The organism is Nonomuraea sp. NPDC049309 (assembly GCF_043196965.1).
In the GTDB taxonomy this organism is placed as follows: Bacteria; Actinomycetota; Actinomycetes; order Streptosporangiales; family Streptosporangiaceae; genus Nonomuraea; species Nonomuraea fastidiosa.
In genome coordinates this window covers 565,401-678,791 of the sequence record NZ_JBICSH010000005.1, presented here as the reverse complement: position 1 = coordinate 678,791, position 113,391 = coordinate 565,401, and the positions used below count along the sequence as shown (strand labels likewise).

General features: G+C 71.9%; 97 protein-coding genes (2 of these 97 running past the window's edge). 63 read left to right on the top strand and 34 right to left on the bottom strand.

Translation table 11 applies throughout. The features are described from left to right. The 4 genes in view from zwf to tkt are tightly spaced (at most 6 nt apart) and all read right to left on the bottom strand, a layout consistent with a single transcriptional unit that may run on beyond the window. Positions 1–895, bottom strand: the 5' portion of a protein-coding gene (gene zwf / locus ACGFIM_RS31445; protein WP_393207610.1) for a glucose-6-phosphate dehydrogenase. Its footprint begins 743 nt before the window's first position; 895 of the gene's 1,638 nt are visible here — the first part of the coding sequence; it begins with the start codon at positions 893–895; the stop codon falls past the left edge of the window. 1 nt (position 896) lies between these two features. Beyond that, positions 897–2,510, bottom strand: a complete 1,614-nt coding sequence (locus ACGFIM_RS31440; protein WP_393207799.1) for a glucose-6-phosphate isomerase — start codon at positions 2,508–2,510, stop codon at positions 897–899. Next, a complete protein-coding gene (tal, locus tag ACGFIM_RS31435; protein ID WP_393207607.1) occupies positions 2,510–3,601 on the bottom strand; it encodes a transaldolase in 1,092 nt (363 codons plus the stop codon). Before tal ends, ACGFIM_RS31440 begins: the two co-directional genes overlap by 1 nt. Before the next feature lie 6 nt (positions 3,602–3,607). Continuing rightward, entirely contained in the window at positions 3,608–5,638 is a 2,031-nt protein-coding gene (tkt, locus tag ACGFIM_RS31430) for a transketolase (RefSeq protein WP_393207796.1), read from the bottom strand. Between the two features lie 435 nt (positions 5,639–6,073). Between tkt and ACGFIM_RS31425 the strand changes: the two genes are divergently transcribed. The 4 genes from ACGFIM_RS31425 to ACGFIM_RS31410 are packed head-to-tail and all read left to right on the top strand — an operon-like array spanning position 6,074 to position 9,646. Next, on the top strand, positions 6,074–7,018 hold the full coding sequence (locus tag ACGFIM_RS31425) for a heme o synthase (RefSeq protein ID WP_393207604.1): 945 nt from the start codon (positions 6,074–6,076) through the stop codon (positions 7,016–7,018). 54 nt (positions 7,019–7,072) lie between these two features. After that, positions 7,073–7,456, top strand: a complete 384-nt coding sequence (locus ACGFIM_RS31420; RefSeq protein ID WP_393207601.1) for an ArsR/SmtB family transcription factor — start codon at positions 7,073–7,075, stop codon at positions 7,454–7,456. Then, entirely contained in the window at positions 7,453–8,469 is a 1,017-nt protein-coding gene (locus ACGFIM_RS31415; protein WP_393207598.1) for a cation diffusion facilitator family transporter, read from the top strand. The genes ACGFIM_RS31420 and ACGFIM_RS31415 overlap by 4 nt, the downstream gene beginning before the upstream one ends. Next, positions 8,456–9,646, top strand: coding sequence for a PrsW family intramembrane metalloprotease (locus tag ACGFIM_RS31410; protein WP_393207595.1), 1,191 nt, complete (start codon positions 8,456–8,458; stop codon positions 9,644–9,646). The genes ACGFIM_RS31415 and ACGFIM_RS31410 overlap by 14 nt, the downstream gene beginning before the upstream one ends. Here the strand turns inward: ACGFIM_RS31410 and ACGFIM_RS31405 are convergent. Further along, the gene (locus ACGFIM_RS31405; RefSeq protein WP_393207592.1) at positions 9,622–10,359 is read right to left on the bottom strand and encodes a vancomycin high temperature exclusion protein; all 738 of its coding nucleotides are present in this window, start codon (positions 10,357–10,359) and stop codon (positions 9,622–9,624) included. The two genes, ACGFIM_RS31410 and ACGFIM_RS31405, sit on opposite strands and share 25 nt — an antisense overlap. Before the next feature lie 144 nt (positions 10,360–10,503). Continuing rightward, positions 10,504–11,490, bottom strand: a complete 987-nt coding sequence (locus ACGFIM_RS31400) for a heme A synthase (RefSeq protein WP_393207589.1) — start codon at positions 11,488–11,490, stop codon at positions 10,504–10,506. Positions 11,491–11,838: 348 nt separating this feature from the next. Here ACGFIM_RS31400 and ACGFIM_RS31395 point away from each other — a divergent pair, with 348 nt between their 5' ends. From ACGFIM_RS31395 to ACGFIM_RS31360, 8 genes are read left to right on the top strand one after another with little or no spacing between them, the layout of a single operon-like run. Then, complete coding sequence (locus ACGFIM_RS31395) at positions 11,839–13,005, top strand: NAD(P)/FAD-dependent oxidoreductase (protein WP_393207586.1); 1,167 nt, start codon at positions 11,839–11,841, stop codon at positions 13,003–13,005. Beyond that, complete coding sequence (locus ACGFIM_RS31390) at positions 13,002–13,244, top strand: (2Fe-2S)-binding protein (protein ID WP_364911482.1); 243 nt, start codon at positions 13,002–13,004, stop codon at positions 13,242–13,244. Before ACGFIM_RS31395 ends, ACGFIM_RS31390 begins: the two co-directional genes overlap by 4 nt. Then, entirely contained in the window at positions 13,241–14,650 is a 1,410-nt protein-coding gene (locus ACGFIM_RS31385; RefSeq protein ID WP_393207582.1) for an FAD-dependent oxidoreductase, read from the top strand. The genes ACGFIM_RS31390 and ACGFIM_RS31385 overlap by 4 nt, the downstream gene beginning before the upstream one ends. Further along, the gene (locus ACGFIM_RS31380; RefSeq protein ID WP_393207579.1) at positions 14,650–15,543 is read left to right on the top strand and encodes a dihydrodipicolinate synthase family protein; all 894 of its coding nucleotides are present in this window, start codon (positions 14,650–14,652) and stop codon (positions 15,541–15,543) included. Before ACGFIM_RS31385 ends, ACGFIM_RS31380 begins: the two co-directional genes overlap by 1 nt. Then, positions 15,540–16,541, top strand: coding sequence for a proline racemase family protein (locus ACGFIM_RS31375; protein ID WP_393207576.1), 1,002 nt, complete (start codon positions 15,540–15,542; stop codon positions 16,539–16,541). The genes ACGFIM_RS31380 and ACGFIM_RS31375 overlap by 4 nt, the downstream gene beginning before the upstream one ends. A gap of 10 nt (positions 16,542–16,551) precedes the next feature. Next, entirely contained in the window at positions 16,552–17,517 is a 966-nt protein-coding gene (locus ACGFIM_RS31370; protein WP_393207573.1) for a proline racemase family protein, read from the top strand. Then, positions 17,514–18,674, top strand: a complete 1,161-nt coding sequence (locus tag ACGFIM_RS31365) for an ornithine cyclodeaminase family protein (RefSeq protein WP_393207570.1) — start codon at positions 17,514–17,516, stop codon at positions 18,672–18,674. Before ACGFIM_RS31370 ends, ACGFIM_RS31365 begins: the two co-directional genes overlap by 4 nt. A gap of 13 nt (positions 18,675–18,687) precedes the next feature. Further along, complete coding sequence (locus ACGFIM_RS31360; protein ID WP_393207567.1) at positions 18,688–19,356, top strand: GntR family transcriptional regulator; 669 nt, start codon at positions 18,688–18,690, stop codon at positions 19,354–19,356. A 489-nt stretch (positions 19,357–19,845) separates the two neighbouring features. Here ACGFIM_RS31360 and ACGFIM_RS31355 read toward each other — a convergent pair whose 3' ends face one another. Beyond that, positions 19,846–20,766 carry a DMT family transporter gene (locus ACGFIM_RS31355; RefSeq protein ID WP_393207564.1) on the bottom strand — a complete coding sequence of 307 codons (921 nt, stop codon included), beginning with the start codon at positions 20,764–20,766 and terminating at the stop codon, positions 19,846–19,848. A gap of 124 nt (positions 20,767–20,890) precedes the next feature. Between ACGFIM_RS31355 and ACGFIM_RS31350 the strand changes: the two genes are divergently transcribed. Further along, positions 20,891–22,090, top strand: coding sequence for an MFS transporter (locus ACGFIM_RS31350; RefSeq protein WP_393207562.1), 1,200 nt, complete (start codon positions 20,891–20,893; stop codon positions 22,088–22,090). A gap of 102 nt (positions 22,091–22,192) precedes the next feature. Here ACGFIM_RS31350 and ACGFIM_RS31345 read toward each other — a convergent pair whose 3' ends face one another. The 3 genes from ACGFIM_RS31345 to ACGFIM_RS31335 all read right to left on the bottom strand — a co-directional run bounded on the left by ACGFIM_RS31345 (position 22,193) and on the right by ACGFIM_RS31335 (position 24,250). Further along, the gene (locus ACGFIM_RS31345; protein ID WP_393207560.1) at positions 22,193–22,981 is read right to left on the bottom strand and encodes an ABC transporter permease; all 789 of its coding nucleotides are present in this window, start codon (positions 22,979–22,981) and stop codon (positions 22,193–22,195) included. Then, positions 22,978–23,886 carry an ABC transporter ATP-binding protein gene (locus ACGFIM_RS31340; protein ID WP_393207793.1) on the bottom strand — a complete coding sequence of 303 codons (909 nt, stop codon included), beginning with the start codon at positions 23,884–23,886 and terminating at the stop codon, positions 22,978–22,980. Before ACGFIM_RS31340 ends, ACGFIM_RS31345 begins: the two co-directional genes overlap by 4 nt. Positions 23,887–23,977: 91 nt before the next feature. Beyond that, positions 23,978–24,250 (bottom strand): hypothetical protein, encoded by a 273-nt coding sequence (locus ACGFIM_RS31335; RefSeq protein ID WP_393207557.1) that lies wholly within the window; start codon positions 24,248–24,250, stop codon positions 23,978–23,980. A gap of 105 nt (positions 24,251–24,355) precedes the next feature. Here ACGFIM_RS31335 and ACGFIM_RS31330 point away from each other — a divergent pair, with 105 nt between their 5' ends. From ACGFIM_RS31330 to ACGFIM_RS31250, 17 genes are all read left to right on the top strand, one after another. Beyond that, the gene (locus ACGFIM_RS31330; RefSeq protein ID WP_393207554.1) at positions 24,356–25,612 is read left to right on the top strand and encodes a multidrug effflux MFS transporter; all 1,257 of its coding nucleotides are present in this window, start codon (positions 24,356–24,358) and stop codon (positions 25,610–25,612) included. A 92-nt stretch (positions 25,613–25,704) separates the two neighbouring features. After that, positions 25,705–26,403 carry a helix-turn-helix domain-containing protein gene (locus ACGFIM_RS31325; protein ID WP_364065727.1) on the top strand — a complete coding sequence of 233 codons (699 nt, stop codon included), beginning with the start codon at positions 25,705–25,707 and terminating at the stop codon, positions 26,401–26,403. Further along, positions 26,400–27,812, top strand: a complete 1,413-nt coding sequence (sufB, locus tag ACGFIM_RS31320) for a Fe-S cluster assembly protein SufB (RefSeq protein ID WP_393207550.1) — start codon at positions 26,400–26,402, stop codon at positions 27,810–27,812. Before ACGFIM_RS31325 ends, sufB begins: the two co-directional genes overlap by 4 nt. Further along, positions 27,812–28,936 (top strand): Fe-S cluster assembly protein SufD, encoded by a 1,125-nt coding sequence (sufD, locus tag ACGFIM_RS31315; protein ID WP_393207547.1) that lies wholly within the window; start codon positions 27,812–27,814, stop codon positions 28,934–28,936. Before sufB ends, sufD begins: the two co-directional genes overlap by 1 nt. Next, on the top strand, positions 28,933–29,253 hold the full coding sequence (locus tag ACGFIM_RS31310; protein ID WP_364065719.1) for a non-heme iron oxygenase ferredoxin subunit: 321 nt from the start codon (positions 28,933–28,935) through the stop codon (positions 29,251–29,253). The genes sufD and ACGFIM_RS31310 overlap by 4 nt, the downstream gene beginning before the upstream one ends. A 4-nt stretch (positions 29,254–29,257) precedes the next feature. Next, positions 29,258–30,004: a Fe-S cluster assembly ATPase SufC gene (gene sufC, locus ACGFIM_RS31305; protein WP_393207543.1), complete on the top strand. Its 747-nt coding sequence runs from the start codon at positions 29,258–29,260 to the stop codon at positions 30,002–30,004. After that, positions 30,001–31,257 (top strand): cysteine desulfurase, encoded by a 1,257-nt coding sequence (locus ACGFIM_RS31300; protein ID WP_393207540.1) that lies wholly within the window; start codon positions 30,001–30,003, stop codon positions 31,255–31,257. Before sufC ends, ACGFIM_RS31300 begins: the two co-directional genes overlap by 4 nt. A gap of 2 nt (positions 31,258–31,259) precedes the next feature. After that, positions 31,260–31,700, top strand: coding sequence for a Fe-S cluster assembly sulfur transfer protein SufU (sufU, locus tag ACGFIM_RS31295; protein ID WP_393207537.1), 441 nt, complete (start codon positions 31,260–31,262; stop codon positions 31,698–31,700). Further along, positions 31,697–32,059: a metal-sulfur cluster assembly factor gene (locus tag ACGFIM_RS31290; protein ID WP_378790106.1), complete on the top strand. Its 363-nt coding sequence runs from the start codon at positions 31,697–31,699 to the stop codon at positions 32,057–32,059. Before sufU ends, ACGFIM_RS31290 begins: the two co-directional genes overlap by 4 nt. A gap of 307 nt (positions 32,060–32,366) precedes the next feature. Next, entirely contained in the window at positions 32,367–34,148 is a 1,782-nt protein-coding gene (locus tag ACGFIM_RS31285; protein ID WP_393207533.1) for a DEAD/DEAH box helicase, read from the top strand. A 414-nt stretch (positions 34,149–34,562) separates the two neighbouring features. Beyond that, on the top strand, positions 34,563–34,826 hold the full coding sequence (locus ACGFIM_RS31280) for a phosphoribosyl-ATP diphosphatase (RefSeq protein ID WP_345386086.1): 264 nt from the start codon (positions 34,563–34,565) through the stop codon (positions 34,824–34,826). 61 nt (positions 34,827–34,887) lie between these two features. Then, positions 34,888–35,733: an ATP phosphoribosyltransferase gene (gene hisG / locus ACGFIM_RS31275; protein ID WP_393207529.1), complete on the top strand. Its 846-nt coding sequence runs from the start codon at positions 34,888–34,890 to the stop codon at positions 35,731–35,733. 186 nt (positions 35,734–35,919) lie between these two features. Continuing rightward, entirely contained in the window at positions 35,920–36,804 is an 885-nt protein-coding gene (locus ACGFIM_RS31270) for an ABC transporter ATP-binding protein (RefSeq protein WP_393207526.1), read from the top strand. Continuing rightward, positions 36,804–37,538 (top strand): ABC transporter permease, encoded by a 735-nt coding sequence (locus ACGFIM_RS31265; RefSeq protein ID WP_393207523.1) that lies wholly within the window; start codon positions 36,804–36,806, stop codon positions 37,536–37,538. The genes ACGFIM_RS31270 and ACGFIM_RS31265 overlap by 1 nt, the downstream gene beginning before the upstream one ends. Further along, positions 37,535–38,668, top strand: coding sequence for a sensor histidine kinase (locus tag ACGFIM_RS31260; RefSeq protein ID WP_393207520.1), 1,134 nt, complete (start codon positions 37,535–37,537; stop codon positions 38,666–38,668). The genes ACGFIM_RS31265 and ACGFIM_RS31260 overlap by 4 nt, the downstream gene beginning before the upstream one ends. Positions 38,669–38,720: 52 nt before the next feature. Then, positions 38,721–39,326: a response regulator transcription factor gene (locus ACGFIM_RS31255; protein ID WP_393207517.1), complete on the top strand. Its 606-nt coding sequence runs from the start codon at positions 38,721–38,723 to the stop codon at positions 39,324–39,326. 343 nt (positions 39,327–39,669) lie between these two features. Continuing rightward, positions 39,670–40,326: an acVLRF1 family peptidyl-tRNA hydrolase gene (locus ACGFIM_RS31250; protein WP_393207514.1), complete on the top strand. Its 657-nt coding sequence runs from the start codon at positions 39,670–39,672 to the stop codon at positions 40,324–40,326. A gap of 53 nt (positions 40,327–40,379) precedes the next feature. Here ACGFIM_RS31250 and ACGFIM_RS31245 read toward each other — a convergent pair whose 3' ends face one another. Further along, complete coding sequence (locus tag ACGFIM_RS31245) at positions 40,380–41,198, bottom strand: NAD(P)H-binding protein (RefSeq protein WP_393207511.1); 819 nt, start codon at positions 41,196–41,198, stop codon at positions 40,380–40,382. An 88-nt stretch (positions 41,199–41,286) separates the two neighbouring features. Between ACGFIM_RS31245 and ACGFIM_RS31240 the strand changes: the two genes are divergently transcribed. The 11 genes from ACGFIM_RS31240 to ACGFIM_RS31190 all read left to right on the top strand — a co-directional run bounded on the left by ACGFIM_RS31240 (position 41,287) and on the right by ACGFIM_RS31190 (position 56,208). Then, positions 41,287–41,877 (top strand): TetR/AcrR family transcriptional regulator, encoded by a 591-nt coding sequence (locus ACGFIM_RS31240; protein WP_393207508.1) that lies wholly within the window; start codon positions 41,287–41,289, stop codon positions 41,875–41,877. Positions 41,878–42,040: 163 nt separating this feature from the next. Then, positions 42,041–43,060: a LacI family DNA-binding transcriptional regulator gene (locus ACGFIM_RS31235; RefSeq protein WP_393207505.1), complete on the top strand. Its 1,020-nt coding sequence runs from the start codon at positions 42,041–42,043 to the stop codon at positions 43,058–43,060. 1,078 nt (positions 43,061–44,138) lie between these two features. Beyond that, entirely contained in the window at positions 44,139–44,768 is a 630-nt protein-coding gene (locus ACGFIM_RS31230) for a YesL family protein (protein ID WP_393207502.1), read from the top strand. Next, positions 44,765–46,324 carry an extracellular solute-binding protein gene (locus ACGFIM_RS31225; protein WP_393207499.1) on the top strand — a complete coding sequence of 520 codons (1,560 nt, stop codon included), beginning with the start codon at positions 44,765–44,767 and terminating at the stop codon, positions 46,322–46,324. Before ACGFIM_RS31230 ends, ACGFIM_RS31225 begins: the two co-directional genes overlap by 4 nt. Positions 46,325–46,377: 53 nt before the next feature. After that, the gene (locus ACGFIM_RS31220) at positions 46,378–47,340 is read left to right on the top strand and encodes an ABC transporter permease (RefSeq protein ID WP_393207497.1); all 963 of its coding nucleotides are present in this window, start codon (positions 46,378–46,380) and stop codon (positions 47,338–47,340) included. A 9-nt stretch (positions 47,341–47,349) separates the two neighbouring features. Beyond that, positions 47,350–48,225: a carbohydrate ABC transporter permease gene (locus ACGFIM_RS31215; protein ID WP_393207494.1), complete on the top strand. Its 876-nt coding sequence runs from the start codon at positions 47,350–47,352 to the stop codon at positions 48,223–48,225. 28 nt (positions 48,226–48,253) lie between these two features. Next, complete coding sequence (locus tag ACGFIM_RS31210) at positions 48,254–50,830, top strand: Tat pathway signal sequence domain protein (RefSeq protein ID WP_393207491.1); 2,577 nt, start codon at positions 48,254–48,256, stop codon at positions 50,828–50,830. Between the two features lie 109 nt (positions 50,831–50,939). Next, positions 50,940–52,541 (top strand): ABC-F family ATP-binding cassette domain-containing protein, encoded by a 1,602-nt coding sequence (locus ACGFIM_RS31205; protein WP_393207488.1) that lies wholly within the window; start codon positions 50,940–50,942, stop codon positions 52,539–52,541. Positions 52,542–52,654: 113 nt separating this feature from the next. Then, positions 52,655–52,870, top strand: a complete 216-nt coding sequence (locus tag ACGFIM_RS31200) for a helix-turn-helix domain-containing protein (protein ID WP_020547488.1) — start codon at positions 52,655–52,657, stop codon at positions 52,868–52,870. Between the two features lie 136 nt (positions 52,871–53,006). Then, positions 53,007–53,822 (top strand): enoyl-CoA hydratase/isomerase family protein, encoded by an 816-nt coding sequence (locus ACGFIM_RS31195; RefSeq protein WP_393207485.1) that lies wholly within the window; start codon positions 53,007–53,009, stop codon positions 53,820–53,822. A 493-nt stretch (positions 53,823–54,315) separates the two neighbouring features. Further along, positions 54,316–56,208: an ABC transporter ATP-binding protein gene (locus tag ACGFIM_RS31190; RefSeq protein ID WP_393207482.1), complete on the top strand. Its 1,893-nt coding sequence runs from the start codon at positions 54,316–54,318 to the stop codon at positions 56,206–56,208. 87 nt (positions 56,209–56,295) lie between these two features. On the opposite strand, the gene ACGFIM_RS31185 is transcribed toward ACGFIM_RS31190, so the two are convergent. Then, complete coding sequence (locus ACGFIM_RS31185) at positions 56,296–57,180, bottom strand: sulfotransferase family protein (RefSeq protein WP_393207479.1); 885 nt, start codon at positions 57,178–57,180, stop codon at positions 56,296–56,298. A gap of 30 nt (positions 57,181–57,210) precedes the next feature. On the opposite strand from ACGFIM_RS31185, the gene ACGFIM_RS31180 reads away from it, so the two are divergent. From ACGFIM_RS31180 to ACGFIM_RS31170, 3 genes are read left to right on the top strand one after another with little or no spacing between them, the layout of a single operon-like run. Beyond that, complete coding sequence (locus ACGFIM_RS31180) at positions 57,211–57,948, top strand: NAD-dependent deacetylase (protein WP_393207476.1); 738 nt, start codon at positions 57,211–57,213, stop codon at positions 57,946–57,948. Then, a complete protein-coding gene (locus ACGFIM_RS31175; protein WP_393207473.1) occupies positions 57,935–58,837 on the top strand; it encodes an LD-carboxypeptidase in 903 nt (300 codons plus the stop codon). Before ACGFIM_RS31180 ends, ACGFIM_RS31175 begins: the two co-directional genes overlap by 14 nt. Before the next feature lie 32 nt (positions 58,838–58,869). Further along, positions 58,870–59,751, top strand: coding sequence for a hypothetical protein (locus tag ACGFIM_RS31170; RefSeq protein WP_393207470.1), 882 nt, complete (start codon positions 58,870–58,872; stop codon positions 59,749–59,751). A 114-nt stretch (positions 59,752–59,865) separates the two neighbouring features. On the opposite strand, the gene ACGFIM_RS31165 is transcribed toward ACGFIM_RS31170, so the two are convergent. Then, a complete protein-coding gene (locus ACGFIM_RS31165; protein WP_393207467.1) occupies positions 59,866–62,169 on the bottom strand; it encodes an excinuclease ABC subunit UvrA in 2,304 nt (767 codons plus the stop codon). A gap of 114 nt (positions 62,170–62,283) precedes the next feature. Between ACGFIM_RS31165 and ACGFIM_RS31160 the strand changes: the two genes are divergently transcribed. Further along, on the top strand, positions 62,284–62,646 hold the full coding sequence (locus ACGFIM_RS31160; protein ID WP_393207464.1) for a YybH family protein: 363 nt from the start codon (positions 62,284–62,286) through the stop codon (positions 62,644–62,646). 183 nt (positions 62,647–62,829) lie between these two features. Here ACGFIM_RS31160 and ACGFIM_RS31155 read toward each other — a convergent pair whose 3' ends face one another. Then, entirely contained in the window at positions 62,830–63,981 is a 1,152-nt protein-coding gene (locus tag ACGFIM_RS31155; RefSeq protein ID WP_393207461.1) for a PP2C family protein-serine/threonine phosphatase, read from the bottom strand. A 1,350-nt stretch (positions 63,982–65,331) separates the two neighbouring features. On the opposite strand from ACGFIM_RS31155, the gene ACGFIM_RS31150 reads away from it, so the two are divergent. The 3 genes from ACGFIM_RS31150 (at position 65,332) to ACGFIM_RS31140 (ending at position 69,582) form a co-directional block, all read left to right on the top strand. Further along, a complete protein-coding gene (locus ACGFIM_RS31150; protein WP_393207453.1) occupies positions 65,332–68,253 on the top strand; it encodes a lantibiotic dehydratase in 2,922 nt (973 codons plus the stop codon). Between the two features lie 112 nt (positions 68,254–68,365). Next, on the top strand, positions 68,366–69,199 hold the full coding sequence (locus tag ACGFIM_RS31145; RefSeq protein WP_393207450.1) for an NAD-dependent protein deacetylase: 834 nt from the start codon (positions 68,366–68,368) through the stop codon (positions 69,197–69,199). A 5-nt stretch (positions 69,200–69,204) separates the two neighbouring features. Continuing rightward, entirely contained in the window at positions 69,205–69,582 is a 378-nt protein-coding gene (locus ACGFIM_RS31140; RefSeq protein WP_393207447.1) for a YchJ family protein, read from the top strand. A 30-nt stretch (positions 69,583–69,612) separates the two neighbouring features. On the opposite strand, the gene ACGFIM_RS31135 is transcribed toward ACGFIM_RS31140, so the two are convergent. Genes ACGFIM_RS31135 through ACGFIM_RS31120 form a run of 4 tightly spaced genes read right to left on the bottom strand, consistent with a single transcriptional unit; the run spans position 69,613 to position 73,692 of the window. After that, positions 69,613–70,608, bottom strand: coding sequence for a LacI family DNA-binding transcriptional regulator (locus ACGFIM_RS31135; RefSeq protein WP_393207444.1), 996 nt, complete (start codon positions 70,606–70,608; stop codon positions 69,613–69,615). After that, positions 70,605–71,480: a carbohydrate ABC transporter permease gene (locus ACGFIM_RS31130; protein ID WP_393207441.1), complete on the bottom strand. Its 876-nt coding sequence runs from the start codon at positions 71,478–71,480 to the stop codon at positions 70,605–70,607. Before ACGFIM_RS31130 ends, ACGFIM_RS31135 begins: the two co-directional genes overlap by 4 nt. Beyond that, a complete protein-coding gene (locus ACGFIM_RS31125) occupies positions 71,477–72,379 on the bottom strand; it encodes a carbohydrate ABC transporter permease (protein ID WP_393207438.1) in 903 nt (300 codons plus the stop codon). Before ACGFIM_RS31125 ends, ACGFIM_RS31130 begins: the two co-directional genes overlap by 4 nt. Continuing rightward, positions 72,376–73,692 carry an ABC transporter substrate-binding protein gene (locus ACGFIM_RS31120; RefSeq protein WP_393207435.1) on the bottom strand — a complete coding sequence of 439 codons (1,317 nt, stop codon included), beginning with the start codon at positions 73,690–73,692 and terminating at the stop codon, positions 72,376–72,378. Before ACGFIM_RS31120 ends, ACGFIM_RS31125 begins: the two co-directional genes overlap by 4 nt. 180 nt (positions 73,693–73,872) lie before the next feature. Here ACGFIM_RS31120 and ACGFIM_RS31115 point away from each other — a divergent pair, with 180 nt between their 5' ends. The 4 genes from ACGFIM_RS31115 to ACGFIM_RS31100 all read left to right on the top strand — a co-directional run bounded on the left by ACGFIM_RS31115 (position 73,873) and on the right by ACGFIM_RS31100 (position 78,627). Next, positions 73,873–75,870 (top strand): beta-galactosidase, encoded by a 1,998-nt coding sequence (locus ACGFIM_RS31115; RefSeq protein ID WP_393207432.1) that lies wholly within the window; start codon positions 73,873–73,875, stop codon positions 75,868–75,870. After that, positions 75,867–76,970 carry an arabinogalactan endo-beta-1,4-galactanase gene (locus ACGFIM_RS31110; RefSeq protein WP_393207429.1) on the top strand — a complete coding sequence of 368 codons (1,104 nt, stop codon included), beginning with the start codon at positions 75,867–75,869 and terminating at the stop codon, positions 76,968–76,970. The genes ACGFIM_RS31115 and ACGFIM_RS31110 overlap by 4 nt, the downstream gene beginning before the upstream one ends. Positions 76,971–77,055: 85 nt before the next feature. Next, positions 77,056–77,691: a nitroreductase family protein gene (locus tag ACGFIM_RS31105; protein WP_393207426.1), complete on the top strand. Its 636-nt coding sequence runs from the start codon at positions 77,056–77,058 to the stop codon at positions 77,689–77,691. A 102-nt stretch (positions 77,692–77,793) separates the two neighbouring features. Beyond that, positions 77,794–78,627: an SAM-dependent methyltransferase gene (locus ACGFIM_RS31100; RefSeq protein WP_393207423.1), complete on the top strand. Its 834-nt coding sequence runs from the start codon at positions 77,794–77,796 to the stop codon at positions 78,625–78,627. A gap of 27 nt (positions 78,628–78,654) precedes the next feature. Here the strand turns inward: ACGFIM_RS31100 and ACGFIM_RS31095 are convergent, their stop codons facing one another. From ACGFIM_RS31095 to ACGFIM_RS31075, 5 genes are all read right to left on the bottom strand, one after another. Further along, the gene (locus ACGFIM_RS31095) at positions 78,655–80,049 is read right to left on the bottom strand and encodes a GH1 family beta-glucosidase (RefSeq protein ID WP_393207420.1); all 1,395 of its coding nucleotides are present in this window, start codon (positions 80,047–80,049) and stop codon (positions 78,655–78,657) included. A 146-nt stretch (positions 80,050–80,195) separates the two neighbouring features. Then, entirely contained in the window at positions 80,196–82,202 is a 2,007-nt protein-coding gene (locus tag ACGFIM_RS31090) for a beta-galactosidase (protein WP_393207417.1), read from the bottom strand. After that, on the bottom strand, positions 82,199–83,224 hold the full coding sequence (locus ACGFIM_RS31085; protein ID WP_393207414.1) for a LacI family DNA-binding transcriptional regulator: 1,026 nt from the start codon (positions 83,222–83,224) through the stop codon (positions 82,199–82,201). The genes ACGFIM_RS31090 and ACGFIM_RS31085 overlap by 4 nt, the downstream gene beginning before the upstream one ends. Before the next feature lie 143 nt (positions 83,225–83,367). Next, the gene (locus tag ACGFIM_RS31080; RefSeq protein WP_393207411.1) at positions 83,368–84,327 is read right to left on the bottom strand and encodes an arabinan endo-1,5-alpha-L-arabinosidase; all 960 of its coding nucleotides are present in this window, start codon (positions 84,325–84,327) and stop codon (positions 83,368–83,370) included. Between the two features lie 358 nt (positions 84,328–84,685). Further along, positions 84,686–86,506, bottom strand: coding sequence for an aldehyde ferredoxin oxidoreductase C-terminal domain-containing protein (locus tag ACGFIM_RS31075; protein WP_393207408.1), 1,821 nt, complete (start codon positions 86,504–86,506; stop codon positions 84,686–84,688). Between the two features lie 451 nt (positions 86,507–86,957). Between ACGFIM_RS31075 and ACGFIM_RS31070 the strand changes: the two genes are divergently transcribed. Then, positions 86,958–87,092 (top strand): hypothetical protein, encoded by a 135-nt coding sequence (locus ACGFIM_RS31070; RefSeq protein ID WP_393207405.1) that lies wholly within the window; start codon positions 86,958–86,960, stop codon positions 87,090–87,092. Between the two features lie 119 nt (positions 87,093–87,211). Here the strand turns inward: ACGFIM_RS31070 and ACGFIM_RS31065 are convergent, their stop codons facing one another. Then, on the bottom strand, positions 87,212–89,860 hold the full coding sequence (locus ACGFIM_RS31065) for a protein kinase (RefSeq protein ID WP_393207402.1): 2,649 nt from the start codon (positions 89,858–89,860) through the stop codon (positions 87,212–87,214). Between the two features lie 510 nt (positions 89,861–90,370). Further along, positions 90,371–91,507 (bottom strand): AMP-binding protein, encoded by a 1,137-nt coding sequence (locus ACGFIM_RS31060; protein ID WP_393207399.1) that lies wholly within the window; start codon positions 91,505–91,507, stop codon positions 90,371–90,373. Positions 91,508–92,286: 779 nt separating this feature from the next. Here ACGFIM_RS31060 and ACGFIM_RS31055 point away from each other — a divergent pair. Beyond that, positions 92,287–93,276, top strand: a complete 990-nt coding sequence (locus ACGFIM_RS31055; protein ID WP_393207396.1) for a lytic murein transglycosylase — start codon at positions 92,287–92,289, stop codon at positions 93,274–93,276. Between the two features lie 37 nt (positions 93,277–93,313). Here the strand turns inward: ACGFIM_RS31055 and ACGFIM_RS31050 are convergent, their stop codons facing one another. After that, positions 93,314–95,068, bottom strand: a complete 1,755-nt coding sequence (locus ACGFIM_RS31050; protein ID WP_393207393.1) for a glycoside hydrolase family 15 protein — start codon at positions 95,066–95,068, stop codon at positions 93,314–93,316. 81 nt (positions 95,069–95,149) lie between these two features. Continuing rightward, complete coding sequence (locus ACGFIM_RS31045) at positions 95,150–95,752, bottom strand: YitT family protein (RefSeq protein WP_393207390.1); 603 nt, start codon at positions 95,750–95,752, stop codon at positions 95,150–95,152. A 63-nt stretch (positions 95,753–95,815) separates the two neighbouring features. Between ACGFIM_RS31045 and ACGFIM_RS31040 the strand changes: the two genes are divergently transcribed. Beyond that, positions 95,816–97,249 carry a PLP-dependent aminotransferase family protein gene (locus ACGFIM_RS31040; protein ID WP_393207387.1) on the top strand — a complete coding sequence of 478 codons (1,434 nt, stop codon included), beginning with the start codon at positions 95,816–95,818 and terminating at the stop codon, positions 97,247–97,249. A 3-nt stretch (positions 97,250–97,252) separates the two neighbouring features. On the opposite strand, the gene ACGFIM_RS31035 is transcribed toward ACGFIM_RS31040, so the two are convergent. Together ACGFIM_RS31035 and ACGFIM_RS31030 are read right to left on the bottom strand one after the other, a co-directional pair. Beyond that, positions 97,253–97,861: a trimeric intracellular cation channel family protein gene (locus ACGFIM_RS31035; protein ID WP_393207384.1), complete on the bottom strand. Its 609-nt coding sequence runs from the start codon at positions 97,859–97,861 to the stop codon at positions 97,253–97,255. An 11-nt stretch (positions 97,862–97,872) separates the two neighbouring features. Beyond that, positions 97,873–99,357, bottom strand: coding sequence for a peptide MFS transporter (locus tag ACGFIM_RS31030; protein WP_393207381.1), 1,485 nt, complete (start codon positions 99,355–99,357; stop codon positions 97,873–97,875). A gap of 145 nt (positions 99,358–99,502) precedes the next feature. Here ACGFIM_RS31030 and ACGFIM_RS31025 point away from each other — a divergent pair, with 145 nt between their 5' ends. The 5 genes from ACGFIM_RS31025 to ACGFIM_RS31005 all read left to right on the top strand — a co-directional run bounded on the left by ACGFIM_RS31025 (position 99,503) and on the right by ACGFIM_RS31005 (position 106,205). After that, a complete protein-coding gene (locus tag ACGFIM_RS31025) occupies positions 99,503–101,338 on the top strand; it encodes an AMP-dependent synthetase/ligase (protein WP_393207378.1) in 1,836 nt (611 codons plus the stop codon). Between the two features lie 70 nt (positions 101,339–101,408). Further along, on the top strand, positions 101,409–102,695 hold the full coding sequence (locus ACGFIM_RS31020) for a hypothetical protein (protein WP_393207375.1): 1,287 nt from the start codon (positions 101,409–101,411) through the stop codon (positions 102,693–102,695). 145 nt (positions 102,696–102,840) lie between these two features. Further along, positions 102,841–103,347 (top strand): hypothetical protein, encoded by a 507-nt coding sequence (locus ACGFIM_RS31015; protein ID WP_393207372.1) that lies wholly within the window; start codon positions 102,841–102,843, stop codon positions 103,345–103,347. A 727-nt stretch (positions 103,348–104,074) separates the two neighbouring features. Next, the gene (moaA, locus tag ACGFIM_RS31010) at positions 104,075–105,064 is read left to right on the top strand and encodes a GTP 3',8-cyclase MoaA (protein WP_393207369.1); all 990 of its coding nucleotides are present in this window, start codon (positions 104,075–104,077) and stop codon (positions 105,062–105,064) included. A 337-nt stretch (positions 105,065–105,401) separates the two neighbouring features. Beyond that, positions 105,402–106,205 carry an NTP transferase domain-containing protein gene (locus ACGFIM_RS31005; protein WP_393207366.1) on the top strand — a complete coding sequence of 268 codons (804 nt, stop codon included), beginning with the start codon at positions 105,402–105,404 and terminating at the stop codon, positions 106,203–106,205. A 305-nt stretch (positions 106,206–106,510) separates the two neighbouring features. Here the strand turns inward: ACGFIM_RS31005 and ACGFIM_RS31000 are convergent, their stop codons facing one another. After that, a complete protein-coding gene (locus ACGFIM_RS31000) occupies positions 106,511–106,825 on the bottom strand; it encodes a DUF3099 domain-containing protein (RefSeq protein ID WP_393207363.1) in 315 nt (104 codons plus the stop codon). A 98-nt stretch (positions 106,826–106,923) separates the two neighbouring features. Here ACGFIM_RS31000 and ACGFIM_RS30995 point away from each other — a divergent pair, with 98 nt between their 5' ends. Continuing rightward, the gene (locus tag ACGFIM_RS30995) at positions 106,924–107,136 is read left to right on the top strand and encodes a dodecin (protein ID WP_364065515.1); all 213 of its coding nucleotides are present in this window, start codon (positions 106,924–106,926) and stop codon (positions 107,134–107,136) included. A 514-nt stretch (positions 107,137–107,650) separates the two neighbouring features. Here the strand turns inward: ACGFIM_RS30995 and ACGFIM_RS30990 are convergent. Both ACGFIM_RS30990 and ACGFIM_RS30985 read right to left on the bottom strand, forming a co-directional pair. Continuing rightward, the gene (locus ACGFIM_RS30990; RefSeq protein ID WP_393207359.1) at positions 107,651–109,021 is read right to left on the bottom strand and encodes a metallopeptidase TldD-related protein; all 1,371 of its coding nucleotides are present in this window, start codon (positions 109,019–109,021) and stop codon (positions 107,651–107,653) included. Further along, positions 109,018–110,511 (bottom strand): TldD/PmbA family protein, encoded by a 1,494-nt coding sequence (locus tag ACGFIM_RS30985; RefSeq protein ID WP_393207356.1) that lies wholly within the window; start codon positions 110,509–110,511, stop codon positions 109,018–109,020. The genes ACGFIM_RS30990 and ACGFIM_RS30985 overlap by 4 nt, the downstream gene beginning before the upstream one ends. A 77-nt stretch (positions 110,512–110,588) precedes the next feature. Here ACGFIM_RS30985 and ACGFIM_RS30980 point away from each other — a divergent pair, with 77 nt between their 5' ends. Then, on the top strand, positions 110,589–111,284 hold the full coding sequence (locus tag ACGFIM_RS30980) for a beta-ketoacyl-ACP reductase (protein WP_393207353.1): 696 nt from the start codon (positions 110,589–110,591) through the stop codon (positions 111,282–111,284). Position 111,285: 1 nt separating this feature from the next. Beyond that, positions 111,286–112,050, top strand: a complete 765-nt coding sequence (fabI, locus tag ACGFIM_RS30975) for an enoyl-ACP reductase FabI (RefSeq protein WP_393207350.1) — start codon at positions 111,286–111,288, stop codon at positions 112,048–112,050. A 144-nt stretch (positions 112,051–112,194) separates the two neighbouring features. Here the strand turns inward: fabI and ACGFIM_RS30970 are convergent, their stop codons facing one another. Continuing rightward, on the bottom strand, positions 112,195–113,043 hold the full coding sequence (locus tag ACGFIM_RS30970; protein ID WP_393207348.1) for a hypothetical protein: 849 nt from the start codon (positions 113,041–113,043) through the stop codon (positions 112,195–112,197). A gap of 148 nt (positions 113,044–113,191) precedes the next feature. Beyond that, positions 113,192–113,391, bottom strand: the end of a protein-coding gene (locus ACGFIM_RS30965) for an aldo/keto reductase (protein ID WP_393207345.1). The gene runs 748 nt beyond the window's last position; only the last 200 of its 948 coding nucleotides appear in the window; its start codon lies beyond the right edge, outside the window — the gene reads right to left on this strand; the stop codon is at positions 113,192–113,194.

Here is a 113,391-nt window from a genome sequence, read left to right as displayed (position 1 = left end):
GGTTCTGGATCACGTCGCGGGCGGCGCCGATGCCGTCGTAGTAGCCGGCCCGGCCGCCGATGCCGATGTCCTCGGCCATCGTGATCTGCACGTGGTCGACGAAGCTGCGGTTCCAGATCGGCTCGTAGAGGTTGTTGGCGAACCTCAGCGCCATGATGTTCTGGACCGTCTCCTTGCCGAGGTAGTGGTCGATCCGGAAGATCGAGCTCTCGGGGAAGGCCGAGGTGGTGATCTCGTTCAGCTCGTGGGCCGACTTCAGGTCGTGGCCGAACGGCTTCTCGATCACCACGCGCCGCCAGGAGCCCTCGGGCGCGTCGGACAGGCCGGTGCGCTTGAGCTGCTCCACCACCACGGGGAAGAACTTCGGCGGCACCGACAGGTAGAAAGCGTAGTTTCCGCCGGTGCCCCGGGTCTCGTCGATCTCGGCCAACGCCATGGCGAGCGCGTCGAAGGCGCCGTCGTCGGAGAACTCGCCGGGCACGAAGTGGATGCCCTCGCGAAGCTGCTTCCAGACCTCCTCACGGAACGGCGTCCTGGCGTGCGCCTTGACGGCCTCGTACGTCAACTGGGCGAAATCCTGGTCCTTCCAATCGCGCCGGGCGAAGCCGACCAGCGAGAAGCCGGGCGGCAGCAGCCCCCGGTTGCCCAGGTCGTAAATCGCCGGCAGCAACTTGCGTTTGGCCAGGTCGCCGGTCACGCCGAACAACACCATCACGCACGGCCCCGCCACCCTGGGCAGCCGCTTGTCGCGCGGGTCGCGCAGCGGATTGGCCGCGGCCACCGCCTCGGTGGTGGACGTGCCGGCGACGGCGGAGGCCACGGTGGCGGCCTCCTCCGCGGGCGCGGCGGGCGCCGCGGGTTCTTCAGGTGCCGCGGGGTCAGCGCGGTCAGTCATCTCAAGCCTCCTGTGCGGCTGCGAGCAAACGCGCGACTCCCGCCGCGCGGTCGGTCAGATGCAGGCGTACGGCAGGGCGGCCCCGGGTCTCCAGCGCCCCCAGGTCGCCCAGCGCCTGCGCGAGCTGAAGCCGGCCCAGCGTGTAGGGCCGGCCGGGAACGGCGACGTCCTCCTCCACTGCCCCCGTGATCTGCAGAAACACCCCGTTCTGCGGCCCGCCCTTGTGGTACTGCCCGGTCGAGTGCAGAAAGCGCGGCCCCCAGCCGAACGTCACCGGCCGGTCGGTGCGCTGCGCGAGCAGCGTGCGCAGGGTCAGCGGGTCGGCCATCATCCAGGCGTCGGTCATCTGGTCGAAGTCGGCGCCTTCCGGCACCGGCGCGTCGAAGGCGGCCAGCCGGTCGAGGTACGCCATGACCGCGAGGTAGCCGTCGCGGGGGATGGTGTGCAGCAGCTCGGCGAACAGCCCGGGAAGGTCCCTGGCCGTCGCCGCGCCGTACGCCTCGACCGGGCCGTCCACGAACGACGGCGCGCCGGTCGGCAGGTCGGGCAGGGACAGCAGGGCGTCGGTGTTGGCGGCGGACTCGGCCACGTTGGGCTCGTCGAACGGGTTGACCCGCAGCACCGCGCAGGCGAGCGCGGTCGCGTACTCCCAGATGAGGAACTGCGCGCCCAGCGGTCCGTCGACCCGCACGTCGCCGTCGTCGGAGTCGATGGCGACGACCAGCTCGTCGGAGGCGCCGTTGGGGTCGGCGCCCACCACCGGCAGGATGCCCTTGCCCTGCTTGCCGGTGGACTCGGCGATCAGCTCCTCGATCCAGTCGGGCAGCCCGTTGATGGCCGTCATCCGGTCTTCGAGCACCAGCTTGTCGCGGCCGGCCAGCGCCGAGGCGGCGAGCGCGGCGCCCAGGTCGAGCCCGGGGTTGCCGTCCTCGCGCGACAGCAGCGGCAGCACCTCGTCCGCGTCGTCGAGCAGCCGCTCCACGTCGGCGCCGGCCAGCGCGGCGGGCACCAGCCCGAACGCCGACAGCGCCGAGTAACGGCCGCCCACGCTGGGCGAGGCGGGCACGAGCTGGTAGCCGGCCTTCACGGCGTGCCGCTCCAGCGGGGATCCAGGAGCGGTGACGACCACGATGTGGCCGGCCGGGTCGAGGCCGGCGTCGGCGAAGCGCTGCTCGTAGATGCGCAGCAGGCAGTCGGTCTCGACCGTCGAGCCGCTGCGCCCCGCCACCACCAGGACCGTGGAGGAGAGCCCCTCGGCCAGGGCCCTGCGCACCTGGCCGGGGTCGGTGGTGTCAAGCACGGTGAGCGGCACGTCGGCGGTGTCGCAGATGACCTGCGCCGCAAGCGACGAGCCGCCCATGCCGGCCAGCACCACGGTGGTCAGGCCCGCGGCGCGGGCCCGGTCCGCGAGCCTGCCCAGCACGGGCAGCAGCTCGCGGGAGTGGCGGGGCAGCGACAGCCAGCCGAGCCGGGCCGCCGCCTCCGCCTCGGCGTCCTCACCCCACAGCGTGGGGTCGCCGCCGGCGAGCCGCGCGGGCACGCCCTCGGCGACGAGGCGCCCCGCGACGGAGGAGGCGGCGGCGGCCACCCCCTCCTCGCGGTAGGAGACGTACATCACGGAACCAGGTTCTTGCTGACGCTTTCCAGCAGCTCGTTCCAGGACGCCTCGAACTTCTCCACGCCCTCGTCCTCCAGCACCTTCACGACGTCGTCGTAGTCGATGCCGGCGTCCTTGAGCGCGGCCATGGTGTTCCACGCCTGCTCGTAGAACGGGCGCACGGTGTCGCCCGTGATGGTGGCGTGGTCGGCCACGGCGTCCAGCGTCTTCTCCGGCATCGTGTTGACGGTGCCGGGGGCGACGAGCTGGTCGACGTAGAGGGTGTCGGGGTACTCGGGGTTCTTGACGCCCGTGGAGGCCCACAGCGGACGCTGCGGGCGCGCGCCGGCCTCGCGCAGGCGCTGCCAGCGCTCGGAGTTCATGACCTCCTCGAACGCCGCGTACGCCAGGCGCGCGTTGGCCACGCCCGCCTTGCCCTTCAGCTCCGGCTTGCCCAGCTTGTCGAGCCGCTTGTCGATCTCGGTGTCGACCCGGCTGACGAAGAACGAGGCCACCGACTCGATCGTGGCGAGGTTGATGCCCTTGGCCTGCGCGGCCTCCAGGCCGGCGAGCCAGGCGTCCATGACCGCGCGGTAGCGCTCGAGGGAGAAGATCAGCGTGACGTTGACGCTGATGCCCTCCGACAGCGCCTGCGTGATCGCGGGCAGGCCCTCCAGCGTGGCCGGGATCTTGATGAACAGGTTGGGCCGGTCCACCAGCCACCACAGCGCCCTGGCCTCGGCGATCGTCCGCTCGCCGTCGCGCGCGAGGCGCGGGTCGACCTCGATCGACACGCGGCCGTCGACGCCGCCGCTGGAGTCGTAGACCGGGCGCAGCACGTCGGCCGCCCACCGGATGTCGTAGGTGGTGATGGCGCGCACGGCCTCGCCGACGTCGACACCGCGGACCGCCAGGTCGTGCAGCTGGGAGTCGTAGGCGTCGCCCTTGCTGAGCGCGTTCGCGAAGATCGTCGGGTTGGACGTCACGCCGACGACGTTCTTCTCGCGGATCAGCTGCTCGAGGTTGCCGCTGCGCAGCCGCTCACGGCTGATGTCATCGAGCCAGATGGCCACGCCCTGGCCGGACAGTTTGTTGAGGATCTCGCTCATTCTTCTTCAGTTTCCCGTCGTCTCGCCCTTGTCCTGACCGAGCTTCGCCAGGCTCGCCCTGGCCGCCGCCGCGACGCGCTCCGGCGTCAGCCCGAACTGCTCGTACAGCGTCTTGTACGGGGCCGACGCGCCGAAGTGTTCGAGGCTGACCACTTCGCCGTGCTCGCCGACGTACTCGTGCCAGCCGAGCGCGACACCCGCCTCGACCGCCACCCGAGCCTTGATCGACGAAGGCAGCACCGTCTGCTTATATGCGGCATCCTGCCCGTTGAACCATTCGACACACGGCATGGAGACCACCCGCGTCGGGATGCCCTGCGACTCCAGGAGTTCGCGGCCCTCGATCGCGATCTGCACCTCGCTGCCGGTGGCGATGAGGATGACCCGCGGCTGGCCGTCGGAGGCCTCGCGCAGCACGTAGCCGCCGCGGGCCACGCCGTCGGCGCTGGTGCCCTCGTAGACCGGGAGGTTCTGGCGGGTCAGCGCCAGCGCGGCCGGCCGGTCGGTGTGCTCGAGCACGGCCTTCCACGCGTAGGCCGTCTCGTTGGCGTCGGCCGGGCGCACCACGTCGAGGCCCGGGATCGCGCGCAGCGACCACAGGTGCTCGATCGGCTGGTGGGTCGGGCCGTCCTCGCCGAGGCCGATGGAGTCGTGCGTCCAGACGTAGATGACCGGCAGCTTCATCAGCGCGGCGAGGCGCACCGACGGGCGCATGTAGTCGGAGAACACCAGGAACGTGCCGCCGTACGGGCGGGTGCCGCCGTGCAGCGCGATGCCGTTGAGGATCGCGCCCATGGCGTGCTCGCGGATGCCGAAGTGCAGCGTGCGGCCGTAGCGGTTACCGGGGAACTCCTTGGTCTGGTATTCCTCCGGGATGAAGGACGGCTCGCCCTTCATCGTGGTGTTGTTGGACTCCGCCAGGTCGGCGGAGCCGCCCCACAGCTCGGGCAGCACCGGCGCGAGCGCGCTCAGCACCTCGCCGGAGGCCTTACGGGTGGCCATGGAGGCGCCCGCCTCGAACGACGGCAGCGCCGTGGCCCAGCCGGCCGGCAGCTCGCGGTGGGAGATGCGGTCGAGCTCGGCGGCGCGCTCGGGGTTGGCCAGGCGCCACTCGTTGTAGCTCTTCTCCCATTCGGCGTGGTCGGCGCGGGCCCGCTGGACGACGCCGCGGGCGTGCTCCAGCACCTCGTCCGGCACGTCGAAGGTCTTGCTCGGGTCCATGCCCATCACCTGCTTGGTGGCGGCGACCTCCGCCTCGCCCAGGGCCGAGCCATGGATCTTGCCGGTGTTCTGCTTGTTGGGCGCGGGCCAGCCGATGATGGTGCGCAGCCGGATGAACGACGGCCGGTCGGTCTCGGCCTTGGCCTTCAGCAGCGCCTCGTACAGGGCCTGGACGTCCTCGACGTACTCGCCGCCGGCGGTCCAGTCGACGCTCTCGGTGTGCCAGCCGTAGGCCTGGTAGCGGGCGACGACGTCCTCGGACTTGGCGATCTGGGTGTCGTCCTCGATGGAGATGTGGTTGTCGTCGTAGATGACGATGAGGTTGCCCAGCTTCTGGTGGCCGGCGATGGCGCTGGCCTCGTGGCTGATGCCCTCCTCGATGTCGCCGTCGCTGACCAGGCACCAGATGTGGTGGTCGAACGGCGAGGCGCCGGGCGCGGCGTCGGGGTCGAACAGGCCGCGCTCGCGGCGGGCGGCCATCGCCATGCCCACCGCGTTGCCCAGGCCCTGGCCCAGCGGGCCCGTCGTGGTCTCGACGCCCGCCGTGTGGCCGTGCTCGGGGTGGCCGGGGGTGAGGCTGTCCCACTGCCGCAGCCGCTTGAGGTCGTCGAGCGTCAGCCCGTACCCCGACAGGAAGAGCTGGATGTACAGGGTCAGGCTGGTGTGGCCGCACGACAGCACGAAGCGGTCACGACCGATCCAGCCGGGATCGGTGGGGTCGTGACGCATCACGCGCTGGAACAACAGGTAGGCGGCGGGGGCCAGGCTCATGGCGGTGCCGGGGTGACCCGAGCCCGCCTTCTCCACTGCGTCCATCGCCAGTGCCCGGACGACATCGACCGCCTTCTTGTCGAGGTCGGTCCACTCAAGGGCTGGCACGAGTTCGGTGCTCAAGTGCTCGATCTCCGGAATCTAGTTGTCATTGGTTGTGGCTTGTCCCGCCCGCGGCCGGTCACCTCGCGGCCTCCGGCGTCCGGCCGGGAGACCGGTCGCGCGGTCGCGCGCGCGGTGGTGTGTAGAGGCGGCCGCGAGATCGCGTGGCCCGCGCCTACACGGGACACTAACCGAGCGGGGACGGCGATCGATTCCCATCCCACCCTCGCGTGTCCATGTACGGCTCAAGCCCCCCATTGGCCGGACCGGCTCACCCTGCGACTACAGTTTGTTTGTTCGCAGGGGCGTTCCGGCGCCCGCCCAAGGATCCGCTCTAATCAGAGGTTACGCGTTGACTTCCGACAGGCTGGAAGCGCCTTGACGGTGCTGACCAACAGGCAGGCGACGGCCCCCTCACCGGAGGTGGAGGCGCCGCGCACGTTCGGCGTGGTCGTCAAGGCCTACATCGCACTCACCAAGCCGCGGATCATCGAGCTGCTGCTGATCACGACGCTGCCGGTGATGTTCCTCGCAGCGGGCGGCCTTCCGCCGCTGTGGACGTCGATCTCGGTCATGGTGTTCGGCACCCTATCGGCGGGCAGCGCCAACGCGCTCAACTGCTATGTGGATCGCGACATCGACCAGAAGATGCGCCGCACTCGCAAGCGCCCGCTGGCCAGGCACCAGGTGTCGCCGCGCAACGCGCTGATCTTCGGCATCGTGCTCGGCGTGGTGTCCACGGCCGGGCTCTGGCTGACCACCAACTGGCTGGCCGCGCTGCTGTCGCTCGGCGCGATCCTGTTCTACGTGCTGGTCTACTCGATGATCCTCAAGAGGCGCACGGCCCAGAACATCGTGTGGGGCGGCATCGCGGGCTGCATGCCGGTGATGATCGGCTGGGCGGGCATCACCGAGCGGCTCGACTGGGCGCCGCTGGTGCTGTTCGGCGTGGTGTTCTTCTGGACGCCGCCGCACACCTGGACGCTGGCCATGCGCTACAAGGAGGACTACGCGGCGGCCAACGTGCCGATGCTGCCGGTGGTGGCCACCGAGCGGCGGGTGGTGCTGGAGTCCATCGCCTACACCTGGGCGACCGTGCTGTGCTCGCTGGCGCTGTGGCCGGTGGCGGGCACCACGCTGTTCTACCCGGTCGTGGCGGCGGTGCTGGGCGTGATGTGCCTGTGGGAGGTGCACCGCCTGCTGTCCAGGCTCAACGCCGGCAAGACGGGCGTGCATCTGCGGCCCATGCGCTTCTTCCACTGGTCGAACGCCTACCTGGCGCTGCTCTTCCTCGCCGTGGCGATCGACCCGCTCTTGGCCTGATTTTTCCCAGCCCGGCCGTTGCGCCGGGCTTTTTCGCGTTCCTACCATGCACATATGAACACCTCTTCAGATGTTGTCACGGGCCTGGACGGATGCGCGGTGCCGGAGGCCGACGCCGCGAGGGTCGCGGCCACCCGCGACCGGCTCGTGACGCCTGAGGAGGCGACCCGGCTCGCCGAGCTGTTCCGGCTGCTCGGCGACCCGACCAGGGCCCGGCTGCTGTACGCGCTGCTGGAGGCGGGCGAGCTGTGCGTGTGCGACCTGGCGGACGCCGTCGAGGTGTCCGACACCGCCGTCTCCCACGCGCTGCGCCTGCTGCGCACGGCCGGGATCGTGGCCAGCCGCAGGGCCGGCAGGACGGTCTACTACCGGCTGGCCGACGCCCACGTCCGCATGCTGCTCGACCTGAGCCGGGAGCATCTGAAGGAGACCGGATGAGCGGTGCGCAGCGAGGCCATGCCCATGGCAGCGCCAATGATCGTGCCCATGATCGCGTCCATGGGCACGGGCACGGTCATGGGCATGCGCTGAGTCCCGACGCCGACAGGCGGTTCCTGTGGGGCGCGCTCGCCCTCATCTGCTGCTTCATGGTCGCCGAAGTGGTCGCGGGCGTGGCCGCGAACTCGATCGCGCTGATCTCCGACGCCGCCCACATGCTGACCGACGCGAGCGCGATCGCGCTGGCGCTGCTCGCCGCGCGCATCGCCGCCCGCCCGGCCAAGGGCGCCTACACCTTCGGCTACAAGCGGGCCGAGATACTCTCCGCGCAGATCAACGGGGTGACGCTGCTGCTGCTCGTGGCGTACTTCGTCTACGAGGCCGTGCAGCGGATCCTGCAGCCGCCCGACGTGCACGGCCCGCTCGTGGTGGTCACCGCCGTGGCCGGGATCGCGGTCAACGCGGGCGCCGCCTGGCTGCTGTCGAAGGCGAACCGGCGCAGCCTCAACGTCGAGGGCGCCTTCCAGCACGTGCTCAACGACATGTACGCCTTCATCGCCACCGCGCTCTCCGGCCTCGTGGTCTGGCTGACCGGCTTCCGCCAGGCCGACGCCATCGCCGCGCTCGTGGTCGCCGCGCTCATGTTCAAGGCCGGCTGGGGGCTGCTGCGCGACTCCGGCCGGGTGCTGCTCCAGGCCGCGCCCAGCGATCTCGACCCGGACGAGATCGGCCGGCTGCTGGCCTCGGACGCCGACGTCGAGGAGGTCCACGACCTGCATGTCTGGACGGTGACGAGTGGGTATCCCACGCTCTCGGCCCACGTGCTTGTCAGCCGCGGCTCGGACTGCCACAAAGTGCGCACCCGCCTCGCCGACCTGCTGCATGAGAAGTTCGCGATCGGTCACACGACGCTGCAGGTCGATCATGGGGTGCCGGGGCTCGACCGGCACTGCGCCGACCCACACGGACCCCGGCACTACGATCCGTTAAAGTCACCGTATGGCGACCCGTGATCCACGCTGGGTGTTGAAGGACCGCCCGTCGTTCGCGTTGATCATCGGGCTGGTCATCACCGGCATCTGCGCCCTGGTCTCGTTCTCCTTCGACGTGATCAACGGCGCTCCCGTGCAGTTCTTCATCGCGCTCGTGCTGGCCCTGGCGCCGGTGCCGCTGCTGCTCGCCGCGGTGCTGGCGCTCGACCGCATGGAGCCGGAGCCGCGCAGCAACCTCATCTTCGCCTTCGCGTGGGGCGCGGGCATCGCCGTCCTCGTCGCCGGCGTGATCAACTCGCTCAACCTCCACTACATCATCGACACCGCCAAGCTGTCGGAGGCCAGCGCCCGCAACATCGCGGCCACGTTCGGCGCGCCCGTGGTGGAGGAGACGATGAAGGGCCTGGTGCTGCTGGGGCTGCTGCGCTTCCGCAGGGCCGAGCTCGACGGGCCCACCGACGGCATCATCTACGCCAGCATGGTCGGCCTCGGCTTCGCCATGAGCGAGAACGTCAGCTACTACCTCGGCGCGCTGTCCACCTCGGGCGTCAAAGGGCTGGCCGTGACCGTGGTGCTGCGCGGGGTGCTCTCACCGCTGGCCCACCCGCTGTTCAGCTCCATGATCGGGGTCGCGGTCGCGTACGCGGCGCAGCGCAGCGGGCCCGAGCGCACCACGTACGTGCTGGCGGGCTGGACCGGCGCGATGATCCTGCACGGCCTGTGGAACGGCCTGGCCTCCTACGGCGGCTTCCCCGGGCTCGTGGTGGCCTATCTGGCGCTGCTCGTCGTGCTCGTGGTGCTCATCGGCGTGGTGTTCAGGGACCGGCGGCGCATCGTGGCGCTCATCCAGCGCTACCTGCCGCCGTACGAGCCGACCAAGCTCGTCACGCCGGCCGACATCTACATGCTCTCGACGTTCTCCCGCCGCCGTCAGGCGCGCCAGTGGGCCCGCGCCCACGGCGGCAAGGCGGGTGTGCGCGCGATGCGCGACTACCAGCTCGCCGCCACCGAGCTGGGCCTGCTGCACGAGCGGGCCGCCCGCCACATGGTCGACGAGCACACCTTCCACGAGGAGCAGCGGGCGCTGCTCGAATGCATGAGCACGGCCAGGGCCGACTTCCCGGTGCCGTCGATGCACGCGCGCTCGGTGGCGCGGGGATCGCCGCCGCCCGGCTACGCGCCCGGCGCCCCCACCTGAGCGCCGCCGGGCCGATGCGGCGGCCGCGCCAGGATCTCGGTGAGCGACGCCTCGCGCGGACCCGGGAAGACGGGGTCGGAGTGCAGGATCACGGCGTCGGCGAACGCCTTGCCCGCGGCGAACACCTCGCGGGCGGCGCTCGCGTACGTGGTGAGGGCGTAACGCCTGACCGAGTCGTCACCCACCCCGAACGCCTCCAGCCCCGCCGCCCTGCACAGCGTCACCGCCCGGGGGATGTGGAACTCCTGGGTCACCACGGTGACCTTCTCGGCGCCGAACACCCGGCGCGCCCGCACGCACGAGTCCCACGTGTCGAACCCCGCGTAGTCGAGCACCATCACCGCGTCCGGCACGCCCCTGGCGCGCAGGTAGTCGCGCATCGCCGTCGGCTCGTCGTAGTCCGCGCGGCTGTTGTCGCCCGACAGCAGCAGCGCCCGCACCTTGCCCGCCCGGTACAGCTCGGCGGCGATGTCGAGCCTGCGGGCCAGCATCGGGCTCGGGTGGACGCCGTCGTACAGGCCCGCGCCCAGTACGAGCGCGGCCTGCGCCCGCGGCACCCGCGCCTGCCAGCCCGGCTCGTCCGCCGTCGCGCGATGCCCGGAACTGCTCAGCCAGGCCCACGTCATGGGCGCCAGGGCGAGCACGCTGGCCAGGACCAGCCCCTGGTACGCGCGGCGCAGTGTCTTCCGAGAGAGGCGGACTTTTCCTAGCAAATCGCACCCTTCCAAGACCGGGGGAGTGGCGGACATCACCCCTCAAACCATGGCATATCCGATCAGGGGGCGGCGGCGGTTTCGGTGGGGGAGTGGGGTCTTGGGCGGCGTGCGGTGGCCGTTGTGTGTGAGGGTGGGTCGCGGTCAGAGGGCGGCGGCGGTTTCGGTGGGGGAGCGGGGTGCGGGGGCGGGCTCGCGGTCGCGGGCGCGCAGCGAGGTGACGACCCGCAGCGCGGCGATCCACACCAGCGTCGAGCCGAGCACGTGCAACAGCACCAGCAGGGCCGGCACGGCGAGGAACCACTGCGTGTAGCCGATCACGCCCTGCAGCAGCTCGGCCCCGAAGAGCGCGAGCGCGGCGCGGCGGGCGGGCCGGGGCCCGTTGGTCACGTGGAGTGCGAACAGCAGCGCGAACGTCAGCCCGACCACGACGTAGGCGATGTCGGCGTGCAGCCGTGCGATGGCCTCGATGTCGAAGTCGAAGCGCGAGGCCAGCTCGTCGCCCGAGTGCGGGCCGGTGCCGCTGACCCCGACGCCCACCACCAGCAGCGTGAACACGGCGGCGAGCAGCACGTGGCCGAGCCTTCTGACATCGCGGTGGGTGATGCGCCGCATGGGGGCGTCGCCCTCGCCGGAGCGCGCGTACAGCAGCCAGCAGGCCGCGATGAGGCCGCTGGAGATCAGGTAGTGCATGCCCACCGTGAACGGGTTGAGCATGGAGTTGACCACCAGCCCGCCCCACAGCGCCTGGGCGACGATGCCGACCGGCTGCAGCCAGGCCAGCCGCACCAGCGAGGAGCGCCGGGGCGACAGCCGCAGCGCCGCGAGCACGCAGGCCACGCCCACCGCCAGCACGAGGAACGTCAGCAGCCGGTTGCCGAACTCCACCGCCATGTTCAGCGGGTCGACGTCGGCGTGGACGGCCGGGACGAAGCTGTCGGGAGTGCACCGCGGCCAGGTCGGGCAGCCCAGCCCCGACTTGGTCACGCGCACGCCGGCCCCGGTGACCGTGATGCCGGCGTTGACCACCACGGACGCCAGCGCCCATGACCGCATGGACCGCTCGGTCGGTGCGAGGAAGGAGCGCAGCAGCCGGACGAAGGGGTTGGTGCTGTCGGCGGGTAGCTTCACGCCATCGATGGTAGGGGCCGTGATGGGCGGTCCCGCCATCGGCCACCAGGCGAGCCGCCGGGTGGCCCGCCACCCCGGCCTCCGCCGTCGTGCCGGGCGGTTCGCCGTCCCGGGCTTCGCCGCCGTGGGCGGTCTGCCGTTCCGGGCTTCGCCGTCGCGTCGGGCGGCCCACGGCCGGGCTTGGCCGTTGCGCCGGGCGGCACGTCGTCCCGGGCGGTCTGCCGTTCCGGGCTTCGCCGCCGTGCCGGGCGGCCCGCGGGCCGGGCTTGGCCGTTGTAGCGGGCGGTTCGCCGTCCCGGTCTTCCACCACAAAAAGGTATGTGACATATTACTGAGAGGGAGGTGGTGATGTCCGACGTCATCGTCGTCGGCGCCGGAGTCGTGGGCGCGGCCTGCGCCTACTACGCCGCGCGCGCGGGCCTCGACGTGACCGTGATCGACCGCGGCTCCGTGGCCGCGGGCACGACCGGCTCGGGCGAGGGCAACGTGCTGGTCTCCGACAAGGAGCCGGGCCCCGAGCTGGAGCTGGCCGTGCTGTCCAACGGGCTCTGGCGCGAGCTGGCCGGCCGGTTCGACGGGCCGTCCAAGGGGCAGGGCGGGTTCGAGTTCGAGCCGAAGGGCGGCCTCGTCGTCGCCGAGAACGACAAGGTCATGGCCGCGCTCACCGAGCTGGCCGCGCAGCAGGGCGTGGAGCACACCATCGTCCAGGCGTCCGGGCTGCGCGACTACGAGCCGCACCTGACACCCGAGCTGGCCGGCGGGGTCTTCTATCCGCAGGACGCCCAGGTCCAGCCCATGCTCGCGGCCGCACGCCTGCTCAGGCACGCCGCGGAGAGCTTCGGCAAGGGCACCGTACGGCTGCACCTCGGCGCCGAGGTCACCGGCTTCCTCCGCTCCGGCGACCGCATCACCGGCGTCCGAACCACCAGAGGCGACGTGCTCGGCGACGCCGTCGTCAACGCGGCGGGCACCTGGGGCGGCGAGATCGCCGCGCTGGCCGGCGTCGAGCTGCCCATCCTGCCCAGGCGCGGCTTCATCCTCGTCACCGAGCCGCTGCGCGAGCCGCTCATCAGGCACAAGGTCTACACCGCCGCCTACGTCACCAACGTCGCCAGCGACAACGCGGGCCTGGAGACCTCGGCCGTCATCGAGGGCACCCCCGCCGGGACCGTGCTCATCGGCGCCAGCAGGGAGCGCGTCGGCTTCGACCGCACCACCTCCGTGCCCGTGCTCGCCAAGCTGGCGCGGCAGGCCGTCGAGCTGTTCCCCGCGCTGCGCGGGATCCGGGCCATCAGGTCCTACTGCGGGTTCCGGCCGTACTGCCCCGACCACCTGCCCGTCATCGGCGCGGACCCGCGCGCCCCAGGGCTCTACCACGCCTGCGGGCACGAGGGCGCCGGCATCGGGCTCGCACCCGCCACCGGGCACCTGCTCGCCCAGCTTCTCACCGGCGACAAGCCCGCGCTCGACCTCCACCCCTTCCGCCCCGACCGTTTCGCGAAGGAGGCCGCATGACGTTCCACATCACCGTGGACGGCCGGCAGGTGCCGGTCGTGCCCGGCCAGACCATCGGCGCGGCGCTGCACGCGGCCGGCGTGCGGTCGTGGCGCAGCACCAGGTTCGGCGGGCGGCCGCGCGGGCTGTTCTGCGGGATCGGGGTCTGCTTCGACTGCCTCATCTCGGTCAACGGGCGCCCGCCCGAGCGGGCGTGCCTGCTGGAGGCGGCGCCGGGAGATGAGGTGACGACGGCGTGACGTACGACCTCCTCGTGGCCGGCGGCGGGCCCGCCGGCGTGGCGGGCGCGCTGACGGCGGCCCTGGCCGGGCTGCGGGTGGCCCTGGTGGACTCCGGTCAGCGGCTCGGCGGCCAGTACTTCCGCCACACCGCCGCGGACGAGACAGGGCCGGGCGCGAAGCCGGATCTCGCGAGGTTCCTGCGCCAGGCGCGGGCCCTGGAGGCGCGCGCCGACGTGCTGCTGCGCCACCAGGCGTGGAACGTCTCCCGTGAGCCGGACGGCGACCTCGTCCTGCGCTGCGTCACGCGCAACGGGGACGGCGAGCGCGTCGCCGAGCTGCGCGGCCGCAGGCTGCTGATCGCGACGGGCGCGCACGACAGGCCGCTGCCGTTCCCCGGCTGGGACCTGCCCGGCGTGCTCACCGCCGGAGGCGCGCAGGCGCTGCTCAAGGGCTCGGGAGTGGTGGCGGGGCGGCGCGTCGTGGTCTCCGGCACCGGGCCGTTCCTGCTGCCGGTCGCCGCCGGGCTGGCCGCCGCCGGGGCGCGGGTGCTCGGCGTGCACGAGGCGAACGGCGGGCTCGGCCTGGCCAGGCATCCCCTGCACGCCCTGTCCAAGGCGGGCGAGGCCGCCGGGTACGCCGCCGCGCTGGCCCGCCACCGGGTGCCGTACCGGACCCGCCAGGCCGTCGTCGCCGCGCACGGCGAGCGCGAGGTCGAGGCCGTCACCGTGGCCAGGCTCGACGCCTCCTGGAACGTTCTGGCGACCCGCGTCGTCGAGTGCGACACCGTCGCGATCGGCTACGGGTTCGTCCCGCAGATCGAGCTGGGCACCCAGCTCGGCTGCGCCACCAGGCACGACGCCGACGGCAGCCCGGTGCTCGCCGTGGACGCCGCCCTGCGCACCAGCGTGCCCGGCGTCTGGGCGGCCGGCGAGCCCACCGGCGTGGCCGGATGGCGGCCCGCCGAGACCGAGGGCCGCGTCGCCGGGTACGCCATCGCCGCCGACGCGGGCCGCCCTGCCACGGCGGGGCCCGACGGCGTGCCCGCGGTGCTCGCCAGGCGGCGCGAGCGCGGGCGTGCCTTCGGGGCTGCGCTGCAGCGGGCGTACCCCGTCATGCCGGGCTGGCGCACGTGGCTGCGCGACGACACGCTCGTGTGCCGCTGCGAGGAGGTGCCGCTGGCGCGTGTACGCGAAGCGCAGGCACTGGGCGCCACCGGCGCCCGCGCCGTCAAGCTCCTGGCCCGCCCCGGCATGGGCTGGTGCCAGGGTCGCATCTGCGGCTACGCCGTCTCCTGCCTGGCCGGGGAGCCGCCGCAGCCGCCGCGCCGCCCGATCGCCCAGCCGGTGACGCTGGGCGCGCTGGCCGAGCTCACCACCGACCAAGACGAGAGCACCGCTCGCCGACCCTCTGGAGGACTGCCCTGATGGACAACCGCAGCAAGCCCTGGCACGGCGTCATGGTCGCCACCGCGCTGCCCCTGCGCGAGGACCTGTCGGTCGACTACGACCGCTACGCCGAGCACTGCCGCTGGCTGATCGAGAACGGCTGCGACGGCGTCGTGCCGAACGGCTCGCTCGGCGAGTACCAGACGCTCACCCCCGGCGAGCGGATCAAGGTGATCGAGACCGCGGTCGAGGCCGTGGGCGGCGCCAACGTCATGGCGGGGGCGGGCGCGTACGGCGCGGCCGAGTCCCGCCGCTGGGCCGAGCAGGCGGCCGCGGCGGGCTGCGGATCGGTGCTGCTGCTGCCGCCCAACACCTACCGGGCCGACGAGCGGGCCGTCCTGCAGCACTACCGCGAGGTCGCCCGGGCGGGCGTGCCGATCGTGGCCTACAACAACCCCTACGACACCAAGGTCGACCTCACCCCCGCGCTGCTGGCCAGGCTGCACGAGGAGGGGCTGATCGTGGCGGTCAAGGAGTTCACCGGGGACGTGCGGCGCGCGTACGAGATCGCCGAGCTTGCCCCCGGCCTCGACCTGCTGATCGGCTCCGACGACGTGCTGCTCGAACTCGCGATCGCCGGGGCGAAGGGGTGGATCGCCGGGTACCCGAACGCGCTGCCGCAGTCCAGCGCCGCTCTCTACCGCGCGGCGGTGGCCCGTGACCTCGACACGGCGTTGCCTCTTTACCGGAGCCTGCACCCGCTGCTTCGCTGGGACTCCAAGACGGAGTTCGTCCAGGCCATCAAGCTGTCGATGGACCTGGCGGGCCGTCACGGCGGTCCGTGCCGGCCGCCCAGGCAGCCGCTCACCGGCGAGCAGGCCGCCGTGGTGCGCGCGGCGACGGAGAAGGCACTGGCAGAAGGGCTGCGATGAGGACAAAGCGCGTTTTCCACGCCGTCGACTCCCATACCGAGGGCATGCCGACCCGGGTCATCACCGGCGGCATCGGTGTCATCCCGGGTGCGACCATGGCCGAGCGGCGGGTCTACTTCCGCGACAACCTCGACCACATCAGGACCCTGCTGATGACCGAGCCGCGCGGTCACTCGGCCATGAGCGGCGCCGTCCTCCAGCCGCCCACCAGGCCCGACGCGGACTTCGGCGTGCTGTTCATCGAGGTGTCGGGGCTGCTGCCGATGTGCGGCCACGGCACCATCGGGGTGGCGACCGTGCTGGTCGAGACCGGCATGGTCGAGGTGACCGAGCCCGTCACGACCGTGCGCCTGGAGGTGCCCGCAGGGCTTGTCGAGGTGGACGTCGCCGTCGAGGACGGCATGGCCATGTCGGTGACGCTGCGCAACGTGCCCTCCTACTGCGACCGGCTGGACGCCAAGGTGAGCGTGCCCGGCTTCGGAGAGATCCCCTACGACCTGGCCTACGGCGGCAACTTCTACGCCATCGTCAACCTCGACGACTACGGCCTGCCGTTCGACCGCGCCGCCAAGAACGAGATCATCGCCGCCGGCCTGAAGACCATGGAGGCGATCAACGCCGCGGACGAGCCGGTGCACCGCGAGGACGACCGCATCCGCGGCTGCCACCACGTCTACTTCGCCGCGCCCGGCTCCGACGCCGCGCACTCCCGCCACGCCATGGCCATCTACCCGGGCTGGTTCGACCGCTCGCCCTGCGGCACCGGCACCAGCGCCCGCATGGCGCAGCTCTATGCGCGCGGCGAGCTGGAGATCGGCAAGGACTTCGTCAACGAGTCGTTCATCGGCACCCGCTTCATCGGCCGCGTGCTGGAGGAGACCGAGGTGGGCGGGCGGCCCGCCGTCCTGCCGTCGATCACCGGGCGCGCCTGGATCACCGGAACCGCCCAGTACTTCCTCGACCCCCGCGACCCGTTCCCCGCCGGTTTCGAGCTGTGAGGCGGCCGCGATGATCACCACGATCGACTACCACACGGCGGGCGAGCCGTTCCGCATCGTCACCGGCGGCGTGCCGGAGATCGCCGGGTCCAGCGTGCTCGACCGGCGCACCACCGCGATGGCCGAGTTCGACGACCTGCGGCGGCTGCTGTGCCTGGAGCCGCGCGGCCACGCCGACATGTACGGCTGCTTCCCGGTGCCGCCCGACGACGACGGCGCGCACCTGGGCGCGCTGTTCTGGCACAAGGACGGCTTCTCCACCGCGTGCGGGCACGGCACGATCGCGCTGGGCGCGTACGCGGTGCACGAGGGCCTGGTGGAAGCGCCGCCCGACGGGGTGACCGACGTGGTGGTGGACGTGCCGTCGGGCCGGGTCACCGCCCGCGTGCGCACCGCCGCGGGCCGCGTGGACGCGGTGACGTTCGTCAACGTGCCCTCGTTCGTGCTGGACCGCGACGTGAAGGCGGGCGAGGCCCGCGTGGACCTCGCCTACGGCGGCGCCGTCTACGCCGCGCTGCCCGCCGCCGACCTCGGCCTGACCGTCGAGCCGCGGCACCTGGACGCGCTCATCGGGCACGCCCGCAGGATCAAGGCCGCGCTGGCCCGGCACCCCGCCACCAGGCACCCGTCCGACGAGCGGCTCTCCGGCGTGTACGGTGTGATCTTCCACGAGGAGCTGCCGGACGTGGACGGCGTCAGGCACCAGCGCAACGTCACCGTCTTCGCCGACGGCGAGGTGGACCGCTCGCCCTGCGGCTCCGGCACGGCGGCCAGGATGGCCCTGCTGCACGACGCCGACGGCACCGCGACGCTGGTGCACGAGAGCGTCGTCGGCAGCGTCTTCACCGCCCGCGTCGCCGGCGAGACGGCCGGCGGCGTGGTGGTGGAGATCGACGGCACCGCCTACCGGACGGGACGGCACACCTTCGAGCTCGACCCGGACGACCCGTTCCCGACCGGGTTCACGCTCCGATGAGCGCCCCGGCGGGCGGCCCGGCGAGCCCGGTGAGCGCCGGCGGCCTGCCCTACCTCGACGCGGCCACCGTCGAGCGGCTGGTGCCGATGGGGCGGGCCGTGGACGTGCTGGAGGAGGCGCTGCGGGCGGAGCTCGACCCCGAGGACACCCCGCAGCGGCCGATCGTGGACGTCGCTGCGGGCCAGCTCCTGCTCATGCCCGCGGCGACCCGCACGTACGCGGGCGTCAAGGTCGTCTCCATCGCCCCGGCCAATCCGGAGCGCGGGCTGCCCCGGATCCAGGGGACGTACCTGCTGTTCGACGGCGACACCCTGGCGCCGCTCGCCGCCTTGGACGGGATCGCGCTGACCTCGCTGCGCACGCCCGCCGTCTCCGCCCTGGCCGTGCGGCACCTGGCGGAGCGGGACGCGCGGCGGCTGGTGGTGTTCGGCAGCGGGCCGCAGGCGTACGGGCACGTGCTGGCGCTGCGCGAGGTGCGGCCGGTCGAGGAGGTCACGGTGATCGGCCGCGACGCCGGACGCGCGCAGGCGCTCGCCGGGCGCTGCCGCGAGCTCGGACTCGAGGCCCGTGCCCTGACCGGCCGCGGCCCCGCCGTCACGGCCGGCCATGCGGGGGTCCCCGCCGCGGACCGGCCGGTGCCCTCGGCGGACGACGGTGAGATCACGGTGGACGGCGCCGTGGACGGCGCCGTGGATGGGGCCGTGGACGGGGCCGTGGACGGGGCCGTGGACTGTGCCGTGAACGGGGCCGCGGATGGGGCCGTGGACTGTGCCGTGGCCGAGGCGGTCGCGGCGGCCGACCTCATCGCGTGCTGCACCACCGCCAGGACCCCGCTGTTCCCCGGTAAGCTCGCCCGCGACGGCGTGACCGTCGTCGCCGTCGGCTCCCACGAGCCGGACGCCCGCGAGCTCGACGGCGACCTCGTCGCGCGCGCCACCGTGGTCGTCGAGGCGAGGGCGGCGGCCCTGGAAGAAGCGGGAGATCTGCTCGTCCCGATCGGCCGGGGTACCATCACCTCTCGTCATCTCGCCGGTAACCTCGCCGACCTGGTCGCCGGAAGGGTCGTCGCGGGCCCGGGGCCGCGCGTGTTCAAGAGCACCGGCATGGCGTGGGAGGACCTCGTGGTCGCGGCTGCCGCTTACGAGGCGTGGACATAGAAGGGATGGGCGGATGGCTGCCGAGGACCGGCTGGATCTGCCGATGGTGGGAGAGCGCCAGAGCCTGCGCGAGCAGGTCGCGCACGCGTTGCGGGCCGCGCTGATCACGGGTGAGATGCGGCCGGGGGTGGTCTACTCCGCCCCGGTGCTGGCCGCCCAGTTCGGCGTCTCGGCGACGCCGGTCCGCGAGGCGATGCTCGACCTGGCCAAGGAGGGCCTGGTCGAGGCGGTGCGCAACAAGGGCTTCCGGGTGACCGAGCTGTCCGACCGCGACCTCGACGAGCTGACCGAGATCCGCCAGCTCATCGAGGTGCCGACGGTCGCGCGGCTGGCCGACAGCTCCAGGGCCGAGGAGTTCGAGGCGCTGCGGCCGATCGCCGAGGAGATCGTCTCGGCCAGCGAGCGCGGCGACCTGCTCGCGTACGTGGACGCCGATCTGCGCTTCCACGTGGAGCTGCTGTCGCTGAGCGGCAACTCCCACCTGGTGTCGGTGGTCCGCGACCTGCGCAACAGGGCCAGGCTGTACGGCCTGTCGCAGCTGTCGGAGCGCGGCACGCTGACCGACTCGGCCAGGGAGCACCTGCAGCTGCTCGACGCGCTCAAGAGCGGCGACAGCGAGGCGGTGAAGCAGCTGATGGCCGAGCACATCGGCCACGTGCGCGGCATCTGGGCCGAACACTGACCGGGGCGCCGAGCAGCACTGAGCGGAGCCCTGAGCAGCACTGAGCGGAGCCCTGAGCAGCACTGAGCGGAGCCCTGAGCAGTACTGAGCGGGGCACCGGCCGGGGCACTGAGCGGTTCACCGACCGGGGCGGATCCGGACGAGTGGGCGATCACCCCCGAACGCTGCACCGGCCGCAAGTTCTGACATTCGGGGATCGAGCACTCCCCGATCGAGGTAATCTCGATGCGGGCCACCCGAGCGGTGCACGCCGGTGGTCCCATCATCCTCACCGCGACGGATCGGCCCGTGCCCGCATCCCGCGGTGGCGCATGCCTGGTCAAGCGGACTCCCGCACTCCGCTGACCTTCGCGGGCTCGGCGCACCCCGCCCACCGAGCCGAGCCCCCCGCCGCGCGCCCGAGAGACCCCATCCCACGGGCGCGCGGCGGCCCCATCATCACAGGCCCATGCTCAGAGGCCCGTCATCTGGGGGCCTTCATCCGGTTTCTCAGCCGCTCGTCCTGCCCGTCCTGGTGGAGCCGAGGCTGGCGGCGACGATGCACACGATCGCGGCCCACTGCTGCACGTGCAGGATCTCGTTCAGCAGCAGCACGCCGATCAGCGCCGCGGCGGCGGGCTCCAGGCTCATCAGGATGCCGAAGACGTGCTTGGGCATCCGCCGCAGCGCCTGCAGCTCGAGCGAGTAGGGGATCACCGACGACAGCAGGCCCACGCCGAGCCCGATCAGCAGCAGCTCGGGCTGCAGCAGGTCGGCTCCGCCGGTGGTGACACCGACCGGCGCGATCACCACGGTCGAGACGATCATGGCGAACGCGAGCCCGGTCGTGCCGGGGAAGCGCCGCCCGGCCGCCGACGACAGCAGGATGTAGGCCGCCCAGAACACGCCCGCCATGAGCGCGAACCCGATGCCGGCCCAGCTCACGGTCCCGGACTCGCCCCAGGGCGCGAGCAGCGCCACGCCGGCCCCGGCGAGCGCGACCCACAGCAGGTCGATGCGCCGCCGTGAGGCCGCCACCGCGACGCCGAGCGGCCCGAGGAACTCGATCGCCACCGCGATGCCCATCGGCAGCCGGGCGAGAGCCTCGTAGAAGACGAGGTTCATCATCGCGAGCGTGACGCCGAAGCCGGCGCCCACGGCCCAGTCGCGCGCGCTCAGCCCCCGCAGCCTCGGCCGGACGAACGCCCCCAGGATGAGCGCACCGGCCGCGATGCGCAGGAACACCACCGCGCTCGGCGGCAGCGCCGCGAACAGCTCCTTGGCGAACGCCGCGCCCAGCTGCACCGAGAAGATGCCGAGCAGCACCAGCCCCGAGGGCGGGATGGCGTCGGCGGCGGTGCGCAGCAGGTTGCCGGGGCCGGGCAGGCGGCGTCCGCGGTCGAGCGGGTCGTCGAGGGCGAAGTCGGTCACGGAACTCCTCGGATTCCTTACGCGGGACAACCGTCAGAGCTTACCCAGGTCAGGCGACATGCCCCGGTATGAGGTGGTACTACTGGCGGTTGGCTGCTATTTCCGGACAGAACACCAAGGATCGATGAAAGCCCCCACCACGCCGGTGAACCTCGCCCGGCCGCCCCTGGCGCTGTCCGTCTCCTCGTTCGTCAGCAGCTTCGACAGGTTCGCGGTGAGCCCCATGCTCGTGCTCATCGCCGCTGACCTGGACGTCCCGCTGTCGGCGTCGGTCGCCGCCGCCAGCGGCTACTACCTGGCGTACGGGCTGACGCAGCCGCTGTGGGGGCTGCTGTCGGACCGGTTCGGGCGGGTGCGGGTGATGAGGTGGGCGCTGTCCGGCGCCGCCGCCGCGGGTGCGGTCTCCGCGCTGATGCCGGTGCTGTGGGCGCTGGTGCTGGCCAGGGTCGTCACCGGCGCCTGCTTCGGCGCGGTCATCCCGACGGGCCTGACGTACGTGGGCGACACCGTCGCGCCGCACGTGCGCCAGCGCGCGCTCACCGACCTCATGGCCGCCGCCGCGCTCGGCACCGCGCTGGCCACCGGCCTCGGCGGGGCGGTCGCGGGCCTGGTGGACTGGCGGGTGGCCTTCACCGTGCCCGCCGCGTGCGCGCTGGCCTGCGCGCTGTCGCTGCGCGCGCTGCCCGAGCCGGCCCCGCACGCCGGAGCCGGCAGGGGCGTGGCGGGGCACCTGCGAGCGGTGCTCGGCCGGCCGTGGGCGCTGCTGGTGTTCGGGCTCGCCTTCGCCGAGGGCGCCATCATGCTGGGCGCGATGCCGTTCCTCGCCACCGCGCTCCAGCACACCGGGCTCGCCGCCGCCGTCGCCGGGCTGGCCATCACCGCGTACGGGCTGGGCCTGTGGGGCTTCTCCCGGCTGGTCAAGACCCTGTCGGGGCGCTGGCCCGCGCCCGCGCTCATGCTGACCGGCGGCGCGCAGCTCTGCGCCGGCTTCGCCCTGGTGAGCGTGCACGTCAGCGTGCCGCTGGTGGCCGTCACCGCGCTGCTGCTCGGCGGCGGCTGGTCGTTCCTGCACTCCTCGCTGCAGACCTGGGCCACCGCCGTGGTGCCCGAGGCCAGGGGGACCACGATCGCGTTCTTCGCCTGCGCCTTGTTCGTCGGCAGCGCGGCCGCCTCGTGGGCGGGCGGCCCGCTCGCCGAGGACGGCAGGTACGGGCTGCTGTTCGGCCTGGCCGCGGCCGCCGCGGTGCCGCTGACGGCGGTGGCCGTGCTCAGCCGCCGCCGCTACGGTGCCCTGCGCGCCGCCCAGGACGCCGCGCCGCAGTGACCACCGGGCGGCGGCTCACCACCAGGGGAGCGGCCCTCCGCCATCGGGCGGCGCTCACTCACAGCCATCGGGCGGCGCTCATACACAGCCACCGGGCTGCGCTCACTCCCAGCGGAAGGTCCGCGAGACCAGCGCCAGCGACAGCACCGCCCACGCGGCGAGCACGGCGAGCGGCCCCAGGGGGAGCGCGACGCCCTCGGCGAGCACCGCGCGCAGGCCGCCGGCCAGCGCCCCGATGGGCAGCGCCTCCAGCACCGGCCGCACCCCTTCGGGGAACACGCTGAGCGGGAACATCACCCCGCCGACCCCCAGCAGCACCAGGTAGACCAGGTTCGCGGCGGCCAGCGTGGCCTCGGCGCGCAGCGTGCCCGCCATGAGCAGGCCCAGCCCGCTGAAGGCCGCCGTACCGACCACGACGAGCAGCAGCGCGCTCAGGAACGAGCCGTGCGGCCGCCAGCCGAGCGCCAGCCCCACCGCCACGATCACCACCGCCTGGACGAGCTCCACGCCCGCCACGGCCGCCGTCTTGGCCAGCATGAGCCCGCTCCTGGACAGCGGGGTCGCGCCCAGCCGCTTGAGCACGCCGTAACGGCGCTCGAAGCCGGTCGCGATGGCCTGGCCGGTGAAGGCGGTGGACATCACCGCGAGCGCCAGCACGCCGGGCACCAGGAAGTCGACCCGCCGCCCGTCGCCCACGTCGATCAGCGGGGCGAGGGAGAAGCCGATCAGCAGCAGCACCGGGATGATCAGCGTGAGCAGCAGCTGCTCGCCGTTGCGCAGCGTCGCCCGCAGCTCCGCGCCGGCCTGCGCCAGCACCATGCGCGGGAACGGCGCCGCGCCGGGGGCGGGCGTGAAGTCGAGCGGCCCCCGGCCCGGAGTGTGGGCGGTCATCGCAGCTCCTTGCCGGTCAGCTCCAGGAAGACGTCTTCGAGCGTGCGCCGCTCGATGCGCAGGTCGTCGGCCGTGACGCCCTCGGCCGCGCACCAGGCCGTGACCGTCGCCAGCAGCTCGGGCCCGACCAGGCCCTCGATGATGTAGTGGCCGGCCGGCGACTCCTTGGCGGCGCTGCCCGCGGGCAGCGCGTTGAGCAGCTCCTCGAGCGCCAGCCCCGGCCGCGCCCTGAACCGCAGCTGCCGCTCCGCACCGGTCAGCGAGGCGGGCGTGCCCTCGGCCACGACGCGGCCCCTGTCGATGATGACGACGTGGTCGGCCAGCCGCTCGGCCTCGTCCATGTGGTGGGTGGTGAGCACCACCGACACCCCGGCGGCGCGCAGCTCGCCGACGAGCTCCCAGCAGGCGTGGCGGGCCTGCGGGTCGAGCCCGGCCGTCGGCTCGTCGAGGAAGACCAGCTCGGGGCGGCCGATGACGGCCGCGGCCAGCGACAGCCGCTGCTGCTGCCCGCCCGACAGCCTCCTGAACGGGGTGCGGGCGTGCTCGCTCAGCCCGAGCCTGTCGAGCAGCACGCCGGGGTCGAGCGGACGGGCGTAGAACCGGGCGACGAGCCGCAGCCACTCGCCGCAGCGCACGGCCGGGGGAACCCCGCCGGTCTGCGGCATGATGCCCACGCGGGCGCGCAGCTCGGGCCGCGTCGGAGCCAGGCCGAGCACCTTGACCGTGCCGCCGTCGGCGGTGCGGAACCCCTCGCAGATCTCCACGGTGGACGTCTTGCCCGCGCCGTTGGGGCCGAGGACTGCGGTGACCTGGCCGCGCCCCGCCGTGAACGTGAGGCCGTCGACGGCCGTGGTGGCGCCGTAGCGCTTGACCAGCCCGGCGATCTCGACGGCCGGTTCCGGCACCTGCCCTGGGGCCGGCTCGGGGGCTCGGGATTCCATGGCCACGAGTTTAGGGACTCACCGGGGCGCTTCGCCGCGCAGGTGAGAGCGAGGGTCACGCCGCCTCGGGCGCATGGGCCGCGGGGCCCGGCGCGAGGGTGGCGGCGTCCAGGACGAGAGGGGCGCGGCGCCCGCGGGCGGGAGGGCGCGACGCCTCGAAGAAGGCATCCTGCCGCACCGTCGTGCGGTGCGCGCGCCGGGACGTCGTGCGGTGCGCGCGCCGGGACGTCGTGCGGTGCGCGCGCCGGGACGTCGTGCGGTGCGCGCGCCGGGACGACGTGATGTTCGCCGCAAAAGCCGCCAGGCCCTGGAATGCGGCGGAAAACATGTAATTATCAGATGACCGGGAATTCGGAGGATCAGAACCCCGTTGGTAGTCCTCGGTTCTCATGGGCCAGCCGCCAGCCACCACCGATGGAGAAGGGGAACACGCATGTCCGTGGCCGGAGCCGCCGCGTCAGCCGTCACCGCACCATCCACCCTCGTACGGCAGGAGCGGAAGAGCCGCCGCGGCCTGCTGCTGCTGATCCTCGGCGCGCTGTCGGCCATCGGCCCGCTGTCGATCGACATGTACCTCCCGGCGCTGCCCGCCATCACCTCCGAGATGATGAGCGCCCCGGCGCAGGTGCAGCTCACCCTGACCGCCTGCCTCATCGGCGTCTCCGTCGGCCAGGTCGTCGCCGGCCCGGTCAGCGACGTGCGCGGGCGGCGGGTGCCGCTCATGATCGGCGTCGCCGGGTTCATGGCCGCCTCGCTGCTGTGCGCGTTCGCGCCCTCCGTGCCCGCGCTCATCGCCTTCCGCCTCATGCAGGGCATGCTGGGCGGCACCGCGCTGGTCATCGTCCGCGCCATCGTCCGCGACCTCTACGACGGCGCCGCCATCGCCCGCATCTTCGCCACGCTCATGCTGGTCAGCGGCCTCGCCCCGATCCTCGCCCCGATCGCCGGCGCCCAGCTGCTCGCCTTCACCTCCTGGCGCGGCGTCTTCGTGGCGCTCAGCCTCATGGGCCTGGTGCTGCTGATCGGCGTGCTCGCGGGCGTGCGCGAGACGCTTCCCGTCGAGCGGCGCGAGGCCGGCGGGCTCAAGCACACGCTGCGCACGTTCTGGCAGCTCCTGCGCGACCGCAGGTTCATGGGCTTCGCCCTCACCGGCGGCCTGGCCTTCGCCGCGATGTTCGGCTACATCTCCGGCTCGCCGTTCGTCCTCCAGGAGATCTACGGCGCCACGCCCGCGCAGTACTCGCTCATCTTCGGCGGCAACGCCCTCGCGCTGGTCGCCGCCTCGCAGGTCGGCGGCCGGCTGTCCGGCCGTGTGCCTCCGGTGCTGCTGGTCGGCATCGGCCTCAGCGCCTCGCTGACGGGCGCCGTGGTGCAGCTCACCGCCGCGCTGGCCGGGTTCGGCCTGCCCGGCATCGTGGCCGGCCTGCTGATCATCATGCTCGGCCAGGGCCTGACCATGCCCGGCACCGGCGCGCTGGCGCTCGGCTCCCAGCCCGCTCAGGTGGCCGGCAGCGCCTCGGCGCTGATGGGCGTGCTGCAGTTCGCGCTCGGCGCGGCCGCCGCTCCGCTGGTCGGGCTGGCCGGTTCCGCTACCGCGGTGCCCATGGCATGTGTCATGCTCGGGCTCTTCGTCCTCGCCGGACTGGCGTTCACGATCCTGGGCCGGGCAAAGGCGGACAAAGTTAGGTAAGCCTACCCTGCGTGACTTATTCCATTCCCGCCCCTGCTCAGATCCGTTTGTGCGGCGGGAAGGAATTACGGCACACTGATGTTGTGAAAAACATGCCCACGATGGAGCCCGGTAGCGAGCGCGGCACGCGCGCCCGCGTCGCCAGGCTGATCCTGGAGCATGGTCCCATCGCGGCCGCCGCCCTGGGCGAGCGGCTCGGGCTCACGCCCGCCGCCGTCCGGCGTCACCTCGACGCCCTGGTGGCCGAGGGGATGATCGAGCCTCGCACGATCCGCCCGCGCGGTCAGCGCGGGCGTGGACGGCCGGCCAAGCTGTTCGCGATCACCGATGCGGGGCGCAGTGCTTTCGAGCACGCCTATGACGACCTGGCCGGGAGCGCGCTGCGCTACCTGGCCCGGCGCATGGGAGACGAAGCCGTGGCCGATTTCGCCCGCGAGCAGGTCGCGAGCCTGCTCCACCGGTTGGAGCCGGTCATGCGGACGGTGCCCGCGGACCAGCGCGTGCAGGTGCTGGCGCAGGCTCTGTCGGCGGAGGGGTACGCCGCCTCGGCCAGCAAGGCCAAGTCCGGCGGCGACCAGCTCTGCCAGCACCACTGCCCGGTGGCTCACGCGGCCGCGGAGTTCCCGCAGCTGTGCGAGGCCGAGACGGAGGCGTTCGCGCAGCTGCTCGGCACGCCGGTGCAGCGCCTGGCCACGATCGCCCACGGCGACGGGGTGTGCACCACCCACGTGTCCCCCCAGTCCCTGGCCGATTCCGCACATAAAGACAAGAGCAAGGAGACCGGAAGGTGACTGTCACCGACCGCCCGGAGCTGGAAGGCCTCGGGAATTACAAGTTCGGCTGGGCCGACCCGGATGCCGCGGGTGCGGCGGCCAAGCGAGGCCTGTCCGAGGAGGTCGTCCGCAACATCTCCGCTCTGAAGAACGAGCCGGAGTGGATGCTCGACCTTCGCCTGAAGGGCCTCCGCCTGTTCGAGAAGAAGCCGCTGCCGACGTGGGGCTCGGACCTCAGCGACATCGACTTCGACAACATCAAATATTTCGTGCGCTCGACCGAGAAGCAGGCCGCTTCCTGGGACGAGCTGCCCCCCGACATCAAGAACACCTACGACAAGCTCGGCATCCCCGAGGCCGAGAAGCAGCGTCTCATCGCCGGTGTCGCGGCCCAGTACGAGTCCGAGGTCGTCTACCACAAGATCCGTGAGGACCTCGAGGCCAAGGGCGTCATCTTCGTCGACACCGACACGGGCCTGCGCGAGCACGAGGACATCTTCAAGGAGTACTTCGGCTCGGTGATCCCGGTCGGCGACAACAAGTTCGCCGCGCTCAACACCGCCGTGTGGTCCGGTGGCTCGTTCATCTACGTGCCGCCGAACGTCGAGGTCGAGATCCCGCTGCAGGCCTACTTCCGGATCAACACCGAGAACATGGGCCAGTTCGAGCGGACCCTGATCATCGTGGACGAGAACAGCTACGTCCACTACGTCGAGGGCTGCACCGCGCCGATCTACTCCTCCGACTCGCTGCACAGCGCGGTCGTCGAGATCATCGTGAAGAAGAACGCCCGCTGCCGTTACACGACCATCCAGAACTGGTCGAACAACGTCTACAACCTGGTCACCAAGCGCGCCGTCGCCTACGAGGGCGCGACCATGGAGTGGATCGACGGCAACATCGGCTCCAAGGTCACCATGAAGTACCCGGCCGTCTACCTCATGGGCGAGCACGCCAAGGGCGAGACGCTGAGCGTCGCGTTCGCCGGTGAGGGCCAGCACCAGGACGCCGGCTCGAAGATGGTGCACCTGGCCCCCAACACCAGCTCCAGCGTCATCTCCAAGTCGGTGGCGCGCGGCGGCGGCCGCACCTCCTACCGCGGTCTCGTGCAGATCGAGGAGGGCGCCCACGGCAGCGCCAGCACCGTCAAGTGCGACGCCCTGCTGGTCGACCAGATCAGCCGCTCCGACACCTACCCCTACGTCGACGTCCGCGAGGACGACGTCTCGATGGGGCACGAGGCCACGGTCTCCAAGGTCAGCGAGGACCAGCTGTTCTACCTCATGAGCCGCGGGCTCGACGAGGACGAGGCGATGGCGATGATCGTGCGCGGCTTCGTGGAGCCGATCGCGCGCGAGCTGCCCATGGAGTACGCGCTCGAGCTCAACCGGCTGATCGAGCTGCAGATGGAAGGAGCCGTCGGCTGATGGGCCTGAACGAGAAGCCCCTGTCGACCCTGCACGACAAGTCGTCCTTCGACCTGGCCGACTTCGACGTCCCGACGGGTCGCGAGGAGGCGTGGCGCTTCACGCCGCTCTCCCGCCTCAAGGGCCTGCACAACGGCAAGGCCGAGCCGGCCGGTCACGTCCGCGTCGACGTCGAGGCGGCCCCCGAGGTCACCGTCGAGACGGTCGGCCGCGACGACGCCAGGCTCGGCACCTCGTTCGTGCCGTCCGACCGGGTCAGCGCCCAGGCGTGGAACAGCTTCGAGAAGGCCACCGTCATCACGGTGCCGCGCGAGGCCGTCACCTCCAAGCCCACCGTGCTGACGCTGACCGGCGAGCAGGCCGGCGGCGCCGCCTACGGCCACATCGTGGTCAAGGTCGAGCCGCTGGCCGAGGCGGTGCTCGTGATCGACCACAAGGGCAGCGCCGTCTACGCCGACAACGTCGAGTTCGTCGTCGGGGAGGGCGCCAGCCTCAAGGTGGTCAGCCTGCAGGACTGGGAGGACGACGCCGTCCACGTCTCCGCCCACCACGCCCAGCTCGCCAAGGACGCGGTGTTCCGCAGCTTCGTGGTGACGCTCGGCGGCGACCTCGTACGCCTGTCGCCCAGCGTCGGCTACACCGCCCCTGGCGGCGACGCCGACATGACGGGCGTCTACTTCGTCGACGCCGGCCAGCACCTCGAGCACCGCCTCCTGGTCGACCACTCGCAGCCCAATTGCAAGAGCAACGTCGACTACCGCGGCGCGCTGCAGGGCCAGGACGCCCACGCCGTCTGGATCGGCGACGTCATCATCAGGGCCGAGGCCGAGGGCACCGACACCTACGAGCTCAACCGCAACCTCATCCTCACCGACGGCGCCCGCGCCGACTCGGTCCCCAACCTCGAGATCCTCACCGGCGAGGTCGCCGGGGCGGGCCACGCCTCCGCCTCCGGCCGTCTCGACGACGAGCACATCTTCTACCTCCAGGCCCGCGGCATCCCGCACGACGAGGCCCGCCGCCTGGTCGTGCGCGGCTTCCTCGGCCAGCTCGTCGAGAAGATCGAGGTGGAGGAGATCCGCGAGCGCGTGATGAACGCCCTGGAGGCGGAGCTCTCGCGATGAGCGCTTTCGAGAAGGTGTGCAAGCTCGCCGACATCCCCGACGAGGGGGTCATCGGCGTCGAGGTGGGGGAGACCCCGGTCGCGCTCGTGCGCAAGGGCGATGAGGTCTTCGCCCTGCACGACATCTGCTCCCACGCCGAGGTCAAGCTCAGCGAGGGCGAGGTCTACGACGGCACGCTGGAGTGCTGGCTGCACGGCTCGTGCTTCGACATCCACACGGGCAAGCCGACCGGACCTCCCGCGACCCAGCCAGTGAACGTCTACACAGTGAAGATCGACGGCGATGACGTCCTCGTCTCGCTCTCGAAGGAGTCCTAAGCACATGTCCACCCTTGAGATCCGTGACCTGCAGGTCGCCGTCGAGGACAAGGAAATCCTGCGCGGCGTCAACCTGACCGTGAAGGCCGGTGAGACCCACGCCATCATGGGCCCCAACGGCTCGGGCAAGTCGACGCTCGCCTACGCGATCGCCGGTCACCCCAAATACACCATCACCGGCGGCCAGGTGCTGCTCGACGGCGTGGACCTGCTGGAGCTGTCGGTCGACGAGCGGGCCCGCGCCGGCCTGTTCCTCGCCATGCAGTACCCGGTCGAGGTTCCCGGCGTGTCGGTGTCGAACTTCCTGCGCGCGGCCGTCACCGCGATCCGCGGCGAGGCGCCGAAGCTGCGCGAGTTCTCCAAGGACCTGAAGAACGGCATGGACGCGCTGTCCATCGACCCCGCCTTCGCCCAGCGCAACCTCAACGAGGGCTTCTCCGGCGGCGAGAAGAAGCGCCACGAGATCCTCCAGCTGGAGCTGCTCAAGCCGAAGATCGCGGTGCTCGACGAGACCGACTCCGGCCTCGACGTCGACGCGCTGCGCGTGGTGTCGGAGGGCATCAACCGCTTCCGCTCCTCTGGCGACACCGGCGTGCTCCTCATCACCCACTACACCCGCATCCTGCGCTACGTGAAGCCGGACTTCGTGCACGTGTTCGCGGCCGGCCGGATCGTCGAGGCGGGCGGACCCGAACTGGCCGAGAAGCTCGAGGCCGAGGGCTACGAGCAGTACACGAAGGCATCTGCATGACTTCCACCGGCCTCGATGTGGAGAAGATCAGGAAGGACTTCCCGATCTTCTCCCGCGAGCTGCCCGACGGGCGCCCGCTCGTCTACCTCGACTCGGGCAACTCCTCACAGAAGCCCGCCCAGGTCATCGAGACCATGCGGGAGCATCTGGCGCTGCACTACAGCAACGTCGGGCGCGCCATGCACGTGCTGGGCGCCGAGTCCACCGACGCCTACGAGAGCGCCCGCGACAAGGTCGCGGGCTTCATCGGGGCGCCGGCGCGCGAAGAGGTGATCTTCACCAAGAACGCCTCGGAGGCGCTCAACCTGCTGGCCTACTCCTTCGGGAACCCGGCCACCACCGATCCCCGCTTCACGCTGGGGCCCGGCGACGAGATCGTGATCTCCGAAATGGAGCACCACTCCAACATCGTGCCGTGGCAGCTGCTCGCGCAGCGCACCGGTGCGACGCTGAAGTGGTTCGGCGTCACCGACGAGGGCCGGCTCGCCTACGATCCCGCGCTCATCACCGAGCGCACGAAGATCGTCTCCATCGCCCACCAGTCCAACGTGCTGGGCACGATCAACCCGGTGGCCCAGGTGGCCGCCAGGGCCCACGAGGTGGGCGCGCTGATCGCGCTCGACGCCTCACAGTCCGTGCCGCACCACCGCACCGACGTGACCGCGCTGGGCGCCGACTTCGTGGCCTTCACCGGCCACAAGATGGTCGGCCCCTCCGGCATCGGCGTGCTGTGGGGGAAGGCCGAGCTGCTCGAGGCCATGCCCCCCTTCCTGGGCGGCGGCGAGATGATCGAGGCGGTCTGGATGGACCACTCGACGTACGCGCCGATCCCGCACAAGTTCGAGGCGGGCACGCCGCCCATCGTCGAGGCCATCGGGCTCGGCGCGGCGGTCGACTACCTCACCGAGGTGGGCATGGACGCCATCGAGGCGCACGAGCGCGCCCTGACGGACTACGCGCTCCAGGCCCTGCGCGAGGTGCCCGGACTGCGCGTCATCGGCCCCGAGACGCTGGAGGAGCGCGGCGGCACGGTGTCGTTCACGCTGGAGGGCATCCACCCGCACGACGTGGGGCAGATCCTCGACGACCAGTTCGGCGTGGCGGTCCGCGTGGGGCACCACTGCGCGCGCCCGCTGCATCTGCGCTTCGGAATACCGGCGACCACGCGGGCGTCGTTCTACCTGTACAACACCACGGGCGAGATCGACGCCCTGGTGCGCGGCCTCCATCACGTTCAGAAGGTGTTCGCATAGCCATGATCGGCGAGTCGATGTACCAGGAGCTGATCCTGGAGCACTACAAGCACCCGCAGGGGCGGGGGCTGCGCGAGCCGTACGACGCCGAGGTTCACCACGTGAACCCCACGTGCGGCGACGAGATCACGCTCAGGGTCAAGGTGGGCGACGCCGGCAAGATCCTCGACGTCTCCTATGAGGGGCAGGGCTGCTCGATCAGCCAGGCCGCCGCCTCGGTGCTGCACGAGCTGGCCACCGGCTCCACGGTCGAAGAGACGCTGTCCGTGGTCGATGAGTTCACCCGGCTGATGCAGGGCAGGGGACAGGTGGAGGCCGACGAGGAGATCCTGGGCGACGCGGTCGCGTTCGCGGGCGTGGCCAAGTTCCCGGCGCGCGTTAAATGCGCGTTGCTTTCTTGGATGGCCTATAAGGATGCGGTTGTGAGGAGCGCTGCCCAATGAGCAAGCCAGTGGAGACGCCGACCGATTTCGACGGCGAGACGAGTCCTGAAGAGGTCATGGAGGCACTCAAGGACGTCGTCGACCCCGAGCTCGGCATCAACGTCGTCGACCTCGGCCTGGTCTACGGGCTCAACCTCGACCCCGGCGAGAACGGCGGCAAGCCCGTGGCCACCATCGACATGACCCTGACCAGCGCCGCCTGCCCGCTGACCGACGTCATCGAGGACCAGGCGCACTCCGCGCTCGACGGCATGGTCTCCGACGTGAAGATCAACTGGGTCTGGCTGCCGCCATGGGGCCCGGACAAGATCACGGACGAGGGGCGCGAGCAGCTTCGTATGCTAGGCTTCAACGTCTGACCTTTTCCGCTGTCACGGCTGGCGTAAATCGTCAGCCGTTTCAGCGTGTTCGGCGCGTTTTCCGGAAAGTCCGGACGCAACCCGGGGGAATATCCGATAACATCCCCGGCGTTGGTAACAGATGTACCTGACGTCTCATTACGCGTAACGCACCGCCTGCGGCCGGTGCCAGGTGCGTCTCCCCCTTTTTCTTCCCGCCCCCATGACGGCGGGTGCCCTTACCCTGTGCGGCCCCGCCGCATGCCTTGGCTCGTCCTTTCGCAGAAGTGACGTGCCACTTCGACGGAAAGGCACGACTTTCGTGACCATGCTTGACGCTGTCATGCCCACGCTCGACGACACCTCGTCCGAGCCGGGCCCGTCCGAGTTCGAGCTGCTCGGCCTGCCGAAGCCGCTCGTCAACGGGCTGGCCAGACTGGGCTTCGACAGCCCGTTCCCCATCCAGAGGGCGACGATCCCCGACGTGCTCGCCGGCCGCGACGTCCTCGGCCGCGGGCAGACCGGATCCGGAAAGACGCTCGCCTTCGGCCTGCCCACCATGGCCCGCATCGCCGGCGTGAAGCCCGCCCCCGGGCGGCCCCGCGCGATGATCCTCGTCCCCACCCGCGAGCTCGCGCTCCAGGTGCACGACGCCCTCGAACCTCTCGGCCGCGGCCTCGGCCTGCGCATGAAGGTGGTCGTCGGCGGCATGTCCATGGGCAAGCAGATCGAGGCGCTGCGCCGCGGCGTCGACCTCGTCATCGCCACCCCCGGCCGCCTCGGCGACCTCATCAGGCAGGGCGAGTGCTCGCTCGCCGACGTCGAGGTCAGCGTCCTCGACGAGGCCGACCACATGTGCGACCTCGGCTTCTTCCCCGTCGTCACCGAGCTGCTCGCGCAGACCCCGGCCGACGGGCAGCGGCTGCTGTTCTCCGCCACGCTCGACGGCGACGTCGACAAGCTGGTGCAGCGCTTCCTGAAGGACCCGATCACCCACTCCGTGGCGCCGGCGACCTCGCCGGTCGACACCATGGAGCACCACGTCATGCAGGTGACGCGGGACGACAAGTTCGACGTCACGGCCGAGATCGCCAACCGCGAGGGCCGTACGATCATCTTCGTCCGCACCCAGCACGGCGTCGACCGGCTGTGCAAGCAGCTCGCCAGGGTCGGCGTCAAGGCCGGCGGCCTGCACGGCGGCAAGCGCCAGAACCAGCGCACCCGCATCCTGTCGGAGTTCCGCGAGGGCGCCATCAACGTGCTGGTCTGCACCGACGTCGCCGCGCGCGGCATCCACGTCGACAACATCAGCCTGGTGCTGCACGTCGACCCGCCGCAGGACCACAAGAGCTACCTGCACCGGGGCGGCCGCACGGCGCGCGCCGGCGAGAAGGGCACCGTGGTCACGCTGGTGCTGCCCAACGAGCGCCGCTCGACCGAGGCGCTCACCCGCCGGGCCGGCATCCATCCGTTCCGCCTCAAGGCCACCCCGGGCCACCCCAGGGTCGCCGAGGTGACCGGGGCCCGCCGGCCGAGCGGCGAGGCCATCCCCGTGTGGGAGCCCGACGTCCGCAAGCCGCTGCGCCCCCGCCGCGACGGCGGCACCTCCGAGCGCCGCGGCCGCAGGCGCCGTGACTTCGACGGTGAGCGGCGCCCGCGCCGCCACGAGGACGGCGACCGTCCGTACGGTGAGGACCGCCGTCCGCGCAGGGAGTTCGACGGCGAGCGCAGGCCACGCCGCGAGTTCGACGGTGAGCGGCGCCCGCGCCGCCACGACGACGGCGGCCGCGCGTTCGAGGACCGGCGTCCGCGCCGCCACGAGGAGGGCGAGCGGCCCTTCAGCGCGCCGTCCGACGAGCGCCGTACGCGCCGCCACGGCGAGGGCGAGCGGCCGTTCGGGCGCGCGCAGGAGCCGCGGACGTTCGGCGACGACCGCCGCCGCGAGGGGCGCGGCCGGGGCGGCTACCGCTCCGACGACCGCCCGCTGCGCTCGGACGAGCGCGGTCCCCGCTCCGACCGCTACCGTTCCGACGACCGTCCCGCGGGTCACCGCTCCGGGCGCTCGGAGGAGCGCGGCCGCCGCGGCTCCGGCCGCCGCTACGAGCGCTGACCGGCCTTTCGGGCGTTCGCCCCGGCGAGTGCCGGCCGCTCGGTCCTGGCTCGCCCCGCGAGCGCTGACCGCCGCCTGAGCCGACCATGGAACCGCCCGCCGCACCTCCGGGATGCGGCGGGCGGTTCGCGTTTCCAGATCAGCCCATCGGCCCGCTCAGTGCGATGCCGCGTGGCGAGGGCGTTCGGCCCGGTCCCGGTCCGGCCCCTGGTAGCGCGCGCCGCACCGGGGGACGCGAGCAGGATCGCGCTGCCCGCAGCCGTCGTTCGTCGCATCGCCATCCGGTGCGGACGCGCACGCGGCGCGGACATGAACTGTTGATGACGGTCGTCTCGCGTGGCGGACACCGGGCGGTGGCACCCCGTGACGCAGACTAGGCTTAACAGGCACGCCAGCCGACCGACGAGAGAGACCATGAAGACCTTCGAAGAGCTGTTCGCCGAGCTGTCAGAGAAGGCCAGGACCCGGCCCGCGGGCTCGGGCACCGTGGCCGCGCTCGACGCCGGCGTCCATGCCATCGGCAAGAAGGTCGTCGAGGAGGCCGCCGAGAGCTGGATGGCGGCCGAGTACGAGTCAGACGACAGGGCAGCGGAGGAGATCTCGCAGCTCCTCTACCACGTGCAGGTGCTCATGATCGCCCGGGGCATCGGCCTCGACCAGGTCTACAAGCATCTCTAGGGCGCCCCGGCGCCCGGCCACCGCGGAGAGACAGTGAGAGCGAGACACGTAAGGACCTGACATGCTGCGCCTGGCAGTACCGAACAAGGGCGCGCTCAGCGAGGGCGCCCAGAGCATGCTCAAAGAGGCCGGCTACCGGCCCCGCAGGGACAGCAAGGAGCTCGTCGTCGTCGACGAGGCCAACGGCTGCGAGCTGTTCTTCCTGCGCCCCAGGGACATCGCCGTCTACGTCGGCGAGGGCACCCTCGACGTCGGCATCACCGGCCGCGACATGCTGATCGACTCCGGCGCGCCGGTCGAGGAGATCATGCCGCTCGGCTTCGGCAACTCCACCTTCCGGCTGGCCGCCCCGGCCGGCGCGATGTCCTCGGTCGCCGACCTCGACGGCCGCCGCATCGCCACCGCCTACCCGGGCCTGCTCGACAAGTACCTGTCCGACCAGGGCGTCGACGCACGCGTGATCAAGCTCGACGGCGCCGTCGAGACCGCCATAAGGCTCGGCGTGGCCGACGCCATCGCCGACGTCGTCGAGACCGGCACCACCCTGCGCAACGTCGGCCTCGAAGTCTTCGGTGAGCCGATCATGCGCTCGGAGGCGGTGCTCATCAAGCGGCAGGGCGCGGCGGAGACGCCGGGCGAGGGCCAGCTCGTCCGCCGCTTCCAGGGCGTCGTCCACGCCCGCGACTTCGTGATGATGGACTACGACATCCGCGCCGAGCGCATCGAGGAGGCCATCGCGCTCACCCCGGGCATGGAGGGGCCGACCGTCTCGCCGCTGCACCGCGAGGGCTGGGTCGCCGTGCGCGCCATGGTCCGCCGCCAGGGGCACCAGCAGGTGATGGACCAGCTCTGGGACATCGGGGCGCGCGCCATCCTGGTCACCGACATCTACGCCTGCCGCCTGTGAGCCTCGGGGCGCGCCCTCTCTGATCCGGGGCGCGCCTTTCTCATCCCGTCCGGTCCCGGGCGCGCCGCCGTTCGCGTCGCGTTCTTTCAGGTCCCCGTACGGTGCGCTCGTACTGACAAATGTCATGGCGAAGGCCGGAGGGAACGCACTGCCGCCGCCCACCGCCCCGCACCTAGCGTTCACGTCATGAACGCCATCGTCTTCGACCACGTCAGCAAGCACTACGGGGACGTGCTCGCCGTCGACGACCTGTCGCTGTCCATCGAGCCCGGCTCGACGGTCGCGCTGCTCGGCCCCAACGGCGCCGGCAAGTCCACCTCCATCAACCTGCTGCTCGGCCTCCTGCAGCCCACCGCGGGCACGGTCGCCGTGCACGGCCGCAGCCCCGCCGAGGCGGTCAGGGCCGGGGAGATGGGCGCCATGCTCCAGCACGGCGCGCTCATCCCCGAGCTGACCGTCAAGGAACTCGTCGACTGCGTGCGCCGCCTCTACCCCCGCCCCCTGGCCCTGGACGAGGTCCTGGAGCTGGCCGACCTGACCGGCCTGGCCGGGCGGCGGGCGAACAGGCTGTCCGGCGGGCAGGCGCAGCGGGTCAGGTTCGCCCTCGCCGTCGCGGGCGCGCCGAAGATCCTGCTGCTCGACGAGCCCACCGCCGCCATGGACGTCGAGTCCAGGCTGCGCTTCTGGGCGGGCATGCACGACTACGCGGCCGGCGGGCGTACCGTCGTCTTCGCCACCCACTACCTGGAGGAGGCCGACGAGCACTCCGACCGGGTGATCGTCATCGCGCGCGGAAGGCTGGCGGCCGACGGCACCGCCGCCGAGATCAAGGCCGCCGCCGGAGGCAGCGCCGTCACCTTCGACCTCGGCGCCCAGCCCGCGGCCGGGCTCGACCGGCTGCCCGGCGTACGCGCCGTCGAGGTCGTCGCCGGCACGGCCACCCTGCACACCTCCGACCCCGACGCCACCCTCGACGCGCTCTACCGGGGCACCGCGCTCGACGTGCGCGGCCTCCGGCTCACCGGGGCCGGACTCGAAGCCGCGTTCCTCCAGCTCACCAGGGAGTCCTGATGCTCGCCTTCGCCAAGATCGACATCCTGCGCATGCTGCGGAACAAGCGCTACCTCGTGTTCGTGGTGAGCTTCCCCGTGCTGCTGTACGTGATCAACGCCAACATCTACGGCCAGGACACCTCCCCGGACGGCGTCGCCTACAGCGTCGTGCTCATGGTGTCGATGGCCGCCTACGGGGCGCTGGCGGCGTCCATGATGAGCTCCGCCGTGCCGCTGGCCACCGAGCGGCAGTCCGGCTGGCTGCGCCAGATCCAGATCACCCCGCTGCCCGGCTCCGCCGTCATCGCCGTCAAGCTCCTCACCGCGATGCTCCTCGTGCTGCCCTCGCTGGCGCTGGTGAGCCTGGTCGCGATCGTCCAGCAGGGCGTGTCGCTGCCGCCGGGCAGATGGGCGGCGCTGCTGGTGGCGCTGTGGCTCGGTGCCGCGCCGTTCGTGGCGCTCGGGCTGGCCATCGGCTCGGCGCTGACCGCCGACGCCGCCCAGCCGGTCGCCATGATCTGCATGTTCGCCCTGGCCATCGCGGGCGGCCTGTGGTTCCCGCCCGAGGTCTTCGGCGCGACCATGAAGACCGTGGCCGAGCTGACGCCCTCCTACCACTACGCCGGGCTCGGCTGGAGCCTCGCCGCGGGCCACGGCGTGGCCACGGCGGACGTGCTGGCCGTCGCCGGATGGACGGTCGTGCTGGGCGGGCTGGCGGCCTTCCTCTACCGGCGGGCTACGGTACGTGCATGAGCTTCGCCGACCGGATCAACTTCGGCGGCCCCGACGAGAGCGGGCCGCCCGCCAGGAGACTGGTGGGCGTCGCCGTCGGGATGGTCTACCTCCTCTTCCCGGTCACCGACATCGTGACCGGCGCGCTCAGCGGGGTCACGGCGGTCGCGGCGGCGCTGCTGCTGGTGGCGTACATCGGCGCCTACATCGCCACCGTCGTCAGCCCGCCGACCATGGTCAAGGCGGGCCGCTTCACCTACCCGCTGCTCGCGCTGGTCACCCTGCTCGGTGTGACGGCCGCGCTCGCCTTCGGCGGGTCCTGGCTGTCGCTGCCGGTCTACACCGTCGTCCTGTACGCCTTCGTCCTGCGGCCCGCTCACACCCTGGCCGGCATGGCGCTGAGCCTGCTGGTCGTCATCGGCGGCGGTGTCCTGCACCGCGACGACTGGGACACCCTCGCCGTGCTCGCCATCCAGGTGGTGACGCTCGGCGTGCTGTTCATCAGCGTCCGCAACACCCGCGCGCTGAGCCACCGGCTCCGCATCGCCCAGGACGAGGTGGCCAGGCTCGCCGCCGCCGAGGAACGCCTGCGCATCGCCCGCGACCTGCACGACCTGCTGGGCCACAGCCTGTCGCTCATCGTGCTCAAAAGCGAGCTCGCCGGGCGGCTGGCCGAGGAGTCGCCCCGGGTGCGCCAGGAGATCGCCGACATCGAGTCCGTCGCCAGGAAGGCGCTGACCGAGGTGCGCGAGGCGGTCGCCGGCTACCGGCAGCGCAGCCTGGCCGAGGAGCTCGACAGCGCCCGCGCGGTGCTGGCCGCCGCAGGAGTCGCCGCCGAGGTGCGCGTCACCGGGGGACCGCCGCCCGCCGCGCTCGACGAGCTGTTCGCGTGGAGCGTGCGCGAGGGCATCACCAACGTCGTGCGCCACGCGCACGCCAGGCGGTGCGAGATCGCCGTGACCGTCGGCGGCGGCACCGCCATGCTGGAGATCGTGGACGACGGAGACGGCGGCGACGGGCCGTACGAGCCGGGCAGCGGCCTGCGCGGGCTGACCGAGCGCGTGACCGCAGCCGGCGGCACGGTCACCGCCGGCCCCGACGGACGCGGGCACCGGCTCAGGGTCCAGGTGCCCGCGGTGGAGTACGCGTGATCTCTAGGGGAGTACGCATGAACCGGGCGCCGGCTCCTGCGATGGAGTACGCATGATCAGGGTGATGCTGGCCGAGGACCAGGCCATGGTGCGCGGGGCGCTGGCGTCCCTGCTCGGCCTCGAAAGCGACATCGAGGTCGTCGGCGAGGCCGCGAACGGCGACGAGGCGCTCGCCGTCGCCGCCGCCACCCGGCCCGACGTGGCGCTGCTCGACATCGAGATGCCCGGCACCGGCGGGCTCGCCGCCTGCCGGAACATCGTCCGCGACGTGCCGGGATGCCGGGTGATGATCCTCACCACCTTCGGCCGCCCCGGCTACCTGCGCACCGCCATGGAGGCGGGAGCGGTGGCCTTCCTCGTGAAGGACAGCCCGGCCAGGGAACTGGCGGCGGCCATCCGGCGGGTGCACGCGGGGGAGCGGGTCATCGACCCCGCGCTCGCGGCCGCCGCGCTCAGCGCCGGCCCCAACCCCTTGTCGGGGCGCGAGCGCGACGTCCTCGCCGCGGCGGCCGACGGATCCACGATCGGGGACATCGCGGCGCGGCTGCACTTGTCCGAGGGGACCGTGCGCAACTATCTGTCGTCGGCCATCCAGAAGACCCACGCCCGCAACCGCATCGAGGCGGTGCAACGGGCCAAGGCCCAGGGCTGGGTCTGACCCCTGGGCCTCGGCCCGGCGTCGCGCGCGCCGATCGCTCACCTGCACCCGGCCCGCACCGGACGATCACGGGCGGCCCGTCGATCCCCACCTTCGACCGCGGCAGCACCACTCCGACCGGCGGCTCCAGCACCACGGCAGCGGCCGTGGCGCGCAGGGCGCCCGAAGAGACCACGACGGCGGGATGCGCGCCGACGGCCCCGGTGCCGAGGTCCACCAGGGGGCGGGTGAGCAGGGAGGTGGTCTGGTGTGTCAGGCCGGAGCGGTTTCGCGCCTCCCGGCGGCGCTCTTCGCCGCTGGGCGGGGCGGCGGGGTGAAGGCTGGGTTCGGTAGGGTTCGCGGCATGGGCGGGCGTCCGGCGAAGGGAGGCGGCCGGTGGGTCTGCGTGCCGCCGGAGCGCCTGCATCCGTGGATCGACGGGTTCGCCGGGCGCCACGGCCCCTTCTCGGCGTCCGGCGACGAGCGGGTGGTGCGGCTGGTGGCCGGTGACGGCGCTGTGGCCGAGCTGCACGTGCCCTTTCCGCCCATGACGCCGCCAGGACCGCCGCACGTCACCCGGCTGGTCATGCACGCGCGGGCGGCGCGGCGGGTGGGCGTGTTCCTGGTGCGGCTCGGCGGTTACGCGGCCGGGGTGTTCCACGGGACGGAGCTGGTGGCGTCGAAGGTGGGGTCGCGGCTGGTACAGGGGCGTACGGCGGCCGGCGGGTGGTCGCAGCAGCGCTACGCCAGGCGGCGGGCGAACCAGGCGGCGCGGGTGTTCGAGGACGCGGTGGCGACGGCCGTACGGGTGCTGACCCCGCACCTCGGCAGGCTGGACGCGGTGGTGCTCGGCGGTGACCGGCGCGCCGTGGACGCCCTGCGGCAGGACCGCCGCCTCGCCCCGCTGCTCGCGCTGGAGCGCGAGCCGTTCCTCACGGTGCCCGACCCGCGGCTGGCGGTGCTGCGGGAGACGCCCGCGCGGTTCAGAGCGGTACGGATCCGGGTCGTCGATCCCTCCTGAGCCCTCGGCGGGATCCGATCCGGGCGGCCCTCGCCGCACGGTGCGCCGTTCGTTCAGGAGAAGGCGTCCTTGTGGTCGGTCAGGAAGGCGGACAGGGGACGGGGCGGGCGGCCGGTGAGATCCTCCACCGTCGTCGTGGTCGAAGCCCAGCGGCCGTCGCCGATCTCGGCCATGAGGGCCGCCAGCTCGGCGGCCTGGGCGCGCGGCATGCCGCGGCGTTCGAGGTGGGCGGTCATCTCGGGGACGGGCAGGTCCACGTAGCGGGCGGGGCGGCCGAGCACGCGGCCGATCTCCTCGGCGATCCGGTCGTGCGGCAGCGACTCGGGCCCGGTCAGCACGTGCTCGCCGCTGGGCCCGGCGGGGCCGGTCAGCAGGGCGGCGGCGGTGGCGGCGATGTCGCGGGCGTCGATGTAGTTCACGGGGGCGGTGCCGTACGAGCCGTACATGACGCCGTCCGCGAACTCGTGCGGCAGGTTCTGCATGAAGCCGGTCGGCTGCAGGATCGCGTACGGCACGCCGGACGCCCGCAGGTGGGCGTCCACGATCCCGTGCAGGCCGGTGGCGAGCCGGGCGCCGGAGGCGGCGCCGCGTACCGACACCGTGACGATCTGCGCGACCCCGGCGCGCGCCGCCAGGTCGATGACGGCGCGGTGCGCGTCGGCGAAACCGGGCCAGATCGAGCTGTTGAGGAAGAGCCGGTCGCCGGGGGAGAGCAGGGCGCCGACCGTCTCGGGACGTTCGAGGTCGGCGATCCGGTACGGGATGCCGAGGTCGCCGGCGGGACGGCGGACGGCGGCGAGGGCGTCGCGGCCCCGCAGCAGCGCGGCGAGTTCACGGCCGATGGAGCCGGTGGCACCGGTCACCACGATCATGAGCGTACCTCCATAAGCGGACAGATGGATTCCGGTTAGCCGGACGGTACACTAGACGGAATTGGATCGTCCACTTAGGAGCCGGAACGTGCGCGCGGACGCCAGGCGGAACCTCACCAAGATCGTCACAGCCGCGGCGGAGGCCATCGCCGAACGCGGGGTCAACGTTCCGATGGAGGTCATCGCGCGGCGCGCGGGCGTCGGCGTCGGCACCCTCTACCGCCGCTTCCCCGACCGCAACGCGCTGATCGCGGCCGTCGGCGAGCACTACGTCCACACGATGACCGAGGCGCTCGACGCCGCCACGGCCGAAGGCGACGCGTGGAGCGCGATCCGCAGCTTCGTCTCCTGGGCCGCCGAGCCGGGCCGCACCGCGCTGTCCACGGCGCTCGCCGAGCTGCCGGACGAGGTGGTCGTGGGGCGGGCGGAGTTCGCGCGGGCGCGGCAGGAGTGGGTCGAGCGGCTCGACCGGCTCGTACGCCAGGCGCAGGCCGACCGCTCCATGCGCGAGGACGTCGGCACCGACGACCTCGTCCACCTCCTGAGCATCTTCACCTGCCACCCCGACGGGCTTCCCGCACCCGTGGCCGCCGATCCGGGCCGCTATCTGCGGCTGATGCTGGACGGCATGAGCGCCGAAGTCGCGACCTCGCGCACATGGCAGGCAGCAGGCTCTTGAGACGATTCAATAATTTGCCGCTATGATGAGCCGAGTTCTCGGTGGACCGCGCCAGGCGGCACACCGTACGACATCGGGTCACGCCTCTCGCCGGTGCGCCGTGTCCGGCGCGCACCCAGGGCGGCGCTCCCGCACCTTCAGCAGCACGGCCTCGTGAGGATCGATGGCGACCACGAACATCAAAGAGGTCGCGCAGCTGGCGCGCGTCTCGGTCGGCACGGTGAGCAATGTGCTCAACCGCCCCGAGATCGTGTCTCCGGCCACCCGCGAACGCGTCTTCGAAGCGATCAAGAAACTGGGGTTCGTCCGCAACGAGGTGGCCCGCCACCTGCGCGCTGGCCGCAGCCGCACGGTCGGCCTCGTCGTGCTCGACGTCGCCAACCCGTTCTTCGTGGACGTGGCCACGGGCGCCGAAGCCGTCGCCGACGACCACGACACCATGGTGGTGCTCTGCAACAGCGCCGGAGACCCCGGCCGCGAGCGCCGCCACCTCGACCAGCTCGAACAGCAGCGGGTGATGGGCATCCTCATCACCCCGGTCGAGGCCGAGACCCCCTGGCTCGAGGAGCTCGTCGCCCGCGGCACACCCGTCGTGCTGGTCGACAGCCCCGCCACGGGGCTGCAGTGCTCGGTGGCCGTGGACGACCGGCTCGGCGGCCAGATCGCCGGCGCGCACCTCATCGAACGCGGACACCGCCGCATCGTCTTCGTCGGCGGGCCGACGAGCATCAAACAGGTGGCCGACCGGCAGGCCGGCGTGACCAGCGCCGTCGCCGCCTCAGGGGGCGCCGTCGAGCTGCTCACCGCCACCGCGCCCGCGCTCACCGTGGCCGAAGGACGGGCCATCGGCGAGCGCATCGCCGCCCTGCCGCCCGCCGAGCGGCCGACCGCCGCCTTCTGCGCCAACGACATGATGGCGCTCGGGTTCCTGCAGGCCATGGCGTCCAACGGGCTGCGGGTGCCCGCCGACATGGCCATCATCGGCTACGACGACATCGACTTCGCCGCCGCCGCGGCCGTGCCGCTGTCGTCGGTGCGCCAGCCCCGCGAGCTGCTCGGCCGCACCGCCATCGATCTGCTGCTGGAGGAGGTGAGCGACCCCGAGCAGCACCGTCACCGCCAGGTCATCTTCCAGCCCGACCTGGTCGTCCGCGACTCCAGCGCCCCGTACCGCTCCTCCTGACCTCGTGCTCCTCTTGGGCGCCTGACCGGCTCCGTTGCGCTGTGGGGCTGGTCGTGGCACGGCCGATCTTCTGGTGCGGGCGTTCACGCCCCGCCCCGGGCGGCGCGCGGCGGTGGGCTGCGGGTGGTGTGCGGTGGTGGGCTGCGGGTGAGTGCTGCGCTCGCCCCCGGCGGTTGCGTCTCGCCCCGTTGCGGCGGCGCTGGTACTGCGTCGTGCTCCGTTGCGGCGGCGCTGGTACTGCGTCGTGCTCCGTTGCGGCGGCGCTGGTACTGCGTCGTGCTCCGTTGCGGCGGCGCTGGCACTGCGCTCGCCCCGGCAGCGGCGCGGGTGCCGCGCTCGCCCCCGGCGCGTGTGCTGCGCTTGGATGCGGGGGCGCGGGTGTCGTGCTCGCCATTCCGGCCGGGTCGTGGCCGCTCATGGCCGTGTGGGCGCTGTCGGACGCTCCACGCCGGTCGCGTCGTCCCGGTGGTGCCGGTTCGAGGGCTCTCGTCCGCTCACCCGGTCGGGCGGCCACGGGCCCTCGCTCGCTCTCGTCGCCGCGTCGTGGCTGGTCGCAGCGGTGGAGTGCGGTAGTGGGGGCGGCCGGTGACCGGTGCCGCGCCTTCGCATCCCCCTGTGGCCGCTCCGCTTCGCTCGTCTCGGCCGGTGGTCTGCTCGCTCCCGTCGCTGCGCTGTGCTCGTCCCCGGCCTGCGCTGCCGCCTCTGCCTGTGCGCCGGCGTGGCGTCCCATCCCCGGCCGGGCGCGGCGTCCCATCCCCGAGGGTGAGGTGTTCTGTGGCGATTTGAGGTGAAGTGGCTGGATGTGTGGCCTGGCCGGAGGGCTTCGCGGTACGTTGCTGGGGAGCTTCTCGGAACCAACGATTTGGTCTCGGGGGCCCGGTCGCACGGGGATTCTCGCTGGTCGGGCGGCCGGAGCGGGGCGCGGCGGCGAAATCTCCGCCGTCCGCATCATTGACTTTGAGTCGATTCAACACTACTTTCGCACCAACCGCCGTTCACTACCTTGTAACTGGGCAGGAACCACGGTGCAACACTCCACCCCCGCATTCGTGCACGTGCCACGAGAAGGTGGTGCCGGATGAATCATCCCGCCATGTCGATCAGGATCCAAGCTGCCTGCTCAGAGGTCATCTGGGTGGTCCAGCTCAACCTGATGTGGCTCGTCTTCACCCTCGCGGGAGGCGTGATACTCGGGCTCGGGCCCGCCACGGTGGCCGCGTACACGCTGGCCCGGCGGCACGCCAGGAATGAATCGTTTCAGGTGTGGGGCGAATTCTGGACCGTCTACCGGCGGGAGTTCGTCCGTGGCTCGCTGCTCGTCCTGCCACCGGCGGTGCTCGCCACCGTACTGGTCGGCAACTACCTGTACTTCTCCGTGCTCGGCCAGGACGCGGGCGGGCTGCGGGTCGCGACGTTCGTGGCGCTGCTGGCGCTCGCGGCCGTCGGGTCCTACATCGGCCCGCTCTACACGCACTACGAGCTGCCGCTGTGGGCGTACATCCCGAAGGCGTCGCTGCTCGCGCTGACCCGGCCGGCCTCCACCGTGCTGCTGATGTTCACGCTCTGGGCGATCGTCTACGCCACATCGGAGATGCCCGTCCTGGCGCCACTGGCCAGCATCGGTGCGTGGATCTCTGTCAACACCTGGCTCTGCCTGCGCTTCTTTGAGGAGAACGAGGCGCGCCTGCATTCGGAAGGAAACCCATGAGCGCATCCCGTAGTCGCTTCCTCGCCGGAGCGTTAGCGCTGACAACCGCCCTGGTGGCCTCCGCGTGCTCCGGCACCGGCGCCGGCGGCGATTCAAGCCAGGCGGACGACAACACGATCACGTTCATGACGCAGCTGTTCGGCACCGCGCCCGACCCCCAGGGCGAGCTGCACCAGGCGATCGAGAAGTTCCTCGGCAAGAAGATCAAGGTCACCTGGGTGCCGAACGCCGAGTACCAGGAGAAGGTCAACGTCACCCTGGCCTCGGACAACATCCCTGACGTCATGGTGGTCGACCCGAAGTCGCCCGCGTTCGGCAAGGCGGCCGAGGCCGGGGCGTTCTGGGACCTCACCGACAAGATCAAGAAGTATCCGAATCTCGTCGGTGACGAACAGGTCCTGCTGAACTCCTCGATCAACGGCAGGATCTACGGCATCTACCGCATCAGGCCGCAGCTCCGCTCGGCCATCCAGATCCGCAAGGACTGGCTGAAGAAGGTCGGCCTGGAGCCGCCGAAGACGACCGACGACCTCTACAAGATCGCCAAGGCGTTCACCGAGGACGACCCGGACGGCAACGGCAAGGACGACACCTACGGCCTCATCATCCCGAAGTGGCCGGGCACGGTGTTCGCCGCCTCCAGCCCGTTCAACGCGATCGACGTGTGGTTCGGCGCGCCGAACAACTGGGACATCCGTGACGGCAAGGCGGTGCCGGAGTTCGACACGCCCGAGTTCTTCGAGGCGCAGCGCTACATCAAGAAGATGATCGACGAGGGCCTGGTCAACCCCGACTGGAACACCCTCGACACCGCCAAGTGGAACGACCCGTTCGTCCAGGGCAAGGGCGGCATCATCATCGACGTCGACGTGCGCACCACGCAGCTGCTCGACCTGTTCAGGGAGCAGGACCCGAAGAACTACGGCGACAAGGTCCTGACGGTCGGCAACCTGGCCAGGCCCGACGGCAAGAAGTTCTCGCTGCCGTTCACCGGTTACAAGGACGTGCTGGCCATCTCCAAGCAGCGCATCCGCACCGAGGAGCAGCTGGACGACCTGCTGACCACGCTGAACAAGCTCGCCAGCAAGGAAGGCCAGGTGCTGCTCGCCAACGGCATCGAGGGCCGCAACTTCAAGGTCGAGGACGGCGTGGCCGTGCTCATCAACCAGGACGACCCGAAGGTCAAGCAGCTCCAGGACGACGTCGACAAGGCGTTCATCCAGCTCGGCACGCGGGCCAGCACCGGTACCGGCGGCGCCGCGTACGAGCGGGTGCCTCCGGAGGAGCCGTACCGCAAGGACCTGGAGGAGCGCAAGAAGCGCGTCGAGGAGGACCTGAAGACGGCCGTGTGGGACGTCAGCGCGCCGGTGGTCTCGCCGACGGCGGTGGCGAAGGGCGCGACGCTCAACCCGATCGTCACCGACGCGCGGATCAAGTACCTCGCGGGCCAGATCACGGAAGAGCAGCTGAAGGCCGAGATCAAGCGCTGGTATGACAGCGGCGGCCGGCAGATCGCCCAAGAGATCCAGGACCTGGTCTCCAAGCTCGGCCAGTGACGCAAGCAGGGAGGGGCCCGTCCGGGCCCCTCCCATGGACAGAAGGAGGCCGAGTGGCCACCGACCTGGCGACGCCACCGGTCAAGACGGTCACGTCGCACGGGCGCAAGCCCGGCAAGGCCCGCCACCTGTGGCGCTATCGATGGCTGTACCTCATGCTCCTCCCGGGGCTGGTGTACTTCATCGTCTTCAAGTACGTGCCCATGCGCGGCCTGCAGATCGCCTTCCAGGACTTCGTGCCGTTCCTGGGCTACAGCGGCAGCGAGTGGGTGGGCTTCAAGCACTTCGTGGACCTGTTCACGGGGCCCGACTTCGGCCGGCTGATGTACAACACGCTGGTCCTGGCGCTGCTGAACATCGTGTTCGTCTTCCCCGCGCCGATCATCGTCGCGCTGCTGCTGAACGAGCTGCGGATCAACATCGTCAAGCGCTCGGTCCAGTCGCTGATCTACATCCCGCACTTCCTGTCGTGGACGATCGTCGCGTCGCTGACGTACATCCTGTTCTCGGTCGACTACGGCGTGCTGGCCGGGTGGATCCACGACATCGTCGGCGGGCCCAAGGTCGACTACGTGGCGCAGCCGGAGTGGTTCAGGCCGGTCATCATCCTGCAGACGCTGTGGAAGAGCACCGGGTGGTCCTCGATCATCTACCTGGCGGCGCTGGCGGGCGTGAACCACGACCTGTACGAGGCGGCGAGGATGGACGGCGCCGGCCGCTGGCGCCAGCTCTGGCACGTCACGCTGCCCGCGATCCGCCCGACGATCGTCGTCATGGCCATCCTCATGTCCGGCAACCTGCTCGACATGAGCTTCGAGCAGATCTGGCTCATGACGAACAGCCTCAACCGCGCCACCGCCGACGTGTTCGACACCTTCGTCTACTACGTGGGCATCAACCAGGGCGCGTTCAGCTACGCCACGGCCGTCGGCCTGTTCAAGGGCGTGGCGGGAGTCCTGCTGATCTTCGGTTCCAACTGGCTGGCCAAGCGCCTCGGCCAGCGGGGTCTGTTCTAGGAGCGCCGCATGTCCGTCAACCAGTACCGCTCCGTGGGCAGCCGGATCTTCGACACGATCAACGTCATCGTGCTGATCGGGCTGGGCCTGATCACGCTCCTGCCGCTGCTGTACGTCCTCGCCGGCTCGTTCGCCACGGAGTCGGAGATCGCCTCGCGGTCGTTCTTCCTGTGGCCGCACAAGTTCGTCACCAGCACCTACGAGTACATCTTCGCCACCGATGTGTTCATCAGGGCGCTGCTGACCACGATCGGGGTGACGGCCGTCGGCACGGTCATCCAGCTCATGCTGACGCTGACCATGGCCTACCCGCTGGCCAAGCGCTACCTGCCGGGCCGGGCGCTGGCGCTCAACCTGGTCATCTTCACCGTGGTCTTCAGCGGCGGCATCATCCCGACGTACCTGGTGGTGCGCGACCTGGGGCTGCTCAACAGCTACTGGGCGCTGATCCTGCCGCTTGCGATCAACCCGTTCTACCTGCTGATCGTCAAGAGCTTCTTCCAGGAGCTGCCCGAGGCGCTGGAGGAGGCGGCCCGCATCGACGGCTGCACGGAGATGGGCGTCTTCTTCAAGATCGTGCTGCCGCTGTCGAAGCCGATCATCGCGACGTTCTCGCTGTTCTACGCCGTGGGCATCTGGAACGACTACATGTCGCCGCTGCTGTACATCGACGACAGCAGCAAGTGGACGCTGCAGGTGCTGGTCCGCCAGCTCACCGGCGCGGACGCGCAGAACGCGCTGTCGGCCCTGGAGACGGTGTTCTTCCCCACGCAGGGCCTGAAGTTCGCCGTCGTCGTCATCGCCACGCTGCCGATCCTGTGCTTCTACCCGTTCCTGCAGAAGCACTTCGTCAAGGGCGTCCTCATCGGGTCGGTCAAGGAATGACGCGAGCACATCGTTGGAGGGAAGGCAGATGACCGAGCTGCGCTGGCTGGACCGGCCCGCCGAGCAGGGGACGACCTGGGGCGTGCCGTGGCCGCGCGGCGCGGTCGAGCCCGGCACGCCGTTCGCGCTGGCCGACGCCGGCGGGCGGCAGGTGCCGGTGCAGAGCTGGGTGACCGCGACCTGGCCGGACGGCTCGGTCAAGTGGTCGGCGCACGCGATCGGGGCCGGGCCGCACGCGCAGGCGTACCGGCTGGAGCCGGGACGCGAGCCCGCGGCGGTGGAGAAGCCCGTCACGGTCGCCCGCGAGCGCGGCGAGCTGGTGGTGAGCACCGGCGTGATCACCTGGCGTATCGGCGGCGGCACGCTGGCCAGGTCGGTCAGCCGCGCCGGCCGGGAGATCGCGAGGGACGTGCGCCTGGTCAGCCTGCGCCAGTGCGAGCCCGCCCCCGACGAGGGCGGGCACGTGGCCCGCGAGCAGGCGGCCGGCGTCGTCGAGAGCGTCACCGTGGAGCAGGAGGGCCCGGTGCGCGCGGTGGTGCGGCTCGAGGGCAGGCACGGCGACTGGCTGCCGTTCACCGTGCGGCTGTACTTCCACGCGGGAGCCGAGCACGTACGGGTGATGCACACCTTCATCTGGGACGGCGACCCCGAGCACGACTTCCTCGCCGGGCTGGGGCTGCGCGCCGACGTGGTCATGCGCGACGAGCCGCACGACCGGCACATCCGCCTGGCGGGGGAGACCGGCTTCCTGACCGAGGCGGTGCGCGGGCTCACCGGCCTGCGCATCGACCCCGGCGAGGAGGCCCGCCGCAACCAGATGGCCGGCCGCCCCGCCGGACCCCTCGCGGAGGGGGTGGCCTCCCGGCTCCACCTCATCCCCACCTGGAGCGACTACACGCTCGACCAGACCTCGGCCGACGGCTACACGCTGCGCAAGCGCACCAAGGACGGCCACGCCTGGGTGACGATCCCGTCGGGCACCCGCTCGGCCGGATACGGCTACGTCGGCGGGACGAGCGGCGGCCTCGGCTTCGGGCTGCGCGACTTCTGGCGCCTGCACCCCACCCGCCTCGACATCAGGAACGCCGCCACCGGCCTCGCCACCGCCACCGTCTGGCTCTGGTCGCCCTCGGCCCCGGCCATGGACCTGCGCTTCTACCACGACGGCATGGGCCAGGACACCTTCGCCGAGCAGCTCGAAGGGCTGGAGATCACCTACGAGGACTACGAGCCGGGATACGGGGACCCGCGGGGCATCGCGCGTACGCACGAGCTGAGCCTGCGCTTCCACGAGACCACGCCGAGCGCGCAGGAGCTGGCCGGGCACGCCGCCGCGATGAACGAGCCGGGCCTGCTGGTCGCGAGCCCCGAGCGGGTGCATGAGGCGGGTGTGTTCGGCGTCTGGTCGCTGCCCGACCGCTCGACCCCGGCCCGCGCCGACATCGAGGACCGGCTGGACTTCCTGTTCGACCACTACGTACGGGAGCGCGAGCAGCGCCGCTGGTACGGCTTCTGGGACTACGGCGACGTCATGCACACCTACGACGCCGACCGGCACACCTGGCGCTACGACGTGGGCGGCTACGCCTGGGACAACTCCGAGCTCTCGCCCGATCTGTGGCTCTGGCTGCAGTACCTGCGCACCGGCAGGGCCGACGTCTTCCGCTTCGCCGAGGCGATGACCCGCCACACCGGCGAGGTGGACGTCTACCACCTGGGCAGGTGGAAGGGCCTGGGCAGCCGGCACAACGTGCAGCACTGGGGGTGCAGTTGCAAGCAGGTGCGCATCTCCAACGCCGCCTACCGGCGCTTCTACTACTACCTGACCGCCGACGAGCGCACCGGCGACCTGATGGACGAGCTGAGCGCCCCCGAGGAGACGTTCCTCGCCATCGACCCGCTGCGCAAGGTGCGCGACGACGTCTACACGCCCGACCCGTCGGCGCTGTCGGTCGGGCTCGGCACCGACTGGGGCGCGCTGGCCGCCGCCTGGCTCACCCGCTGGGAGCGGCACGGCGACGAGCGGGCCCGCGACCGGCTGCTCGGCACGATGGCCGACATCGCCGCGATGCCGCGCCGCTTCCTGACCGGCGAGGGCCGGCTCGACCTGGAGACCGGCCGCTTCGACACCTCGCGCGACCGGATCTCCGTCTCGCACCTGTCGTCGCTGTTCGGGCTGCCGGAGATCTGCGCCGAGCTGATCGGGCTCGGCCTGGACGTGCCCGGCTTCGAGGAGGCCTGGCTGGAGTACTGCCGGCTCTACCTGGCCACGCCCGAGCAGCAGAAGGCCGAGGTGGGCGTGGCGCTGAGCGGGATCTCGCTGATCCAGGCGCACAGCAGGCTCACCGCGTACGCGGCGGCGCGCACCGGCGATGCGGAGCTGGCGGCCCGGGCCTGGCACAAGTTCTTCACCGGCGAGGGCGACCAGCTCAACCGCAACCCGCTGCAGGAGCAGGACGAGTGGGAGCTCACCACGGTGGACGGCCCCGAGGTGCCGCACGCGGTGCGCGAGGCGGCCTACGTCAGCACCAACAGCGCGGCGCAGTACGGCCTCGCGGCCATCTGCAACGTGGCCCTGATAGGAGAGCACCTGCCGGAGAAATAGCGAAAGTGGAGCCCCTGCTCGGGGCTCTACACTGATCGGTATGCATGCTCCCGATTGACCGGCGTTCCACGCCCAATCCTCGTTTCCTAGCTCGGGAGTGTCCGGTCACATGATCATTGCCAATGATATCGAGCTGCGCGCGGGCGCGCGCCTGCTCATCGAAAAAGCCTCGTTCCGCGTCAACCCCGGCGACAAGATCGGCCTCGTCGGCCGCAACGGCGCCGGCAAGACCACGCTCACCAAGGTGCTGGCGGGCGAGGCCCTGCCCGCCGCCGGCACGGTCACCCGCGCCGGCAGCGTGGGATATCTCCCCCAGGATCCGCGCACCGGCGACCTCAAGGTGCTGGCACGCGACCGCATTCTGTCGGCGCGCGGGCTCGACGAGGTCTTCCGCGAGCTGCGCGAGGCGGAGCTCGCCATGTCCTCCGCCGACGACCGCACCCGGGAGAAGGCCGTACGGCGTTACGGCCGGCTCGAAGATCAAATGCATGTGCTGGGCGGTTACGCGGCCGAGTCGGAGGCGGCCTCCATCGCTTCCAGCCTCGGCCTGCCCGACCGGGTGCTCGGGCAGCCGCTGGAAACGCTTTCCGGCGGCCAGCGCCGCCGGGTGGAATTGGCGAGAATTCTTTTCAGCGGGGCTGAAACTCTCCTTCTTGACGAGCCGACAAACCACCTAGATGCCGACTCAATCGGGTGGCTTCGTGATTTTTTGCGCAGCCATCAAGGCGGCTTGGTGATCATCAGCCACGACGTCGGGCTTCTTGAAGCGACGGTCAACAAGGTCCTGCACCTCGACGCCAACCGGGCCACGATCGATCACTACAACGTCGGCTGGAAGGCGTACCTCGCCCAGCGCGAGACCGACGAGAAGCGCAGGAAGCGCGAGCGCGCCAACGCCGAGAAACAAGCGGGCGCGCTGCTCGCCCAGGCCGACAAGATGCGCGCCAAGGCCACCAAGGCCAAGGCGGCCCAGGACATGATGCGCCGCGCGCACCGCCTGCTCGCCGGCACCGAGGAGGAGCGCAAGAGCGACAAGGTGGCGCGGCTGCGCTTCCCCGATCCGCAGCCGTGCGGGCGCACCCCGCTCATGGCGCGCGGCCTGTCGAAGTCGTACGGGTCGCTCGAGGTCTTCACGGACGTCGACGTGGCCATCGACCGAGGTCACAGGGTCGTCATCCTCGGTCTGAACGGCGCCGGCAAGACCACGCTGCTGCGCCTGCTGGCCGGTCTGGAAAAGCCCGACACCGGCGAGATCGTGCCGGGACACGGGCTCAAGATCGGTTATTACGCCCAGGAACACGAGACTCTTGACGCCGACCGTACGCTATTGGAGAACATGCGATCGGCGGGCGGCGGCGACTTCACCGACACCGAGTTGCGCAAGGTGCTCGGCTCGTTCCTGTTCACCGGAGACGACGTCGACAAGCCCGCTGGAGTCTTGTCCGGTGGCGAGAAGACCCGTCTCGCACTTGCGATCTTGGTGCTCTCCAGCGCTAATGTTCTTCTTCTCGACGAGCCTACGAACAACCTTGATCCTGTCAGCCGAGAGCAGGTTCTCAATGCTCTGAGGTCGTATTCAGGAGCTATCGTCCTAGTGACGCACGACGAGGGTGCCGTTGACGCCCTGTCACCGGATAGGGTGATCTTGCTACCGGACGGAACTGAAGACGCATGGAGCGACGAATTTTCCGATCTTGTGGCACTCGCCTGATCTTAATTTGAGTGGGTACGGATCTTTTCCCGTGGAGTAGGTAGCCGATCCCGCTGAAATGACTGATCATGGCGGAGTAACGCTGCGGAAGTCCGGCACTACAGGAGGTACTCGTGGCCGAGACACTGAAGAAGGGCACCCGGGTCACCGGGGCCGACCGGGAAAAACTGGCCGGCGATCTCAAGAAGCGCTACGCCGCGGGTGAGAGCATCCGCGCCCTGGCCGCTTCGACCGGTCGGTCCTACGGGTTCATCCACCGCATCCTGAGCGAGTCCGGCGTGACTCTGCGCGGGCGCGGCGGTGCGACCCGGGGCAAGTCCAAGCGCTGACCGGCGTCTCGGAACGTGCGACCGCAGCCGCTCGTCCCAAGCAAGCCGGCGTCGCGCCCGAGCCAGAATCATATTCTGTAGGCTCGGGCGCGACGGTCAGCACTGCTGACATTCCGGAGAGCGGAGGGAGCGGGCGATGGCGGAAGCGCAGGCGCAACAGCGCGGGGGGATCGCGGACGACGGCTTCGCCGAGGCGAAGAGCGGAGTCCGCTACGAGGTGGACGGTGAGATAGCGACGATCACGCTGGCCCGGCCGGAAAAGCGCAACGCGCAGACGTTCGCGACATGGTCGGCCCTGGCTCGCATCGGCGAGAGCCTGCCCGAGCAGGTCCGCGTCGTCGTCGTGAAAGGTGAGGGACCGTCCTTCTCGGCAGGTATCGACCTGCGAATGTTCACATCTGAGGGGGTGCCCGGACAGGGCTCGTTCAGTACGGCGGCCACACTCGGCGACGCCGGCTTCGAGCAGCGCATCAGACAGGCCCAAGCGGGGTTCCTGTGGCTGCGCCGCCCGGAGATCGTCTCCATCGCGGCGGTTCAGGGGCACGCGATCGGCGCGGGGTTCCAGCTCGCGCTCTCCTGCGACCTTCGCATCGTGGCCGATGATGTCGCGTTCTGCATGAAAGAGCCCGCACTGGGACTGGTGCCCGACCTGACCGGGACGAAGCCCCTGGTCGAGCTGGTCGGCCTGGCCAAGGCCATCGACATCTGCCTGACCGCCAGGACCGTGCACGCCGACGAGGCCATGCGCATCGGCCTCGCGGAGCAAGTGGTCGCCCGTGGCGACCTGGAGCAAGCGGTAAGTGACAAGGTCGCCGCGCTGCTGTCCGTCAACAGGGACGCGGCCGTCGCGACCAAGCGGCTCCTCCAGGGAGCGCGTCAACGCACCTTGGAGGAGCAGAGTGTGGCCGAGGGCATCGAGCAGGCCGCACGCATCAAGGCGCTCTTCGGCTGATCCGGCTCGGGGGCCGGGCGAGGTCGTGATCCGATCGGGGCGGGTCGTGATCCGGGGACGTTCCGGCTGATTCGGGGATCAGTGGCGGCTGAGCCGGAGATCAGGGGCCGTCCCGCTGACGTGCGCCGCTCGGCGGGAGCACCCCGCCGCGACGCGCTCTGAGGCATCGTGACGCGCGTTGAGCGGCGGGGCGCTCCATGGGTCCAGGCGGGGCCTCGCAGGCTCTCAGCGGCGCGTTCAGCGGCGATCAGCGCCGGTTCAGGGTGACGCGTCCGGGTTGGGCGACGCGTCACGGTTTGGGGAGCTCGCTCCGGAGTCAAGGCTCACGCTCCGGAATAAGGCTCGCGAACCCTGGCCCCAGGACCGCGAACCTCCGCCCCGGAGCCAGGGTTCGCGGTCCCGGGTTTGAGGCGTGGGTTTCGCGGTGAGCTGATCGGGGAATCACCCCGCGCCGCCCGAGCGCTGTCTCCGGCGGAGGAAGGGAACTGCGCGGATGGCGATGATGGGCGGCGGCTTCGGGCCGCACGTGTGGGCGTCACTGCGACGCGACGGCTCGGTCCTGCAGCAGCGGCTGCGACCCGGCACGGTGCGGCGCATCGCGCGCTACGCCCGCCCCTACACCGGGCAGATCATCGCGTTCCTGGTGCTCGTGGTGGCCGGTGCGGTGATCGTGGTGGCCAACCCGCTGCTGATGAAGGCCATCATCGACGACGGCATCCTGCACAAGCGCACCGGCGTGGTCATCGGTCTCGCCGTGGCGATCGCCGCGCTCGCGCTGGTCGACGCCGGGCTGACGCTGGTGCAGCGGTGGTTCTCCGCGCGCATCGGCGAGGGCCTCATCTACGACCTGCGCACCGAGGTGTTCGACCACGTGCAGCGCATGCCGGTGGCGTTCTTCATGCGCGCGCAGACCGGCGCCCTGGTCAGCCGGCTCAACACCGACGTGATCGGCGCCCAGCGGGCCATCACCAGCACCCTGTCATCGGTCGTCTCCAACGTCGTCAGCCTGGTCCTGGTGCTGGGCGCGATGCTCGCGCTGTCGTGGCAGGTGACGCTGGTCGCCCTGGTGCTGCTGCCGATCTTCATCGTGCCCGCGAAATACGTCGGCCGCCGCATGTCGGCGCTGACCCGCGAGCAGATGCAGCTCGACGCCGAGATGAGCTCGGTCACCACCGAGCGCTTCAATGTCGCGGGCGCGATGGTGGCCAAGCTCTACGGCCGCCCGGAGGACGACGCCGCCATGTTCGGCGCCCGCGCCGCGCGGGTGCGCGACGTCGGCGTGACCGTCGCGATGTACGGCACCGTCTTCCGCGTCGCGCTCGGCCTCATCGCCGCCCTGGCCACGGCCATGGTCTACGGCATCGGCGGCGTGCTGTCGGTCTCGGGCGCGTTCGAGCTCGGCACTCTCGTCGCGCTGGCCGCGCTGCTCATGCGCCTGTACGGCCCGCTCACCTCGCTGTCCAACGTCCACGTCGACGTGATGACCGCGCTCGTCAGCTTCGACCGCGTCTTCGAGATCCTCGACCTCAAGCCCATGGTGGCCGAGCGGCCCGGCGCGGTACCCGTCCCGGAGGGGCCGGTCACGATCGAGTTCGACGACGTGCACTTCCGCTACCCGGCCGCCGAGGAGGTCTCGCTGGCCTCGCTGGAGTCGGTGGCCAGGCAGGACGCCGGCCCTTCGCACCCGGTGCTCAAGGGCGTGTCGTTCACCGCCGAGCCGGGCGAACTCGTCGCGCTCGTCGGCCCGAGCGGCGCCGGCAAGACCACGATCACGTCGCTGGTGTCCCGGCTCTACGACGTCGATCAGGGCGCGGTGCGCATCAACGGCCTCGACGTGCGCGACGCCACGCTCGCCTCGCTGCGCGACACCGTGGGCGTGGTCATGCAGGACCCCCACCTGTTCCACGACACGATCGCGGCCAACCTCCGCTACGCCAGGCCGGAGGCGAGCGAGGAGGAGATGTGGGAGGCGCTGCGGGCGGCCCAGATCGCCGACCTCGTCGCGGGCCTGCCCGAAGGGCTGGAGACCGTGGTGGGCGATCGCGGCTACCGGCTGTCGGGCGGCGAGAAGCAGCGGCTCGCGCTGGCCAGGCTGCTGCTCAAGGCGCCGCGCGTGGTCGTGCTCGACGAGGCCACCGCCCACCTCGACTCCGAGTCCGAGGCGGCGGTGCAGGTGGCGCTCAAGACCGCGCTCGAGGGCCGCACCTCGCTGGTGATCGCGCACCGGCTCTCCACGATCAGGGAGGCCGACGAGATCCTCGTCGTCCAGGACGGCCGCATCGCCGAGCGCGGGCGGCACGAGGAGCTGCTGGCCCGCGGCGGGCTGTACGCCGAGCTGTACCGCACGCAGTTCAGCTCGCCGGACGGCAGCCCGGCCGCCACCTGACGCGGCCCGGGCGCGTGAAGGCGCCGGGCGCCGCAGGGGTCCGGCGCCGGGCGGCCCGGTCAGGCGGGCGGGGCCGGGCCGAGCGGGTCAGGTCTTCAGGTAGCCGAGGCGGTTCAGCTCCTGCCGGGCGACCTTCTCCACCAGCTCCAGGTCGTCGTGGCCCAGCGCGGTACGCCAGGCGCCCACCTTCGGTACGGCGGGGTCGTACATGACGACCTTGGACACCCGCGTCTCCAGGAACTCCGAGAGCCCGGCCACCGCCTGCTGCGGCCTGCTCACCAGCTCCTCGTAGCGCAGCGTCAGCAGCTGCCGCTCGGGCAGCGTACGGCGCAGCTCGGCGCTGAGCCGCACGGCGCTGCGCCACCGCAGCGCGCTCTTGCCCGCCACGGGCATGGCCTTCCACCGCTCCAGGTGCTCCTCCTTGTTGACGCCGAGGAACGCGCTGGGGAACTCGGTGTGCTCGGCCACCATGGCCGGTTTGAACCAGGCCAGGCAGGCGGGGTCGGCGAGCATGCCGGCGACGACGTCCCTGCCGTCGCGGATCAGCTGCACGAAGCGGGCGTCGGGGAACGCCTGGAGCAGCACGGGCGCGCTGTAGAGCAGGTCGGGGCTGCCGTCGCCGAAGCGGGTGACGTCGGCGGCGCTGACGCACGGGCCGGTGCCGGTCACCCCGCCGGCGTCCCTGCACGGCTCGGCGCACTCGCCGCAGGAGCGGGGGAGCACCTGCCACGATTCGGCGAGCGCGTCGCGCATCACCTGGACGGCGCCGGTCGTACGGGACAGCGACGGCTTGCGGGCGAAGGCGTGGACCACGTGGGTCACGCTCGCGCGGCCCATCGTGACGTGGAAGCCGGGTGATCGTTTGAGGGCGCGGGCCACGAGGTCCACTCCGGAATGCGGCGCTCCGAGCAGGAAGACCGGACGGCGGACCTTGATGCCGTTGACCACGAGGATGTGGGGCGGAAGTCGCATACAGCAGCCAAGTGTGACACCGTTTGGCAGGTGAACGCGCCAACCTCAGTGTCGGTCCTCACCGGAGCAGGTGTGTCCACCGATTCCGGCATACCCGACTTCCGGGGGCCTCAAGGCGTGTGGACGAAGAACCCGCGCGCCGAGGCCGACGCGACGATCGACCGCTACCTCGCCGATCCCGAGGTCAGGCGGGCCACCTGGCAGTCCCGGCTGCACTCGCCCGCGTGGCAGGCCGAGCCGAACGCCGCCCATCTGGCGCTGGTCGAGCTGGAGCGGGCCGGGCTGCTGCGCGCGCTGATCACCCAGAACATCGACGAGCTGCACCAGCGCGCCGGCTCGTCGCCGGAGAAGGTCATCGAGCTGCACGGCACCATGCGCCGCGCCGAGTGCCTGTCCTGCGGCCTGATCACGCCCATGGAGGAGGTGCTGGCGCGGGTGGCGGCCGGCGAGGACGATCCGCCGTGCCCGCGCTGCGGCGGCATCCAGAAGGCCAACACGATCTCGTTCGGGCAGACGCTCAAGCCCGAGGTGCTGGCCGCCGCGATCGACGCGGCCCGGTCGTGCGAGCTGTTCCTCGCGGTCGGCACGTCGCTGACCGTGCACCCGGCCGCCGGGCTGTGCGGTGAGGCGCTCGACGCGGGCGCCCGGCTGGTGATCGTGAACGCCCAGCCGACCCCCTACGACCGTTACGCCGATCGGGTCGTCAACGAGCCGATCGGCCAGGCACTACCCGCGCTCGTCAAGGAGTTGATCGATGCGGCAAGGTGACACCGTCGCCATCGTCTCGCCGTCCGGACCGCCCAATCCCGAGCTGCTGCGCCGCGGCGTCGAGCGGCTGGAGAGCCTCGGGCTGAAGGTGGTGACCGGGGCGCACGCGCTCGACCGGCAGAACCTCGAGTACCTGGCGGGCGAGGACGCCGCCAGGGCGGCCGGCCTGCAGGACGCCTGGTGCGACCCGGCCGTCTCCGGCGTCTTCTGCTCCCGCGGCGGTTACGGCGCGGCCCGGCTGCTCGACCTGCTCGACTGGGACGCGATGCGGGCCGCGGGGCCGAAGGTGTTGCTCGGGTCGAGCGACATCACCGCGCTGCACAACGCGTTCGGCATCGAGCTGGGCGTGCCGACGCTGCACGGGCCGATGGCCGCCTGCGACGTGATCGCAGGGGACGAGGCCGGTCCCGAGCCCCGCACGTGGGAGAGCCTGCGCGAGGCGCTGTTCGGGACGGGAGAGCCGGCGCCGGTCACCGGTGACCGGGTGCTGGCGCCCGGCCGCGCGGAGGGCGTGGTGCGCGGGGGTAACCTGTCGTTGCTCGCCTCCATGTGCGGTACGAGGTGGCAGCCGTCGTTCGACGGCTGCATCGCGTTCCTCGAGGACATCGGCGAGGAGCCCTACCGCGTCGACCGGATGCTCACCCAGCTCTTGCAGGCGGGCGTCTTCGACGGCGTGCGAGGGATCGCGCTGGGCTCGTGGGTGGGCTGCGGAGATCCGTACCCGGTGCTGGAAGACCGGCTGGCCTCGCTGGGCGTGCCCATCGTGGCCGGGTTGCCGGTGGGACACGGGACACCCCAGATGAGCCTGTGGTTCGGGGCGCTTGGTGTTATCGATACCGAATCGTGTTCGCTGACTGGCTCGACGGAGGGCTGGGACCAGGCAAGGTAGAGGGACAAATCCGACAGAAAGGGACGCAGCACGTGAATGGGTCCGAACGTGACCACGAGCCCCCGGGCCGTACGGTCGAGGACGTCGATCTCGATTCGCTGCTGGCGCTCGTCGCGGAGTCCCTCGGATACTCCTTCTCGTTCTCCGGCGACGGCGCCCGCCTCACCCTCACCGGCGCGGCGGGGCCGCACGCGGGGCTGGTCGTCAAGCTGACCGGACTGCGGCGCGAGGCCGCGCGGCGGGCCAGGGAGGACTGGCCGGTGCTGGTCTCCGAGCACCTCGCGCACGCCGTCGCCACCGCGGGCGAGCGGGTGGACGTGTGCGACCTGGAGCAGGCCGCGCCGCTGCTGCGCATCAGGGTCGAAGCGGTCGACGAGGTGCCCGACCTCACCCGCGTCGTCGGCCGCCACCTCAACGCCGACCTGGTCGAGCTGCTCACCGTGGGCGCGCGGCTGGTCCGCCCCGAGGAGTCGGGCTGCTGGCCGGTCTCCGGCGGGCAGGCGCTCGACCGGGCCGTGGCCAACGTCCGCAGGCACGGCTCGCTGACCACCGAGCACATCGAGCTGTCCGGCACCCCGGTCATCCGGCTGACCGCCGAGAGCCCGTCGGCCGCCGTCCACCTGCGCTGGCTGGACGAGTACGTGAACGTGCCCGATGACGGGGTGCTCGTGGTGCTGCCCGACCCGTACACGCTGCTCGTGCACCCCGTCGACGGCATCGGCGTGGTCCGCGCGCTCGAACGGCTGCGCGTGCACGCCGTGCGCACCGACGGGCTCAGCCCCCAGGTCTACTGGTGGCACGACGGGCGGCTGACGCTGATCAGGGCCGACATCGTCGCCCAGGACGGGCAGACCAGGCTCGTCGTGGCGCCGCCGCCCGAGTTCGCCCGCGTCCTGGCCCGCCTCGCCGTCTGACCCCCGCCGCGCGAGCCCGCTTCCCCCTGCCCGCGCCGCCTGAACCCGCTTCCCCCTCCTGCCCGCGCCGCCCGAGCCCGCCTCGCCGTCCCGCCCGCGCCGCCCGAGCCCGCCTCAGCCGGTGTGCCCGACATAGTCGCGCAGGTGGACGGCCGTCAGCGAGGTGCCGCCTGCGACCAGCTCGCCCGGCGTGCCGGTGAAGACCACCTGCCCGCCGTCGTGACCGGCGCCGGGGCCGAGGTCGATGATCCAGTCGGCGTGCGCCATGACGGCCTGGTGGTGCTCGATCACGATGACCGTGTTGCCGTCGTCCACCAGGCGGTCGAGCAGCGACAGGAGCTGGTCGACGTCGGCCAGGTGCAGGCCGGTGGTGGGCTCGTCCAGCACGTACGTGGTGCCGGTCTTCGCCATGTTGATGGCGAGCTTGAGCCGCTGCCGCTCGCCGCCCGAGAGCGTCGTCAGCGGCTGCCCGAGCCCGAGGTATCCGAGGCCGACGGCCATCAGCCGGTCGAGGATGACGCCCGCCTGCCCGCCGGGGAAGAACTCCCTGGCCTCGGCCACCGGCATCTCCAGCACCTCGCTGATGTTCTTGCCGCGCAGCCGGTACGTCAGCACCTCGGGCGTGAACCGCTTGCCCTCGCACTGCTCGCACACCGAGGCCACCCCGGCCATCATCGCGAGGTCGGTGTAGATGAGGCCGATGCCCTTGCAGGCCGGGCAGGCGCCTTCGGAGTTGGCGCTGAACAGGCCCGGCTTGACGCCGTTGGCCTTGGCGAACGCCGTACGGATCGGGTCGAGCACGCCGGTGTAGGTGGCCGGGTTGCTGCGGCGCGAGCCCCTGATCGGCGACTGGTCGGCCACGACCACGCCCCCGCGGCCCGCGACGTACCCGTGGATCAGCGAGCTCTTGCCCGACCCCGCCACGCCGGTGACCACGGTGAGCACGCCGAGCGGGATGTCCACGCTCACGTCGCGCAGGTTGTGCAGGGTGGCGTTCCTGATCGGGAGATGCCCCGTGGGAGTGCGGACCTTCTCGCGCAGGCCGACCCGGTGGTCGAGGTAGCGGCCGGTGAGCGTGCCGGAGGCGCGCAGGCCCGCCAGGTCGCCCTGGTAGCAGATCTCCCCGCCGGCGGTGCCCGCGCCGGGCCCGAGGTCGACCACGTGGTCGGCGATCGCGATCAGCTCGGGCTTGTGCTCGACGACGAGCACCGTGTTGCCCTTGTCGCGCAGGCGCAGCAGCAGCCGGTTCATGCGCTGGATGTCGTGCGGGTGCAGGCCCGCGGTCGGCTCGTCGAAGACGTACGTGACGTCGGTGAGGCTGGAGTTGAGATGGCGCACCATCTTGACCCGCTGGGCCTCGCCCCCGGAGAGCGTGGCGGACTCGCGGTCGAGGCTGAGATAGCCGAGGCCGATGCCGACCAGCGAGTCGAGCGTGGACAGCAGCCCTTCGAGCACCGGGCCGACCGACGGGTCGTCGATGCCGCGGACGAACGCCGCCAGGTCGTCGATCTGCATCGCCGCGCACTCGGCGATGTTCCTGCCCTGGATACGGGCCGTGCGCGCGGCCTCGTTGAGCCGGCTGCCGCCGCACGAGGCGCAGGTGGCGAGCTTGATCGCCCGGTCGGCGAACGCCCGCGCCGCCGGCTGCATCGACTCGCGGTCCTTGCCCAGGTACGACCTGCGCACCTTGAGCACGAGCCCCTCGTAGGTGAAGTTGCCCGCGCTGTACTTGAGCTTCACCGCGGGCTTGTAGAGCAGGTCCCGCCACTGCTGCTCGGTGAAGTCCTTCAGCTTCACCGCCGGGTCGAAGAAGCCGGAGCCGGCCACGACCTGCCACTGCCAGCTCCCGACCGCGAAGCCCGGGATCCTGATCGCGCCGTCGTCCAGCGACAGCTCCCGGTCCACCAGCGCGTCCACGTCGATCTCCGACGCCTTGCCCAGGCCCTCGCACTCGGGGCACATGCCCTCGGCCCGGTTGAAGCTGAAGGCGTAGGCGGGGCCGACGTGGGGGCGGCCGATGCGGCTGAACAGGATGCGCAGCATCGTGTGGGCGTCGGTCACGGTGCCGACGGTGGAGCGCGGGTTGGCGCCCATGCGCTCCTGGTCCACGATGATCGCCGCACTGAGGTTGTGCAGCGCGTCGACGTCGGGACGGCCGAGGCTCGGCATGAACGACTGGATGAACGCGGTGTAGGTCTCGTCGATCAGCCGGCGCGACTCGGCGGCGATCGTGTCGAAGACGAGCGAGGACTTGCCGGAGCCGGACACCCCGGTGAACACGGTGAGCCGCCGCTTGGGGACGTCGAGGGAGACGCCCTTGAGGTTGTTCTCCCTGGCGCCGCGGACCTGGATGTGGTCATGGCTGTCGGCCAGGGCGTGATGAGCGTCGCCGATGCCTGCCTCGGGGCTGGAGAGCATGGGGTCCTTCCGTCGCCGGCCGAATTATTTATGCTGTAAGGAGATAGGGTCGGGACAGCGTACACCGGCTTCGGGGCCGATTGTGCCCCGAGGCACCGACAGAAATGAGGAGTCATGACGCTGGAAGACGTCGGGGAGCGCGCCGCCCGGCCCGAGGACCTCAGCCGCTTCGTCGTCGAGCGGCTCAACGCGGGCGACGTCGAAGGGCTGGTGGCGCTGTACGAGCCGGACGCGGTCCTGGCGCTGCCGGACGGCGGGGTCGCCAGGGGGCGCGACGAGATCCGCCGGGCGTACGCGGCGCTGGTCGCCGACCGGCCGGTCTTCACCCCGGGCGAGCAGCAGCCCACGCTGGTCAGCGGCGACCTGGCGCTCACCTCCGTACGCCTGCCCGGCGGCGGCGTCACCGTGGAGGTGGCCCGCCGCCAGCAGGACGGCACGTGGTTGTGGGTGATCGACCAGCCGGCCCTGCCCGCCTAGGCCGGGGCCTCCCGCTGGGCCGGGAGCGGGTTGCGCATCACCGCCACGCGCGAGCCGCGCATGCGGACGAACGACACGAAGTACGGCGCCGGTCTTGGGTGCGGTCCGTGGAACCCGTACGGGCGTTCCAGGAGGCTTGGGCGGGCCACGCGGTCACGAAAAGTCACGAAAAGTCGCGAGGGGTCATGAAGAGATCGTCGGCGGGCCCATGCGGCGCAGCGTCAGGATCGCGATGTCGTCGCGGGCGTCCGAGCCGGTGAACGCCCGGATGTCCGCGCCCAGCGCGCGAGCGAGCGGCACCGGCGGCTGCGCCGCCCACTCCCGCAGCCGCTGCTCCAGCGGGTAGAACGCGCCGCGCGGGTTCCGCGCCTCGGTCACCCCGTCGGTGCACAGCAGCAGCGTCGCGCCCTGCGGGAACGAGAACCGCGTGGCGCGGCGCGGCTCCGGCCACAGCGACGCGAGCCCCAGCGGCAGGGCGGGCTCGCCCAGATCCACCTGGTACGCCGTGCCGTTGAAGATCAGGAACGGGGCGATGTGGCCACAGTTGATCGCCTCTGCCGCCGAGTCTCCCGCGATGTCCAGCACCAGGGCCGTGACCAGCCGCTCGGGCTCGCCCGTCATGGCGGCGAACACGTTCTGCCGCACCACCGTCGTCTCCAGCGCCGCCACCACGCCGGCCAGCGTGTGCTCGCGGTAGGCGGCCTCGCGGAACGAGCCCAGCACGGCCAGCGCCATGCCGATCGCGGGCAGCCCCTTGCCCTGGACGTCCGCGATCAGCACCCGCGTGCCGTGCCGCGACACGGCCACGTCGTACATGTCGCCGCCGACCAGGGCGTCCTCCTCAACCGGGTGGTAGAGGCCGTCCACGGCCACCTCGGCCGTACGGAGGGGGAGCGGGCGCACGATGAGCCGCTGCAGCGCCGAGGCCGCCGAGCGCAGCCGGTGCACCTCCTCCTCCCTGTGCACCCGATAACGGCAGCTCAGCACGCTCACCACGCCGAACACCGCCGTGAACGCGGCCGCGAGCAGCAGGTCGTCGGCCTCTGCGCCCAGGTAGTAGCCGGTGCCGACCTCCACCAGCACCACCCACACCGAGGCGGCGATCGTCTGCTTGACGTCGCCGACACCCGAGACGACGGCAGGAAGGAAGATCAGCAGCGGGTACAGGCGGATGGCCGTGCCCGTCGTCAGGTCCAGCGCGAGCACGAGGGCCGTGATGACGAGCAGCCCCGCCACGAACAGCGGCGTCCACAGGTAGCGACCGCCGCCGGACCCGCCGCTCGACCTGCCGCCCGGCCACCTCGCCGGCCCGCCGCCGCCCGACCAGCCGCCCACGGCCCCACCGCCCCGGCGCCCCCCGCCTTCGCGCCCATCGGCACCTCCGCGCCCGCCGCCGGACCCGCCGCCTCGGCGCCCTCCGTTCGGCCCGGCGACTTCGCCTTTGCCGGTGCCTTCGCGCCCGCCGCCGGACCTGCCGTTTCGGTGCTCTCCGTTCGGCCTGGCGTCTTCGTGTCTGCTGGTGCCTTCGCGCCCGCCGCCGGACCTGTCGCCTTGGCGCCCTCCGCTCCGGTCCGCACCCCGGCGCCCTCCGCCCCGCTCGGCACTACGTCCCTCGCTCCGGTCGGCACTGCGTCCTTCGGTCTGGGCGGAGGGCCGGTGGTCTCCGGTTTGGTCGATGGTTGGAGGTTTTCCGACCTTGTCGGTGGTTCGGTGCGCTTCGGCTTGGTCGGTGTGGCGTCTTTCGGCCAGGTCGGTGGTTTGGAGCCTTACGGCTTGGTCGGTGGATCGGTGTCTTTCGGCCCGGTCGGCAAGGCGCTCTCCGGCCCGGTCAGTGGCCTGGTCTTCGTCGCTCCGGCCGGCCTCCCTGGTGCTCGCGTCACCGCCCGTCTCGCCGCCCGCGTCACCGTCCACTCGGTGGTTGCGCTCGCAGTCCGGTTCGCTGCCCGCTTCACCGTCGGCTCGGTGGGTGTGCTCGCAGTTCGCCGCTCCCTCCGGCCCGTCGCCCGGGAGGCCGCGTGCTGTGTCTCCTGGACGGCCGATCGGGGCGCTCGCATGCGCGTCGGCCGGAACGATCGCGTGGCCGCCGGCCTGGCCGTCCGTGTGGCCGTCCGATGGACCGGTCCTGTGGCCGTCGGCCGGGCCTTCGGCGGCCGGGCCCTTCCCGCGCCCCCGTCGCGCGTCTTCCGTCACTGTCTCCCGCACCCCCATGTCACCTTCTATCAGGCCGTTTCGCCTCTCCGGCCCGCGGCGCGCGTCCTTGACCCCACCTTGCCCCGGCAAGTAAATGAGAATCTTTCGCGCGGACGTATTCACACGTTTATCGAAGCGGCTCGCGTAAGTAGTCCCACGCCGCTCGTAAGCGTTTTCATGGGGGAGAAAACGACGGCTCGGCGAGGCCGTCGTTAATGCGTTTTCAGCTCGATTCAGGTGTCGGGTGGATACGGAGCGTTGACTGTGTGTCCGGGAAGGATAGGCCTGTCAGCTACGGAAAGTAAACAGTCGCGCCCCTTTTGCGGGGGTTTGCTGGAGTTGCTTGGTAAATGCGGTAAAGGCGGAAGAGCGGCGACCTCGAAACTCATTTTCTTTTCCTCGCCAAACGCATTGACAGAAATAAATGATCTTGTAAGCATCTGAGTTGAGACGCGGTGCGGCGGCGAATTCTTGTCAGGAAAGGGAGCGGTCCATATGGACATCGAGCACGACTGGACCCTGCTGCCGGCCGTGGTCGTCCGCAGCGCCGGGTTTCCCTGGGAGCTGGTGCTGTCACTCGCCTACCTCAGGGCGGCGGAGGCGGCCGCGGTCGTCGTACACCTGGAGCGCAAGGCACTCGACCTGCTCGCCGACGCTCCCGCCGCCGACCCCCGCCCGGCCGGGACGTCCAGCGGCCGAGCGGGCACGGGCTCGGGCGCCGGTTCGGGCACGGGCACGGGGATGGGACGGCCGTCGCGCGGGGTGCGGGGGCGCCTGCGCGATCTGCGGCCGCTACCGTCGGGGACCGTCGTGTCCGGGGCCGACGACGCCGGTAACTGGGTGCTCGCCTGGAACGAGGTCACCGGCCTGCTGGAGCGCGCCAAGCTCACGCTCACCGCGCTCGTCGGCGGCGACGCCGCCCGCACCCGGGGCGCCGTGTCGAAGCTCACCGCCGACGAACGCTTCCTCGACGCTCTCGTGTGCTCCGCGCCCGGTCTCTACCGCGACCTGCGCCACGGCGCCAAGGGCGGCAGGACCCGCCGCGAGCTCGCCGCCCACCTGCAGCGGCTGACCACCTCGTGCGAGACCGACGGCTGCTACGGGCCGCTCAACTACGGCACGGTACGGCCGGGACCCTCCGGCCACACCTGGCAGGGGCATCGCGTGTACGCCGAGCGGCTCGCCTACCCGGCCGGCCGGGTGAACGAGGCGCTGCAGCAGCGCATCCTGGCCGACCCCGCGCTGGTGGCCGGGCTGGTGCCGCGCCGCAGGACCCTGGTGGGCGAGGTGCGCGACGGTGCGGGCTTCACCGGTCACTGCGACGGCCGCCGCACGCTCGCCGAGATCGCCGCCGAGACCGGCATCGGCATGGAGCGCGCCGCGGCGGCGCTGACCGTCGCCGTACGGCGCGGGCTGCTCACCCACGACCTGTGCCCGCCCGCCGGCGTCGGGGATCCGCTGGCCTGGCTGCGCGACCGCCTGACCGCCCGCGGCGTCCCGGTCCAGGAGGGCGACGACCCCGCTTCGGGCCTGCCGGGGCCGGGCGGCGCACCGCGCCGGGGGCGCGTCCAGCCGATCGCTCCCTGCGAGTGCCGGCTGCCGCCGCACCCCGCGCACGAGGGCTTTCCTCCTCCCGGCGGCACCGGGCTCCGGCCCGCCGGCGAACGCGACGACCGCACCGGGCACGGGGGCTCTGGTGCGGCGGGTCCGGAGTCCGGCGCCCGGCCTGCGGATGAGCCGGAGGCCGGGCCCGGTGGCGGGGCCGTCGGGCGGTCAGGGGCCGGGGCGGGGGAGAAGGGCGTCTCCGGGGAGCGGCCGGTGGGGCGGTCCACCGAGGCTGCGGGCCGGGGGCAGGCGGGGGCGTCGGGGACGTCCGGCCGGGAGTTCGTGGCTCCCGCGGGCGTGCCCGTGCAGCGCGGGCTGAGCGGCGCCGGCCAGGCGCCCGGGTCCGAGCTGCCGGTGGGGCGGCGGGTCGGGGAGATCAGCGAGTTGCTCGCGAGGTATCCCGCCGCCTCACCCGACGTGAAGCTGGCCGTGCAGCGGCGGATCGAGGCGCTGGCCGGCCTCGGCGGGCACCGCGACGACCAGGCGGTGGTGCACGAGGCCGCCGCGGGCACGCTGCGGGTCGGCATCGGCGACGCGCTCGCCGCCGACCTGCGCGAACGCGTGCCGAGGGTGCTCGACCTGCTGGCCGAGGAGGCCGAGCTGACCCGGCTGCGCACCAACCGGCTGCTGGCGGGCCGGCTCGGGCCCGGCACGTACGCGCTGGCCGACGCGCTGCGCATGACCGGCGACCTGGAGATCGACCACGGCGACCGGCTGCCCGCCCGCATCGCCGAGCTGGTCCGCGCGGCCCCTCCCGGCGCCACCGTGCTGAACCTCGCGGGCCTGCTCGGCGAGCCCGTCCCGCCGGCCGCGCCCGTGCTGTGCTCGGCGGACGTGATGGTGGCCGCGGGGGAGCTGGAGGCGTACGAGCCGGGCGTGACCCCGCTGGTCCTGACCGGCCTGCACGACGGGGTGCTGCTCACACCGTGGGCGCTGCAGTTCCACGACGAGAGCGAGGCCTGCCTCGCCGAGCGTGACGAGCAGGTGCGGCGGGCGCTGGCCGGGTTCACGGTGCTGAACGTCGTCTCCAGGCCCGAGCACGGCGTGCCCAGGCCCGACCTGCCGGGGCCCGTGCTGGAGCTCAACGGCGGGACCGCCGATCCCGGCCGCCGCAGGATCGGCCTCGACGAGCTGTACGTGCACAGCGACGGCCGCCGCGCGGTCCTGCACGCCAAGGGGTTCGAGGAGCCGCTGCTGTTCAACGACGGCGAGCACGACACCGCGCTGCACACCGCGCTCGCGCTGCCCAGGCTCCGGCTGCCCCGCTTCCACGACCTGCCTCGCATGCCCAGGCTGACCTGGGACAACGTCGTGCTGGCCGGGCGGCGCTGGCAGCTCGGCGCAGGAGCGTTCGAGGCGCTCGGGCAGGCGGGCGGCGACGGCGACCTGCTGGTGAGCATGGCCCGGCTGCGGGAGACGTACGAGCTGCCCGTGGTGTTCTACGCCGCCACCGCCCGCGAGCGCATCTACGTCGACACCCGCTCGCCCGCCCTGCTCGAAGGGCTCGCCCGGCTCGCCGCCGGGGGAGAGGGGATCACGGTGAGCGAGGTGCTGCCGGGGCCGGAGGGGTGCTGGCTGCGCGACGGGGAGCACCGGTTCGCGGCCGAGCTGCGCTGCGTCTACCTGCGCCCGGCGGGCGGGAGCCGCCGGGAGGAGACCGGCGCCGGCACGCGCCCCCGCCGTACGGACGCCGGCGCCGGTCCTGGGCAGGCCGCACGGACGCCGGTCGCGGAGCCCGTCACGCGCCGGTTCGGCCGGTCCGCGGTCCACCCCTACCCGTGGCACGGCGCGGCCACCCGCTCCAGCCGGTGACCCCGGCACGCCCGTGTGGGCGGCCCGGCGATCGGGTGACGCGCCCGCGCGGTGACCCCGGCCGGGCTCGCGGGCGGCGCGGAGGTGGCGGGGCGGAAGGCACCATAGAGAGGTGACACCAAGCACCACAAAGGTGGCCGAGCTCGCCGAGCTCGTCGCCAAGGGCGGGGTGGCCGTGCTCAGTGGGGCGGGGCTGTCCACCGAGTCCGGCATCCCCGACTACCGGGGGCCGACAGGGCGGTCGAGGCGGGCCGAGCCGATGACGTACCAGAAGTTCGTCGGCAGCGCGCAGGCCCGGCAGCGGTACTGGGCGCGCAGCCACGTCGGCTGGCGGCACATCGGCTCGGCGCGCCCCAACGCCGGGCATCGCGCCGTGGCCGCGCTGGAGCGGCGCGGGCTGCTGGCCGGGATCGTCACGCAGAACGTCGACGGCCTGCACCAGGCGGCAGGCGCGCGGGAGGTGATCGAGCTGCACGGCGGGCTCGACCGCGTGGTCTGCCTGTCGTGCCGCGAGCGCACCCCGCGCGCCGAGCTGGAGCGCCGGCTGAACGAGGCGAACCCCGGCTGGGACGCGGGCGGCACGATCAACCCCGACGGTGACGCGGTCCTCACCGACGAGCAGATCGCCGGGTTCAAGGTCGTCGACTGCGACGGCTGCGGCGGCGTGCTCAAGCCCGACGTGGTGTTCTTCGGCGAGAACGTGCCGAAACCCCGGGTGGAGCAGTGCTTCGCGGTGGTGGAGCGAGCGAGGGCGCTGCTCGTGCTCGGGTCGTCGCTGGCGATCAGGTCGGGGCTGCGCTTCGTCACCAGGGCGGCCGAGCTCGGCATCCCCATCGCGATCGTCAACCAGGGCCCCACCGGCGGCGACGGCGCGGCCGCGCTCACCCTCGACGCCCCGCTCGGCGCGACGCTGACCGACCTCACCGCCCGGCTCGGGGCACAATAGGGCCCATGCCTCCTCGTACGTGTCCCTGCGGCCTGCCCGCCTCCTACCAGGACTGCTGCGGCAGGCTGCACCGGGGCGAGGCCACGGCCGCCACCGCCGAGCAGCTCATGCGCTCCCGCTTCAGCGCCTTCAGCGTGGGCGACGAGGCGTACCTGCTGCGCACCTGGCACCCGTCCGACCGGCCGCAGCGGCTCGGCCTCGACAAGCGCGTCACATGGGTGCGCCTCGAGGTGCTGGAGACCAGCGGCGGCAGCGTCGTGCACGCCGAGGGCACGGTCCGCTTCCGCGCCCACTACACCGAGCGCGGGCGGCCCGGGCACATGGAGGAGCACAGCCGCTTCGTCCGCCTCGACGGCCGCTGGGTCTACGCGGGTACCGTCTGAGCAGCTCCGTCCGTAGCGACGCCGGCTGCGTCAGGCCGACTCGCGGATGACCAGCTCGGTGGGCAGGACCACCGGATCGACGTGCTCGGCCCCGTCGATGAGGGCGAGCAGCAGGCGCACGGTCTCCTTCGCCGTCTCCGCCAGCGGCTGGCGGATCGTGGTCAGCGGCGGGTGGGTCGAGACCGCCACCGGGGAGTCGTCGAAGCCGCCCACCGCGACGTCGTCGGGCACCCGCCGCCCGGCCGCGCGCAGCGCCGCGAGCGCGCCCGCCGCCATCAGGTCGGAGGCCACGAACACGGCGTCGATGTCGGGGGTGCGTTCCAGCAGCTCCTTCATGGCCCGCTCGCCGCTCGCCTGGGTCCAGTCGCCGTGGGCGATGAGCCGCTTGGTGGCCTTGCGGCCCAGCACGTCGGCGAAGCCCTCCAGGCGCTGGATGCCGCCGGGCGTGTCCATCGGCCCGGTGATCATCGCGATGCGCTTGCGGCCGAGCCGCACGAAGTACTCGGTCATCTGGCGGGCGCCGAGCCGGTCGTCGGCGGCGGCGTACGGGATGACGGTCTCGCGGCCGATGACCGGGCCGCACGACACCGCGGGCGGGCCGTCCTTCAGCGCGTCGAGCAGCGGGTCGCCGGCGTGCGTCGAGACCAGCAGCACGCCGTCGGCGTGGCCGCCGCGCACGTAGCGGACCACCCGCTCGCGGTCGCCCTCGTTCCCGGCCAGCATCATCACCAGCGACAGGTCGCGCTCGGCCAGCATGCGGATCGCGACCCTGATGAGCGTGCTGTAGTTGGGGTCTTCGAACAGCTTCTCGTGGGGCTCGGACAGCACCATGACGACCGACCCCGTACGCTGCGTCACCAGGCTGCGCGCGGCCCTGTTGACGACGTAGCCGGTCTCGGAGATCGCCCGTTCGATCGCCACGCGCGCCGCCGGGCTCACGTATTTGTCCCCGTTGAGCAGGCGGGAGACCGTTCCACGGGAGACCCCCGCGGCGGCGGCGACGTCGTGGATCGTAGGGCGCTTCATTTCACTGCTCCGGAGGACAGGTCGGTCTTCCAGTATCGCTGCATGGTGAGGAAGAGCGCGATCAACGGCAGGATCGACAGGAACGCGCCGGTGAGGATCAGGTTGTACAGCGAGGGCTGGTTCGCGCCGGCCGCGAGCAGCGTGTACAGGCCCACCGTGAGCGGGAACTTCCCGTCGTCGCCGAGCATGATGAACGGCAGCAGGAAGTTGTTCCAGATCGCCACGAACTGGAACAGGAAGATCGTCACCATGCCGGGCACCATCAGCGGCAGCGCCACCCGCCGCATCAGCAGCCACTCGCCCGCGCCGTCGATGCGGCCCGCCTCCAGCAGCGAGTCGGGCACGGCCGCGGTGGCGTAGACGCGGGCCAGGTAGATGCCGTACGGGTTGAGGATCTGCGGCAGCAGCACCGCCCAGTGGCTGTCGGCCAGCCCGACCTTCGAGAACAGCAGGTACTGCGGCACCGCGAGCACCACCGACGGCACGAGGATGCCGCCGATCAGCATGTTGAAGATCACGGTACGGCCGGGGAAGCGGTACTTCGCCAGCGCGTACCCGGAGACGGCCGAGACGGCGGTGGACAGCAGCGATCCGCCGCCCGCGTAGATGAGCGTGTTGAGCGCCCACAGCCAGAACACGCCGTCGCGGTAGGCGAACAGCTCGGCCACGTTGGCGAAGAAGCCGGTGCCGAGGGAGAGCGTGGAGGTGCTGAACAGCTCGGCGGGCGACTTGGTCGCCGCGATCAGCACCCACACCACGGGGAACAGGCAGTAGATCGCGCCGATGAGCAGCAGCGCCGTCGGCACCAGGCCGGTCATGCCGGCGGCGCGCGGCCTGCGGTGCGCGGCGGCCGTGGTGGTGAGCGTGGTCATCGGCCCTCCCCGAAGGCGCGGTCGCGGACGATGCGCAGGAACCCGAAGGACAGCACGAGCGCGATCGCCGCGATGACGATCGAGGTGGCGGCGGCCGAGTACAGGTCGCCGGTGACGAACGCGTCCCGGTAGACCTTCATCAGCGGGCTCCACGTCGAGCTGATCGTGTTGGTCAGCGGGCGCAGCGCGGTGGGCTCGGTGAACACCTGGACCGTCGCGATGATCGAGAACACCGTGGTCAGGATGATCGCCGGGGTCAGCATGGGGATCTTGACGCGGAGCGCGATCTGCAGCTCGGAGGCGCCGTCGAGGCGGGCGGCCTCGTACAGGTCGCGAGGGATGGCGCGCAGCGCGGTATAGAGCGCGAGCATGTTGAAGCCGGTGCCGCCCCAGACCGCCACGTTCGCCATCGAGTACGTGACCGTGGTGGCGCTCAGGAAGTCCACGTCCAGCACCGCCCGGATGGGGCTGAGCGAGGGCAGGTAGAGGAAGCCCCACAGCAGCGTGGCGGCCACGCCCGGCACCGCGTACGGCAGGAAGATCGCGATCCTGGAGAAGCGGGCCAGGCGCACCCGCGCCGTGTCGAGCAGCAGCGCGAACAGCAGCGCGAGGCCCAGCATCACGACCAGCACCAGCGTGCCGTAGCCGAGCACGCGCAGCCATCCGGCCCACAGCTCGGCGTCGCCGAGCGCGGCGGCGAAGTTGCCGAACCCGGCGAACACCTCCTTGCGCGCGCCCTTGCCGAGGCCGAGCCCGGACACCTGGGTGCGGTGCAGCGCCAGATAGACGGTGTAGCCGATGGGCACCGCGAGGAAGAGCGTGAACAGCACGATCGCGGGGGCCAGGAACAGGTACGGCCACGGCCCCCGCTCGGGCCGGCTCATCGAGGGACGCTTCATGACGCGAGCTGGAAGCCGGCCTTGCGCATGTCGGCGACCGTGGCCTCCTGCATGCCGCGCACCGCATCGGAGAACGGGGTGCCGTTCTGCAGCGCCTTGCCGAAGCCGTCTCGGAACGCGTTGTAGGCCACGCCGACGTTGGGCCCGAAGGTGAAGCCGCGCGCCCCCTTCGAGACCTCGGCGGCCTGCTGCCAGAAGTCGGGCTGGTTGGGGAAGTACTCGGGGGCCGCGCCGAGCGCCGACTGCGCCTTGGTGGCCGCCGGGTAGATCGCGGCCTCCTTGACCAGCAGGTCGATGGCCTGCGGGTCGGTGTTGAGCCAGGTGGCGAAGCGGGCCGCGGCCGCCTTGTGCGGCGACGCGGCCGCCACGGCGGTGGACGAGCCGCCCCAGAAGCCGCTGTGGTTCTCGCCCGCGTTCCACTGCGGCAGCGGCGCGACCGCCCACTTGCCCTTGCCCTTGGGCGCGTTGCTGGACAGCACGCCCGGCGCCCACACCGCCGACGGCCAGGTGAGCAGCTTGCCGTCGTTGAGCGCCTTGTTCCACTCGGGGGTGAAGTACGGCATGTCGTCGATGACGCCCTCCTTCACCAGGCCGCCCCAGTAGTCGGCGACCTTGACGGTGGCCTCGTCGGCGATGTTCACCTTCCATGACTCGCCGCTGATCGACCACCACTGGGCGCCCGCCTGCTGCGCCAGGCCTGTGAACGCTCCCGGATCGTTGCTGGAGAAGGTGCCCAGGTACACCTTGGGGTCCTTCTTCCTGACCGTGCGCGCCGCCTCGGCGTACTCCTGCCAGGTCTTCGGGACCTCGATGCCGTACTTGCCGAACAGGTCCTCGCGGTAGAAGAGCATCATCGGGCCGCTGTCCTGCGGGATGCCGTAGACGCCCTCGGTGCCCAGCGTCACCAGGCCCCACAGCCCGTCGGTGAACTCGCCCTTGATCGCGGCGGTCTCGGCCTTGATGTCGGCCACCGCGTCGGCCGCGATGAACGACGGCAGGTGCTGGTACTCGGCCTGCACCAGGTCGGGAGGGTTGCCGGCCTTCGCCGCGGTGAGGAACTTGGCCGCCGCGTCGTCGCCGCCGGCCTGCTTGCTGACCGTCACCTGGATGTCCGGGTTGGCCTTGTTCCAGACCTCGACGATCTTGTCCATGTTGGGGGCCCACGTCCAGTACGTGAGCTTGACCGGCCCCTCGGCGGCGGTCGCCTGGCTCTGCGCCGCCTCGGGCGCTTCGGCGGGCTCGCCGGATGCGCAGCTCGCGAGTGTGGCCGTGAGCGCGACGGCCAGTGCTGCTCCAAGGCGGTGGGCGCGCATGCGTACCTCCAGATGGTTCTGTGAACGTGCACAGAGTGAAACAGGCCACATTCGAGCGTCAAGGGTTGTTACGTTCTCGTTGCGCGCCTGGACAAAGAAAGGTCCGAGCGGTGACTGTTCTTCGCCGGTCGGATCCGTTTTACTGTGCACGTTCACAGATCGATGGTGCGGGGGGGACGGATGTATCCGGAGCGACCGGCCGGGATCGCCTTCGGCGGCGACTACAACCCGGAGCAGTGGCCGCGCGAGGTCCTGGAAGAGGACGTGGAGCTCATGCGCGAGGCCGGGGTCAACCTGGTGAGCCTGGGCATGTTCTCGTGGGCGCTGATGGAGCCCGAGGAGGGGCGTTTCGACTTCGGCTGGCTCGACGAGATCCTCGACCGGCTGCACGCGGCCGGGGTGGCGGTCGACCTCGCCACGCCCACCGCCGCCCCGCCCGCCTGGTTCGTCGCCCGCCACCCCGACGTGCTGCCGGTGAACAGGGAGGGCGTGCGGATCGGGTTCGGCGGGCGGCAGAGCGCCTGCTCCAGCGCGCCCGCGTTCCGCGCGGCCACCGCCCGGCTGGTGCGCGCGCTGGCCGGGCACTACCGCGACCACCCCGCCGTGGTCATGTGGCACGTGCACAACGAGTACGGCGCTCCGCTCGGCGAGTGCTACTGCGAGCACAGTGTGGCCGCCTGGCGCGCGTGGCTGAAACACACCTACCGCGACATCTCCGCGCTCAACGACGCCTGGGGCACCACCTTCTGGGGGCAGACCTACACCGACTGGTCGCAGATCGACGCCCCCCGCGCCAACCACACGGCGGTCAACCCGGCCCAGCGGCTCGACTACGCCCGTTTCAGCGACGGCGAGCACCGCGCGCACTACGCGCTGCAGCGCGGGATCCTGCGCGAGCTGACCCCGCACCTGCCGGTCACCACGAACTTCGCCGGCACCGTCAACTGCAAGTCCACCGACCTGTGGCGGTGGGCGCGCGAGCTGGACGTCGTCGCCAACGACCATTACCTGCAGGCCGAGCGGCCCGACAACCACATCGACCTCGCCATGTCGGCCGACCTCGCCCGCTCGGTGGCGGGCGGCGAGCCGTGGATGCTCATGGAGCACTCGGCGGGCGCGGTCAACTGGCAGCCGCGCAACATCGCCAAGCGGCCGGGCGAGATGCGCCGCAACAGCCTCGCGCACGTCGCGCGCGGCTCGGACAGCGTACTGTTCTTCCAGTTCAGGGCCTCGCGCTTCGGCGCGGAGAAGTTCCACTCCGGGATGGTGCCGCACGCCGGGACCGACTCCGAGCAGTGGCGGGAGATCGTCCGGCTGGGCGCCGACCTCAAGCGGCTCGCCGGGGTACGCGGCAGCCGGGTGCGCGCCGAGGTGGCGCTGGTGTGGGACTGGGAGTCGTACTGGGCGCTGGAGCTGGACTGGCGGCCGTCGGTGGACCTGACGTTCCGCGAGCGGATGGACGCCTTCTACGAGGCGCTGTGGCGCGCGCACGTGACCGTGGACTTCGTCCACCCCTCCGCCGACCTGTCGCGCTACCGGCTGGTGGTGGCGCCCAGCTCGTACCTGCTGACCGAGGCGTCCGCCAAGAACCTCCACCGGTACGTCGAGTCCGGCGGGCACCTCCTCGTCTCCTACTTCTCCGGCATCGTGGACGAGCACGACACCATCCACCCCGGCGCGCACCCCGGCGCGCTGCGCGAGCTGCTCGGCCTGTCGATCGAGGAGTTCCACCCGCTGCGCGAGCACGAGACGGTGGCGCTCGGCGAGGACGGGGAGGCCCGCATCTGGTCGGAGCAGGTCCGCCTCGCCGGCGCCACGGCCGTGCGCCGCTTCGCCACAGGACCCGACGCGGGACATCCCGCCTTCACCCGCCACGACCTCGGCGCCGGCACCGCCTGGTACCTCGCCACGGCGCCCGTCACCGGACTGCCCGGCCTGCTCGGCCAGGTGCTCGACCACGCCGGGGTGACCCGGCCGCGCGGCCTGCCCGACACCCTCGAACTCGTGCGCAGGGGCCGTCACCTGTTCCTCATCAACCACGGCGACCAGGCCGTGACGGTCGAGGGGGTGAGCGGCGTGAGCGTGTTCGACGGCGTGCGGCACGACGGGCCGGTCACCGTCGCGGCCGGGGCGGTCACGGTCATCGAGGAAATCCCCGACCCTAGGAGAGCGCCATGAGAGGCATCCTCACCGCACTGCTGTTATGCGCCGCCCTGCTCACCGCCCCGCCGGCCCAGGCGGAACGGGCCGCCACGCTCGCGATCAGAGGGGCGGACATCTCCAGCCTGGCCAAATCGGAGGCGCTCGGCGGCGTCTACCGCGACGCGAACGGCGCCGCGGGCGACGCCCTGGCCATCCTGGCCCGAAGCGGCCTCAACTCCATCCGGCTGAAGGTCTGGGTGAACCCGGCCGACGGCTACAACACCAAGACGCAGGTGCTCGCCGTCGCCAGGCGGGCCAAGGCGCTCGGCATGAGCCTGCTCATCGACTTCCACTACTCCGACAGCTGGGCCGACCCCGGCACGCAGACCAAGCCCGCCGCCTGGCGGTCGCTGCCGTTCGACCGGCTCAGGCAGGCCGTCTACGACCACACCTACGACGTGCTCGACGCGCTGCGCCGCCAGGGCACCACCGCCGACCTCGTGCAGGTCGGCAACGAGATCAACGGCGGCCTGCTGTGGCCCGACGGCTCCACCTCCACCTGGCCGAACACGGCCGCGCTGCTGAACGCCGGCTACGACGCCGTCAAGGCCGTCTCGCCGGGCACCAGGGTCGTGCTGCACCTCGCCGACGGCGGCGACAACGGGCTGTACCGGTGGTGGTTCGACAACGCCGCATCGCACGGCATCCGCTACGACGTGATCGGGCTGTCGTACTACCCGTACTGGCACGGCACGCTGGAGGCCTTCCAGGCCAACATCAACGACGTCGCCGCCCGGTACCGCAAGCCGGTCCTGGTCGTCGAGACCGCCTACCCGTTCACCACCGCCGACGCCGACGGCTGGCCCAACATCATCGCCGACCCCGAGCCGTACCCCGGCCACCCTGCCACGCCGCAGGGCCAGTCGGCGATGCTGGCCAAGGTCGCCGACATCGTCCGCGCCGTCCCCGACGGGCGCGGCCTCGGCCTGTACAGCTGGGAGGCCACCTGGACCGCCGTGCCCGGCAACGGCTGGGACCCGGCGGACCCGTCGTCCGGCAACGCCTGGGAGAACCAGGCGCTGTTCGGCTACGACGGCCGCGCGCTGCCCGCGCTCGCGGTGCTCGGCGGCCTCTGATCTTTCAGCGTCCGGGGGCCCGAGCCGGGCGGGGCCGGGCGGGGCCGGGCGGGGATGGCGCGCCGAGGTGGGCATGATGAAGCGCATGACGATCTCAGCAGACGAGTTGCTCACCACGACCCGCAGCGTCCGCAAGCGCCTCGACCTCACCCGCCCGGTCCCCTTGGAGCTGGTCAAGGAGTGCCTGGAGATCGCGCTCCAGGCGCCCTCCGGCAGCAACGTGCAGAACTGGCACTGGGTGGTGGTCACCGACCCGGACAAGCGCAAGGCCATCGGCGGCTACTACGAGCGCGCGTTCCGCCGCTACCGCGAGTCGGCGGCGTCGGCCGGGCGGCTGTTCGCCGACGACCCCGAGCGGGCCGCCGTCCAGCAGCGGGTCTCCGAGAGCGCCGCCTACCTCGCCGAGCACATGGGCGAGGTGCCGGTGCTGGTGATCGGCTGCCTGGCCGTGCCGGCCCTGCCCGAGGGCAATCAGGCCGGTCTGTGGGGCTCGCTGCTGCCCGCCGCCTGGAGCTACATGCTCGCCGCCCGCGCCCGCGGCCTGGGCACCGCGTGGACGTCGCTGCACCTGGCGTACGAGCACGAGATCGCCGAGCTGCTCGGCATCCCGGGTGACGTGCGCCAGGGGGTGCTCATCCCGACCGCCTACTACACGGGCGAGACGTTCGGGCGGGCCAAGCGGCAGCCGCTGGACACGGTGCTGCACATCGATCAGTGGTGACCTTTCCCCGCAAATCCTGATATTTCGAGATTCGCCGATCGATGCCGGGCGTCTCGTCTTAGGATCTTCGGCATACCCCCCTGATCCACCGAGGAGCCGACAGTGCCCGAGAGCGAGCAGGAAAGCGCGCCCAGCGGGATCGACACGAGCAAGCCCAGCGTCGCCCGCGTCTACGACTACATGCTCGGCGGCAAGGACAACTACGAGGTCGACCGGCAGGTGGCCGCCGCCGCTCTGAAGATCGCGCCGGACGCGCCGCAGGCGGCGATGGCCAACCGGGAGTTCCTGCGGCGCACCGTCCGCTACCTGGCGGGCGAGGCAGGACTGCGGCAGTTCCTGGACATCGGCTCGGGGCTGCCCACGCAGGGCAACGTGCACGAGGTGGCCCAGTCCGTACGCCCCGGCGCCCACGTCGTCTACGTCGACCACGACCCGATCGTGCTCGCCCACGGCCGCGCCCTGCTCGCCGTGGACGAGACCACCACGATCGTCGACGCCGACGCCCGCGAGGCCGAGAAGGTCATGGACGACCCGAGGACACGGGCCCTCATCGACTTCTCCGAGCCGGTCGGGCTGCTGCTCTTCGGCATCCTGCACCACCTCAGGGACGAGGACGACCCGAAGGGCGTCGCCGCCCGCTACATCAGCAGGCTGGCGCCGGGCAGCCACGTGGTGATCTCCCACTTCCACAACCCGGGCCCGGCCCTGCCCGAGGTGTCCGAGCAGGCGACCACCGCGGAGCGGCTGTTCAACGAGCACCTCGGCACCGGCCGCTGGCGCACCCGGGAGGAGATCCTCGCCTACTTCGAGGGCCTCGAACTGCTGGAGCCCGGCCTGGTGCCGCTGCCCGAGTGGCGGCCGGAGACCGGCGACCACCAGGCGGTGCCGGGGATCACGTACCACACCTTCGTGGGCGGCGTGGCACGCAAGCCCTGATCCCCGGGCGGCCGCCGGGCGCGCGGCTCAGCCGACCGGCAGCTTGCCGGAGGTGACCACGTCGCGGTACCAGAAGGCGCTGTCCTTCCAGGTGCGCTCCATCGTCTCGCGGTCCACCCGGACGATGCCGAAGCGCTTGGCGTAGCCGTGCGCCCACTCGAAGTTGTCCATCAGCGACCAGACGAAGTAGCCGCGCACGTCCGCGCCCTGCGCGATGGCCTCGCCGACCGCCGTCAGGTGGCGGTGCAGGTAGTCGATGCGGTCGCGGTCGTGCACGCGGCCGTCGGGGGAGACCGGGTCGGGGAAGGCCGCGCCGTTCTCCGTGATCATGACGGGCAGGTCCGGGTAGTCGCGGTGCAGCCGCAGCAGCAGCTCGGTCAGGCCGGTCTCGTCGATGTTCCAGCCCATCTCCGTGTACGGGCCGGGCTGGCGCACGAACTCCACGCTGTCACAGGCGATCCACGGCGAGGCCGCGCCGTCCTGGTGGCCGTCGGCGGTCTCCTTGGGACCCTGGCCGTCCCAGTGCCGCACCAGCGTCGGGTTGTAGTAGTTGACGCCGAGCACGTCCAGCGGCTGGTTGGCGATCGCGGTGTCGCCGTCGCGCACGAACGACCAGTCGGTCACTCCGGCGGTGTCGGCGAGCAGGTCGGCCGGGTAGGCGCCCTCCAGCATCGGGCCGAGGAAGGCCCGGTTGGCCAGCGCGTCGGTACGCCGCACCGCGTCGGCGTCGGCCTCGGACACGCCGCGGATGTGGTGCAGGTTGAGCGTGACCGACATCTGCGCGTCCTTGGCCGCGGTCGAGCGCAGCGCCTGCACGGCCAGGCCGTGGCCCAGGTTGAGGTGGTGCACGGCGGCCAGCGCGGCGGCCGGCTCGGTGCGCGCCGGGGCGTGCACGCCGGAGGCGTAGCCCAGGTAGGCCGAGCACCACGGCTCGTTCAGCGTGATCCACGTCCGTACGCGGTCGCCGAGCGCCTCGCCCACGATCCGGGCGTACTCGGCGAAGCGCTCCGCGGTGTCGCGGTTCGGCCAGCCGCCCGCGTCCTCCAGCTCCTGCGGCAGGTCCCAGTGGTAGAGGGTGGCGACCGGCGCGATGCCCCGGCTCACCAGGCCGTCCACGAGCCGCTGGTAGAAGTCGAGCCCGACGGCGTTGACCGGGCCGCTGCCGCCCGGCTGCACGCGCGGCCAGGAGATGGAGAAGCGGTAGGCGCCGACGCGCAGCTCGGCCAGCAGGTCGAGGTCCTCCTCCAGCCGGTGGTAGTGGTCGCAGGCCACGTCGCCGGTGTCGCCGTTGGCGACCAGGCCGGGGGTGTGGGAGAAGGTGTCCCAGATGGACGGGCCGCGGCCGTCCTCGTTCCAGGCGCCCTCCACCTGGTAGGCGGCGGTGGCGGTGCCCCAGACGAAATTGTCGGGAAAGGCGGACATATCACTCCTTGTGGGCAACGATGATCATCTCAGGAAGGGGGAGGTTCAGGGGACGGCCAGGCGGCTCCCGCCGGGTCCGGTGCGGCGGCTGCTCAGTCTGCGGGGCTTGCCGCCGGGTCCGGTGCGGCGGGTGATCCTGCGGGTGGTCATCCTGCGGCGCCGCCCGCCGGGACCAGGGCGGCGACCTCGCGGGGCGCCAGCGTCACGGAGCCCTCGGCGGCGGCGCCGGTGAGCAGGTCTTCGGCGCGTCCTGGCAGCTCCACCCGTACGGTCCGCGGCCCGTGGTTGAGCACGAACAGCACCTCGCCGCGGAGCACCGCCTCCACACCGGGCGGCAGCGCGGGCAGCACGCCCGTCACGCCCGCGTCGGCCAGCACCCGCTCGGCCAGCGCGGCGAGCGCGGCCGGCTCGGGCATGGTGCCGACGTACCAGGCCAGGCCGTCGCCGTGCCGGTGGCGGGTGACGGCGGGCAGCCCGGCCAGGTCGCCGGAGGCGTACGCGGCGACCACGTCGGCGCCCTCGGCCGCCAGCAGTTCGGTCCACGTGCCGGCGGTGAACTCGGCGCCGTCCCGCCACCGGCACCGTACGGGCTCGCCCACGGGCTGCCACTCCTCGCCGGAGGCGCCCAGCATCTCGCGCAGCGGCGCGGGAAAGCGCCCGGTGCGGATGTGCGCGCGCTGGTCCACCACCCCGGAGAACGGGCCCACCACGAGCACCCCGCCGCGGCGGACGTACGCGTCGAGCCCGGCCGCCTGCTCGTCGCTGATGAGGAACAGGTTCGGCACCACGACCAGCGCGTACGCCTCCAGCCCGGCCCCCGGCGGCACCACGTCCACGGCGACGCCGCGCTCGAAGAACGGCACGTAGTAGCGCAGCAGCTGCTCGTCGGCGTTGAGCCGGTCGCTCGGCCGCCCGCGCTCCTCCAGCGCCCACCAGCTCTCCCAGCCGAACATCATCGCCACCCGCGCCGGCACCGGCGTGCCCGCCACGCGCGACAGCCTGCGCAGCTCCCGCCCGTGCTCGCGCACCGCGCGGTGCAGCCGCGTCTCGGGCCCGGCGTGCGGCACCATCGCGGCGTGGAAGCGCTCGGCGCCGAAGCGCGAGGCCCGCCACTGGAAGTAGCAGAGCCCGTCCGCGCCGCGCGCCAGCGCCTGCAGCGACTCCAGCCGGAACTGCCCCGGCGGCTTGGGCAGGTTGTGCGGGCGCCAGTTGACGGCGCTGGTGGCCTGCTCCATCAGCAGCCACGGCCGGCCCTTGGCCAGGCCGCGCATGAGGTCGTGGGTGAGGGCCGTGCGCGCCGGGGTGAGCGGGTCGCCGGGCTCGGGGTAGCAGTCGTTCGCGACCACGTCCTCCTCCTCGGCCCACGCCCAGGAGTCGATGCCCTTGAACAGGCCCATGAAGTTCGTGGTGACCGGCACGTCCGGGGTGCGGGCGCGCAGCACGTCCCGCTGGGCGCGGAAGTGCGCGAGCAGCCGGTCGGAGCAGAAGCGCCGCCAGTCCAGCCGCTGGCTCGGGTTGACGATGTACGGGGCGGCGCGCGGCGGCAGCACCTCCTCCCAGCCGGAGTAGCACTGGCTCCAGAACGTCGTGCCCCACGCCTCGTTGAGCCCGTCGATGCCGCCGTACCGCTCGCGCAGCCAATCCCGGAACGCGGCGGCCGAGGCGTCGCAGAAACAGACCTGGCCGTACTCGTTGCCGACGTGCCACATCGCCAGCGCCGGGTGGCCTGCGTAGCGGTCGGCCAGGGCCGTCACAAGATCAAGGGAGCGCTCCCAAAAAACGGACGAAGAAGGACAGAACTGGTTGCGCGCGCCGTACCAGAGCGTGTGGCCGTGCTCGTCCACCGGCAGCGTCTCCGGCCAGCGGTGACCCAGCCACGGCGGCGGCGAGGCCGTCGGGGTGGCCAGGTCCACGCCGATGTCGTGCGCGGCCATCAGGTCGAGCAGCCGGTCCAGCCAGCCGAAGTCGTGCTCGCCCGGCTCGGGCTCCAGCCGCGCCCAGCTGAACACGCCGACCGTGACCAGGTTCACCCCGGCCTCGCGCATCAGCGCGGCGTCCTGCGCCCACACCTCCTCGGGCCACTGCTCGGGGTTGTAGTCGCCGCCGAACAGCAGCCCTCTTGTTTCGGTGAGGGTGTGCATTCCGAGCTTCACGAAGCGGCTCCCGTACGTGGTGGTGCGGAACTGTCGCCGGTCACCAGCCGGCAGGGCACCAGGCGCTGCCGCGGCGGCCCGCCGCCGCCCAACCGGTCGATGAGCATGCGGGCGCCCAGCCTGCCCAGTTCCGCGCTGGGCGGCTCGAGCGTGGTCAGCCGGGGATGGAAGATCTCCGCGACCCGCGCCGAGGCCAGCACGAGCAGCAGCGTCAGGTCGTCGGGCACGCGCAGGCCGCGCCGGGCCGCCGCGGCGAGCACCCCGGCCGCCGCCCGGTCGCCCATCACGGCCAGCGCCGTCACGTCGGGGCGGGCGTCGAGCAGCGCGTCCAGCGCCCGCGCGCCCTCCTCACGGGTGCCCGCGTGGCCGCCGTCCAGGTAGCCGATCCCGGCCTCGCGGGCCGCCGCGGCGAGCGCCGCCGCGGCGCGGACGGCCGGGCCGTATCCGGCCTCGAACACGGCGGCGGGCGGGTTGACGAAGGCGAGCATCCGATGGCCGAGCCCGGCCACGTGCGCCACGGCCTGCCGCGCCGTGGCGGTGAAGTCGATGTCGGCGTAGTCGATCCCCTCGGGGGCGCGGGTGCGCCCGATCATCGCGAACGGCATCCCGGCGCGCGCCAGGAACGCCGGCCGCTCGTCGTCGAGCCGCACCTCCATCAGCAGCACGCCGTCCACCAGCCCGAGCCCGGTCAGGTGGCGCAGCTCCTCGACGGGGGCGGCGCTCTCCGGGGAGAGCAGCACGTGGTAGCCCAGTTCCTTGGCGGTCTCGGCCGCGGCGGTCGCGAAGCCCGTCCCCGTCGGGCCGAAGCCGCCCGCCGGCGGCGGGAACAGCAGCGCGAGGATCCTCGTGCGCTTGCTCTGCAGGCCTCTGGCCAGCAGGTTCGGCCGGTAGCCGAGCTCGCGGGCGGCCTGCTCGATGCGCAGCCTGGTGGCCGCCGCCACCGGACGGGTACCGTTGAGCGCGGCCGATACGGTGCTGACGGCCACCTGCGCGCGTGCTGCCACGTCGCGCAACGAGGTCATGGCGCTCCAACGGTCGATTTGAGAAGTCGAAACGTTTCGAAAACCTAAAGTCCGATTTGCGGCGTTGTCAATGGCGGAGCGCGGCCGTCTCGAACGCTGGACGGGCGGCGGGCGCCGTCGCGCCCGCCGCCCGGATCCGCGAATCAGTACACGTAGGGCCAGCCGGCCGAGTCCCAGCCGATGAGGTTGATCCCGAGCTTCGGCGTGCCGTTGTCGTTGCGGTCGTAGTAGTGGTAGACGAGCAGGTCGCCGTCCACGTCCGACATCAGGCTCTGCCCGCCGGGGCCGACGACCTGATCGTGCGTCTCCAGCACCAGCGTGCCGCCGCCGTCCAGCATCCTGCGGCCCGAGCGGTCCACGTACGGGCCGGTCGGGCTGGTCGAGCGGCCCACCTTGATCTTGTACGTGCTGTCCAGGCCGGCGCAGCAGCGGTCGTAGGAGGCGAACAGGTAGTAGTAGCTCCCGTGCCGGATGATCGCGGGCGCCTCCACCGCGTACGGCGCGTCAGGCCGGGTGGCCAGGTGGTAGAGCGTGCGGTCGGAGGGGTGGCGCTTGCCGGTCGCCGGGTCGAGCCTGATCATCCTGATGCCCGTCCAGTACGACCCGAAGCTCAGCCACCACTGGCCCTGGGCGTCCACCAGCAGGTTGGGGTCGATCGCGTTGTGGTCGGAGCCGGTCGTCGTGGAGTAGACGATGCCCTGGTCGGTCCAGGTGCCCGGCCGGCCGGTCGGGCTGGTGGCCAGGCCGATCGCCGAGTTGTTGGAGCCGAAGCTGGAGACCGCGTAGTACATGAGGTATCTCCCGCCCTGCTGGGAGATGTCGGGCGCCCACGGGTCGTTGTCCGGCGAGTACGTACGCCACCACGACGGCGGCGAGCCGAAGGCGTTGCCCGCCCGGGTGAAGTGGATGCGGTCGGTCGAGGTGCGCGCCTCCAGGAAGCCGTGGGTGGAGTAGAGCACGTAGCCGGACGGGGTGCGGATCATCGTGGGGTCGTGCACGACCACGTCGCCGGTGACCAGGCCGGGGCCGGGATAGGCGAGCGCGGCGGCCGTGAGCGTGAGCGCCGCCGCGGCGGCGGCGACGATGCGGGACAGGCGGCGCAAGGGCCCTCCTTCGAACGGGACCTTCGAACGGAAAGGTGACCGCTTCGCCTGCCGGACGCTGCGCCGGTCGCGTCGCAGGCACTGTAGGCGCGGTCTTCCGCGAGCGTCAACCCTGGGGTGCGCCTGCGTGAAAGTTGCATGGCTCCGGCCTCCTCCGTCCGGTGCTGAGCTGCGGCGATGTGATGCGGTGCGGAGGCGGGTCTTGACGCGGCGGCTTGACCTTCGTACGTTCGGGCCGCTTTCGCATCGCGATGTTAGCGCTAACATCAAGCGCTCGGCATCGGCCCGCCGGAAGCTGCGCCGCGTCACCCGCACCGGCCGGACGGCCCCGCGCCCGGCCGTGCTCCGCCGTGCCTCGTCACAAGGCGTCTTTCCAGCCCAGCTCCTCGTAGAAGGCGCGGCGCGCCCGCGCGAACGCCTCCCGGTCGAGCACCGCGCCCGCGTACGGGCCCTCCGCGATCGGCTCGTCGTGCAGCCGCGCCGGCAGCTCCTCGCTCAGCCGGTCGGGGAAGTCCTGCGCGTCCGCCCCGGCCTCGCGGCCCTCGCGCAGGGCGTACGCACGCATCCCGTCCAGCCTCGCCTGGCCGGCCGCGAGCAGGTCCTTGAGCGTGAACTTCTCCCCGAGCACGGCCGTGACGAGCGAGGTCAGGTGATCGACGGTGAGCGGGCGGGTCGGCGTCGAGGCGAAGACGCACAGGTTGAGCGCGTCCAGCGCGCTCCACAGCCGCAGCAGCCGGGCGCTGCGCCGGCCGCGCTCCTCGTTCAGCCGCCCGGCCGGGGCGGGCGCCGCGCCGACCCTGGCGGCCTCGGGGAAGCTGTAGCCGAGCCCGGCGACCGGGTCGAAGTCCAGGTCGTGCTCCAGGGCGTCGTAGCGCGGGCCGCCGGGGGCCAGGGCGTACCCGAGCCCGAGCCCCGGCTGCGGGCGCGGGTCGAAGCACGGCAGCTCGGCGCCCTTGGCCGTCATCGCGTACGGCACCGCCTCCGGGCCGATGCGCCGCGCCGCCCTGGCCGAACCCTCCGCCAGCAGATCGCCGAGGGGGCCCGAACGGGTGGCGACGTCCTCGATCAGGCGCGCGAGCGCCGCCGCGTCACCGAACGCCGGGCCCTCCGGCAGCAGCCCGCGCTGCGCGCACTCCATCGCGAACGCCAGCGTGCCGCCCAGCGAGACCACGTCGAGACCGAGATCGTTGCAGCGGGCGTTCGCGGCGAGCACGGCGTCGAGGTCGTCGATGCCGAGGTTCCACCCGAGTGAAAGGAACGCCTCCTGCCCCAGCCCGCCGGTCCGCCGCTCGCCGCCGCCGGGCGGGGCGAAGATCTTGATGCAGTCGTTCGGGCAGCCGGGGCAGCAGCCGGAGACGGACACCGCGCGGCCGTCGTAGTCCTCGGCGGCCGGGATGCGCAGGCCGGGCTCGCCGGTCTCGGAGAAGTTGCGGACCGAGGCGTAGCCGGGGGCGAGCGGATCGGTCCAGCCCGCGAAGCCCGGCACGCTCGCCTGGAGCGCGGCGAGCGGGTTGGTGGCCAGCGCGCCCCGGTAGTAGGTGTCCAGCGCGGCGATCTTGCCCGGGTCGGCCGCCTCGGCGGGCGCTCCGCCGCCCGCGCACACGATGGCCTTGACGTTCTTCGACCCGAACACCGCGCCGAGCCCGTAGCGGCCCGCCGCGAAGGCGTGATCGGTCACGACGGAGGCGTACCGCACCAGGTGCTCGCCCGCCGGGCCGATCGCCGCCACGTGCGCCTCGCCGCCGTGCTTCGCCCGCAGCGCGTCCGTGGTCTCGGCCACCCCCAGCCCGCGCAGCTCGGGACAGGCGTGCACGCTCACCCGGCCGTCCTCGACCAGCACGTATGACAACCGCTCCGCACGCCCGATCACCGCCAGCGCCCATGCCCCGGACGTCCGCATCCCCGCCGCGAACGGTCCAAGCGCGTGCGCCTCCCCGGCCACCCCGGTCAACGGCGACTTCGCCAGGAACACCGCCTTGGCCAGCCCCGGCGCCGGCGTCCCGCCCAGCATGCCCGCGGCGACGTACAGCAGCGTGCGCGGGTCGTACGGGTCGAGCCCCGGCACCGTCCGCTCGTTCAGCAACCGCAGGCCGAGCAGGGTCCCGCCGTAATGTCCCTTCTCCGAAGCCCGGTCTTCCTTCTCGACGTCTCCGCTGGTCACATCAACGATGAACGGCATTCGCCCGGCCTCCTGGGGTCAAACGAGGGGATCGGGCGGCACAACATCACATGACATGGAAAAAGCGCAACCCTCCCACGTCTCGCCACGGTGAGGATGCCCTGCGGCAGGCCGCCCCTCACCCTTGCGCCACACCCGCTTTCGACCATCTCGCCACCACGTATACCGCGTTCGTGCTGCGCACCCGATGTCCCCCGCCTTGCGTCGTTCATCCGTAGGCCAGGCTCTCCGCCCCCTCGCCCGAGCCGCGAGTGGAGCAGCGCCGGCGCTTCGCAGCCCCGGCCGTGGCGAGAGCGAGCTGCCCAGCGGCGAGCCGTCTGGGGGTGCGGGCCCGTCCGACCGGCGAAAGCGGGCGGACAAAGGGCGATGAATACAGTGATCTCCCGGGCGGTGTCCGGGGATCGGGTCGCTGCTCTACCTGGCGTACGCGCTGGGCGAGGCCGACTTCGGCATGCCCGCCGATGAGCTGCGGGCGGCCGGGTTCACGATCGTGGTCTCGGTGGTGCTGCACGGCGTGACGGCCACGCCGGTGATGCGGCACGTGGACGCCGTCCGCGACCGCCGCGCCGCCGCCACGGAGGGCTGACCCGGCCGGGGCTCGCGCCCGGTCTGCGACCGCGGCTCGGAACGGGCTCGGAGCGGAACGCCGCGCTGCCGCTCAAAGGGCGCGGGGACGCCCGGGGCGCTCGAGGGGCCGGAGAGCGCTCAAGGCGAGCCGAGGCTCCAGACGTGCAGCCTGCCCCGCTCGTCCGCCCCGGCGACGACGGGCCGTCCGTCCAGCTCGGCGATCGCCACGTGGTAGACGGCGCTCTCGTCGCGGAGGCCGAGATGGCCGATGACCTCGCCGTCGTCCAGGCTCCACACCCGCACGGTCACCTTGCCGCCGGGCGCGTGCGCCGCCACCGCGATCGGGGTGTCGCCCAGCAGGCCCGCGGCCAGCGCCGTCACGCCCCGGTCGTCGGGGCTCCAGGAGCTGAAGGGCCACTTGCCGATGCGCTCGCCGGTCGTCAGGTCGTACACGCGCAAGGTGGCGTCGAAGTGCGTGGAGACCAGCACCGGCGCGCCCTTGACCCGCCCGTACGCCATCAGCTCGATGCCGCCCTCCTCGCCCGTCGTGAACGAGCGCAGCAACGTCCCCGACGACAACCGCCACAGCCGCACCCGGTTCGCGCCGTCACCCGTCACCAGCAGGTCCTCGCCGTCCAGGCGGCCGAACGTCAGGCACTTGACGCCCCCGAAGTGATCGGTGATGCCGGGGCCGATCTGCTCGCCGGTGGCGACGTCCCACAGGCGGACCAGGCTGTACTGATCTTGTACGAGGTCGTGCCGCTCCGACATCGCCACCGCGCGGCCCGCCACGGTGACGCCCCTGATCCGGTCCTTCGCCCGGTGATCGGCCAGCTTCGCGCCGGAGGCGTCCCACAGGCGCATCCGGCCGTCCTCGTGCCCGGACACCACGACCGCACGGCCGTCCAGGGTGCCCGCCGCGACCGACGTCACCCCTTCACCGCCGTCGCCCAGGCGCGTGGCAGCCCCGTTCATGTCCCAGCCGAACAGGACGCCCTTGCCGGTGCCGCACACCACCGTGCCCCCGGCCGCGGCCAGCGCGGTCGGAACCCCGTCCTTGCCGCGCGGCAGCGCCGCCGGCTCGGCGATCTCCGTTCCGAACGGCTCCGCCTTCGTCACCGCAGAGGGCGCCGGCGTGCCGCTGCCCTGGGCACGCCCCTCTGCCGCCCGGCTCGGCGGCACACCGTCGTCCGGCCGCCCGCCGTCCGGACCCGCCATGCCGCCGTCCGGCCGCAGCAGCAGGAACGCCGACCCGCCGAGCGCCGCCGCCACCACCCCGCCGATGAACACCCGCCGTCCGACCCCGCGCTCCTGGCCGTCCCCGCCCAAGGAGTCAGGGAACGCTTCGGGTGCGGGCCGGCCGGGTGGCGAAGGCCGCGCACCGGGCGTATCCGGCCCGTGCGGGCTCGGCACCGCGCCAGGGTACGAGCCGGGCCCCGACGCGGCGCCCCGCGAGTCCGGCTGCGCCCCTGACCCGCCGGCGTCATGCCCGGAGGGCGGGGAGAGGGGCGGTGGCCCTGACCCCTCGGACCCGCGCCCGGAGGCCGGCTCGGCAGGGGCCGGACCTGAGAAGCCCGCCTCGCGCACGGGCGATGCAGCGGCGGGGGACGTGTCCGCTGCGCGGGGCGGCCAGGACGAGCCAGGCTCGTGCGCGGGAGCCGTCTCCAGGCCGCTGTGCGGACCGGACGAACCCGGCCCGTGCGCGGGAGACGCCCCAAGACCGATGGGCGGACCGGACGGAGCGGGCTCGTGCGCGGGAGACGCCCCAAGACCGATGGGCGGACCGGACGGAGCGGGCTCGTGCGCGGGAGACCTCCCAAGACCGATGGGCGGACCGGACGGGCCGGGCCCGCGCGGGGGAGATGCCCCAGCGCCGATGGGCGGCGCGGCAGGGTGCGGGCCGGAGGCGGGGACCTGCCCTGACGGGCCGGGCGCGGGCGGAGCGTCGTTCGCGGCGGGAGGCGAGGAGTGCGGTGATGAGGCGGCCGGACGGATCAGGGTGGTGAGCAGATCGGCGGGGGAGGGGCGAGCGGCGGGATCCTTGGCGAGGCAGGCTTCGATCAGGCCGCGCAGGGACGCGGGCACGCCGTCCAGGCCGGGCTCGCCGCTCAGAATCCTGTTCATGATCACGGCCATCGCCTCGCCCCGGAACGGCGGGTGCCCCGTGGCCGCGAACACCATCGTCCCCGCCCAGCTGAACATGTCGGACGCAGGCCCCACCCGCTCCCCGCGGAACTGCTCGGGCGACATGTACGCGGGCGTCCCCACCGCCCCCGACGTCGCGGAGGTCGCGTCGAGCGCCTTGGCGATGCCGAAGTCGATGACGACGGGCCCGTCCGGCCCCATGAGAACGTTGCCCGGCTTGAAGTCCCGGTGCACGATCTCCGCCTGATGGATCGCGGCCAGCGCGGTGAGCGTGGCGATCGCCAGCCGGTGCAGCGCCCCGCCCGTGCGGGGCCCCGAGGTGCGTACGACGGTCAGGAGCGTGTCGCCGGGGACGTACTCACTGACGATGTACGGCCGGTCGTCCATCACGCCGACGTCCAGCACCGCCGCCGTGCAGAATGCGGCGACCCGCCGCGCCGCCTCGACCTCCCGCAGGAACCCGCGCTTGACGTCGCCGTCCTGGGCGAGGTGGCTGTGCAGCAGCTTGACGGCGACCTCCCGGCCTTGGTCGCCGACGCCGCGATAGACGGTGCCCTGCCCGCCGGAGCCGAGCACGCCGAGGAGCCGGTAGCCGCCGACACGCTCGGGGTCGGCGGGACGGAGCGGGCGCATGTCCGGCATCCCGCTCCTCTCATGACCTCTATGGACGATCACTACGATAAGCCAGCCCGCGCCTCATCCTCCCGAACCCCGCCTGTCAGACCCGGTCAGAGGACCTCGTGACCACGGCGGTGAAGACGGCCGCCGGCCCGGACGCGGCCGAAGGACGGGCCGAAGTACGGGGCCGACGGCTCCCCGCACGCGGCCCTGGCATCGTGCGCCGCGCGATGATCCGGCCGGGGTCTTGCTGGGCATGTGGGCTGACTGTCCGCGTGCGGTGCTGGCATCGTGCGCCGCGCGATGATCCGGCCGGGGTCTTGCCGGGCATGTGGGCTCACTCGCCGCACCGGAGATGCAGGTACCGGACGGGAACACCGCCCGAACGGGTCACCGCGCACCGGCGCCGGCTCCGTGAGCGCGCCGACGCGGGGGTCGTGCGGACGGGCGCGCGCATGCAGGGCGTGGGGGTGTGTTGGCGCCTTGTGCCGATGCGGCGTCTCCTCGCCCGCGGTCGGGCCCAGGTGGCGTCGGTTAGCCGGCTGCGGTGGGGGCCATGCCGGGTGCTCGGCTCTTTCCGAAGACCGGCAGATCCAGAACCGTGCCGTCGAAGGCGGGCAGGCGCTCCCTCAGCCCGTCGGGCACGAGTACGGTCCTTGCCCCCGAGTCGCGGAGGACCAGTTCGAGCCGGGAAGCCGGATATTCCGGATCCAAGGGGAGGTAGGTGGCGCCGGCCTTCATCGCGGCGAGCATCCCGGCCATGGTCCCGGCCGTACGTCCCGCGAGGATCGCCACCACCTCACCGGCCGCGCCCCCGTGGCCGCCGGTGTTCAACTCGTCGGACGTCTCACTGGACACCGGTTCGTGCGTAGCGCCGGCCGTGCCGTATGCGACCGTCTCGCCGTTCTGGCCGGTCGTGCCGTGTGCGATCACCTCGCTGATATGGCCGATCGCGCTGCCTGGAACCGTCTTGCCGTTCTGGCGGCTCGCGCTGTGCGTGGTCGCCGCGCGGCTGCGACCGGCCGCGCCGTCCGTGGCCGTCGCGCCGTTGTGACCGGGCGTGCTGCTGGTCACCGGCTCCGTGCGGTGGTCGGCCGCTGAACCGCCCGTGCCGTAGGCGGCCACATCGGCGGCGGTGCCACCCGGCAGCGTGGCGTCGGCGGGGGTGCCTGCGTTGCCGGACGGCCGCCTTGGGGCCGCATCGCCGGGTAGCGGTGCGGCTGCAGGGATGCCCGCCTGAGCGGGGGTGGTGCCGTCGGTGCGTCCGGCCACCGACGCGCCGCCGGCACCACCGGGGACGCTACCCGCGCCCTCTGCCGCGGGCGAGCCGATGGCGCGGGCGGAACGGTCCGCCCCACCGTTCACCGTCACGTGGGTCGCCGCCCCGCCGTTCACCGCCGCGTGGGACGGCGCTTCGCCGCGCCGCGTGCGGCGGCTCACCGCGCCGGCCTCGATGAGGCGGCGGGCGAGCAGGTCGGCGGCGGCGTTGAGCTCGCCGTACGAGACGGTGCCTTCGCGGTCCACGACGGCCGCCCGGTCCGGGGCCTTGGCCGCCCATTCCTCGAACAGCAGCACCATCCCGGACCTCCCGGGCAGCGGCCGGGCGGGACCGACGGGCTCGCCGTCGTCCCTGTGCCGGATCGGAAATTCCTCCTGCGGCATTTCGCGCATCGCGCCATCCTTCGTACGGACAGGCATGGTGGTCTCGACGCGGAGACCGGACCGAACGCCCGCTACGAACACCCGCGGACAGAGTCGTGGGAACGCTCCCAACAACTTCCAGGGTAGGGACGTGAAAGCGCCGCGGTCAACGAAACCGGCGAGTACAGGGGTGCGCTACCGGGGAAAGGCGGAAAAGAGCCCTTCTACCTGCGATTTCACTAAACAACGTTTTGGCAACATCGCGCTGAGAATTCTGAGAGCGGTCACATTTGGAGCTCCCATTGTTGGGAGCGCTCCCAACGCTTCAGTCCGCTTGACTGAGGGGGAGCAAGCCTGCTGTGGTCCGCGCCGGTGCGCGGTGATCGCCGCAGACACGCAAGAGTGCGGGGTCCGCACGCTCGCGCAGGTGTGTGGTCGCGGCGGTCGCGCAAGGGTGCGGGGGTGGTGGCGGTCGCGCACGAGTGTGTGGCGGTGGTGGGTCGGGATCGATGTGCGGTGGCGGGCGCGCCCGCGTGTGGCGGTGGTGGTCGGAATCGAGGTGCGGTGGCGGTCGCGCGCGAGTGTGCGGGTGGTGGGCCGGCTTCGAGTGTGCGGCGGTGGCGGTGGTCGGGTTCGAGTGTGTGGTGGCGGTCGCGCAAGTGTGCGGGTGGTGGCGGCGGTCGTGGGTGAGTGCGCGGGTGGGGGTCGTGGGCGTAGTGGCGGGGTGTGGGGGTGGCTTTCGATGCTGTACGGGGGTGCGGGCGTGGGGGCGGACGCGGGCGGGGGCGTACCGGGTAGGTTGCCTGTTCATGGAGGCACGCCACACGCAGTTCCGCCGGGCGCCCGCGCTCGCCACCGCCGCCGCGATCCTGTTCACGGCGGCCTGCGGCACTCCGGCGCAGAGCGCGGACACGGGCGGCGCGCAGCCGGCCGCGTCCGCCGCGTCCGCTGAGCCCGCCACGCCCGCCACGCCCGCCGAGGCCCCCGCGTCCGGTGCTCCCGAGCAGGCTCCGGAGCAGGTTCCCGTGGCCGAGCGGCTGCCAGCCCCCACCCAGAAAATCCCGAAAAATCCGGAAAAACTGGCAGCCGCCCTCCGCGACACCACCACCAGGCTCAACAAGGCGATCGACGCCTGGACGAAGAGCGGCGAACCCGACCCCAAGGACCTGCCGGAGGACGTCGAGCTGCTCGCCCTCTACCAGCAGCGCCTCTACCGGTACGCCGCCCGCAACCCCGGCCTCGCCGCCAAGGCGTTCGCCCGCCTGCCCGCCAAGCTCAGGTCGCAGGCCGAGGACAACACCGAGGCGCTGCGCGAGCTGTTCGCGCTGACCCGGCCGATCAAACCGTCCAAGGTGTTCAAGGTCCGCGACCCCCGCCCGGCGGGCGAGCTGCTCGGCTACTTCAAGAAGGCCGAGCGCCGCTTCGGGGTCGAGTGGGAGGTGCTGGCGGCGGTGATGTTCGCCGAGACGAAGTTCGGGCGGGTCAGGTCGGACAGCCACGCGGGCGCGCAGGGGCCGATGCAGTTCATGCCGGCCACCTGGAGGGCGTACGGGCTGGGCGGCGACGTGCAGGACCCGCACGACGCCGTCATGGGGGCCGCCAACTACCTCAAGGCGAGCGGCGCTCCGCGCGACTACCGCCGGGCACTGCACGCCTACAACCCCTCGCAGGCGTACGTGGACGCGATCCTGCTGCACGCCCGCCAGATCAAGCGCGACCCGCGCGCCTACTACGCCTACTACGCCTGGCAGGTCTTCGTGCTCACGACGGAGGGCGAGCGCCGCCTCACCGGCCCCTGACCCGGCCGTCCCACCGCACCCTGGCCGAAGGAGGAGATCAGGACAGCGCGCGGGCCGCGTGCACCAAGGGCACGTGGCTGAAGGCCTGCGGGAAGTTCCCGACGAGCCGCCCGTAGCGGGGGTCGTACTCTTCGGCCAGCAGCCCCACGTCGTTGCGGAGGGTGAGCAGCCGTTCGAACAGCTCCCTGGCCTCCTCCTTGCGCCCCTGCAGGGCCATCACCTCGACGAGCCAGAAGCTGCACGCGAGGAACGCGCCCTCGCCGCCGGGCAGGCCGTCCACGTCGTTGTCGGCGGCCAAGGGGTAGCGCAGCACGAAGCCGTCGGACATCAGCTCCTTCTCGATGGCGGTGACGGTGCCGGTCACGCGCGGGTCGTCGATCGGCAGGAAGCCCACGAGGGGGATCATCAGGAGCGCGGCGTCCAGCTCGGACGAGCCGTACGACTGGGTGAAGGTGTTGCGCCGGGCGTCGAAGCCCTTCTCGCAGACCTCGGCGTGGACGGCGTCGCGCAGCCTGCGCCACGTGTCGACCGGCCCGACGCGGCCGAACTGCTCGACGTACTTGACGGCACGGTCGAGCGCGACCCAGCACATCACCTTCGAGTGCACGAAGTGGCGGCGCGGCCCGCGCACCTCCCACAGGCCCTCGTCGGGCTCGTCCCAGTGGTCCTCCACGTAGTCGAGGAGCTGGCGCTGGATGGTCCAGGCGCGGTCGTCCGGCCACAGGCCGCGGCTGCGGGAGGTGAACAGGCAGTTCATCACCTCGCCGTACACGTCGAGCTGGAGCTGCTTGACGGCCTCGTTGCCGATGCGGACCGGGCGGGAGCCCTCGTAGCCGTCGAGCCAGTCGAGCATCAGCTCGGGCAGGCGGCGCTCGCCCGCGACGCCGTACATGATCTGCAGGTCCTGAGGGCGGCCGGCGATGGCGCGCAGCAGCCAGCTGCGCCAGTCTGCGGCCTCTTCCAGGTAGCCGAAGCTGATGAGCGCGTCGAGCGTGAGCGTCGCGTCGCGCAGCCAGCAGAAGCGGTAGTCCCAGTTGCGCACCCCTCCGAGGTCTTCGGGCAGTGACGTGGTGGGGGCGGCGACGATGCCGCCGGTCGGCGCGTACGTGAGCCCCTTCAGCGTGATCAGCGACCGCACCACGGCATCGCGGTACGGTCCCGAGTAGGTGCACTTGGCCACCCATTCGGACCAGAACGACTCGGTCTCGTCGAGCTGGTTCTCGCACTCGATCTGCGGCGGCATCGGCTCGTGCGACGGGTGCCAGGTGAACACGAACGGCAGCCGCTCGCCCTCGCTGACCTTGAACGTGGCCCGGTGCGCGTAGTCGCCGCCCTTGAGCGGCACGGGGGAGTGCAGCCACACCGAGTCGGGGCCGCCGATGGCCTGCAGGTGGCCGTTGTGGCGGCGCACCCAGGGCACGATGCGGCCGTAGTCGAAGCGCACGCGCAGCTGGGTGGACATCTCGACGGTGCCGGAGACGCCCTCGACGATGCGGACGACGTCGGGGTTGCGGTCGCGGGGCGGCATGAAGTCGATGACGCGGACGGTGCCCGTGGGAGTGTCCCACTCGCTCTCCAGGATGAGCGTGTCGGGACGGTAGCGGCGCCGGGTGGCCGGCTTGCGGCCCGTCGGCCCGAGCCACCAGTGCCCGTTGCGCTCGCTGCCGAGCAGCGCCGCGAAGCACGCGGGGGAGTCGAACCTGGGCAGGCAGAGCCAGTCGATCGAACCGTCCCGCGCCACGAGCGCGGCCGACTGCATATCTCCGATCAGGGCGTAATCCTCGATCCGCATGCCTAGACGGTACTCGGCGCGGGGTGATCCCGGGCCCGGGCCGATCATGTCGCGTCATGATCGGCCTCGGGCGGCCCGGGATCACGTCAGGGGGAACCAGCGGGTGAACAGCTGCGTCAGCGGCCCGATGGCGAGCGCGAACACCACGGTGCCGACGCCGACCTGCCCGCCGAGCAGCCAGCCCGCGGCCAGCATGGTGGCCTCGATGAGGAAGCGGGACAGGCGTACGGACAGGCCGAGGCGGATCAGCCCGGTCATGATGCCGTCGCGCGGCCCGGCGCCCATGCCGGCCCCGATGTAGAACAGGGTGGCGAGGGCGACCGTCACCACCGCGAGGCCCACGTAGATCGCCTGGACGGCGAGGCCGCCCGGGGTGGGCAGCAGGTACAGCCCGAGGTCGGCGAAGACGCCCACGAGCAGCACGTTGCTGATCGTGCCCAGCCCCGGCTTCTGCTTCAGCGGGATCCACAGCAGCATGACCAGGGCGCCGACCAGGGTGATGACGGTGCCGATGGTGAGGCCGAGCCGCAGGGCGACGCCCTGGTGGAAGACGTCCCAAGGACCGTTGCCGAGACCCGACTCGACCTGCAGGGCGAGGCCGAAGCCGTACAGGGCGAGCCCGCCGAAGAGGCGGAGGAGGCGCACAGGGAAGGAGTGCGGCCGTGCGACGGTGGTTTCACTCATGATGGCTTCACAATGGCAGGCCGCAACTTGCCAAAAACAGGGCCAATGGCGAAAAGTGGCCTCATGCGGCACTTGTCGGCCACGCAGGTGGCCCGCCTCGCCGGAGTCGACCCCGGCGCCCGTCCCTACTACCGCGCGCTCGCCGACGCGGTGCGCGCCCGCATCCTGGACGGGCAGATCCCCGTACGCGTCCGCATGCCCGCAGAGCGCCACCTCGCCCAGACGCTCAAGGTCAGCCGCACCACCGTCACCGCCGCCTACGACCTGCTGCGGGAGCTCGGCTACCTGGAGAGCCGGCAGGGCTCGGGAAGCTGGACGGCGCTGCCCGACCCCGCCGTGACCGCCGACAACCCGTGGCTCGGCACCGACGGCGACGGCCTCATCCAGCTCCACGCCGCCGCGCCGCCCGCGCCCTGCGGGCTCGCCGAGGCCATGGCGGAGGCGGCGGAGGACCTGCCGCGCTACGGCATGGGCAACGGCTACGACCCCATGGGCCTGCCCGCGCTCAGGGAGCGCATCGCCGCCCGCTACACCGCCAGGGGAGTGGCCACCAGGCCCGAGCAGATCCTCGTCACCACCGGCTCCCAGCACGCGATCCAGCTCGTCCTCGGCCTGCTCACCGGCCCAGGCGACCCGGTGCTGATCGAGTCGCCCACCTACCCGCACGCCATCGACGCGGCCCGCGGGCGCGGGGCCCGCCTCGTCCCGGTCGGCGTCTCCCACGACGGCTGGCACCAGGACCTGGTGGCGGGGGCGATGAACCAGTCGTCGGTGCGGCTCGCGTACCTGATGCCCGACTTCCAGAACCCAACGGGCGCCCTCATGGAGGACTCCGTGCGCGCCGCGCTCGTCGGCGCCGCCCGCCGGTCGGGGACCACGCTGCTGGTGGACGAGACCTGGGCCGAGCTGGCGCTGGACGACGTGCCGCGGACCGCGCCGATGGCCGCCTTCGACACCGACGGCCGGGTGATCAGCGTCGGGTCGGCGTCCAAGCTGTGGTGGGGCGGGCTGCGCATCGGCTGGATCCGCGCCGGGGCGGCGCTGATCCGCCGCCTGGCCACGTTCCGCGCCTCGGTCGATCTGGCCAGCCCCGTGCTGGAACAGCTCGTCGTGGCGCGGCTGTTCGACCGGCTCGAGGAGACCCGCGCCGAGCGCCGCCGCGGGCTGCGCGCCTCACGCGCGGCGCTGATCGACGGGTTGCGCGAGCACCTGCCGGAGTGGACGTTCGTGCCGCCCAGGGGCGGCGGCACCCTCTGGGTACGCCTCGGGCCCGGCACCAGCTCGGCCGTGCTCGCCGAGGCGGCCGCCTGCCAGGGGCTGCGCCTGGCGCCCGGCCCGTGGTTCGGCCTGGACGGCACGCTGGAGAACTACCTGCGGCTGCCGTTCACCCAGCCGCCCCAGGTGCTCGCCGACGCGGTCGTACGGCTGCGCGCCGCACTCGACCAGGGCCCGGCGGCGGTGCCGACACCGCGCGAGTCGCTCATCGGGATGGTGTGACGCTCAGTCGCCGACGCCCCTGGCCAGCGGCGCCCGCCAGTTGCGCCGCATCGCGGCGATGCGCAGCCCGAAGGCCAGCACCGCCGCCGCCAGCGTGGCCGGCCAGCCGTGCAGCCCGTACGCCGACAGCCCCGCCATCGCCGCCGACCCCACCAGGGCGGGCACCGCGTAGAGCTGCCGGTCGTACAGCAGCGTGGGGATCTCCCCGGCCAGCACGTCGCGCAGCATGCCGCCGCCGACCGCCGAGGTGACGCCCAGCAGTGAGGCGTGCAGGGGGCTGAGACCGTACTCCATGGCCTTGGCCGTGCCGACCGCGCAGAACAGCCCGAGCCCGGCCGCGTCCAGCACCAGGATCGCCGGCATGACCCTGGCCACATGGGGATGCCAGAAGAACACGATCACGGTGGCGGCCAGCGGCACCAGCACGTAGCCGACGCTCTGGAAGGCGGCGGGCCGCACGTTCAAAATGAGGTCGCGGACGAGACCGCCGCCGAGCGCGGTGATCTCGGCCAGCACCGCCATGCCGACCACGTCGAGGCGCTTGCGCACGCCCATGAGCGCGCCCGACAGCGCGAAGACGAAGATTCCGGCCAGGTCGAGAAGTTCGGACACGTTGGCAATGTCTACCGCATGGCCGGTTCGTGGTGCTCGGCCATCATGATCCGCAGCTTGCGGGTGAACATGAACAGCGCCGCCCCCGCCACGATCGCCATCGCCGCCAGCACCAGGTAGTACGCCGGATCGGACAGTACGCGGACCAGCCGTCCGGTCTGCCCGCCGACCGCGTCGCCGACCGACGTGGCGATGAACCACAGGCCCAGCATCTGCCCCTTGAACGCCTCCGGCGCCAGCTTCGCCGTCACCGACAGCCCGACCGGGCTCAGCGACAGCTCGCCGAACACCTGGATGAGGTAGACCAGCACCAGCCACCACACCGACACCCGGCCGCTCCCGGCCAGCGAGGCCGCCAGCGCCATCACCACGAAGCTCAGCCCCACCATGACGAGGGCGAAGGCGAACTTCTGCGGCGTGCTCACCCGCGTGCCGAGCCGCACCCACAGCGCCGCGAACACCGGCACGAAGATCATGATGAACAGCGGGTTGAACGACTGCGTGGTGGCCGCCTGGATCGGCAGCCCGAACAGCGACAGGTCCGTGTGGTCGGCGGCGAAGAACAGCAGCTTGCTCGGCGCCAGGTCGTAGATCATCCAGAACACCGCCGCCGCGATGAACAGCCAGATGTAGGCCTTCATCCTGGTCCGCTCGTCCTCGGTCAGGTCGTGGCTGCCCAGCAGGATGTAGCCGAAGTAGGCGATCGGCACGATGAGGATGATCACGGTGATCACCACGGTGAGCCCGTCGATCGTCAGCGTCCCCGTCGCCGCCCACGCCCCCATCGCGATCGCGGCGACCGCCACGCCGAGCAGCACCAGCCGCAGGAAGTGGTGCCGCTCGCGGCGGGTCAGGCGCAGGCCGGGACGCTCGCCGACGCCGCGCAGGCTGTGCCGGCCCCACACGTACTGGCCCAGGCCGAGCGCCATGCCGACCGCCGCCGCGCCGAACCCGAGATGCCAGCGGTCGTCCGCGGCCAGCCAGCCCACCACGATCGGCGCGACGAACGCCCCCAGGTTGATGCCGAGGTAGAACAGCGAGAAGCCGGCGTCCCTGCGCCCGTCGTCGCCCTCGGGATAGAGCCGGCCCACCATGACCGAGATGTTCGGCTTCAGCAGGCCCGTGCCGGAGATGATCAGCAGCAGCCCGAGCCAGACGAAGAACGGCGTCGTCACCGGGATCGCCATGCTGATGTGCCCCAGCATGATGATGAACCCGCCCCACAGCACCGACCTGCGCGCGCCCAGGATGCGGTCGGCGATCCACCCGCCGGGCAGCGCCACCAGGTAGATCAGCGCCCCGTAGACGCCGACCACCGCCTGCGCCGTCTCCTGGGAGAGGCCGAGCCCCTGGTGCGCGGGCGAGGCGGCCATGAACGTGGCCAGGATGGCCCGCAGGCCGTACCACGAGAACCGCTCCCACATCTCGGTGCAGAACAGGGTGGCCAGCCCCCACGGATGCCCGAAGAACGTCCTGCCGCCACCATGCTTGCTCATGCGCGCCCCCCGACACTCCACGCACTGTTTCGATCACTGTACGTGAACGACAGGGATCTTTCTCCGCACGCTCTTGTCGCCTTCGACGTGCTGTGATGCGATGCATGCCACTCGCATAAGTGATGACTGACGGGAGGCGGGTGCCATGGCCGATGTCCTCGAAGTCCGGGCGGAGATCCTGCGGGAGATCGCCGGCCGTACCGTGTGCGAGCGGCTCGCGAACGCGGCGGAGCGACACGGCGACGCGCCCGCGTACTCGGATCCGGACGGCGACGGATGGACCACGCTCACCTACGGCGAGGCCCGCACGCGGGTCCTGGAGATCGCCGCCGGCTACATCGCGCTCGGGCTCCGGCCGGGGGAGCCGGTGGCGATCATGATGGTCAACCGCAGCGAGCACGTGCTCGCCGACCTCGGCGCCGTGCACGCCGGTGGGGTGGGCTGCACGATCTACTCGACGTTCGCGCCCGACCAGATCGCCTTCGTGGCCGGCGACGTCGGCGCCCGCATCGCGGTGCTCGGCGGCCCCGCCGAGCTGGCCCGCTGGGCGCCCGTCCTCGACCGCCTCGACGGCCTGCGCAAGATCATCATGCTGGACGGCGCTCCCGCCGGCGACCGCTTCATGACCTGGCGGGAGTTCCTGAAGCTGGGCCGCGAGCGCCTGGCCGCCGACCCGGCCACCGTCGAGGCCCGCCACCGCGCGGTCACCCCCGAGGACGTGGCGACCGTGCTGTACACCTCCGGCACCACGGGCACGCCCAAGGGCGTGCCGCTCACCCACACCAACATCTTCTACGAGGTGGCCGCCACCGACCGGCTGACCAGGCTGCCCGAGAAGGGCACCCAGGTCTCCTACCTCACCTACGCCCACATCGCCGAGCGCATCCTGAGCCTCTACCTGCCGCTGGTGAAGGCCTCCCACGTGCACTTCTGCACCGACCTCGCGAACCTCGGCGCCACGCTGGGGAAGGTCAGGCCGATGTCGTTCTTCGGCGTGCCGCGCGTGTGGGAGAAGATGATGGCCCGCCTGCAGGCCGTGCTCGCCGCTCAGCCGGAGGAGCAGCAGGCCGCCGTACGCGCCGCCATGGCCGCCGGGGCCGCGTACGTCGAGGCCGGGCAGTACGGCCGCACCGTCACGCCCGAGATCGAGGCCGCGTACGAGAAGGCCGACGCGGCCGTGCTCTCCGCCATCCGCGGCTTGATCGGCTTCGACCGCGCCGAGTGGACCGCCACCGGCGCCGCCCCGCTCTCGGACGAGGTGCGCCACTTCTTCGCCGGGCTCGGGATCAAGGTCATCGACGTGTACGGCATGACCGAGACCGCCGGGGCCTGCACCGGCAACAGCGCCACCTGCTACCGCCTGGGCAGCGTCGGCAGGGCCGAACCCGGCGTCGAGATGCGCATCGCCGAGGACGGTGAGATCCTCACCCGCAGCCCGCTCAACACCGCCGGCTACCTCAACAGGCCCGAGGCCACCGCCGAGCTCATCGACGAGGACGGCTGGCTGCACACCGGCGACATCGGCACCGTGGACGAGGACGGCTTCTACCGCGTCGTCGACCGCAAGAAGGAGCTGATCATCACCGCGGGCGGCGAGAACATCTCACCCGCCGAGATCGAGAACCACCTCAAGCAGCACATCCTCATCGGCCAGGCGCTCGCCTACGGCGACCGGCGCCCCCACCCCGTCGCCATCCTCACCCTCGACGCCGAGACCGCGCCCGGCTGGGCCAGGGCGCGCGGCATCTCCTTCGGCTCGCTCGCCGAGCTGGCCCAGCATCCTGAGGTGCTCAAGGAGGTCGAGGAGGCGGTACGCGCGGCCAACGCCAAGCTCGCCCGCGTGCAGCAGGTCAAGAAGTGGGCCCTGCTCGGCGTGGAGTGGACCGCCGAGACCGAGGAGCTCACCCCGAGCCTCAAGCTGAAGAGGCGGATCATCCACTCGAAGTACGCCGACGTCATCGAAGGGCTCTATTCAGGCTGATCCCGGCTTTGCCATTCGGGGCGTGTGTTGTGGCCGTGCCCATTACCGGCCGGTTCCTACCGTCTCGATCATGAGCAGAAGCCTTCTACTCGCCTCGCTCGCGGCGGGAGCGCTCACGGTGCCCGCACCGCCCGCCTCCGCCGCGACCGAGCCCGCCATCCGTTCCATCACCGTACGACCCGCACAGCCGGTGGTCGGCGCGCACGGCTCCGTCCGCCTGGTGATCGACGTGATCGCCAGAGGGGTGAAGGGCAAGGACGGCGTCACCGTCAAGGTCGAACCCGGCGCTCCACCCGCCGGCGCCACCCCGCAACCCCGTCCCGCCACCCCACCCGCCATCGAACCCCAGAACCCCGCGACACCCGGCACCACCCAGCAGCCGGACGCCATCCAGCAGCCGGACACACCGCCCGCTCAGCCGCCCGTCGAGGACGAACCCCAGCAGACCACGGAGCCCGCGCCCCAGGGGACGGCCGACGAGGCGGCCCAGGACGGAACGGCTCAGGGCTCGACCGGGCAGGGCTCGACCGGGCAGGGAACGACTCAGCAGGGAACGACTCAGCAGGGAACGCCCCAGACGCCGGCGGCTCAAGGTGAGACCGGGGAGACGGCCCAGACCGGCGCTCCCGCCACCGTCATCGCCCCCGGCCGGGAACCCTACCGCCCGCGCCACATCCTCACCTATGCCTACGCCGGCGAGCAGCAGCACCGGCTCCAGGGCGCGCGGCCGGAGGCGCAGCAGGCCGCGGCACAGCAGCCGGCGCAGAACGCGCAACCGGCGCCGATCGGAGCCGTCGTCGCGCCGAAGGTGAGCGTGCGGCCCCAGAACAAGGCCCAGGTCGCGGAGGCGGTCCCGCCCCGGCTGGTGTGGCGCCGGATCCCCGTGCCGCCCGCCAGGATGGCCGGCGGCTGGGAGACCTGGCGCTTCCTGCCGGACAAGCGCCTGAACCGCTACTACCCGGCCGGCACCTGGACGATCACCGCCACCGCCAAGGGCAGGGACGGCAAGACCGTCACCCGGTACGCCTCGTTCCAGCTCAGGAGGGAGAGCAGGCTGTCCTCCGTGCGGGTGGAGAAGGCGGCCAAGGGGGACGGCGTGCGCCTGCGCGGCTCGCTCACCCGCGTCGATCCGCGCGGCCTGACCGACTACGGCCCGTTCGCCAAGCAGCGCCTGGACATCCTCTGGCGTCCCGACGAGAACTCGGCCTGGGAGAAGGTGGGGCAGGCCACGACCGACGCGTCCGGCGCGTTCGTCCAGACCGTGCAGGGGCGTACGGGGGGTCACTGGCGCGTCCGCTTCGCCGGAACTGGACATTACTCACCAGACAATTCGAAAGTGCAACAAATCGCGCGGTAGGCCATTCTGTTAATGGCCGTGAACAATGGCGTTGTTGTCCTTTTGTGATCGGTCTGGTCGCAACTTTTCCTTCCCCGGGCGCGTCTATCGGCGTTGACGCGCCCCGCTACGTGGGCCGTCTCGCAAACGGGGAAGGATTTCTCTCTTGAAGATGCGACGTCTCGCCGCCGGCCTGGCGGCTGCCGCCATGAGTGCGACGGTGGTGGCCACCACCGCCGCCACGCCCGCGCTCGCCGACCCGGGCCTCGACCCGGATGTCGCGGGCGGCAAGACCAGCCTCAGCCTCGACGTGACCCCTGAGCCCGCCTACCGCGGCCGGCCTCTCCACATCGGGGGCAAGCTCTCCGTCAAGTGCGAAGAGGACTACATCAGCGGCCTCGTGTCGGTCATCCACTCCGACCGCTGCAAGAAGCAGGAGACCTGGCACCGCCTGGCCTGGAAGCGGATCGTCATCCTCTTCCAGCCCGCCGGCAGCGGCCGCTGGGAGCACGTCGACACCGTCCGCACCCGCGGCAACGGCAGCTTCGCCCTGAAGGTGCCGGCCCGCACGTCGGGCACCTGGCGCGCGGTGTTCGAGGGCAGCCGGTACCTCGCCCCGTCCGAGGACACCGACCGGGTGAAGGTCATCGGCCACCGCCACCGTCACCACTGATCACCTCCCGCGAACGCCCGGCCCGAGCGGCCGGGCGTTCGCCGTTCCCGGCCTCGCCCACCGCGGAAACCGCTCCCGCGCCACCACCCCGGCCACCCGCGCTGAACCCGATCGCCGTCGGTTCGGTCGTCTGCGCTGAACCCGATCGCCGTCGGTTCGGTCGTCTGCGCTGAACCCGATCGCCGCCGGCCCGGCCGCCTGTGCCGAACCCGACCGCCACCGCCACCTGCGCCCCCTTCGCCGTATCTCTTGCGCGGCCCTGTCACCCGCGTCCCTTGCGCGGCCGCCACCCGCGAGCCTGCTGAGGAGCGTGTCCTGGGCGAGCCACGCGCGGCCGTTGCTCACGTCGGCGGCTTGTCCCCGGGCGAAGCGCCAGGACCGGGAAGGGCAGGGGTCACGGGCGAGCGACCGACGCCGTCCCCATCCGCACAGGACACCGCCAGGCAGGATGCCGGTGGCCGGTCCGCGGGACGACACGCGCTGGGTCCGGCCGACGGGGTGCCGGTGGCCGGTCCGCGGGGCGGCACCCGCAAAGTGCGGCCGGTGGGGAGCGGCGGAGCGGTCCGCAGGACGGCGGGTCCTGGGATCAAGGGCCCCCCTCCCTCAGCGTGAGCTCAGAATCGATCTAGGGAACAATGGGTGCTCGAGGCGTGAACCAGGGGATTTCCGGCTGGGCGTAAACCCGACGTAGGCTGGCGATCGGCACACGAACAGGAGGTGACGCCCCGTGTTGCGAGACTCGTTCGGACGGGTGGCGACAGATCTGAGGGTGTCCCTCACCGACAAGTGCAACCTGCGCTGCACGTACTGCATGCCGCCCGAGGGCCTCGACTGGCTGCCGAAGCCCGAGCTGCTCACCGCCGACGAGATCGTCCGCCTGGTCACGATCGGCGTCGAACGCCTCGGCATCACCGAGGTCCGCTACACCGGCGGCGAACCCCTCCTGCGCCGCGAGCTGATCGACATCGTCGCCCGCACCGCCGAGCTCGAGCCCCGCCCGCAGATCTCGCTGACCAGCAACGGCATCGGGCTGGCCCGCCTGGCCGAGCCGCTGGCCGCCGCCGGGCTCGACCGGGTCAACGTCTCGCTCGACACGCTCGACCCCGGCACGTTCATGCGGCTCGCCCACCGCGACCGGCACGCCGACGTCATCGCCGGTCTGGCCGCCGCCGACGCCGCCGGGCTGCGTCCCGTCAAGATCAACGCGGTGCTGATGCGCGGCATCAACGACCATGAGGCCGTGCCGCTGCTGCGCTGGGCCCTCGACCAGGGCTACGAGCTGCGCTTCATCGAGCAGATGCCGCTCGACGCCCAGCACGGCTGGAGCCGCGCCGACATGGTGACCGCCGACGAGATCCTGCGTCTGCTGTCCACCGAGTTCGACCTCATTCCCGACGATCGCGAAGAGCGCGGCAGCGCCCCCGCCGAGCGGTTCCTCGTGAACGGCGGCCCGGCCAGGGTCGGCGTGATCGGCTCGGTGACGCGGCCGTTCTGCGGCGCCTGCGACCGGGTGCGGCTCACCGCCGACGGCCAGGTGCGCAACTGCCTGTTCGCCACCGAGGAGTCCGACCTGAAGACCGCGATGCGGGCCGGGGCTTCCGACGACGAGCTGGCCGAGCGCTGGGTCGCCGCCGTCGCCACCAAGCGCGCCGGGCACGGCATCGACGACCCGTCGTTCCTCCAGCCGGCCCGCCCGATGTCCGCCATCGGCGGCTGACGGTCCGCGACCGGCATGCCCGCCGCCGTGGCTCGCCGCACAGGCAGCGGCGCCGGGCGCATCGTCCGCCATGGTGGCGGCGTCAGATACACCCGTCGCCACGGTGGCAGTGGTCGGCGCGTCCTTCGACATGGTGGGGCGGTCGGCGCACCCTTCATCGCGGTGGCGGCGTCAGGCGAACTCTGCGCGATGGTAGCGGCGTCAGGCGAATTCCTCGCCAGGATGGCGGCGGTCGGCGCGTTCTCAGCCATGGTGAGACCGGCCCGTTCTTCGCCGTGGTGGCGGCGGTCGGAGCTGGGGCGGCTTCGTGGAGCGCGAAAGCGGGCAGGGAGGGGCTGTGAGTGAGGCGTTCGATGCGGTGATCCTGGCCGGTGGGCGGGCCAGGCGGCTGGGCGGGGCGGACAAGCCGGCGCTCACCGTGGGCGGCCGGTCCCTCGTCGAGCACGTGATCGCGGCGGTCGAAGGCGCCCGCACCGTCGTCGTGGCGGGCCCGGAGCGTCGTCCCCTCCCCGGCGTCGTGTACGTCCGGGAGGACCCGCCGGGCAGCGGCCCGGTCCCGGCGCTCGCCGCCGCGCTGCCCCACGTGACGTCCCGCTGGCTGGTCCTGCTGGCCGCGGATCTCCCGTTCATGGGGCAGGGCCACGTGGCGGCGCTGCGCGAAGCGGCCCGGGAGGCGGGCGGCGCCGCCATTCTGCTGGACGACGGCGGGCGGGAGCAGTGGCTGGCGGGCGTGTGGCCGGCGCCCGAGCTCAAGGCGGGCATGGCCGCCTACGAGGGGCGTTCGCTCAGAGGCGTGCTGGCCCCGCTCGTACGCGCCCGGCTCACGTTGCCCGGGCGCCCCTGGTTCGACTGCGACACAATGGACGACCTGGAGGAGGCTCGCATGAACGTGCTGCACGAATGGACCGTCCTGGCCTGCAAGGAGCTGGGCATCGACCCGGCCAGGGTGGACCGCGACCAGATCCTCGACCTCACCAAGGAGGTCGCCCACGGGGTGGCGAGGCCCGCCGCGCCGCTCACCGCCTACCTGCTGGGGCTCGCTCAGGGCGCCGGCACCGCCCCGGAAGACGCCGTCGCCAGATTGACCACATTGGCGAAGAACTGGAGCCGCGCCACCCAAGAGACTCTGACAGACGACTGACACTCGAACGAACTCTTGAAGTCAAGCTCGCCCCAAACCTGAAGATTTCCTGTGAATAACGGGAGGGGGCGAGTGTAAACGATTTCGGGAAAGCCGCCCTATCGAACCGGGGCGATCGGCGCGCGTTGATCGAAACGCGACCCGGGAAAAGGGCGACGCCGGGTGGTTACGGGGGCAAACCACCCGGCGTCGCATCATCGGCGTTCCGACGGGGGCCCGGAACGCCGGCACCAGCACTCCGACGGGGGACCGGAGCGCTTGGCTAAAGCGTACACCTACAACCCATGGGATGCGTCAAGAGTTAGTCACGACCCGATCTCGCGTCGATGCAGCGGTATCTCGGTTTGGTTAGCCTCCGGGCTCTGAAAGGTAGGCGGCGGACCAGGGTTCCCCCTCTCATTGGCCCCGATTACGGCTATGTATGGCAAAAAGACCGCGCCGGCGATGAACAGCAGCCGGTACGGCCACGGGATCGGCACCACGACCGCCAGGATCAGGCAGATCGTGCGGATCCCCATCTTGATCAGATAGCTGACCTCGCGCTTGCGGATGTCGGCCGACAGCGACGGCTTGGCGTCCGTGACCCGGTGGACCTCCGGCTTCCTGCGCCACCCCTTCATGCTTCCCACGGTAGTCCCGCCATGCCGAGCTCCGGACCGTGCCCCGGCAAGGGCAGGGGGTCATGCGACCATGGCCTTCGAGTAAGGAGGATGTGGAGATGACGGATCGCACGTACCGGGTGACCGAGATCGTCGGCACCTCAGGGGAGAGCGTCGACCAGGCCATCCGCAACGGCCTCAAGAGGGCCTCCGAGACGCTGCGGCACCTCGACTGGTTCGAGGTCACGGAGATCAGGGGCCACCTCGACGCGGGGGAGGTCGCCCACTTCCAGGTCGGCATGAAGGTCGGCTTCCGCCTCGAAGACGCCTGAGACGCGCTCACGCCTTCCGGCGTCCGCGCACGGCCCGGCTTCGGCTCAGGCCGTCCGATTCGCTCCGGTTTGCGCCTTCCGGCTCGCTTCGGCGTGCGAGAAGCCTCGTCGAGCCTGTGCAGGCCGCCAGAAGCCCCCTAAGGCTCTCAGAGCCCTCCAGAGGGCGTGCGGCCGTTGCGGGGCGCGTCGAGGCCCTGGCAAGGGGCGTGGACACGCCATAGAGGCGTACGTAGCGCAGAGGAGGCGGTTCGGGCGTCGCAGAGGTGGGCGCCTCGGCGGGCAGTGCGCCGGAAGCCCGAGCAAAGTGCGCGCGGCCAAGCAAGGCCCGGGCGACGGGCGGGCAGCGTGAGCAGCCCCGGGCGGGTCGCGTTCGAGATTGCGGCCGCGCCAGGGGCGCAGACGGCTCGCGCCCGGGCGGGCGTGAAGGCCCGGCCCGAGCGCGAGACAGCGAGACGCGAGGCAGCCGAGAGACGCAGCGTGAGACCCAGAGCGGGCCCGAGGGCCGCTGCGGGCGTCAGTTCGCCTGGCTGACCGTGGACATGTTGAAGTCGGGCACCCGCACCGCCGGCATGATCGCCCGCTGGAAGTAGTCGCTCCACTCCCGGGGCAGCGTGCGGCCGCCCTCGCCGACCTCGGTCATCCGCCCCAGCAGGCCGACGGGGCTCTCGTTGAAGCGGAAGTTGTTCACCTCGCCCACGACCTCGCCGTTCTCGACGAGGTAGACACCGTCGCGGGTCAGCCCGGTGAGGAGCAGCGTCTGGGGATCGACCTCGCGGATGTACCACAGGCAGGTGAGCAGCAGCCCGCGCCGGGTCGAGGCGATCATGTCGTCGAGCGAGGCCGCGCCGTCAGGCCCGGTCATGATGAGGTTGTCGATGGCGGGCGTCACGGGCAGGCCGCTCAGCTCGGCCGAGTGGCGGGTCTGCAGCAGCGCCTCGAGCCGGCCGTCCTTGATCCAGTCGGTACGCGACAGCGGCAGCCCGTTGTCGAACACCGAGCTCTCCCGGCTGGAGGCGTGGGCCGTCACGAACGGCGCGCAGCTGATGCCGGGCGCCGCGGGGTCGCTGGTCAGCGTGACGGGCAGCCGGGCGAGCTGCTCGCCGACGCGGGTGCCGCCGCCCGGCTTGGAGAAGACCGTACGCCCGTCGAGCGCGTCACGCGCACCCGCCGACCAGAACATGTAGATCATCAGATCGGCCACGGCGCTCGGCGGCAGCAGCGTCTCGTAGCGGCCCGCGGGCAGCTCGACGCGGTTCTTCGCCCATTCGAGCCGCTGGGCGAGCGACGAGCCGAGCGCGGAGACGTCGACGTCGGTGAAGTCCTCGGTGGACACGCCCGCCCACGCCGAACGCTTGAGGTCGCCGGACTTGGCGTTGACCTCGAGCCGCCCGGTCGGCTGGTCGTGGCGCAGCCGCACGCCGGCCGAGGTGCCGAGGAACGTGGTGGTCAGCGAGTGCTCGGCGAATCCGTACAGCTTCCTGCCGCCGGCCTCCGCCGCCGCGAACGCCTCCCCCAAAGCGGGGGTGAAGCGCCGGAACACCTCGATGTCGGTCGGCACCACTTCGTCGTCCCAGTGGGGCGAGGCGGGGCCGGCCTCGACGAGCGGCCTGGCGTCCTCCGCGGGCTGCGCCTCGCGCGCCGCCGCGTCGGCCGCCGCCACCACGTCGGCGAGCTGGTCGTCGCGTACGGCCGAGCGCGACACCACGCCGACCTTGCCGCCCGCGATCGAGATGACGGTCAGCCGGGACGAGCGCGCGACGCCGTTCGTGGTCAGCGTGTTGCCCGCGAAGCGCAGGTTGGCGGTGGAGCCCTCGTCCACCAGCACCACGCAGCCGTCGTTAGAGGAGAGCTCGAGCGCCCTCTCCACCATCTCCTGAGGCGTCACTTGCCGCCCTCCTGCACCGTGTTGAGGATCCGTACGCCGCGGAACAGCGCCGACGGGCACCCGTGGCTGACCGGCGCGACCTGTCCCGGCTGGCCCTTGCCGCAGTTGAAGGCGCCGCCGAGCACGTACGTGCCGGGCCCGCCGACCGCCTCCATCGACCGCCAGAAGTCGGTCGTCGTGGCCTGGTAGGCGAAGTCCCTGATCTGGCCGTCCAGCCGGCCGCCGGTGATGCGGTAGGCCCGCTGGGCGGTGAACTGGAAGTTGTAGCGCTGCATGTCGATCGACCAGCTCTTGTCGCCGACGAGGTAGATGCCCCGCTCGACGCCCGCGATCAGGTCGTCGGTGGACGGCCCGTCAGGGGCCGGCGCGAGTGAGACGTTCGCCATGCGCTGGATGGGCATGTGGCCGGGCGAGTCGGCGAACGCGCAGCCGTTGGAGCGGCCGAGCCCCTTCATCAGCGCCATGCGCCGGTCGAGCTGGTAGCCGACCAGGACGCCGTCCTTGATGATGTCGAAGCTCTGCGCCTGCACGCCCTCGTCGTCGTAGCCGATGGTGGCAAGGCCGTGGGTGACGGTGCGGTCGCCGGTGACGTTCATGACGGGGGAGCCGTAGACCAGCTCGCCGAGCTGGTCGAAGGTGGCGAAGCTGGTGCCGGCGTAGGCGGCCTCGTAGCCGAGGGCGCGGTCGAGCTCGGTGGCGTGGCCGATCGACTCGTGGATCGTCAGCCACAGGTTGGACGGGTCGATGACCAGGTCGTACTCGCCGGCCTCGACGGAGGGCGCGGCCAGCTTCTCCGCCAGCAGCTCGGGCAGCCTGGCCAGCTCGCCCTGCCAGTCCCAGTGGTCGCCGGTGAGGTACTCGTAGCCGCGGCCGGTCGGCGGCGCCAGCGTGGACATGTCGTCGAAGCCGTGCTCGCCCGTCTTCATGGCGTTGAGCGTGGGGTGGACCCGCACCCGCTGCTGGGTGGTCACGGTGCCGGCGGTGTCGGCGTAGAACTTCTGCTCTTTGACCTGCAGCAGCCGGGCCGAGACGTGGTCGGCGCCCTTGAGCAGCCCGGCGGACCATTCGGCCAGCAGGCTCACTTTGTCGGACGTGGCCACGTCGAACGGGTCGATCTCGTAGTCGGACACCCACACGGCCTCGGCGTGGACCGGCTCGGGAGCCAGCTCGATGCGCTCCCTGTTGATGGGGGCGCTCACCTCCGCCACGCGCACGGCCTGCTCGGCCACCCTGGCGGCGGCCTCGGGCGTCAGGTGGATGCCGGAGGCGAAGCCCCAGGTGCCGTTCTTGACCACGCGTACCGCGTAGCCCAGATCGTCGGCGTCCATGGAACCTTCGAGCCGGGCGTCGTACAGGCTGAGGGACTCGGCCCTGATGCGTTCGAGCCGGAAGTCCGCGTGCTCGGCGCCGAGGTCGCGAGCGCGTTGCAGAGCGGCGTCCGCGAGCTGCCGCAGCGGCAGCTCCAGGAAGTCGGAATCGATCTGGCGCATGTCCACGATCCTAACCCTGTGATCTTGTGCCACCCGGACAAGCGGATACCGGCCGGTAGGGGATACCGTCGTGTGTCATGGCACGCTCTGTACTCGTCACCGGGGGCAATCGCGGCATAGGCCTCGCGATCGCCCGAGAACTCGCCGCGGCAGGCGACGCCGTCGCGGTCACGTACCGATCGGGTGAGCCGCCCGAGGGCCTGTTCGGCGTGCGCTGCGACGTCACCAGCACCGCCGACGTCGAGGCCGCCTTCGACAAGGTCGAGGCCGAGCAGGGTCCGGTCGAGGTGCTGGTCTCCAACGCCGGCATCACCAAGGACACGCTGCTGGCGATGATGAAGGAAGAGACCTTCACCGACGTCATCGACACCAACCTCACCGGCGCCTACCGCGTCGCCAAGCGGGCCATCAGGCCCATGATGCGGCTCAAGCGCGGCCGGATCATCCTCATCTCCTCCGTCATCGGCCTCACCGGCCAGGCCGGCCAGGCCAACTACGCCGCCTCCAAGGCGGGCCTGGTCGGTTTCGCCCGCTCGCTGGCGCGCGAGTACGGCTCGCGCAACATCACCGTCAACGTCGTCTCGCCCGGCTTCGTCGCCACCGACATGACCGCGGAGCTGGACCACGAGGCCATCGTGTCCAACATCCCGCTCGGGCGGCAGGCGGCCCCCGAGGAGATCGCGCGCGTCGTGCGCTTCCTGGCGAGCGACGACGCCTCCTACATCACCGGGGCCGTGATCCCGGTCGACGGCGGACTCGGAATGGGGCACTGACATGGGCATTCTCGACGGCAAGCGGATCCTCGTCACCGGGGTGCTGACCGACGCGTCGATCGCGTTCGCGGTGGCCAAGCTGGCGCAGGAGGAGGGCGCGAAGGTCGTGCTGACCGGCTTCGGCCGGCTCAGCCTCGTCGAGCGCATCGCCAAGCGGCTGCCCGAGCCCGCGCCGGTGCTGGAGCTCGACGTCCAGAACACCGAACACCTCGACACGCTGGCCGACCGCGTGGGCGAGCACGTCGACGGGCTCGACGGCGTCGTCCACTCCATCGGCTTCGCCCCGCAGTCCGCGCTCGGCGGCAACTTCCTCAACACCTCGTGGGAGGACGTCGCCACGGCGCTGCAGGTCTCCACGTACTCCTACAAGTCGCTGGCCGTGGCCTGCCTGCCGCTGATGAAGGAGGGCGGCGCGGTGGTCGGCCTCGACTTCGACGCCTCCAAGGCGTGGCCGGTCTACGACTGGATGGGCGTGGCGAAGGCCGGGCTCGAGTCCTGCAACCGCTACCTCGCCCGCGACCTCGGCAAGCACAACATCCGCGTCAACCTCGTGGCGGCCGGGCCGCTGCGCACGATGGCGGCCAAGTCGATCCCCGGCTTCAAGGAGTTCGAGGACAGCTGGCCGGAGAAGGCGCCGCTCGGCTGGGACCTCGCCGACACCATGCCCACGGCGCGGGCGTGCGTGGCGCTGCTGTCCGACTGGTTCCCGGCGACGACCGGCGAGATCGTCCACGTCGACGGCGGCGTCCACGCCATCGGCGGCTGACCGTCCCCGCCACCGCCTGAACCCCTGGCCCGCCCGTCGGGCCGGGGGTTTCGTGTTGTCCGGCCGGAGCTTCGGCCGGGGGCGTGAGGTCCGGCGGGGCGGCCGGGGCCGCTGGGGGTTCTCGGGTGCGGTCGTTCGAGGGCGTCAGGCGAGGCGGTGGCGGCCGTTGCCGGCGCGGGCGGGCTCGAAGGGGATCGATTCGGTGGACTCGCCCTGGTGCCGCCGCTGCTGGACGATGCGCGTGGCGAGCACCGCGGAGCCGAGCAGCGCGATGGTCAGCACCGTGCCGAGCACGTCGGAGGCCGGCGGGCTGGGCCGCACCACCCGGCGGTCCTGCATCGGCACGGCCAGCTCGTGCGAGAACGGGTTGGGCCACAGCAGATCGACCCGGGGTTCTTCGGCGTGCGCGGTCTTCTTCGGCGTCACCGGGCGCTGCGTGCTCTGCCGCTGCGGGGGCCTGGACGGCTCGGGCCGGGCGGGGACCGGCAGGGGGATGGAGGTGGCGGTGGCGGAGATGAGGCCCTCGGGCGGCTGGTCGGTGGGGGAGGGGGACGGCGAGATGTCGGGCTTGGGGGTGAGCCGGTCGACGCTGCTGCGGCCGGAGCAGGACGACGTGGCCAGGCAGTCGTCGTCGTCCTCGGGCGGGCCGGGGGTCGCCGAGGGGTCCGGCCTGCCGGTCGGCGGCCCGTCCTCGTCCTCGTCGGTGTCCACCTTCGGCTTGGCGGTCGGCAGCACCTCGCCGACGCGCCCGAGCACCTCGTCGGTGGTCTTGTCGAGCCCGTCCGTCACCTTGCGGGTCGTGCCGCCGGTCAGCGTGTCGACCGTTCCAGTGAGCGCCTGGACGACGTCGCACAGCGTGTTGGTCACTCCTGAGAGCAGGCCACCGTCGCGCGTGCAGTCCTGGGCGGTGGCCGATGCGGCGGGAGCCCCCACCGGGACGGCCACCAGCGCCACCGCGAGAACTCCGGCCGAGATCGCGGTTCTGGTCCCCATCCGTCCCCTCCTGCGTCGCTTCCGGGAGAAATCTTGCTGGACATCAGGCGGACGACGCAGGCTTTTTGCGGCCGAAGTTGCGTTTCGGTATCGACTAGTGATACGCGAGCGAGGCTTACGTTCCTCGCGGCGGTGACGGCGCGCCGTCCTAGTCGATCGACGACACGTCATCGAGTGCCTCTCGGATCTCTATCGGCAGCACGACGTCCTCGGCGGGCAGGATGCCTTTGAGCTGCGCGTGCGTGCGGGCGCCGACGATGGCCGAGGCGACGCCGGGCTGGTCGCGCACCCACGACAGGGCCACGGCCAGCGGCGACACGCCGAGGCCGTCGGCCGCGGTCATGACGG

Bases quoted from the DNA above. Each gene is read 5' to 3' on its own strand.
- ACGFIM_RS31185 (WP_393207479.1), bottom strand. From the start codon at position 57,180: ATGCGACTTCCGCCCCACATCCTCGTGGTCAACGGCATCAAGGTCCGC.
- ACGFIM_RS31310 (WP_364065719.1), top strand. From the start codon at position 28,933: ATGAGCGCTTTCGAGAAGGTGTGCAAGCTCGCCGACATCCCCGACGAG.
- ACGFIM_RS31420 (WP_393207601.1), top strand. From the start codon at position 7,073: ATGAACACCTCTTCAGATGTTGTCACGGGCCTGGACGGATGCGCGGTG.
- ACGFIM_RS31175 (WP_393207473.1), top strand. From the start codon at position 57,935: ATGCGGCAAGGTGACACCGTCGCCATCGTCTCGCCGTCCGGACCGCCC.
- ACGFIM_RS31410 (WP_393207595.1), top strand. From the start codon at position 8,456: ATGGCGACCCGTGATCCACGCTGGGTGTTGAAGGACCGCCCGTCGTTC.
- ACGFIM_RS30980 (WP_393207353.1), top strand. From the start codon at position 110,589: ATGGCACGCTCTGTACTCGTCACCGGGGGCAATCGCGGCATAGGCCTC.
- ACGFIM_RS31000 (WP_393207363.1), bottom strand. From the start codon at position 106,825: ATGAAGGGGTGGCGCAGGAAGCCGGAGGTCCACCGGGTCACGGACGCC.
- ACGFIM_RS31055 (WP_393207396.1), top strand. From the start codon at position 92,287: ATGGAGGCACGCCACACGCAGTTCCGCCGGGCGCCCGCGCTCGCCACC.
- ACGFIM_RS31265 (WP_393207523.1), top strand. From the start codon at position 36,804: ATGCTCGCCTTCGCCAAGATCGACATCCTGCGCATGCTGCGGAACAAG.
- ACGFIM_RS31195 (WP_393207485.1), top strand. From the start codon at position 53,007: ATGGCGGAAGCGCAGGCGCAACAGCGCGGGGGGATCGCGGACGACGGC.
- ACGFIM_RS31290 (WP_378790106.1), top strand. From the start codon at position 31,697: ATGAGCAAGCCAGTGGAGACGCCGACCGATTTCGACGGCGAGACGAGT.
- ACGFIM_RS31020 (WP_393207375.1), top strand. From the start codon at position 101,409: ATGAGCAGAAGCCTTCTACTCGCCTCGCTCGCGGCGGGAGCGCTCACG.
- sufC (WP_393207543.1), top strand. From the start codon at position 29,258: ATGTCCACCCTTGAGATCCGTGACCTGCAGGTCGCCGTCGAGGACAAG.
- ACGFIM_RS31070 (WP_393207405.1), top strand. From the start codon at position 86,958: ATGCCCGCCGATGAGCTGCGGGCGGCCGGGTTCACGATCGTGGTCTCG.
- ACGFIM_RS31325 (WP_364065727.1), top strand. From the start codon at position 25,705: ATGCCCACGATGGAGCCCGGTAGCGAGCGCGGCACGCGCGCCCGCGTC.
- ACGFIM_RS31260 (WP_393207520.1), top strand. From the start codon at position 37,535: ATGAGCTTCGCCGACCGGATCAACTTCGGCGGCCCCGACGAGAGCGGG.
- ACGFIM_RS31345 (WP_393207560.1), bottom strand. From the start codon at position 22,981: ATGACCGCCCACACTCCGGGCCGGGGGCCGCTCGACTTCACGCCCGCC.
- ACGFIM_RS31300 (WP_393207540.1), top strand. From the start codon at position 30,001: ATGACTTCCACCGGCCTCGATGTGGAGAAGATCAGGAAGGACTTCCCG.
- ACGFIM_RS31415 (WP_393207598.1), top strand. From the start codon at position 7,453: ATGAGCGGTGCGCAGCGAGGCCATGCCCATGGCAGCGCCAATGATCGT.
- ACGFIM_RS31115 (WP_393207432.1), top strand. From the start codon at position 73,873: ATGTATCCGGAGCGACCGGCCGGGATCGCCTTCGGCGGCGACTACAAC.
- sufD (WP_393207547.1), top strand. From the start codon at position 27,812: ATGGGCCTGAACGAGAAGCCCCTGTCGACCCTGCACGACAAGTCGTCC.
- ACGFIM_RS31140 (WP_393207447.1), top strand. From the start codon at position 69,205: ATGCCTCCTCGTACGTGTCCCTGCGGCCTGCCCGCCTCCTACCAGGAC.
- ACGFIM_RS31135 (WP_393207444.1), bottom strand. From the start codon at position 70,608: ATGAAGCGCCCTACGATCCACGACGTCGCCGCCGCCGCGGGGGTCTCC.
- ACGFIM_RS31045 (WP_393207390.1), bottom strand. From the start codon at position 95,752: ATGAGTGAAACCACCGTCGCACGGCCGCACTCCTTCCCTGTGCGCCTC.
- ACGFIM_RS31285 (WP_393207533.1), top strand. From the start codon at position 32,367: ATGCTTGACGCTGTCATGCCCACGCTCGACGACACCTCGTCCGAGCCG.
- hisG (WP_393207529.1), top strand. From the start codon at position 34,888: ATGCTGCGCCTGGCAGTACCGAACAAGGGCGCGCTCAGCGAGGGCGCC.
- ACGFIM_RS30970 (WP_393207348.1), bottom strand. From the start codon at position 113,043: ATGGGGACCAGAACCGCGATCTCGGCCGGAGTTCTCGCGGTGGCGCTG.
- ACGFIM_RS31025 (WP_393207378.1), top strand. From the start codon at position 99,503: ATGGCCGATGTCCTCGAAGTCCGGGCGGAGATCCTGCGGGAGATCGCC.
- ACGFIM_RS31050 (WP_393207393.1), bottom strand. From the start codon at position 95,068: ATGCGGATCGAGGATTACGCCCTGATCGGAGATATGCAGTCGGCCGCG.
- ACGFIM_RS31060 (WP_393207399.1), bottom strand. From the start codon at position 91,507: ATGCGCGAAATGCCGCAGGAGGAATTTCCGATCCGGCACAGGGACGAC.
- ACGFIM_RS31130 (WP_393207441.1), bottom strand. From the start codon at position 71,480: ATGACCACGCTCACCACCACGGCCGCCGCGCACCGCAGGCCGCGCGCC.
- ACGFIM_RS31040 (WP_393207387.1), top strand. From the start codon at position 95,816: ATGCGGCACTTGTCGGCCACGCAGGTGGCCCGCCTCGCCGGAGTCGAC.
- ACGFIM_RS31360 (WP_393207567.1), top strand. From the start codon at position 18,688: ATGGCTGCCGAGGACCGGCTGGATCTGCCGATGGTGGGAGAGCGCCAG.
- ACGFIM_RS31165 (WP_393207467.1), bottom strand. From the start codon at position 62,169: ATGCTCTCCAGCCCCGAGGCAGGCATCGGCGACGCTCATCACGCCCTG.
- ACGFIM_RS31280 (WP_345386086.1), top strand. From the start codon at position 34,563: ATGAAGACCTTCGAAGAGCTGTTCGCCGAGCTGTCAGAGAAGGCCAGG.
- ACGFIM_RS31395 (WP_393207586.1), top strand. From the start codon at position 11,839: ATGTCCGACGTCATCGTCGTCGGCGCCGGAGTCGTGGGCGCGGCCTGC.
- ACGFIM_RS31210 (WP_393207491.1), top strand. From the start codon at position 48,254: ATGACCGAGCTGCGCTGGCTGGACCGGCCCGCCGAGCAGGGGACGACC.
- ACGFIM_RS31030 (WP_393207381.1), bottom strand. From the start codon at position 99,357: ATGAGCAAGCATGGTGGCGGCAGGACGTTCTTCGGGCATCCGTGGGGG.
- ACGFIM_RS31235 (WP_393207505.1), top strand. From the start codon at position 42,041: ATGGCGACCACGAACATCAAAGAGGTCGCGCAGCTGGCGCGCGTCTCG.
- ACGFIM_RS31230 (WP_393207502.1), top strand. From the start codon at position 44,139: ATGAATCATCCCGCCATGTCGATCAGGATCCAAGCTGCCTGCTCAGAG.
- sufU (WP_393207537.1), top strand. From the start codon at position 31,260: ATGATCGGCGAGTCGATGTACCAGGAGCTGATCCTGGAGCACTACAAG.
- ACGFIM_RS31205 (WP_393207488.1), top strand. From the start codon at position 50,940: ATGATCATTGCCAATGATATCGAGCTGCGCGCGGGCGCGCGCCTGCTC.
- ACGFIM_RS31120 (WP_393207435.1), bottom strand. From the start codon at position 73,692: ATGCGCGCCCACCGCCTTGGAGCAGCACTGGCCGTCGCGCTCACGGCC.
- tkt (WP_393207796.1), bottom strand. From the start codon at position 5,638: ATGGACGCAGTGGAGAAGGCGGGCTCGGGTCACCCCGGCACCGCCATG.
- ACGFIM_RS31215 (WP_393207494.1), top strand. From the start codon at position 47,350: ATGTCCGTCAACCAGTACCGCTCCGTGGGCAGCCGGATCTTCGACACG.
- ACGFIM_RS31390 (WP_364911482.1), top strand. From the start codon at position 13,002: ATGACGTTCCACATCACCGTGGACGGCCGGCAGGTGCCGGTCGTGCCC.
- ACGFIM_RS31440 (WP_393207799.1), bottom strand. From the start codon at position 2,510: ATGTACGTCTCCTACCGCGAGGAGGGGGTGGCCGCCGCCGCCTCCTCC.
- ACGFIM_RS31255 (WP_393207517.1), top strand. From the start codon at position 38,721: ATGATCAGGGTGATGCTGGCCGAGGACCAGGCCATGGTGCGCGGGGCG.
- ACGFIM_RS31105 (WP_393207426.1), top strand. From the start codon at position 77,056: ATGACGATCTCAGCAGACGAGTTGCTCACCACGACCCGCAGCGTCCGC.
- ACGFIM_RS31350 (WP_393207562.1), top strand. From the start codon at position 20,891: ATGAAAGCCCCCACCACGCCGGTGAACCTCGCCCGGCCGCCCCTGGCG.
- ACGFIM_RS31110 (WP_393207429.1), top strand. From the start codon at position 75,867: ATGAGAGGCATCCTCACCGCACTGCTGTTATGCGCCGCCCTGCTCACC.
- ACGFIM_RS31190 (WP_393207482.1), top strand. From the start codon at position 54,316: ATGGCGATGATGGGCGGCGGCTTCGGGCCGCACGTGTGGGCGTCACTG.
- ACGFIM_RS31065 (WP_393207402.1), bottom strand. From the start codon at position 89,860: ATGCCGGACATGCGCCCGCTCCGTCCCGCCGACCCCGAGCGTGTCGGC.
- ACGFIM_RS31370 (WP_393207573.1), top strand. From the start codon at position 16,552: ATGATCACCACGATCGACTACCACACGGCGGGCGAGCCGTTCCGCATC.
- ACGFIM_RS31365 (WP_393207570.1), top strand. From the start codon at position 17,514: ATGAGCGCCCCGGCGGGCGGCCCGGCGAGCCCGGTGAGCGCCGGCGGC.
- ACGFIM_RS30985 (WP_393207356.1), bottom strand. From the start codon at position 110,511: ATGCGCCAGATCGATTCCGACTTCCTGGAGCTGCCGCTGCGGCAGCTC.
- fabI (WP_393207350.1), top strand. From the start codon at position 111,286: ATGGGCATTCTCGACGGCAAGCGGATCCTCGTCACCGGGGTGCTGACC.
- ACGFIM_RS31125 (WP_393207438.1), bottom strand. From the start codon at position 72,379: ATGAAGCGTCCCTCGATGAGCCGGCCCGAGCGGGGGCCGTGGCCGTAC.
- ACGFIM_RS31330 (WP_393207554.1), top strand. From the start codon at position 24,356: ATGTCCGTGGCCGGAGCCGCCGCGTCAGCCGTCACCGCACCATCCACC.
- ACGFIM_RS31270 (WP_393207526.1), top strand. From the start codon at position 35,920: ATGAACGCCATCGTCTTCGACCACGTCAGCAAGCACTACGGGGACGTG.
- ACGFIM_RS31085 (WP_393207414.1), bottom strand. From the start codon at position 83,224: ATGACCTCGTTGCGCGACGTGGCAGCACGCGCGCAGGTGGCCGTCAGC.
- ACGFIM_RS31075 (WP_393207408.1), bottom strand. From the start codon at position 86,506: ATGCCGTTCATCGTTGATGTGACCAGCGGAGACGTCGAGAAGGAAGAC.
- ACGFIM_RS30995 (WP_364065515.1), top strand. From the start codon at position 106,924: ATGACGGATCGCACGTACCGGGTGACCGAGATCGTCGGCACCTCAGGG.
- ACGFIM_RS31245 (WP_393207511.1), bottom strand. From the start codon at position 41,198: ATGATCGTGGTGACCGGTGCCACCGGCTCCATCGGCCGTGAACTCGCC.
- ACGFIM_RS31380 (WP_393207579.1), top strand. From the start codon at position 14,650: ATGGACAACCGCAGCAAGCCCTGGCACGGCGTCATGGTCGCCACCGCG.
- ACGFIM_RS31160 (WP_393207464.1), top strand. From the start codon at position 62,284: ATGACGCTGGAAGACGTCGGGGAGCGCGCCGCCCGGCCCGAGGACCTC.
- ACGFIM_RS31335 (WP_393207557.1), bottom strand. From the start codon at position 24,250: ATGTTTTCCGCCGCATTCCAGGGCCTGGCGGCTTTTGCGGCGAACATC.
- ACGFIM_RS31225 (WP_393207499.1), top strand. From the start codon at position 44,765: ATGAGCGCATCCCGTAGTCGCTTCCTCGCCGGAGCGTTAGCGCTGACA.
- tal (WP_393207607.1), bottom strand. From the start codon at position 3,601: ATGAGCGAGATCCTCAACAAACTGTCCGGCCAGGGCGTGGCCATCTGG.
- ACGFIM_RS31250 (WP_393207514.1), top strand. From the start codon at position 39,670: ATGGGCGGGCGTCCGGCGAAGGGAGGCGGCCGGTGGGTCTGCGTGCCG.
- ACGFIM_RS31375 (WP_393207576.1), top strand. From the start codon at position 15,540: ATGAGGACAAAGCGCGTTTTCCACGCCGTCGACTCCCATACCGAGGGC.
- ACGFIM_RS31150 (WP_393207453.1), top strand. From the start codon at position 65,332: ATGGACATCGAGCACGACTGGACCCTGCTGCCGGCCGTGGTCGTCCGC.
- ACGFIM_RS31095 (WP_393207420.1), bottom strand. From the start codon at position 80,049: ATGTCCGCCTTTCCCGACAATTTCGTCTGGGGCACCGCCACCGCCGCC.